This is a genomic window from Fulvimarina endophytica (assembly GCF_003403015.1).
In the GTDB taxonomy this organism is placed as follows: domain Bacteria; phylum Pseudomonadota; class Alphaproteobacteria; order Rhizobiales; family Rhizobiaceae; genus Fulvimarina; species Fulvimarina endophytica.
Map to the genome: position 1 here is coordinate 114,714 of NZ_QURL01000005.1, position 115,343 is coordinate 230,056.

Below are 115,343 nucleotides of genomic sequence, written 5' to 3' on the forward strand. Positions count from 1 at the left end.
TTGCCATCAGTTTGTCTCCCCTCCTTATTGCTCGCATGGATCATATCGCGCAGAGCTTCGCCGGACACGGCGACACAGCGAATTCCGGGACAGGCTCGATGCGATCTGCGATGACCATGAAGAACGGACCGATGCTGGGCATTGCGGTCATGTCGTTCGGCATCTTCCTGTTCATGGCGAACGATGCGCTGGGCAAGTTCCTGATCGGAAACTATTCCCTCGGCCAGGTTCTCCTGCTGCGTTCGCTAGCCGCTCTCTTCATCCTCCTGCCCATCGTCGCGCGGATCGGATTTCGGTCGCTCTTCGCCGTCGACAAGCCCGTGCAGCTTGCCTTTCGCAGCACGCTGGCCACAGCGGAAGTGGCCGCGTTCTATGCCGCGGTGTCCGTTCTGCCGCTCGCCGCGACGCTCTCCTTCTGGCTGGCCGCACCGATCTTCGTCGCGGCGCTGGCCCCGCTTCTCCTCGGTGAGCGGGTCGGCGCGCGGCGCTGGACCGCGATTCTCATCGGCTTCGTCGGCGTCGTCATCGTTCTGCAGCCGTCCTCCGCCTCGTTCTCGGGCGGTGCGACGATCGCGATCTTCGGCAGCTTCGCCTTCGCGCTGATGATGATCACGACCCGCAGCCTGCGCGGGACGGGCGATGCCGTCCTCGTCTTCTGGCAGATGATGGGCGCGCTGATCGCCGGCATCGTCCTTTCCTTCGTCAGCTGGTCGCCGATCGACGTGACGGGCTATGCCCTGCTTTCGGTCCTGGGGGTGACGGCGATGGTCGCGCATCTGTGCATCGCACGCGCCTTCAAGCTTGCCGATGCGGCGACGATCGCGCCGCTCCAATATACGATGCTGCCCTGGGCGACGCTCTTCGGTTTCGTCTTCTTCGACGAAGTGCCCGCCGCAACGACCCTCATCGGAGGCGTCGTCATCATCGGCTCGGGCCTTTTCATCTTCTTCCGCGAGCGCCAGTTGTCGAAACGATCCTCCACGATTTCGGAAGCGCCTCTGCCGCCCGGCGCATGAGACCGGAGCGCGCGACCTCACTCGCGCCCCTTGTGCGGGATACACCGCGCGCGTTTAGATCGCGCCTCGATCCGCGCCCACCTTTGAAGGATGCCGCTTGTCGCGCTTCAGTTTCATCCACGCCGCCGATCTCCATCTCGGCAGCCCCTTCCAGGCCCTCGCCGTCAAGGATGCCGCGATCGCGGACCGGTTCGCGCAGGCGATCCGCATCGCATTCACCCGGCTGGTGGACGAGGCGATCGCCCGCAAGGTCGCCTTCGTGGTGATCGCCGGCGACGTCTATGACGGCGAGTGGAAGGACAATGCGATCGGCCTGTTCTTCAATCGGGAAGTGGCCCGCCTCGCCCAGGCGGCCATTCCGGTGGTTTTCCTGCGCGGCAATCACGACGCCGACAGCGTCGTGACCAAGAGCGTGCCGCTACCCCGGAGCGTCCACCAGTTTCCGACCGGCAAGGCGGCGACGATCCGTCTGGACGAGGTCTCCGTCGCCCTTCACGGGCGCGGTTTCGCGGAGCGGGCGAGCGGCGAAAATCTCGCCGCTGCCTATCCGGCGCCCGTTCCCGGCGCCTTCAATATCGGCGTCCTTCATACCTCGCTCAACGGCCGGCCGCCGCACGATGTCTATGCCCCCTGCAGCATCGACGATCTTCGCAGCCGCGGCTACGACTACTGGGCCCTCGGTCATGTGCATGAATTCGAGATCGTCGGCGAAGACCCGCATATCGTCTTTCCGGGCAATCTCCAGGGCCGCAGCATCCGCGAGACCGGGGCGAAGGGCGCGGTCCTCGTTCATGTTGACGACGGACGCGTCACGGGCACCGAGCGTCTCATTCTCGACGAGGCGCGCTGGCTTCGGCTTACCGTCGACATATCCAGCGAGGCGGGGCCGGGAACGATCCCCGGCGCGGTGGCGAAGGCGTTCGAGAGCCATGCCGAGGCCGCGCGCGACAGGTTGATCGCCTTGCGGATCGAACTCGTCGGCACCTGCGGCTTTTCGCGGCGGCTCTCGGCGCTCAGGCAGTCGCTCGCCGACGATATCCAGGCCGAATGCCATCACCTTCATTCGGACGCATGGCTGGAAAAGCTGGTGATCGACGTCTTGCCGGCCCGCGAGGCGGCCAGTGTGCCCGCAGTCGACGCCTCGATCGATCTCGAAGCCCTGCTCGCGGCCGTGATGGCGGACGAGATGGTGCTGGGCGAGACCCATGAGGTGATCGCCTCCATCACCACGCGCCTGCCGGGCGGGATCGGCGCCGGCGAGAACCCCCTCGGCGATCCGCAGTCCCTCCTGCGCGATGCGCGCGATCTGCTGCTCGCCAAGACCGCAATCGGAGGCTGATCGGCGATGCGCATCGAACGGCTCGACCTCATTCGCTACGGCGCCTTCACGAACCGGACGATCCCGTTCCGGCCCGGCGCGCGGCTTCACATTCTCTACGGCCCGAACGAGGCCGGCAAATCGACCACGCTCCAGTCCCTGTCCGATCTCCTGTTCGGCTTCGAACATGCCGTAACCGCCGCTTTCCGGCACGACGCCCCGACGCTGCGCATCGGCGCGAGCCTCATCTCGAGCGACGGAACGACCCTCTCGTTCAGACGGCGTCGCGGCAGGGCGAAGACGCTGCTTCAGGACGACGACACCGAGACCGCCTTGCGCGACGACACGCTCGCGCCCTTCGTCGGCGGGTTGACGAAATATGTGTTCGAGAGCGCCTTCGGGCTCGATTCGCATCGCCTCAGGGCCGGCGCCGATGCGATGCTGGCCAATGACGGAGAACTCGGCGGCTCGCTTCTCGCCGCAGCGTCCGGGCTGACGGGCCTCAGCGACCTCAAGCGCGAGTTCGAGGAGGAGGCAGGCCAGCTCTATGCGCCGCGCGCCAGCACAAAAGCGTTCAACACTCTAAAATCCCAGTGGGACGAGGCTCGCCAGAAGGTGCGGGACCGCGAACTCAAAGCGACCGACTGGAGGGCATTGAACGCGGAGATCGACGCGCTCGCGGAGCGCCATGACGAGATCCGGCAGAAGCGGGCGGACACCCTCAAGCGGTACGCCGAACTGACATTGCTTCAGCAGCTCGTTCCCGTGATGCACGATCTCGACGCCGATCTTCGGAAGCTCGCCGACACGTCCGATCTGGCGCACCTGCCGGAGAATTTCGGTGCCCGCCTTGCCACCGCACTCGAACGGCGCGACAGCGCGAGCGAGGCGAGCGCCAAGGCCGATATACGGGTGGCCGAGGCCGAACGCGCCTTGTCGGACATCGCTCTCGACGAAAAGATCCTCGATCACGCGAAGAAGATCGGCTCGCTCCATGCGCGCACCGGCGACTATGTGAAGACCCGCAAGGATCTGCCCCGCATCGAAGCGGAACTGCGCGAGCGAGAAGGTGAGATCGAGGAGCGACTGGCCCGCCTTGGGATCGATGGCCGACTGGCAAAGGAACGTCAGCCGAGCGACGCGGAGATCGCGCTCGCCGAAGCGCTGTCGAAGGAAGGCGAGGAGCTTGCGCGCGAGGCTGGAGTCATCGCGCGCCAGCGCGAGAGCGAGGTCCGCGACAGGGCCGAACTCGAACGGAAGGCGCCTGCCGGCCATCTCGCCGACCCCAAACCCTCACGCGAGCGTTTCGCCAGCCTGAAACCGGAACTCGAAGCGCTCGCCGCGATCGATGGGATGGAGGCGGAGCATCGACGCGAGAAGCGCCGCATCGAGGACGAGGCCTCACGTCTCGACCCGCCGCTTTCCGATATCGGCGCGATCGCGGCGGCCGATCTTCCGAGCGCGGAGTGGCTGACGACCCATCGCGATCGCCTCGCCGCCATCGACCGGGACGTTCAAACGAGGTCCGGGCGCCTCGATGAGACCCACCGGGAGATCGAGACCAATCGCAAGTCCATGCGGGCCCTCGAACAGGCCGGAGACATTCCGAGCCGCGAGGCGATCGAGACGGCACGCGCAAGACGCGACGAAGCCTTCGAGCCGATCGCGAGCGCCCTGACTTCGTCGTCCCGGCCACCGGAGCCAACTGAGATGCGGCGAACGCTGCGTGCGTTCGAGACCTTGTCGATCGAGGCCGACAGTCTGGCCGACGCTGCCCTCAAGGATGCCGAGCGGGTGGAACGCCACGGCTCCCTGAGCCGGCGCACCGCAGAGCTTCAGGACATGGCGGACCATCTGCGAAAGGATCTGGAACGGCTCGGCGAGGATCGGGCCACCCTCTGGTCGGCCTATGCCGGAGCCTTCCGGCCGCTCGGCATCGCCCCCTATCCGCCGTCGAAAATGATCGAGTGGGTAGGCGAGGTTCGCCGCCTCGTTTCCGATCGCCGGGAGAACGAAGAGCGGTCCGCTACGCTCGATCGCCTTCGTTCGCGGGAAGCGGTTCTGCGCCCCCTGCTGATCGCGCTCGGTCGATCCCTCCACCTCGAGGATGCGGAGGCGCTACCATCGGAGGTTCTCGGGCGCGCGATCGAGCGCCGGATCGAGGATATCTCGGACCTTTGGACGTCGAGCCGCGGCCATGCCGAACTGGTGCGCAGCAGCGAGGCGAGGCTCGCCCTCCTCGATGGCCGGGCCGCTGAGAACGGGACTGCGAGACGCCTCTGGCGGGAAAAGGCGGACGGCGGTTTCGGCAAGCTCGGCCTTGCTGCCGGCGCGTCCCCGGCCGAGGCGAATGCGACGATCGCCCTCTGGCGGGAGCTTCCCCAGCTTGAGGGCGAGCGCCGGAACCGTGAGGGCCGCGTCAACGGAATGCGCCGGGATGCTGCACAATTCGAGAGAGAGGTCGGCGAATTCCTGGCCGAGAACGCCCCTTCGCTCTCGGAACTGCCGACCGAACAGGCTGTCGAGAGCCTCTACGCCATGAGCGAAGCGGCCTTCGGCGCCAAGGCGAAAAGGGACGAGCGGGCCCGCGCGCTCGCCGATGCGAAACAGGAAGCGGACAGTCGCTCGGGCGAACTCTCGCGGGCCGGAGCCGAGTGCGACGCCCTTCTCTCCCAGTGCCCCGAGGGATCGGATCCGGAAACGCTCGTTCGCAGGCTCGGCGAGCGCGATCTTCTGGCCGGCCACCTTCGCCAGACCCGCCAGCGACTGGCCGATCTGGCGCCGAACAGGACGGAAGACAATCTGCGGGAAGCCCTCGACGGTTTCGATCCTCAGGCCGCCACCCTCGAAGTGGAGGACCTCGGCACCGAGGAACAGGATCTCGAAAGCGAGGCGCGCGAAGTGTTCGCGGATCTGCGCGATCGCCAGAAGCAGAAGGAGACGCTCGCTCGCGGCGGCGGCGCGGAAACGGCGGCTTTCGAGCAGCGTGCGATCGAAGCCGAACTTCTCGATCTCGCCAGACAGTGGGCGGTTCTCAAGATCGCGGCCAATCTCGTCGGCGGGGCGATCGACACCCATCGCCGTCGCCAGGACGCGCCTTTGATGCGACGTGCCGGCGAGCGACTCGCCCGCCTCACCGGTGGTGCCTTCGGCGGGCTGTCGCAGCAGTTCACCGATGGAGACCGTGCCGAACTTCTTGCGGTTCGCGAAAACGGGGAGCGCTTGCGGATCTGCGATCTCAGCGACGGGACGCGCGATCAGCTCTTCCTGGCGCTCCGTCTCGCCTTCATCGAAGACTATGCGACGCGGAACGAGGCGATCCCCTTCGTCGGCGACGACCTGTTCCAGACATTCGACGACGAGCGTACGGGTGCGGGGCTGGAAACGCTCGCCGATGCGAGCGAGCACATGCAGCCGATTCTCTTCGCCCACCACCGGTCCGTCATCGAGATCGCGCGTCAGCGCCTCGGAAACGACGTGGACGTCATCGAACTGGAAAACTGCTGAACAGAGGACGGCCGGTCTTCGGCATTCGTGCCGACCCGGCCGCCATCTCGCAGACTTGTCTCATGCGACGGGTGCGGTTTCCTTCAAGCCGGCGAGCGCCGCCATCCAAGGCGATGATGCACCGTCAGCCCGTATTCTTTCCGGTCCCGGATCTCGATTTGGCTTGCGTCGCCGCCTGTGACCGATTATCTCTGCGCGCGGCGGAGCGTAGCGCAGTCTGGTAGCGCACCTGGATGGGGTCCAGGGGGTCGGAGGTTCGAATCCTCTCGCTCCGACCATCCCCCGAACACCCGATCGAAGAGTTACAGCGCGTCCGCGCCGATGGCTGCGAGAGCCGCGCGTCCGACTTCCAGATCCTGATCGCCCGTGCCGGAGCCGACACCGATTCCGCCGATCACATCGCCGTCGAAGGCGATCGGAAGACCGCCCGGAAGCCGAGTCACGTTGAGCTGAGTCGCGAACTCGATCGCCGGGATCATCTTCTCGGGAATATTGGCCGAAGGGCTGCGGTTCGAGGCCGCCGTGCGCGCTTTCGTATAGGCGCTCTTGCGGCTGAGGAACTTCGCCCCCGTCATCCTCACTTCCGCGATGACCTCCCCCGAAGCGTCCACCACGACGATGCATTGCGGCTGGTCGATCTCGTCGGCCTTCTCGATGCCCGCGGCGAGCATCGCCATGGCGCCCTGATGCGTCAGAACCTTCGTCTGTTTGGTGTGCATCGACAGCAATCTCCCCATTCTCGTTTCGAACCTATGACAGCCCGCCAAATGGAACGATCGGCGCCCGTGGCAAATCGGCCGGTCGCAGGTCTCAGCCTCCGGACGTCTCGTTCGCCTGCGACGGCGCGGCACCGTCCGGCGCGACGGAGGAGCCCATGGCGCGCTCGAGGCGGCCTTCGAGGTCGATCGCCTTGCCGATATAGGGCGTGATGCGGCCCTCGATCGTGCAGTCGGTTCCGATGAAACCGCCCGCTTCGTCGAGAGCTCCGGCGCAGAAGGCCTCGCCCGGAACCCGGAGACGATCGGCCGAGAGGCCGACGAAATCGAGAATGGCGCCGTTGGAATTGGGTTGGCAGCCGAAATTGATGGTCGCCTCGAACGATCCCTCGTTCTGGACGAAGTCCGTGACCCGATGGGCGTTCTGGTTCCAGCGCAGGTTCGGATCGATCGGAAGGAAGCTCGGGATCGCGATGCCGAACAGGCTCGTGATGTCGTTCACGTTGAGCGTCAACGGCGTGCAGATGTCGGATGCGTTGAGCCGGGCCGTCAGTTCTTCGGCCGTCAGGCTGGGCTTCAGGGGCGCTTCGGTGACGGCTCGCTCGTCGGCAGCGCTCGTGGCGGTGCCGGTCGGCACAACGGGCTGCGCCGTGTCTCCTGCGGCCGCACCGGACGCCGGGGGCGGCGTCTGCGCGGTGTCGTTCGCAGCCGGGTTCGCAGCAGGATTTGCCGCCGGCTCATTGGTCTGCGTCGTCTGCGCAACCACCGCCTGCCCGCTTGCGGCCAGCGCCAGGGCTACCGCGAGAACCGTCGTCTTCCGCATCGTCTGTCCTTCCTCGAAACCGAAATCATCGGCCCGTACGTCCGACGGCCTCGCCGAAGCGGACGCCTTTATGGCAGCCCGTTCCCGCATGGCCCACCGGATACCGAACCTTCAGGCGGCCTGCTTCTGCATGTCGTCCGCCATCTTGGCCAACTGACTTGCGATCGTGGCCGTTCCATTCAGGCGCTTCTTGGGTGTCGGCCAGTCCCGGATCAACACTATCGATTGATCGGGCCTGATCTTGGCCGATGATCCCTGCTCCGAAATGTAGCGGATCAATGCGGGCGGATTGGGGAAGTTCTTGTCGCGGAACTGCACGACGAGCCCCTTCGGGCCCGCGTCGAGCTTCTCGATATTCGCCTTCCGGCACATGGACTTGATGACCATGACCTTCAGGAGGTGCTCGACCTCGTCGGGCACCGGTCCGAACCGATCGATGAGTTCGGCGCCGAAGGCATCGATCTCGCGGATCTCGGTGAGCTCCGCCAGACGCCGATAGAGCGTCATGCGCAACTGAAGGTCGGGGACGTAGCCTTCCGGAATCATGACGGCGGTGCCGACGGAGATCTGCGGCGACCACTGGCCGGAGGTCTCGGGCTCGGCTCCCTTCATCTCCGCCACGGCCTCCTCCAGCATTTGCTGGTAGAGTTCGTAGCCGACCTCCTTCACATGGCCGGACTGCTCGTCGCCGAGGAGATTGCCCGCACCGCGCTGATCGAGATCGTGGGTCGCGAGCTGGAAGCCGGCACCCAGCGTATCGAGGCTCTGCAAGACCTTCAGACGCCGGTCGGCGCCCTTGGTGGGCGTCTTGTTCGCCGGAATCGTCATCAGCGCATAGGCGCGGTTCTTCGAGCGGCCGACGCGGCCCCGGATCTGGTAGAGCTGGGACAGGCCGAACATATCCGCCCGATGCACGATCATCGTGTTGGCGGTCGGAACGTCGAGACCCGATTCCACGATGGTCGTCGACAGGAGCACGTCGTACTGCCCCTCGTAGAAGGCGTTCATGATGTCGTCGAGTTCGCTTGCGGCCATCTGGCCGTGGGCGATGGCAACCTTCAGTTCCGGCACCTGTTCGTCGAGGAAGCTCTTCACGCCGGCGAGATCCGAAACGCGCGGGCAGACATAGAAGCTCTGCCCGCCACGATAACGCTCGCGAAGCAGAGTCTCGCGCACGACGAGCGGATCGAAGGGGGTGACGAAGGTCCGCACCGCCATCCGGTCCACCGGCGGCGTCGTGATCAGGGACAGCTCCCGCACGCCCGTCAGCGCAAGCTGCAGCGTGCGCGGGATGGGTGTCGCCGACAAGGTGAGGACGTGCACGTCGGATTTGAGCTCCTTCAGCCGCTCCTTGTGCTTGACGCCGAAATGCTGCTCCTCGTCGATGATCAGAAGACCGAGATTCTTGAACTCGACGCCCTTGCCGAGAAGCGCATGGGTTCCGACGACGATGTCCACCGTGCCGTCCGTCACGCCCTTCTTCGTCGCGGCGAGATCCTTGCCGGTCACGAGGCGCGAGGCCTGCGCGATATTGAGGGGCAAGCCGCGAAACCGCTCGGCGAAGGTCTTGAAGTGCTGGCGGGCGAGAAGGGTGGTCGGAACGACCACGGCCACCTGCAGCCCGTTCATGGCGGCGACGAAGGCCGCCCGGAGCGCGACTTCGGTCTTGCCGAAGCCGACATCGCCGCAGATGAGGCGGTCCATCGGACGTCCGGCCGCAAGATCGTCCACGACCGCGTCGATCGCGTTTGCCTGATCCTCGGTCTCCTCGTAGGGGAAGCGCGCGGCGAATTCGTCGAACAGGCCGTCCGGCGGCTGAAGCTTCGGCGCGCCGCGCATGGCACGTGCCGCCGCGACCGCGATGAGCCCGTCCGCCATGTCGAGAAGGCGCTTCTTCAGCTTGGCCTTGCGCGCCTGCCAGGCCCCGCCGCCGAGCTTGTCGAGGGTCGCCTCCGTCCCCTCTCCGCCATAGCGCGAGAGAAGTTCGATGTTCTCGACCGGCAGGAACAGGCGGTCGTCGTTGGCGTAGCGCAGTTCGAGACAGTCGTGCGGCGCGCCGGCCGCCTCGATCTGCTGGAGACCGACGAAGCGGCCGATGCCATGATCCACGTGGACGACGATATCGCCTTCGTCGAGACCCGAGACCTCCGAGATGAAATCCGAGCCGCGCCGCTTGCGCTTGGACCGGCGCACGAGCCGGTCGCCCAGAATGTCCTGTTCGCCGACGACGACCATGTCATCAGTCTGGAACCCGGCCTCGATGCCGATGACGGCCGTCAGCACGAAGTTCTTGGGCGCCTCGCGGGCCTGCTTGAGGTTCGCGACCGGCTTGATCTGGCCGAGACCGTGCTCTTCCAGAACCTGGGTCATGCGATCGCGCGATCCGTCGGTCCAGGCCGCGAGGATCACGCGCTTGCCGTTCGCCCGCTCGTTCGAGATGTGATCGACCGCCGCCTTGAAGACATTGGCATTCTCCGACTGGCGCTCGGATGCGAAGTTGCGGCCGCGGACCACGTCGAGATTGAAGACCTCCCGCGCGCTCGTCCCCGCCACCGCATAGGCCGACAAGCGGATCGGGTCCACGATTGCGAGCGCGCCCGACAACTCGTCCGGCGTCAGGTAGAGTTCGGATGGCTCGACGGGATTGTAGACGATCGTCTCGGCGCTCTTGCCGGCATTCTCGCCGCTCGTGCGCTTGCGAGCGGCGTAGTGGTCCTCGATCGTCTCACGCCGCTCGGCGACGCTTTCGAGCGCCAGGTGATCGAGGACGAAGGGAAACCCCTCGCAATAGTCGAAGAGCGTATCGAGCGTCTCGTAGAAGAACGGAAGCCAATGCTCCATGCCGGCGAAGCGCCGCCCGTCGGAGATGGAGGCATAGAGCGCGTCCGAGGGAAGGGCCGCGCCGAAGCGCTTCACGTAATTGGTCCGGAAACGGCTGATCGTCTCCTTGGTAAGCGACACCTCGGAGACCGGAGCGAGTTCGAAGCTCTTGCGCTGCTCGGTCGTGCGCTGTGTCGCCGGATCGAAGGCACGGATCGTCTCCAGCGTATCGCCGAAGAAATCGAGGCGGACCGGCTCCTCCTCGCCGGGTGCGAAGAGATCGAGAATGCCGCCGCGCACGGCGAATTCACCGCGTTCGCGCACCGTCGCCACCCGCTCGAAGCCGCCGCGCGACAGAGCCTCGACGATATCGTCCATCCTGATGCGCCCGCCGGCCTCGGCACGGATCGCTTCTTTGGCGAGGACGTCGGCGGGCGGCATCTTCTGGAGCAGCGCGTTCGCCGTCGTCAGGATCAGAGCGCGATGGGGGTTCCGGCGCAATGCGTTGAGAGAGGCCATGGCCGACAGACGCCGGGCCGCGGCTTCTCCGGAGGGGCCGACACGGTCATAGGGCAGGCAATCCCATGCCGGCAGCGTGAGAACGGGCAGATCGGGCTGCACGAACCGGAGCGCTTCCTCCACCTCCGAGATCCGCGAGCCGTCGCGCATGACGAAGATGACGGGCTTCTTCCTGTCGCCCTGACCGCCGCGCTCGCGGGCGATGTCGGCGAGCAGGAACGCCTCGTAGCCATCGAGCACATGACCGATTTCGATACCGCCGCCCTTCTTGAGGGCACGCTTCAGTTTGTCGTCAATGGCCATCGTGTCGTCTTGTCTAGGAAGCTGAATTCGTGATCGGTTGCTGATGCCGCGTCGGCGACGCCCGATCAACCCGATATAGGGCTCGGCGGAGCTTCCTGCGAAGGGCCTGCGCCCCGCGCGCCGTGAAAACGATCATCGATCCGAGCTCACTTGGCTCGACAGGACCGCCGGCTCAGGCGCCCTTCTCGGCACTCGTCAGCGCCTCGATGTCGAAGTCCGTGTAGAATGCCTTGATACGGCGGAAGACAGGCGTGTCGTAATTGCCGGGAACCTGTGCCGCTCCCGAAACCCATTTGAAGATTTCCGGGTCCGGCGCCAGCATCAGCTCCTCGTAGATCGCCATCTCGTCGTCATCGAGATCGGCGATCTCCGCATCGGCAAAGCGCCCGAAGACGAGATCCATCTCGCGCGTGCCCCGATGCCAGGATCTGAACAGGGCTTTCTTGCGCCGGGTGTCGAGATCGGCGGACGTGCGTCGGCTGCCGGTTTTCATCGCAAGGGACCTTCGTTCTGGGGACGGGCGGCAGAGTGCCGCTCGCTGCGGGACGGGTATGCCGGCGATTTAACATCCACCTCCGCGGCTTTCAATTTTTGGGCGATCCCTGCGGATCGAAGCCGGTTCCCGAAGCCCTTGCCTCTGACCCGTTTCGTCGCAGCACTTTGACTTTCCCGAAAGCCCCCGCAAGTGCCCCACCGAAGCCGTGCGACGGATAGCCTCGCACCAAGTCAATCGAAGGACGATCCATGCCGAACGACAATGCCGTCATGGCCCGGCGCCGCGAAATGGCGACCGAGCACCTCCTCTTCAAGACGATGGAATATGTCGAGCAGCGCCATCCCGGTCTCCTCGATATGCTCGAACAGAGTCTCGATCATCTGGGCGATCCGGCCGAGGACGAGACCAAGGACGACAAGGCGGTGCAGGAGATCGCCCGCCGCATGATCGAAGGCGCGCGGCGCGAGATCTGACGCTATTTCGACGATCGGCGGCCTGCCTTAGAGCCGGCCGCCGATCGTCACCGACACATCCGGTGCCCTGCGCCTGCCGCCAGGATTTCCCGGCCCTCACCACGGTCCTGGCCGACGCTCGGTTCGCCCGGATCAGGCGGACCTCTTGCGGGTTGGTCTTTTCGAACGGACCGACAGGTCCAGTTTCCGGCCGGACGAGACATCGATACGAGGAGCTTCACCATGCGTGCCATCGGCTACAGCACGTCCCTGCCCATCGAGGACGAACACGCGCTCGAGGACATCCAGCGTCCGGATCCGGATATTTCCGGCATCGGACCGCGCGACCTCATCGTCGAGGTGAAGGCCGTTTCGGTGAACCCCGTCGACACCAAGGTCCGCCGCCGCGCGGGACCGGAGGGTGGCGAGACCCACAAGGTGCTGGGATATGACGCATCGGGCATCGTCAGGCATGTCGGTTCGGAAGTCGCATTGTTCGAGCCCGGAGACGAGGTCTTTTATGCGGGCGCGATCGGACGGCCGGGCACTAACAGCGAGCTGCACGTGGTCGACGAGCGGATCGTCGGAACCAAGCCGCGCACCCTCTCCCACACCGAAGCCGCCGCTTTGCCGCTGACGACGATCACGGCATGGGAGCTCCTGTTCGACGGCATGAAGGTCCCGCCCCGCCCCGTCGACGCGGACGCATCGAAGGGTGAGACCCTTCTCGTCATCGGCGGCGCCGGCGGCGTCGGATCGATCCTGGTCCAGATCGCGAAGACCCTCACCCATCTGACCGTCGTCGCGACCGCATCGCGGGACGAGACGCGCGACTGGTGCAAGGCGATGGGCGCCGATCACGTCATCGACCATCACGGGGACATGAAGGCGCAACTCGACGCCCTCGGACTGAGCCCGCGTTATGTCGCGTCCCTGACCGCGACCGGCGACAATTTCGAAACCATCGCCGATCTCATCGCCCCGCGCGGCGTCATCGCCATGATCGACGATCCGGGACAGATCGACGTCTCGCAACTGAAGACCAAGGCCCTCACCCTGCACTGGGAGTTCATGTTCACCCGCCCGGCCTTCGAGACCGAGGACATGATCGAGCAGCACCGCCTTCTCAGCCGGATCGGCGATCTCGTGGACGACGGCATCATCCGGACGACCTACAATCACGACGGCGGGTCGATCGACGCCGCCAATCTGCGAAAGGCGCACGCCCTGCAGGAAAGCGGGAAGGCCATCGGCAAGACCGTCCTCACCGGGTTCAGCTGAATCAGGATGGGGAAAGGCGAACACCGGTTTTCCGCTCTCATTCCCCAGAACGGAGTATCCAACGCGATGGCATCCGATCGGATCGGATGCCATCGCGCTCCCGGATCGGCCCCGGCGAACTGGCCTTGAATCGCACCTCTGTGTAAGCGTTGGGCATGACCGAACCCAGCCATTCCCGACGCTATCTTCTCAACGGCATCAACCGCGATGCGCCGCGTCCCGAACCGGGTCTGTATCTCGTTGCAACGCCGATCGGGCACCTCTCCGATATGAGCCTGCGCGGCCTCGATCTCATCGCGGGCGCCGACGTTCTGGCCTGCGAAGACACGCGTGTGACCGGTAAGCTCCTGCAGCGCTTCGGCATCAAACGCCGGATGACGGCCTATCACGAGCATTCGGGCGAGGACGTCGCCCGAATGCTCGTCGAGGATATCGCGGCGGGCGGATCGCTGGCACTCGTTTCCGATGCCGGCACCCCCCTCGTCTCCGATCCCGGCTACGCGCTGGTGCGAACGGCAATCGAGGCTGGCGTGCCGGTCATCGCCGTTCCGGGCGCGTCCGCGATCCTCACCGCCCTCGCCGTCTCGGGCCTGCCGTCCGATGCCTTCTTCTTCGCCGGGTTCCTGCCTGCCAAGGAGAAAGCGCGGGCGGACCGGCTGCAGGCGCTCGTGCGGGTTCCGGGCACACTCATCTTCTACGAGGCGCCGCATCGCATCGCCGAAAGTCTCGTCGCCATGGGCGAGCCGTTCGGCGAGCGGCCGGCGGCCGTCTGCCGCGAACTGACGAAGATGCACGAGACCGTCTATCGCGGAACGGTCCACGAACTTTCGAAGCGCTTCGGCGAGATGGATCAGGTCAAGGGGGAGATCGTCGTCTGCATCGGTCCTCCGGGCGAGGACGCGCCGCCTGCCGAAGAAGACGTGGAGACGATCCTCATCGGCCTTCTCGCGGAGATGAAGCCGACAAAGGCCGCGCAGGAGGCGGCCCGGATGACCGGGCTCAATCGCCGCGATCTCTATAGCCGCGCCCTCGATCTGAAGGGCCGGTTGCCGTGAGCCGAGGACCGAATGGCGGGAAGCAAGGCGCCGAGCGCCGGGCACGCTGGCGACGCGGACATATTGCCGAATATCGGGCCGCCCTCGCGCTCGTGGCGAAGGGCTACCGGATTCTGGCGATGCGGTACAAGGTGAAGAGCGGCGAGGCCGACATCATCGCCCGCCGAGGGGATCTCGTCGCGATCGTCGAGGTCAAGGCGCGCCGGTCGATCGAGGAGGCCATGGACGCCGTCAATCCGGCGTCCCAGCGGCGGATCGAGAACGCGGCCGATCACTGGCTGCGGCGCCAGAAGGATCATGCGGCTCTCAGCCTGCGCTTCGATATCGTCGCGGTCCTTCCCTGGCGCTGGCCGAGGCATGTGGAAAACGCCTGGGCTGGCCGATAGGTCTCGGCCAGCCGGCGGTTCTCAGCGTCGATCAGTGGAGGCTCACCGTCTCGAGGCTGTTCTGGCTTGCGCTCTGCAGGATCGAGCCCGGATCGTCGGAGACGGCGAGCGGCGTTCCGTCGGCGCCGAACAGCGCCCAGATATCGAGGCCGGGCTGGATCTGATCGCCGACCGGAAAGCGCTGGATGATCTCGTCGGACGACATCCGCCGCATATAGGCGATGTGTCCCTCGCCGAGATTTGCAAGATCGGTCTCGGTCATGTGGTTCGTCGAAACTTCAGTCATAGTCGTCTCCTCGTAAGGCAAACGGAGTTCGCGTCGTTTCAATCTTCGAGCGCGATCTCGATCCGTCTGACGATCCGTTCGGGTTCGGGCTTCGCCAGATCGATGGAAAGGAGGCCGTTCTTCAGTTGAGCGCCGATGATCTCCATTCCATCGGCGAGCAGAAACCCCTTCTGAAACTGCCGCGCTGCAATACCACGGTGAAGATAGACCCTCTCGCCCTCCTCGGCCTGACGACCCCGGATGATGAGCTGGTTTTCTTCGGTCACCACCTCGAGATCTTCCGGCCTGAAACCGGCGACTGCGAGCGTAATACGGATCAACTGAACATAACCTGAAGCGGCAGAGGCTTCGATCCGTTCGATATTGTAGGGCGGGTAGCCATCTCCTCCCTTGGCGAACCGTTCGAGCGTGCGCTCGATTCCGTCGAAGCCGAGAAGCAGAGGGCTGGAAAACAGGGGGGTCCGGCTCATGGTTTGGGTAACTGGATCCTTCGTGAAGCGACCTGACGGCACCGGCCCTCAAAGGCACCGTTGCCGTCCTCCCCTATGTGGCGTCCTGAACCGGCGTTTTCAATCGAACCGCTCGTTCTCCACAATCGACTTCGCGCGTCCTCGAAACGGAACGCCGCACCCCTGATGGGAACGGCGTCACCGGGCACGCTGGCTCAAGCTCGTTCAGCCGACGGTGGATGCACCGGGCTTGAATTTGAGCGCGACGCCGTTGAGGCAGTGGCGCTTGCCGGTCGGCTTGGGGCCGTCGTCGAAGATATGGCCGAAGTGTCCGCCGCAGGTCGCGCAATGCACTTCCGTTCGCGGATAGATCAGGGCGTAATCGTTCGAGGTGCCGATCACGCTCGCGCTTAGCGGCGCGTAGAAGCTCGGCCAACCGGTTCCCGAATCGAACTTCGTCTCGGAGGAATAGACCGGGGTGTCACAGCCGGCACAGCTGTAGAGCCCGCTCTTCTTGTTGTCGTTGAGAGGGCTCGAGAACGGCGCCTCCGTTGCGTGATCCCGCAGAACCGAGAACTGGGCGGGCGTCAGACGCTCCCGCCACTGGTCCGGCGTGAAGGAAACCGGGAACGCACCATCGGAGGCGGCGTTCGCGTCGTTGCGAAGATAGAATGCGCCGGCCGCAGCGCCGATCAGGGCCGTCGCGGAAGCGAGAAAGGTTCGTCTTGCCATCGGCATGAAGGTTCTCCCAAAGGCTGTCACCGGTACGCGGATCGCGCCGCCGATCATATGTCTTCGAAAGGATATTCGGCGGACGCGGTCGAAAGGTTTCCAAGCTTACAGAGACTTCATGAAACCCGCGAGCCCGCCAGCCTCCCCTCATCCGTAGCGTCTCCGAGAGAAGACCGATTTGAGCGTCGACGAGCGGGCTGAGACAAGGGACCGTGCGAGGCCCTTATTCCGGCATCAGAACCGTATCGATGACATGGACCATGCCGTTCGACTGGGCCACGTCGGACTGGACGACGCTCGCCTTCTCGCCCCGGGCATCATCCAGAACGAGTGTTCCGTTCTCGCTCGTCAACGTCAGGGATTCGCCTTCGATCGTCATCACGGAGTGTGAGCCGCCATCCTCTGCCACGGCCTTCAGGGCATCTTCGAGCGTCATGTCGGCAGGAAGGACGTGGTAGGTCACGATCGCCGAAAGCTTCTGCTTGTGCTCCGGCCTCAGGAGATCATCGACGGCACCCTCGGGAAGCTTCTCGAACGCGGCGTTGTTCGGTGCGAAGACGGTGAAGGGTCCGGCGCCGGCGAGGGTCTTGTCGAGCTCGGCAGCCTTGATGGCCGCGACCAGCGTCGACATGTCCGAGGCCTTCGACAGGTTGACGACGATGTCCTCGCGCGGATCCATCTCGGCGCCGCCGACCATGGGCATTTCGCCCGGCATCGTGTTGCTGCCGGATTCGCCAGTGGAGCCCGCCTGCGAACTCTCCTCTCCCTGCTTCGCACTGCCGTCCTGCGAGGGCACTTCGGCCTGGGCGAAGGCTGCGCCCGCCGCAAACAGGGATGCAAGTGCAGTGGTCCGCAGGATGGTCTTCAGCATCGTTCGATCCTTTTCGCTCTGCCGGCCGCGAGGCGCGACCGTACGACATCGGCGCCGGAGAGGACCGGCATGACCTGATGGTGAGACGCTTGGATCGCCAATTGGTTTCGCGACTGCACGTCGCTCATGAAGTGTTGATCGAGCGAGAGGCATGGATGGCGCACCTTCCACGCGCTCCAAGAAAGACGAGTGCCGGCCCTTCGTCAGCCGTCTTCGACGCGGCCTCGCATCGCCTTGATCGCCCCGCGCCCCTTCTTGGCCTGCAATCGCCTTTCCACGGCACCGCGCGAGGGCCGGGTCTTCTTGCGCGGCGGTGGTGGCGGCTTCAGGGCCTCCAGCACGAGCTCGCGCAGGCGCGCGCGCGCGTCCTCGCGATTGCGCTCCTGATGTCTGAAGCGCGAGGCATCGATGAGGATCTCCCCCTCCTTCGTCGCCCGCCGTCCCGCAAGCTTGATCAGGCGGCGCTTGGCGTCCGCCGAAATCGCGCCGGACCGTTCGGCATAGAAGCGAAGCTGGACCGCCGTCGCGACCTTGTTGACGTTCTGCCCACCCGGCCCTCCAGCCGTGACGAACTGCTCGGACAACTCGTAGTCCGGGATCGTGATGCGGTGGGTGATGACGAGTGGATCGGGCATCCGTGCCTCAGGTCGCGAGTGGCTCGGTGCCCGTCATACAGGATGAAGCCGGCCCGCACGAACCCCAAACGAAATGAAGCCCGCATCGGATGATGCGGGCTTCGAACCAGCCATGGATCGGCAGGACGTGTTATTCGGCCGCCAGCTTGACCGAAGGCGCAGCTTCCAGCACCGAACCGTCGACGGCGTCCTCGAAGCGGCGGAAGTTCTCCTGGAACATGGAGACGAGCCGCTTGGCCTGAGCGTCGTAAGCTGCCGGATCGGACCAGGTGGAACGCGGATCGAGGATCCGGTCCTCGACACCATCCACGGACACCGGCACTTCGAAGCCGAAATAGGCGTCGGTGCGGAACTGGGCGTCGTTCAGCGATCCGTCGAGCGCGGCGCCGAGCAGGGCGCGGGTCGCCTTGATCGGCATGCGCTTGCCCTCGCCATAGGCGCCGCCGGTCCAGCCGGTGTTCACCAGCCAGCAATCGACCTCGTGCTTGGCGATCAGATCGCGCAGCAGATTTCCGTATTCCGACGGATGGCGCGGCATGAAGGGGGCGCCGAAGCAGGTGGAGAACGTCGCCTCGGGCTCGGTCACACCCTTCTCCGTACCGGCGACCTTCGCCGTGTAGCCGGAAAGGAAGTGGTACATGGCCTCGGACGGCGTCAGGCGGGCGATCGGCGGCAGGACGCCGAAGGCATCGGCCGTCAGCATCACGATGGCCGTCGGATGGCCGTCGCGCCCGGTCTCGGACGCATTGGCGATGTAGTGCAGCGGATAGGCCGCGCGGGTGTTCTCGGTCAGCGACCCGTCATCGAAATCGGGAACGCGGTGCCCGTCGAGGACGACATTCTCGAGAACCGTCGCGAATTTGCGCGTGGTGCCGAAAATCTCGGGCTCGCTCTCAGCCGAGAGCCGGATCGTCTTGGCGTAGCAGCCGCCTTCGAAGTTGAAGATGCCGTTCTCGCCCCAGCCATGCTCGTCGTCGCCGATCAGCGTACGGTTCGGATCGGCCGACAGGGTCGTCTTGCCGGTTCCCGAAAGCCCGAAGAAGACGGCGGACTGGCCCTTGTCGTCGACATTCGCCGAGCAGTGCATCGGCATCACGCCCGTCTTCGGCAGACGGTAGTTCAGCGCCGTGAAGACGCTCTTCTTCATCTCACCGGCATAGGAGGTGCCGCCGATGAGGACGACGAGATTTTCGAGATCGCAACCGATGACCGTCTCGGTCCGGCAGCCATGGCGCTCGGGATCGGCGGTGAAGGAGGGAAAATCGATGATCGTCATCTCGGGGACGAAGTCAGCGAGGTCCTCGCGGTTCGGGCGAATGAGAAGATTGCGGATGAAGAGCGCATGCCAGGCGAATTCCGTGACCACACGGACCTTGATCGCGTTTTCGGGATCTGCGCCGCCGATCAGGTCCTGAACGAAGAGGTCGCGCCCTTGGCCATGGGTCTTGAAGTCGTCATAGAGGGTGCCGAACGCCTCGGGCGACATCTGCTTGTTGTTGTCCCACCAGACGGCATTCTCGGTGGCCGCGTCGCGCACCACGAACTTGTCCTTCGCCGAACGGCCGGTGTGCTTGCCGGTGGTGACCGCGAGAGCGCCGTGCGCGGTCAGCTGACCTTCGCCGCGACGGACGGCGATCTCCACGAGCTCGGCCTCCGTCAGGTTCCAGCGGATCGACGACAGGCCGGCAAGCCCGGTGGTTTCGATCCCGGCATTCGGATTGCGTGTTCCGATCTCGGTCATAGCGCGACTGTTCCCTGAAAGACTTCACGGGCTGTGCAATCGCCAGCCCTCCTCGCGGCAAGACGTAGCGGATGGCCCGATATGTGACAACAGTATAACGCCCGTTTCCCAAGCAGAGCCTCAAGTTTAATCGATTTTAATTTCGTCACTTTTCTTTAAACCGGTTTGAACGAAGCTTTAATCGGTTCAATTCAAACAGCACTTCAGATGGGATCATGCAAAAGTTTGTCATGCGCCCGCTCGCGCCGCCCGCGAAGGGCAAGGAAGACGTCCTTCTGCCGGATCGAAACGCGGGCCTCGCAGGCTCCTTCCGGTCCGACATGCCGCTGGGGCAGGCATTGCGAGCCGGACGCTTCCGGCGGCGGCGGTCGAACTCGATCGCATTTTGGTAACGTTCGCTTAAGCATCCCGCGGTCATAATAACCGATCAGTAGGATTTCCTATTCGAGGTTCGGACTTTGAAGAACTTTGTCGCCACAGCCGCCTGCGCCGGCCTTGCAGCCGTCGTCCTCGTCGCCAATCTGCAGGGCGCGCCCGTGTCCGCCGAGACCACGCGGGCCGATGTCACGGTGATCGATCCGAAGACGACCGCCTCCCTGGCCGTACCGGGTGCCCAGGCTGCGCCCGCGAAGGCGTTGCGGATGATCGATCTGCGCAGCGGCGCGACCTGTCGCATCGCGGCGCCGGCCAAGACCAGCCAGGATCTGACGCGCGCCCCGGTCGGACCCGAATGCCAAGGCTCGCCCGCGCTTTCCCGCGTCGCCAAATGGCGTCACACGCCGGACGGGTCGCTCGAAATGCTCGACGAAGAGGATGAGACTGTCTTGCTCTTCATGCCCGGTGACGGCGTTCTGTATGAAAGCATCTATCCGAGCGAAGCCTTGGTGACGATCGTCTCCGCAAACGGCTAAAAAATCGGCACGGGAGCCGGACTCGGCTTCGGGTTCAAGGGATCCGGAAGCCAGAGCATTGCAGACGCGACTGTCAGAGCGAACCGGTCTCGGAATGCGTCAGCGTCCCGAGAGCTTTGCGCTGCGTGCCGTCTCTCTCGAAATTCTCCTCCGCCAGCCAGACGCCGAAGGCCGCATCGAGCCTGGGCCATTCATGATCGAGAACCGAGTACCATGCGGTATCGCGGTTCTCGCCCTTGGCGATCATATGCTGGCGGAAGAGCCCCTCATAGGAGAAGCCGAGGCGCTCGGCGGCCCGTTTGGAGGGTAGATTGAGATCGTTGCATTTCCATTCGAGCCGGCGGTAGCCAAGCGTCTCGAGAACCAGCTTCATCGTGAGATAGAAGGCTTCGGTCGAGGCGCGCGTTCGCTGCAGATCCGGACCGAAACAGACGTGACCGATCTCGATGACACCGTTTTTCAGGTCGGCCCGGAACAGCGCGAGCACGCCCACGGCCTTTCCGCTCGCCTTCGATATGACGGCGTAGAAGCGGTGACCTTCGCGCAGGTAGAGATCGCGCGCCGACGCCTCGAAGGCGTCCCGCGTCTCGAAGGGACCGTTGAAGAGCCAGCGCCAGATCGCGCCTTCCCGATCCTTGGAGAAGGCCTCCCACAGCTCCCCGAAACGCGTCTCGTCGGTGATCGGCTCGACGATCGTGAAACGGCCTTCGAGGGTGTCGGTGCCGGGGAACGCTCGCGGTTCATAGGTTGAAAGCGGCTTGCCGCCTCCCCTCGTTTGCTTCGTCATCGCGCGTGCCTCCGAATGAAGTTCAGGACCTCGGACCTGATCGAACGATCGCTGAGATCGAGAGCGGTCGCGAAGGCCGTGATCACCCCGATATGATCGACACCGTCGACGATCCGGCTTTCTACCGGAACGCCGGCGGATCTCGCCTTGGCGGCAAGAGAACGGGTGTTCTTCGGATCGACCGTCGTATCGGCACTGCCCGCGATCAGAAGCATCGGCGGCTCGTCCCCATCGACGAAGTTCACCGGCTGGCTGGCCGCTCTCGTGGCTTCCGGGAAGATCCGCTTGTAGCGCTCCTCGGTGAGCGGCAGGAAATCATAGGGCCCGGCAAGTCCGACGAAGCCGGAGAGGTCGCGGATCGATCCGCCCGCGCGCGACAGGTAGCGCCCGTCTGTCGCGAGAAGGCCCGCGATCTCGGCACCGGCGGAATGGCCCATCAGGAACAGCGGGTGACGCCCTGCCGCAATGCCGTATTCGCCTCGGTCGGCAAGGCGTGCGGCCGCAACCGTCGCCCTAGCCGCGTCTTCCACGAAGCCGGGAAAGCGCGTCTCGGGATAGAGCCGGTAGTTCGGCACGGCGACGATCATGCCCTCGCTGGCGAGCGACTGACCGACGAAAAGATAGATGTCCTTGCTGCCCGAGTCCCAGCTTCCCCCGTGCACATAGACGACGAGCGGTGCATTCGCGGCGACCCCGTCCGGTATGTAGAGGTCGAGGGTCCCGCGTTCGCCGGGCATGTAGCGGACATTCTCCACCACCCGGTAGCCGGCACCGCTGGTGACCGCGTTGAGCGCGCCGGCGCAGCCGGCAAGAAGGACGAGTGAGAGTGAGGAAAGGATCGTCGCCAGCCGGGCGAAGGGCCATGTGCGAACGAAGCGACGGGAAAAGCGGAAGCGGGCGGGTCTTGTCATGGATGGTCAAGATAACGCCCGTGCCACCCGGCGCAATGGAGGCTTGCGGCCAAGGGCGCCCATTAGAGGCAAGGTGCGACCGGCCGAGCACTTTCGTTCACGAAAGGCGCCGGGCGAAGCCTTCGATGATGTCCGCCGCCCCGTTGATCGCGTGGGTGAAGCGTGAGCGGATGTCGGCGAGCGTCGCCTCGAGCCGGCGGGCTTCCGATCGCAGGCGCTCGTTCTCCTTCTCCAGAACGTTGAGGCGAAGGCGGACATCGGACAGTTCGTCGGCGGTCATGATGGCGGCCATGATGGTCAACCGCTGATCCCCGATCTGGCCGACACCGTCCTTGAGGCTTGCGATCTTCTCCTCGATCCCGGCGGCCAGATCCTGCAGGTGATCCTCCTCGCCGGGCCCGCAGGCCATGCGATAGGTCTTCCCGTCGATTTCAACGACCACCTGCGGCATGAACGAACTGCACCTCCTTGGGTTCGGGGCGGCGCCCGCCCCCGTGCGTCACGTCTCGGAACTGGGCGGGGAGACGATGTTGCGAACCCTCTCCATCGCGTCGACCAGCCGGTGCGAGACCTCCCGATTGGCCTTTTCCAGCCGCTCGCTGCGGGCAAGGGCGAGGTCCAGCTCCTTGGCGAGGCGCCCGCGATCTGCAGTCATCCGCTGGAGAACGACCTCGGTATCGACGAGAATCGCCTCACGCGACAGACGCGCGTCGATCGCCGTCGAAAGCGTTTCTTTCGCAGCGGAGAGGCGAGCGAGACTGGCCTCGAATTCGTCCTGCGTCGCCATGTTCCTGCCCGGCCATCCTTCGGTCTTGCTACCGCCTCCGGTGTAACGCGCCAAAGGCGGAAGGAAAAGGCGGGCCGAACGCGCCACGGACGAACCCTCCCGCCGCTCGAATTGACAGCGCCCGGGGCCTATGGTGTCTCCCCGATAAAGGTGTCGAACGGCGCTCCGGGGGACCAGACATGAATTCGGGGGACCTGACGGAGACCCGATGCTCCCGGCGCGGCCCTTCGGAACTCGGAGCGAAACACGCGTTCTCCGGGGTCGCCTCGCCGAAGACCCGAACACTTATCGGATTCTGGAATGACCACATCTGAAACCGCTCGTGACATGGCAAACGCTGTCCGCTTTCTCAGCGCCGACGCGATCGAGAATGCCGGTTCGGGCCACCCCGGCCTTCCGCTCGGCGCGGCCGACGTCGCGACGGTCCTCTTCACGCGCTTCATGACGTTCGATCCCACCCAGCCGGACTGGCCGGACCGGGATCGCTTCGTCTTTTCGGCCGGTCACGGCTCGATGCTGCTCTACAGCCTGCTCTATCTCCTCGGCTATCCGGATATCGACCTCGACGAGATCCGGTCCTTCCGGCGCCTCGGCTCGAAAGCCGCCGGCCATCCGGAATGGGGTCACGCCGCCGGTATCGAGACGACGACCGGTCCGCTCGGACAGGGCCTTGCGAATGCCGTGGGAATGGCGATCGCCGAATGCCATCTGTCGGCGAAATACGGAACGGACATCGTCGATCACCGGACCTTCGCCTTCGTAGGCGATGGCTGCCTGATGGAGGGCATCTCCCAGGAAGCGATCTCGCTTGCGGGCCATTTGAAACTGTCGAAGCTCGTCGTTCTTTGGGACGACAACGCGATCACCATCGACGGCAAGGTGTCGCTCGCCGACTCCACCGATCAGATCGCCCGCTTCGAGGCGTGCGGTTGGGACACCTTCTCCTGCGACGGACACGACCAGGACGCGATCGCCGCGGCGCTGGAGGCGGCCATCGCCTCCGACCGGCCGGCACTCGTCGCCTGCAAGACCACCATCGGCTTCGGCGCGAGCGGCAAGGCCGGAACGGCGAAGGTTCACGGATCGCCGCTCGGCGAGGACGAGATCCGGACCATGCGGGAGACCCTCGGCTGGCCGCACGAACCGTTCGAAATTCCGGCCGGCATCGTCGATCAGTGGCGGATCGCGGGGCTGAGATCGGGCGCGGCACGGCGCAAATGGGAGGAGCGTTTCGCCGGCATCGATGCCGAGAAGCGCGGCGATTTCGAGCGCTCGATGCGCGGCGATCTGCCGAGCGGCCTGAAACAGGGCTTCGACCGGGCCAAGCGCGAGGCGAATGCGGAACGGCCGGACCTTTCGACGCGCAAGGCATCCGAACTCGCTCTCGAAATGATCAACGCGATCGTGCCCGAGACCATGGGCGGCTCTGCCGACCTCACGGGTTCGAACAACACGATGGCCGGGCCGATCGAGGTCTTCGACGCAGAAAACCACGCCGGTCGCTATCTCCATTACGGCATTCGCGAGCATGCGATGGCCGCGATCATGAACGGTCTCGCCCTTCATGGCGGCCTCATCCCCTATGGCGGGACCTTCCTCGCCTTTTCCGACTATGCGCGCGGATCCATTCGCCTCTCGGCCCTGATGGGAACGCGGGTCATCCATGTGATGACGCATGATTCGATCGGTCTCGGCGAGGATGGTCCCACCCATCAGCCGGTGGAGCATCTGGCGGCCTTGCGGGCGGTGCCCAATCTCTGCGTCATGCGCCCGGCCGATCTCGTCGAGACGCTCGAATGCTGGCAAATCGCGCTCGGCGCACAGCACCGGCCGAGCGTTCTTTCGCTCACGCGGCAGGCCGTCCCTGCGCTTCGCACCGACGAGCACGACGAGAACAAGTCCGCCCGGGGCGCCTACGAACTCGTACCCGCCAATGGCGATGCGAAGGTCACGCTCTTTGCAACAGGGTCCGAGGTCCATCTCGCAATGGCTGCCAAGAAGGTGCTCGACAGGGACGGACATGCGACGCGCGTCGTCTCGGTACCCTGCTTCGAACTCTTCGCCGAGCAGAGCGAGGAATATCGCGCGGCCTTCCTCGACGATCCGTCCCTGAAGGTCGCGGTGGAGGCGGGCGTGCGCCAGGGCTGGGACGCACTGATAGGCCGGCACGGCATCTTCGTGGGCATGGACGGATTCGGTGCCAGCGGGCGGGCCGAAGAGCTCTTCGCCCATTTCGACATCACGTCGGACTCGATCGTGCACCGCGTGCGGGAACGGCTCGCGGAGATGACACCGACGGAAGAGAGCGATCCAGACGTCTAGAGCGATTCTCCGCGTATGGGACTCGGTGTCATGGTCTCGCCTGAGGCCGAGGCTCGCCGTGCGGTTCGTCCTCGTTCGCCGAACCGCGCTCGCGGGCGAGCGCCCATGTGAACTCGGCGCCGAACAGAAAGATCTGGCAGCTGTAGAAGATCCACAGGAGGATGGTGACGAGCGAGGCGGCCGACCCATAGGTCGTGACGACGCCGCTCTGGGAAATATAGGCGCCGATCAGGAACTTGCCGATCTCGAAGAGGACGGCGGTGAGGAGAGCGCCAGCCAGGACCGTCGGCCATTCCAGGCGCTTCTCCGGCAGGAGTCGAAAGATCGCGGCGAACAGCATGGTCTCGACCGAGAGGCTCAGCATCATCTTCAGGAAGACGATGAGTGGCTGCATCGAATCGAACCGGTCGAGAAGATAGTTCGAAACGGCGGTCAATCCCGCGTCGAGCACCAGCGAAATGAGCAGCAGGAAGCCCAGCGTCAGCACCATGGCGGCGCTGATCAATCGGCTGCGTACGATGACCCAGAAGTCGCCGCCCTTGGGATGCGCCTTGAAGATGATGTTGAGATCGTCCTGCAATTCGACGATCGCACCCGTCGCGAGGATGAAGAACATCGTCATGCCGAAGGCGATCGAAAGCGGGCTCGACCCGAAATGCGTCGCGGCGCCCAGCATCGAATCGAGCGCGGCCGCAGCGCTCGTGCCGATGAGCCCATCCGCTTCGGCGACGACGGCGCCGCGCGCCGCCTCCTGCCCGAAGAAGAAGCCCGCGATCGTCACGCTCGCTAGGAGAACCGGTCCAATCGAGAACAGCGCGTAGAAGGAGATCGCGGCGCCAAGACTGAGGGCGCGGTCGTTCCACCATCCCAGCATCGCCGTTCTGAACACCCGCACAACCGCCTGCATGGATCGCTCGCTTCCCTTCGCCGGATGCCGGCCTCCGACGTCGACCGCACGGGCCCTGAAATTCGATCCCGAAGCCATCCCGTCGGGATGGACTGCCGGGGACAGCAACACTCGCGGTCGTCTTTCGATTCGCCGCGAACACGGTGGATCGCGTTTTGCGTTGATCGGAAGGTCGCTTCGGCTTACGTGAGGTCCGCACGCCCGGTCGCAAGTCCGGCAGTTCTCGAATCACATCTATAGCACCGGGAGACAACCAGTCATGGCAGTTCGCGTCGCAATCAACGGCTTCGGTCGGATCGGTCGCAACATTCTGCGTTCCATCATCGAGTCCGGGCGCACCGATATCGAAGTCGTCGGGATCAACGATCTCGGTCCGGTCGAGACGAACGCTCATCTCATTCGCTACGATTCCGTCCATGGCCGCTTTCCCAGCACCGTGAAGGTCGACGGCGACACCATCGATGTCGGCCGTGGACCGATCCGCGTGACGGCGGAGCGCGATCCGAAGAACCTTCCCTGGGGGGAGCTCGACGTCGACGTCGCGCTCGAATGCACGGGGCTCTTCACCGCGCGCGACAAGGCTTCCGCACACCTCGATGCCGGCGCCAAGAAGGTGCTGATCTCGGCGCCCGGAACCGATGCCGACCTTACGGTCGTTTACGGCGTCAATCATCAGAAGCTCACCGCCGAGCACAAGGTCGTCTCGAACGCCTCCTGCACGACGAACTGCCTCTCGCCGGTCGCCATGGTCCTCAACGAGGCCATCGGCATCGAGAAGGGCATGATGACGACGATCCATTCCTATACGGGCGACCAGCCGACGCTCGATACGATGCACAAGGATCTTTATCGCGGCCGTGCGGCGGCGCTGTCCATGATCCCGACATCGACGGGCGCGGCGAAGGCGGTCGGTCTCGTCCTGCCGGAACTCGACGGCAAGCTCGACGGCTTCGCGATGCGCGTCCCGACCCCGAACGTGTCGGTGGTCGACCTGAAGTTCGTCGCCAAGCGCGAGACGAGTGTCGACGAGATCAAGCAGCTGATCCGGACGGCCGCCGAAGGGCCGCTGAAGGGCGTTCTCGGCTATACCGACGACAAGAACGTCTCGATCGACTTCAACCACGACCCGCATTCGTCGATCTTCCATATGGATCAGACCAAGGTCATGGGCGGCACCTTCGTGTCGATCCTGTCCTGGTACGACAACGAATGGGGCTTCTCCAACCGCATGTCGGATACGGCCATCGCGCTTCACAACGCGGGCTGATACGGCGGCGAGAACATCGCTTGATCAGCGACGGCACCGTTCCTTCGGGAGCGGTGCCGTTTTCGTTTCCGGTGCGCTGGACGATCGTCCGGCCAGGGCCGGACAGGAGCCGCGTGGTGATTGCACAGTGCAGCGAAAGGCCAAGCCTGGCGCAGGCCGAGGCTCAACCCAAGTCCACAGCGACGAGGCGTCGCGGCTGGATTCGGCGGTCGATGACGGAACGCGCAGTCGGCGATCGGGCGTCAGTTGCTCTTGGCGATCGCGCCGGCGGAGGCGAGCTGCTGTTCCGCATAGGACTGGGCGGTGCGACGCGTGACCTCGCTCGAGACCGCGAAGGCCTGTTCCTGAAGATTGCGGATCCATTCCTTGTCGGCCGGCGTCGCCCGCTTCAGGGCCATGGTCAACATAGCGAGCCCCCGGACCGGCTCCGGCGTGATGGAGATCGTCTTTCCGTCGAACAGGAGGTAGCCGAACAGCGCCTGCGAGCCCACATGGCCCTTCGAGGCCGCGAGCTTCAGCCAGCGTGCCGCCTGCTTCGGATTGGTCCGCCCGCCCTCGCCTTCGAGCATCATGCGCCCGAGTTCGAACTGCGCCTTCGGATTGCCGAAATAGCTCGCCGCATGGAAATAGAACTGGCGTGCTCGAGGCAGATCGACGTTCACATGGCCCGGAATGCCGCGACGCAGATAATCGGCGAGTGCCGTGACGGCATTGGCCACATAGGCATTGTCGGCGCTGGAATTGTCGGGCTCGCGCACGATCTGCTCGAAAATCTGGAAGGCCTCGAAATCGTCCTCCGGCACGCCGTCGCCATCGGCATACATGCGGGCGAGCTTCCAGAGCGCACCGCGATGGCCTTTCTGGGCCGCGTATTTCAGGCTCTTGAACGCGACGTCCTTTTCGCCGCGCTTGTAGGCCTGAAAGCCGTGGCTGAAGAGTTCGAGGGAACTCGCATTCGGATCGACGATCGCGTCCGGATCGAGGGCGAACGCCGTGGCGGGGCACCCCGCCGAGAACAGCGCGCCCGCGAGAAGGACGAGAACGAACCGACTAGATGTCCGCATAGCAATGCTTCTCGGCTGCGCCGCCCGGATGGGTCACCGCTCCGAGACGAGCCGTGCCGACCTGCTGCGCATATTTCCAGAGGGCTCCCGACTGGTAGTCGGTCTCACGCGCGACCCAGGTCTTGCGACGCTCGGCGAGTTCGTCTTCCGAAAGCTCGACTTCGAGCGTTCCCTCGACGGCATCGATCGTGATGATGTCGCCATCCTTCAGAAGTCCGATCGGCCCGCCGACGGCGGCTTCGGGACCCACATGGCCGATGCAGAAGCCGCGTGTCGCGCCCGAGAAGCGGCCGTCGGTGATGAGCGCGACCTTGTCGCCCATGCCCTGGCCGTAGATCGCGGCGGTCGTCTGCAGCATCTCGCGCATGCCGGGGCCGCCCTTCGGTCCCTCGTAGCGGATGACGAGAACCTCGCCTTCCTTGTAGTCGCGGGCCGAAACGGCCTTGAAGCATTCTTCTTCCGAATCGAAGCAGCGCGCAGGACCCGAGAACTTCAGGTTCTTCATGCCCGCGACCTTCACGATAGCGCCGTCGGAGGCGAGATTGCCCCTCAGCCCGACGACACCGCCGGTCTTGGTGATCGGGTTGTCGGCGGAACGGACGACGTCCTGCTGCTCGTTCCAGGAGACCTTTTCCATGTTCTCGGCAAGCGTGCGCCCGGTGACCGTCATGCAGTCGCCGTGCAGATAGCCGTGCTCGAGCATGGTCTTCATCAGGAGCGGGATGCCGCCGGCCTCGAACATGTCCTTGGCGACGTATTTGCCGCCAGGCTTGAGATCGGCGATGTAGGGCGTCTTCTTGAAGATCTCGGCGACGTCGAAAAGATCGAACTCGATGCCGCACTCATGGGCGATCGCCGGCAGATGCAGCGCGCCATTGGTGGAGCCGCCGGTCGCGGCTACCACGGCCGCGGCATTCTCGAGGGCCTTGCGGGTCACGATGTCTCGCGGGCGGATATTGCGGCGGAGAAGCTCCATGACGATCTCGCCCGAGGCGTAGCAGAAACGGTCGCGGATCTCGTAGGGGGCCGGGGCACCGCAGGAATAGGGAAGCGCCAGACCGATCGCCTCGGCGACGGTCGCCATGGTGTTGGCCGTGAACTGCGCGCCGCAGGATCCGGCGGACGGACAGGCGACCTGCTCGATCTCGTCGAGGTCCTCGTCGGACATCTGGCCGGCGGAATGCTGGCCGACGGCCTCGAAGATGTCCTGAACCGTGACCTGCCGGCCCTTGAAGGTTCCTGGCAGGATGGAGCCGCCATAGATGAACACGGAGGGAACGTTGAGGCGAACCATCGCCATCATCATTCCCGGCAGGGACTTGTCGCAGCCGGCGAGCCCCACCAGCGCGTCGTAGGAGTGACCGCGCATGGTCAGTTCGACTGAGTCGGCGATCAGGTCGCGCGAGGCGAGCGACGACTTCATGCCCTGGTGACCCATGGCGATGCCGTCCGTGACGGTGATCGTGCAGAACTCGCGCGGGGTGCCGTTGGCCGCGGCCACGCCCTTCTTCACCACCTGCGCCTGGCGCATCAGGGAGATGTTGCACGGGGCCGCCTCATTCCAGCAGGAGGCGACGCCGACGAGCGGCTGGTGGATCTCCTCCTTGGAGAGCCCCATCGCATAGAGGTAGGACCGGTGCGGTGCGCGCGTCGGGCCCTCGGTCACATGACGGCTCGGCAGCTTCGATTTGTCGATTACGCGTGCGTCCATCATGTCCTCGCTGAATATCTCATCGTCCGAGCGGCGTTCACCACGTTCGGAACTCTTTCGAAGTGTCGACGTTTTGTGGCGGCAACACGGCATATTTCAAGCCGGGCTTTCGCGAATAATGCGACGGCGAGAGAGTGTTGCTGAACGGCACCTGAAGGCCGAGCCGCCCACGGCAAAACGGCCACGGCAGACACTGTCCACCGTGGCAGTTCGATGCTCGGAAGGTCGAGGCCGGAACTCGCCGCTTACCAGGTGAACTTCAGGCTCGCATTGCCGGCATAAACGACGTCGTCGCCGACAGTACCGTTGAAGTACGCGCCCTCGCCGATCGACTGGGAACCGTCGGTCCAGTAGCCGATCAGGCCGCCGAACCGGAGCTCGGCCCATTCGGAGCCCTTGAGGGACATGCCGGCCGAGAGCGTGTAGAGATCGGTATAGGTCGTCTCCGCACCCGAAGACACGCCGCTGTCGTAGCCGACGCTGACCGCACCCGAGACCCGGTCCGTGAACGCGCGGCCGAGGCCGAGCGAGGCGGTGTAGCCGTCGTCCCAGAAATAGGGCTGGTAGGACGAGGTCTGGCCGAGCGGGCTCGAGATCGTGTTGACGACCGCGTTGTTGGTGCTCCAGTCCGTCCAGCGGAAGGACGCCAGAAGCAGGGTGTCCTCGGCAATGCCGGTCTGCAGCTTGATGTCGAGATATTGCGGGCTCGTCACGTCGGACAGGGAGCTCTTGAACGCGCCTGCCGAGTTCAGCTGGCCAACGGCACTCGCCGCCGTCAGACCGGCACCGGCGACAACGTTGCTCAACTGGCCGAGCGCAACTTCCTGGCCGCCGCGAGCAGCGAACGCATTGCCGAGAACCGCGACATTCGCCGTACCGACGATGTCGTCATGGTCAACCTCGGAGCGATACATGACCTGCGCGCGCAGGGCGATATCAGGATATTCGTAGGCAAGGCCGATCCGGTAGCCGGTGCTGTAACCGGACGAGACATCGCTATCGACCTGGGTCGGAAGGAATGCCTGAAGGCCAGCCGCATTCAGGCTGCGCGCAAGTCCTGCGCCCGCAGGACCGGAGGCGGCGAACTGGTTGTTCAGGCCGGTGAAGCCGAAGCTCGTTCCCTGGAAGTTGAAGTCCTCGAGGAACAGGCCGCCGAGCACGCTGAAGCGACCCGCATCGCTCGTATAGCTCACGCGGCAGGTCGTGCCGAATTCGTTGGAATCGAACTCGATGCGCTGGGTACGCGACAGTGCCGTCGCCCCGGGATTGAGCGTCGGGACGCGGTCTGCGGCCCGGGTGCTCTGGGTCGAGGAAACCTGGAAGGGCAGCGAACCACCGGGAGCGCCGCTGTAGTCGGCCTCGGCAGCGAAGGATTCGGTATAGTGAGCCGCGCAGCTGAAGGGCTCGCCGCCGAAGGCGATGGCGAGCGAGGGGATCAGGTATTTCTGCGTGTAGTCGCCGAAATTCCCGCTCTGGCCGTTGATCGTCTCGAAGCCGCGCTCCGGGTTGACGTAGGTGTAACCGGTATGGATGGAGACCGTGCCCGGCGCGAACAGAACGTCCGTCTCCGGCGAGCCGCGCTGGAAGCCGGCAGCCAGAGCAGAGCTCGCCAGCAGCGTCGTGGCAAGCGCGCCACCGATGATGGTCTTCGTGGTTCGAGTCATGGTCCCCCCCAGATCAAAGCTGATGCTTCAAACAACGCTGTTCCGCGTTATTGACGTGAAGGTAACTCGTAAAATTCGGGCGAGGAATAGCGCCGGGACGGGTCGTGGCAATGCTGTGACATTGTTGTGACGGATTCCGTGGCCCGCCCGCCACATTTCGCGGAGCCCGGCCCCGACGCGCAAGCCTGGCGACGGTTTCGATGGGAGCGAACCGATCACGGTTCGCTCCCATCGTCGGTCGGCCCTATTGAAGCCGGGACAAAGCGGCCTTCAGGCTCGCCGTCTCCGCGGCATAGGCCTCCCGCTTCTCGCGCTCCTGCGCGACGATCTCCTCGGGCGCATTGGCCACGAACTTCTCGTTGCCGAGCTTCTTGTCGATGCGGGACACCTCGGCTTCGTTCTTGGAAACGGCCTTGGCGAGCCGGGCCTTTTCCGCCTCGATATCGATGACGCCTGCGAGCGGGATGGCGAAGGTCGTCCCCTCGACCACGATCTGCGCCGACTGGGCCGGCACGTCGCTCGATATCCGCGCCTCCTCCAGCCGTGCGAGACGGACGAGTTGCGGGCCATGCCGCGAGAGGCGGTCGGCCGACGTCCCATCGGGCGAGATGGCGACGAGCGCGACCTTCGCCGAGGCCGGCACGTTCATTTCCGAGCGCACGGAGCGGATCGCGCTCACCAGTTCGATGAGCCAGTTGATGTCGCTCGCCGACTCGGGTGCCGCGAACGGAACCCCTTCCCAGGCGGTATGACAGAGCAACGCCTCGCGACGACCCGGTGCGGTCTCCTCCCACAGCTCTTCCGTCACGAAGGGCATGAAGGGGTGGAGCAGCACGAATATGCGATCGAGCACGAAACCGGTCACGCGGCGAACCTCTTCGGCCGCAGCCGCGTCGTCGCCGCCGAGCGTCGGCTTGCTCAGTTCCACATACCAGTCGCAGAAGAGATTCCAGACGAAGCGATAGAGGATCGCCGCCGCATCGTTGAAGCGGAACGCCTCCAGCGCGGCGGTCGCCTCCCGCTCGGCCTTCGAAAGCTCGGTGACGATCCAGCGATTGATCGGCTGGGTCAGGGCTGAGGGGTCCACGTCCTCGCCATGGCGCGCCTCGTTCATCTGGGCGAAGCGGGTCGCGTTCCAGAGCTTGGTGCAGAAGTTGCGATACCCCGCGATGCGCGCCGGATCGAGCTTCACGTCGCGACCCTGAACCGCCAGCGCGGCGAGGGTGAAGCGCAAGGCGTCGGCTCCCACCTCGTCGATCAGTTCCAGCGGGTCGATGCCGTTGCCCTTGGACTTCGACATCTTCTGCCCGAGCTTATCGCGAACGAGCGGATGCATGTAGACGGTGTGGAACGGCTCCTTGCCGGTGAAGTGCAGGCCCATCATCATCATGCGGGCGACCCAGAAGAAGATGATGTCGAAGGCGGTGGAGAGGACCGAAGTCGGATAGTATTTTTCCATCTCCGGCGTCTCGTGGGGCCATCCCATGGTGGAGAACGGCCAGAGAGCCGAGGAGAACCAGGTATCGAGAACGTCCTCGTCGCGCGTCAGCTCCGCCGGCGATCCGTAATGAACCCTGGCCGCCTCGTTCGCCGCCTCCTCGCTGCGCGCCACGAAGACGTGACCGTCAGGTCCGTACCAGGCCGGAATGCGGTGTCCCCACCAGAGCTGGCGCGAAATGCACCAGGGCTGGATGTCCTCCATCCAACGGAAATAGGTGTTCTCCCACTGCTTCGGCACGAACTTGGTGCGCTCTTCGCGGACGGACGCGATGGCGGGCTTGGCAAGGGTCTGCGCATCGACGAACCACTGATCCGTCAGCATCGGCTCGATCACGACGCCCGAGCGATCGCCGAAGGGCTGCATGATCGTCTTGGCCTCGACGAGCGGCACGAGTTCGCGCACCTCCCCGCCCTCTTCGGGGGCGACCGGTGCCTTGACGGCCCCGAGCCGCGGATCGGTCTCGGGCACCATGATCGCGCTGCCTTCGGCGTTCAGCGCCTCAACGATCTTGCGGCGCGCCTCGAACCGGTCGAGGCCGCGATATTCGTCCGGAACGAGATTGATGGTGTCGACATAGGCGGTATCCGGCGTTCCACCGGCCTCGCGGACGGCGCGCGCCAGCTCGACCGCCTCGGCATAGGGCGCACCATCGGAGCGCATCGAGGCGGTCTCGTCCATCAGGCGATAGAGCGGGATCGAATTGCGCTTGGCGACGCCATAATCGTTGAAATCGTGCGCGCCGGTGATCTTAACCGCACCGGAGCCGAAATCCGGATCGGGATAGTCGTCCGTGATGATCGGAACGAGGCGCCTCTGCCCCTTGGGACCGACCGGGATCTCGCAAAGCTTGCCCACGATCGGCGCGTAGCGCTCGTCGGACGGATGGACCGCGACGGCACCGTCGCCCAGCATGGTTTCGGGACGGGTGGTCGCGATGGAAATGTAATCGCGCGTCTCGCGCAGGATCACCGCCCCGTCCGCGTCCTTCTCCACATATTCGTAGGTCTCGCCGCCGGCCAGCGGATATTTGAAATGCCACATATGGCCGTCGACTTCGCGGCTCTCCACCTCGAGGTCGGAGATCGAGGTCTGGAAATGAGGGTCCCAGTTGACCAGCCGCTTGTCGCGATAGATCAGGCCTTCCTCGAACAGGCGAACGAAGACCTCGAGAACCGCCTCCGACAGGCCCTCGTCCATCGTGAACCGTTCGCGGGACCAGTCGAGCGAGGCCCCGAGACGCTTCAACTGCTCGGAGATCCTGCCGCCGGACTCCGCCTTCCACTGCCAGATCCGCTCGACGAAGGCCTCACGCCCCATCTCGCGGCGCGTCTGGCTTTCACCCGCCGCCGCCATCTGACGCTCGACCACCATCTGGGTCGCGATACCCGCATGGTCCGTGCCGGGCTGCCAGAGCACGTCCTTGCCGCGCATCCGCTCGAAGCGGACGAGAATGTCCTGAAGGGTATTGTTGAGGGCGTGCCCCATATGGAGCGAGCCGGTCACGTTGGGCGGGGGAATGACGATCGAGAAGGCCGGAGCGCCGTCGCGCTTGCCTGCACCGGCACGGAAGGCATCGGCCTCTGTCCAGCGCTCGTAGATACGCGGCTCGATGGCCGCGGCGTCGTAGGTCTTTTCGATCATGCAATGTCCAGTCACGCGCTAATTTTCAGCGTTGGTGGCTGGGTTATGACCGAACAAGCTTATGTGTCAACGCAGTTGCGCGCGCCTCGGTGCGCGGGTCTGCGATCGGCGATCAGGCGCTGCGAGGTCCACGGGCGACGCGCTCGATTTCCTCGCGCACGAGACGCTCGACGATCAGCGGAAGATTGTCCTCCAGCCAGTCGCTCAGCATCGGCTGGAGCATCTCGCGAACGGTCTGGTCCATCCGCTGCGCCTGCTCGTCGCGAAGGGCCGTGGCGAGTTCGAGGAAGGAGGAGGAGATCTTGGATCCGGCATTGTCGGAGATCAGCGAGACCAGCGCCCCCTTCGACGCCGCGAAGACCGCTTCGTTGTCGCCGAGGACCGGCGATGCCGGGGCGGAGCCGGTGTCCGGAGCGCCGGCATCGCCAGCCGCGAAGGCCGTCCGGACGACGCTCTCGCCGACGGCATCCACCGTTACGGAATCCCTCCCTTCGGAGGACGACATATCGGACACCGCGCCGCGTGCGGCCACGTCCTGCGCCACCGGCTCGCCGGCCGGAGCGACGGTGTCGGACAGGTCGTCGCCGACGGCCGCGATCGCCGCGTCGACGGCGTCGGATAGGTCGGCATCGGGCTCGGCGCCACCATCGTCATCGGCGCTCGGGCTTTCGGGATAGGCAAGGCGCAGGTTCGCGGCCTCGGACAGCGTGACGGTCTGGGGATGGTCGTAGGGCTCGGACAGCAGTCCGGCATTCATCAGCAATTCGTTCGCGAAAGCCGCTTCATCGAACTCGTCGAAGAACGCCATGTTGTCGGCCGGCGCCGGTTCCTGCTCCGGCTCACTCTGGGATGCAGGACCGGCCGCCTTCCGGCGGCGCTGGTCGCGAACGGCATCCTCCAGGCTCGCGGCCCGCATGCGTGCGACCGAAAGCGTCGCGAGTTCCGCCATTTGCGTGGCGACCTCCCGCTCGACCGGTGAGGTCAGCGAGGACGCAGCCGCCGCCGTGCTGTCGTCGTTGACCGCCTTCAGGGGAACGGTGTGGGACACCTCGTCCCTGACGGAAACCGTTTCGGCTTCGCTTCGTGCATCTCCCGTCGTCGCCATGGCGACCGGCTGGGACACCGCACGGGGCTGCGCCGAGTTTTCAGTAACCGCCGCAGTAGCCGCAACCTTTGCGACGAGCGCATCGACGATCGCCACATCGTCGTCGGAAACCGTTTTGGGGGCCGTTGCAGGTCTGTCGAGGGGTCGCAGATCGGGCTTGGCTGCCCGGGACGGCGCGCGATCGGCATCCTCGCCGCCTTCGATGATACGGCGGATCGAAGCGAGGATCTCGTCCATCGTCGGTTCCTGGACTGGAAGCGCGTTACCCATCACCTGGCTCCTGCGTAAACCCCGGTTCGATCGTTAACGATCGAATCGTGTCCGAAACCTACGGGTGGAGAGAACCAAAGTGAATCCGGGGAACCGCGCTTTTCGGCGATTTGCCCGAATTTTTTAAAGGGATGCTCCCGCCCGCTCCTGTCACCCGGTCGTCAGCGACCGTCCGGGGTCCGCAGGCCGAACCACTTGTCCTCGACTTCGATATAGTGGTCGTTCGGATCGTAGCGCTTGCCGCCAAGCTTCAGAAATTCGGGCGAAAGGCGCCCGACCGCCGACAGGACGGCATAGCCGGCCACGACTTCGTCCCGCTGGGACCCGGCGAGCAGGATGCGCGCGGTGATGACGTCGGCCTGGGCGTTGAGCACGTCGAGCGTCGTCCGCTGGCCGACATTGCGCTCCTCGATCACGCCGTTGAGCGCCAGCTGGGCCGCCCTCACCTGCGCGTTGTAGCCGGTGATGTTGGCGCGCGCCGCCTGCAGCTCCGCCCAGGAGGTGGCGACTGCCGCCCGCACCTGATCGCGCGTGCCGTCGACCTCGATCCGGCGCTGGCCGAGGACTTCCTTCTGCTGGCGCACCACCGAGGAGGCCCGTCCGCCCTGATAGATCGGAACGGTGAGCTGCGCGCCGATCGTCGCGCTCAGTTCGTTCGAGCTCTGATCGGAAAGGGTCTGCTGGAACGACCGTGTCGTGTTGACGCCGGGAAGGCCGTTCGAGGAGGTCCCTGTGTTGATCGAGTTGCTGCTCTGGTTGCCGTCGACATCCTGATACTGGTTCTGGACGGAGGCCTGGAGCTCCACCGTGGGCAACAGCGCGCCTTCGGCCGACTTCACCTGGAAGGCCGCGGCATCGACGGCGGCGAGCGTCGCGCGGATCGCGGGATGCTCGCGCTGGGACAGATCATAGGCGGCGGTCACGCTAGCGGGCACCGCGGCGGGCACGCGCGCCGGCTCTAGGTCGCGCGGGGCATCGCCGATGATCTCGAAGTAATTGGCTTCGCTCTGCGCGATCTGGGCAAGAGCGCTGTTGAGAAGCGCGGTCGCCAGCGCTTCCTGCGACTCGGCCTGGCTGACATCCGTGCGCGTGCCTTCGCCGACCTCGAACCGTGCCCTGGAAGCCCGGACCTGCTCGCTGAGGAAAGAGAGGTTCTGCCGGCGAAGGGAGGCGATCTGCCGGTCGCGTAGAACGTTCATATAGGCGGAAGCGGCGTTGAAGAGCGTCGTCTGGACTTCGTTCGAGAGATTGTACTGGGACGCCCTCACTTGCGCCTGCGCGGCCGAGATATTGTTCGGCGTCTGGAATCCGTCGAAGAGCGTCTGCGTCACCTGAATGCCGACGGTCGCGCTCAACAACGTCGAATTGCTGTCGGTCGACTGGATCGAGTTCTGGATGATCGGGTTCGTGACGCCGCTGATCGTATTGCTTCCGCGGACCCGGCTCGTCGAGTCGCTGCTGGAATTCAGACGGGTCGCCGCGGCACTGCCGGTGCCGGAGATGAAGGGCCGCAGGCTGGCACGAGCCTGAGTGACGTTCTCGTCCGTCGCCCGCAGGGCGGCGCGGGCAGCGTTCAGTTGCTGACTGTTGGCATAGGCCTTGGCGAGGGCGCCCTGAAGGCTCTCGGCATGGACTGAGACGGGAACCGCCAGAAGAACACCGGCGGTCGCCAGCGCTCTGAACCACGATCTTACGAACACGTGCGCTACTCCAGTCTGAAATTTCGCCAGCGGGACAAACGGGACGGCTCGACGCCATGCATCCGAATTGACGGCCGGGCTGCGCTATTGATCAGACAGGCAGGCTATTATTCAACCCCCATGGCGGAACCTGAGATTGATTGATGCCCGAACGGCGCAATCGTGCAACGCGTCGACCGGCGCCGAGCCGTCAGAAAACGAATTCGGCCTTCTTGGAAAAACCCGGCAGAGGCTTGATGGCGCAGTTGAAACCGAACCGATCCGAGACGATTCCGTCCTCGTCCTTGATGAAGAGACGCGCTTCGGCCGAAAGACCGCGGCCGATGACCGCCACCAGTCGTCCGCCCTCGCGCAACTGGTCGAGGAAGGTCTGCGGCAGGGTGTCGATTGCCCCTTCGAACAGGATGACGTCGTAGGGCGCTTCGTCCGGATAGCCCTTTTCGAGTTCGCCCGTCACCACCGAGCAGGTCACGTAGTCGAGACGGTTGAGCACGTCCGTCGCGGTGCCCGCGAGTTCCTCGTCGCATTCGAGCGCGACGACGGAACTTGCCAGAAGCGACAGGATCGCGGCGCCGTATCCCGTACCGGTCCCAACGTCGAGAACCACGTCGTCCTCGCTGATCGAGGCAAGCTGCAGGATCTTGGCGAAGGGAGACGCCTCCATGAGGAAACGGCCGTTGCCGACGGAAATATCCTCGTCGATATAGGCGAGAGGCCGCTTTGCGGAGGGCACGAACTCCTCGCGCGGCACCGTCAGGAATGCGCGCAGAATGGCGTGCGATGTCACGTCGGTCGTCCTGATCTGGTTGTCGACCAGCTTGGTCCGGGCGTCCTTGAAGTCCATCGACCACGTTCCTTTCTGCAAGCTCCCGCCTTTTGCGGGCAGGCATCAGACCTCCATATTAGGAGGTCCTTCCATTCGCAAGACTGCATGACTTCGGCCCGCGAACGATCGCATCGCCGCGCCGCCCGTTCGAGGCCTTGATCCGAGGGCGATGAGGCGCGTCCGGCGACCATGGGTTGATTATGAAGGGCATCTGGGTCACAAGTTGCACCGCAACATGGACCCGTGCGCAACGGGTGGCTACGCCGGGCGCCTATCCCTCGGCCAATCTCCTCGTCGCGGCACGACGCATCGATCGTCACCGCCTGAATGGTTCCGACCGGATTGGATCCGGCCGGCCCTTTGCCGACGCGACGACCCGATATCGATCTGACACTCATGTTCTCGACCCGAAATCTCCAGGCCGAATGGCTCGGCAATATTCGCGGCGACCTGCTTTCCGGCCTCGTCGTCGCCCTCGCCCTCATTCCGGAGGCGATCGCCTTCTCCATCATCGCAGGCGTCGACCCGAAGGTCGGCCTCTACGCCTCGTTCTCGATCGCCTGTCTGACGGCGATCTTCGGCGGCCGTCCGGGCATGATCTCCGCAGCGACAGCCGCGACCGCGGTCCTCATGATCAGCCTCGTCGCCGATCACGGTCTCCAATATCTGTTCGCCGCGACGATCCTCGCCGGCATCCTGCAGATGATCGCGGGCGTCCTGAAGCTCGGCGACGGCATGCGCTTCGTCTCGCGCTCGGTGATGACGGGCTTCGTCAATGCCCTCGCGATCCTCATCTTCCTCGCCCAGATCCCCGAACTCGTCGGCGTTCCGAGCATGACCTACGTCATGGTCGCCCTCGGTCTCGGCATCATCTACCTCTTGCCACGGCTGACGACCGCCATTCCGTCTCCACTCGTCGCCATCGTTGTCGTCACCAGCGTGACGCTTCTCTTCGGCTTCGACCTTCGAACCGTCGGCGATATGGGCGAACTGCCCGATTCGCTGCCATTCTTCCTCATCCCCGACGTTCCGCTGACGCTCGAAACCCTTCAGATCATCCTGCCTTATTCGCTCGGCATCGCGGTGGTGGGGCTGCTGGAATCCCTGATGACGGCCCAGGTGGTCGACGATCTCACCGATACGGGCTCGGCCAAGAACCGCGAATGCGTCGGCCAAGGCATCGCCAACACCGTCACCGGCTTCTTCGGCGGCATGGCCGGCTGCGCGATGATCGGCCAGTCGGTGATCAACGTGAAGTCCGGCGGCCGCACCCGCCTGTCCTGCTTCTTCGCCGGGGTCGCGCTTCTGTTCCTCATCGTCGTTCTCGGCGATCTCGTCGCCATCATCCCCATGGCGGCACTCGTCGCGATCATGATCATGGTCTCGATCGGCACCTTTTCCTGGGAGTCCATCGCCAACCTCAAGACCCACCCCCGGCGCTCGTCCATGGTGATGCTCGTCACGGTCGTCACGGTCGTGTGGACGCACAATCTCGCCATCGGCGTCGTCGCCGGCGTTCTCCTTTCGGGCATCTTCTTCGCCTCGAAGGTTGCGCAGCTCTTCGCCGTCGAAAGCGAACTGGAGGATGACGGACGGCATCGGATCTACCGCGTCCACGGCCAGATCTTCTTCGCCTCGACCGGCGATTTCGGCTCGGCCTTCGACTTCCGCGAGGATGTCGACAGGGTCACGATCGACGTCTCCCGCTCCCATATCTGGGATTTGTCCGGTGTCGGTGCGCTCGATCGGGCCGTCCTCAAATTCCGGCGCGAAGGCACGGAAGTCGAACTCGTCGGGTTGAACGAAGCGAGCCGGACGCTCGTCGGTCGCCTCGGCATCGCCGACAAGCCGGACGCGCTTGCCCGCATGAACGCCCATTGACACAATCAAGCGGAAAGGCCGGAACCGCTCGCGCCCCCGAGGCGCTTCGGTTCCCCGCCCATCAGCAAGGAAGCGATGCATGACCAAGGTCCTCGGATTGATCGACGGTTCGCAGCATTACACCCCGAGCGTCGTCGACCATCTCGCATTCGCCGCGAAGGCGCTCGGCGCCCGGGCCGAACTCATCCACGTGATCGGCCGGCGCGACATCGGATCGGCGCCGGCGGATCTGTCGGGCAGCCTCGATCTCGGAGCGCGGGACGAGTTGCTGCGCGATCTTGCGGCCCATGACGAACAGCGCGCGAAACTCGCCCGCAAGCGCGGTCACGTCATCCTGTCCGACGCGGCGCAAAAGCTGCGCGAGAGCGGCCTCCAGGACGTCGGCGAAGAACTCGTTCTCGGCGATCTTCTCGAAGCCGTCGAGAAGCGGGAACAGGGCGCGGAGCTCCTCGTCATCGGGAAGCGCGGCGAGGCCGCCGATTTCGCGCGGATGCATCTCGGATCGAATGTCGACCGCATCATGCGTCACGCGCACGTTCCGGTGCTCGTCGCATCGCGTGCGTTCCGGCCGATCGAGAAGATCCTCGTTGCCTATGACGGCGGCCAGAGCATTCTGAAGGCCGTCGATTTCCTGCGGCGGTCCCCGCTTCTCAAGGGACGGCAGATCGAGATCGTCCAGGCTTCCACCAACTCGTCGAGTTCCGATCTCGAGCGCCTGCGCGCCGATTTCGAGGCGTCGGGCTTCGAGGCGAGTTGCAAGATGCTTCAGGGCGAACCGGAGGATGCGATCGCATCCGAATGCGAGCGCTCGGATATCGACCTCGTGGTCGTCGGTGCATCGGGCCATTCGCGCCTGCGTGCCTTCTTCGTCGGCTCCACCGCCAACGAGATCGTGCGTAAGTGCATGCGACCGGTGCTTCTGTTCCGGTAGTCGATGGGCCCGGACCCTCGGGCCTTACCCGTTCTTAACCAGGACTTGGGTCTCGAACGGCCATGGAAGGATCATTCACCCTTCCATGGCTATTCTCGTCCCACGCCAATCCTGCGAACGGTTGCCCCATGAAGCCGACGATCTCGATCCGCCATGTCTCGCCGGCGACGGCGCCCGTCGAGGCCGTGGTCATCCTGCCGACCTTCAAGCGGCCGGATCATGTGGTTCGCAGCCTCGATTCGCTCTACGCTCAGACCACCGGGCGGCGCTTCGCGATCATCGTCATGGAGAACGACGCGGTCGGGCTTGAGGGACTTGGCGCCGCGACAAGCTGGTTCGAAGCCCATCCATCGGTCTGCGGCATCGCTCTCGTCGCCCATGAGCAAGGCAACTGCTCGGCCTACAATGCGGGCATCGCGACGGCTCTCGAAACCTATCGCGAATTCTCGCATCTGCTGATCATCGACGACGACGAACTGGCGAGCGAGACCTGGCTCGAACGCATGCTCGAAACCAGCGAGCGTCTGGATCTCGATCTCGTCGGCGGTCCCCAGATCCCGGTGTTCGAGGATGGAACCGGCGAGCGCTGGGCGCGCCACCCGGTGTTCACGCCGCACTACCGGACGACAGGGCCGGTTCCGATCCTGTTTTCTTCCGGCAATGTCGCGATCCGCAGGCACGTCCTTACCGCGACGGGACCGGACTGGCTGGACCCTGCCTTCAATTTCATCGGTGGTGGAGACGCCGATTTCTATACGCGGTGCCGGGCGCGCGGATATCGCTTCGGCTGGTGTCAGGACGCGCCGGTGATGGAGACGATGCCGAGGCGCCGTACCGAGGCCTCGTGGATCAACGCCCGCTCGGTGCGCAATGGCGCAATCTCCTCGATCGTCGAGCGGCGCAATGGCGACGGGCGCAACGTGAAGCGTCATCTGCGCACGATCGCCCTCCTGGGCGCCTCTCCTCTGCGCTCGGCTGCCCTCGCGCTGAAGACCCGGTCTCTCTCCATCGGCATCTACCATATGCAGGTCGCGGCGGGCCGGTTCCTCGGCGAGTTCGGAAAGGTGGCCGAACAGTATCGGCAGCCCGAGAAGAATTGAGATTCCGACGCGCCCGCTCTTCGATCGCACGTCGCGCTCGAAAGGTTCGGCCTGGTGCCGATCGGCCTGTTTGAAGGCGCCTTGAGTGACCTATATCGAGGGTGCCGCGCGATCTGCACGGCAGGACGTCCATTCTCTTCCGAAAGATCGATCCGCCGCGATGACTCATGACCGCCTCCGCCTTCTCGCCGTCGACCGGGACGATCTCGACATCGTCTCCGCCCATTGCCAGGATGCGATCGTACGGCTCGGCGACTGCCTCTACCGCAAGCGGGAGCAGCAGTTCGCAATGGAGATGAACCGGTTTGCCTGGGAGAATGCCCAGAAGCGCACGTTCAAGGTCTTCTCGGCACCGAAATACGAACGGCGCCGCTCCGCTCTCCACTTCGACCGGGTCGTCAATGTCCGCAGGCAGGGTCTGGAAAATGCAGGAGACGACCAGGTGCTCGTCCTCCTCGCGATCCGTTTCACCGAGACGGAAGCGCCCTCCGGCAGCATCGATCTCGTCTTCGCCGGCGGCGCCACCATCCGGCTGGAGGTCGAAGTCGTGGAAGCGCAGCTCGCCGATGCGGGCGGGGCGTGGTCGACGGTGTCGAGGCCCGATCACGATCGCCCCGCCCGCAATGCCTGACGCCGCGAACGGGGCGCTCAGCGGGCGGGCAGCAGGATGTCCGCCCACCGACCGCGCCCTCCCGGTTCAATAGTCTTCGAGCTTCTCCTCCGCATCCCACGCATCTAGCTCGGCCTTGCGCCATGAGCCGTATGCGGCATTCGGGAAGACGATCCATTTGTCACCGAATTCGGCAGCCTTCTCCTCGACCAGCTGTCGGCGCTCCGCGACCGAGCCCTCGGCGAAACCGCCGTCGAAATCGGGCAGGGAGTCGCCGAGGAGAAGCACGATCTCGTGGTCCTTGGAGACGTTCGCGCGGCGCTCCGTCTTGTCCGGCCCGAGGAGTTGCACCGTATCGGCGCTGACCTGAGGCAATTCCAACGCCTGAAGGGTCTTCAGCGTGAATTCCTTCTGGTCGTCGGTCCTGTCGGAGATATAGGCGATGGTCACGCCCAGCTCGTCGGCGTGATCGAGAAAGGCCTTTGCGCCGGGAATCAGCGTCGGCTCTCCGTCGCGCTCCCAATGCCGCCAGGTGTCCCAATTGTCGTAGCGATGGCAGTTTTTCAGGTCCCGGGCGAGGAGCGCCGTGTTGTCGATCACCGTTTCGTCGAGGTCGGTCACGACGGCAAGCTTTTTGGGGTCCTCGGCGCCCTTCACGGCCGCATCGAGACGAAGGGTCGCGAGATTGAAGGCCTGCAGCTGGAGGGCGGCGATCTCGGCGGATTTCTGCTGGAACTTCAGCCCTGCGGTGAATTCGGCGACGGAGCAGTCGGCATCCTGCGCCGCGGCGTTCGTGGCACCGATGAAAAAGGCGGCGAGAGCGGCAAAACGGATCATCGATTACTCCAGACAATTGCAAATATCGCCGAGCCTAGGTTTCGGTTGATTGGCTTGTCAATCAACTGAGAGCCGGGGGCATGCTCCAACACGAGGAAGGCCGCCGCACCATTTCGGTACGGCGGCCTTCGACGGAAGCGGCATGCTCATCCACTGATGCGGACGTCCGACTGATCAGATGTGGATCGGCTTGCCATAGGCGGCCGCCATGGCCGCCTCCCGCATCGCCTCGGATAGGGAGGGATGGGCGTGGCTGGTGAGTGCCATGTCCTCGGACGCGCCGCCATATTCCATGACGAGCGCGGCTTCGACGATGAGATCGCCGGCGGAGGCACCCAGAATGTGACAGCCGAGCAGCTTGTCCGTCTTGGCGTCGACCAGCATCTTCACGAACCCGTCGGTCGCCAGCATGGCGCGCGCACGGCCGTTCGCCATGAACGGGAACTTGCCGACCTTGTATTCGATGCCAGCCTTCTTCAGCTCCTCTTCGGTCTTGCCGACGGAGGCGACTTCCGGCGCCGTATAGACCACCGATGGGATCGCGTCGTAGTTCACGTGTCCCGACTGGCCGGCAAGCATCTCGGCGAGCGCAACGCCTTCGTCCTCGGCCTTGTGGGCGAGCATCGCACCGCGAACCACGTCGCCGATCGCATAGATGCCGTCCACATTGGTCTTGAAGTGGTCGTCGATGGCGACGCGGCCACGATCGTCCACCTCGACCCCCACCTTGTCGAGGCCGAGCGCCGCCGTATACGCCTTGCGTCCGGTCGCAACGAGAACGACCTCGGCATCCAGCGTCTCGGCCTCGCCGCCCTTGGCCGGCTCGAAGGTGACCGATGCGCGGCCCTTCTCATGCTTCTGGACGCCCGTCACCTTGGCGCCGAGCTTGAACTCGATGCCCTGCTTGACCAGCAGCTTCTGGAAAGCCGTCGAGAGTTCTGCATCCATCGGACCGAGAACCTTGTCGAGATATTCGACCACGGTCACCTTCGAGCCGAGACGCGACCAGACCGAACCGAGCTCCAGGCCGATCACGCCGCCGCCGACGATCACCATCGTCTCCGGAACGCTCTCCAGCGCGATCGCCCAGTCCGAGGACACGATGGTATCGCGATCGAAGCTGAGATCGACGCCCGGAATGCCGGAGACTTCCGAACCGGTCGCGATGACGATGTTCTTCGCCTTCAACCTCTCGCTCGACCCGTCCTCCTTCTTGACGGAGACGGAGCCCGGACCTTCGATCGAACCGGTGCCGATATAGCCGTCCACCTTGTTCTTCTTGAACAGATAGGCGATGCCGTCGACATTCGCCTTCACGGTCTTGTCCTTGTGGGACATCATCGCCGGCAGGTCGAGTTCGGGCGAGACCTTGATGCCGAGGCTCGCATAATGATGTCCCGCCTCGTGAAAGCGTTCCGATGCGTGGAGCAGCGCCTTCGACGGGATGCAGCCGACATTGAGGCAGGTTCCGCCATAGGTCTCGCGCTTCTCGATGCAGGCCACCTTCAGCCCGAGCTGCGCAGCCTTGATCGCACACACATAGCCGCCGGGCCCCGAGCCGATGACGACGAGATCGTATTCCATGGGTTCAGTCACACTTCTTGGTTTCGAATTTTCAGGAGCGCGGGCGCCTCAGCGACCGCCGGAGACATCGAGGAGGGCATTGCTGACATAGGATGCGTCCTCCGAGAGGAGGAAGAGGATCGTCTTTGCCACCTCGTCCGCCGTTCCGGCACGCTTCATCGGCAGCTGGTTCGCGATCTTACGGGCCCTGTCCGGCATTCCGAGATCGGCGTGAATCTCCGTGTCGATGATACCGGGCCGGACGGCATTCACGCGGATGCCCTCGCCGGCGAGTTCCGTGCCGAGCCCGAAGGTCAGGCTGTCGACGGCGGCCTTGGATGCGGAATATTCGACACTCGCGCCCGCTCCGCCGAGCCGGCTCGCGATCGAGGAGGTCGTGACGATCGATCCGCCCTTGCCGCCCCGGCTCCTCGCCATGCGTTTGGCGGCCTCTTGCAGCACGAGGGTGGCGCCCACGGTGTTGACCGCATAGAGGCGCGCGATCTCGTCGGCGGACTTCTCGATGAACGGCTTGGCGGGATTGATCACCCCGGCATTGTTCGCAAGGCCCCTCAAGGGCGTTCCGAGACCGTCGATCTCATCGAAGAGCGCCTGGATGGAGGCCTGATCGGCCGTATCGCAATGATGCACGCTCGCCGTGCCGCCGGAATTTTCGATCGCCGCCGCAACGGTCTCGGCTTCGTCCCTGGCCGAGCGATAGGTCAGGGCGACCGTCCAGCCTTCCTCTGCCGCGAGTTTCGCCAGCGCCGCGCCGATGCCGCGCGAGCCACCGGTGATCAGAAGCAGTCTCGGTTCATGATCGCTCATGCGATATCCCCTTCACGGTCGTCTCGTTCGGCCGTCTTTCGCCCGGAACCGATCATTTCGAACCCGCGCGGCGATTACCCGGGATCGGCGCAGGTGCCCGCCGCCGTCTCGAAGCTCTCCTTCGCAGGCGACAACTCGCCCTTGACGATCTGCAGCGGCACATAGGGCGGGGCCGCCTGATTTCCGGGCTCCACGAAACGGGTCACGTAGCAGCCGGTGAAGACCTCGGTCGTCTCCGAGCGCGTCTCGGCTCTGATCGCGACCGGAACGTTCGAATAGACGGAGCCGGCTGCTCCCTCGCTGGTCACCGCTCCGGTCTTCACGGTCACGGTCCGGGTCTGCGCGAAGCCGGCCGGATAGTCGTCCCAGGCCGGGCGCCCCTCGCCCTCGGCATAATAGCTCCAGGCCCGGAGGTATTCCTGCCGGTCGATCGCATTGTAGAGCGAGGCGATCAGCGCCTCCGGCGTGGACCGATCGTCGAGGAACGGGGCGGGCCCGGCCTGCCCCGCCCTCGTCGTACCGAGAACGGAAACGACGAGAAGGGCTGCAAGGCCCAGTGGACGAAAGACTTCCCTCCACCCACTTCGCCCGCCGTTCCTCATGACCGATACGCCTTACAGGTCGAGGATCAGACGCTCGGGATCCTCCAGGCTGTCCTTGACCCGCACGAGGAAGGTCACGGCTTCCTTGCCGTCCACGATCCGGTGATCGTAGGACAGAGCGAGATACATCATCGGCCGGATCTTCACCTCGCCGCCGATCGCCATCGGCCGCTCCTGGATCTTGTGCATGCCGAGAATGCCGGACTGCGGCGCATTGAGGATCGGGGTCGACATCAGCGAGCCGTAGACGCCGCCATTGGTGATGGTGAAGGTACCGCCCTGCATGTCGGAGACGCCGAGCTTGCCGTCGCGCGCCGAGCGAGCGAGGCGTCCGAGTTCCTTCTCCACCTCGGCGATCGTCATCTGGTCCGCGTCGCGGATGACCGGGACGACGAGACCCTTATCCGTGCCGACGGCCATGCCGATATTGCAGAAGTTCTTGTAGACGATCTCGTTGCCGTCGATCTCCGCATTCACGGCGGGGATCTCCTTCAGCGCGTGGCAGACCGCCTTGGTGAAGAAGCCCATGAAACCGAGCTTCACGCCATGCTTCTTCTCGAAGAGATCCTTGTACTTCTTGCGCATCTCCATGGTCGCGGTCATGTCCACCTCGTTGAAGGTGGTCAGCATCGCGGCCGTGTCCTGGGCGCTCTTCAGGCGCTTGGCGATGGTCTGACGCAGGCGCGTCATCTTCACCCGCTCTTCGCGTCCTGCATCGTCCGGCTGGGCTCCGGCGCGCTTGGGCGCCTCGTTCGAGGCTGCCGGCTTCTCCTGGGCACTCGAGGGCGCACCACGCGAAACCGCGTCGAGGACGTCGCCCTTCAGGATCTGGCCGTCGCGGCCCGATCCGCTCACCTGATCGGCGGTGAGATTGCGCTCCTCCATCAGCTTGCGGGCGGACGGTGCGGGCGGGCGGCCGGCTTCGGTCGCCTTCTGTTCGGAGCGAGCCGTGACCGGCGCCTCCTGATCCTTCGACGTCTCGGGCGCGCGGTTCGCGACGGCCGCGCCGGACCCGTCGGAGGAAGCCCCCTCCTCGATCTTCAGGAGCAGCGCGCCGACCTTCACTTCGTCGCCCTCGCTCACGGCGATCTCGCGAATGACGCCGGCCACCGGCGACGGCACTTCCTGGGCGGCCTTGTCGGTCTCCAGTTCGAGAAGCGCCTCGTCCGTTTCGACCCGGTCGCCGACCTTCTTGAAGATCGAACCGACCGTGGCTTCGGTCACGGATTCACCTGCCGACGGCACGTTGACCTCGGTCATCTTGCCACCCGAAGAGCCACCGTCCTTCGCGCCGCCGGACGCCTGGCGGTCGCTCTCGCTCTCGTCACCATAGCCGCCCGAACCCGAAGAGGCGGCTTCGCTCTTAGCGGCCTGCGACGGCTTCTCTGTCGCGTTCGACGAGCCGTCGCCTGACCCCTCGCCCTCGCCGAGCGTTCCGATCAGCGCACCGACCTCGACCGTCTCGCCTTCCTTGGCGACGATCTCCTGCAGAATACCGGCCGCCGGTGCGGGGACTTCCACCGTCACCTTGTCCGTTTCAAGCTCGGCGATCGTCTCGTCGAGTTCCACACGGTCTCCGACCTTCTTGAACCACTGTCCGATCGTCGCTTCGGAAACGGATTCGCCGAGGGTCGGAACTTTGATTTCGGTGCTCATGAAATATGTCTTTCGGCGTCTTGATAGTGTCGGATCGGATCGAAGGAGGCGCCGGCGTCAGCCGAGCGCTTCCTCCAGGAAGGCTTCGAGCTGCTTCATGTGGATGGAGGTCGTACCGGCCGCCGGCGAGGCTGCGGCCGCGCGGCCCGCATAGCGCACCCGCGACTTCTGGGCGCCGATATGTTCGAGCACCCATTCGAGATACGGATCGACGAAGGACCAGGCACCCATGTTCTTGGGCTCTTCCTGGCACCAGACCATCTCCGCGTTCTTGAAGCGCGAAAGCTCCTTGATCAGCGCCTTGGCCGGGAACGGGTAGAGCTGTTCGAGGCGCAGAAGATAGACATCGTCGATGCCGCGCTTCTCGCGCTCCTCGTAGAGGTCGTAATAGACCTTGCCCGTGCACATCACCACCCGGCGGATCTTCTCGTCAGAGACGAGGCTCGTCTCCGATCCCTCGACCCGTTCCGCATCGTCCCACAACAGGCGATGGAAGCTCGTATCCGCACCCATTTCATCGAGACGCGAGACCGCGCGCTTATGACGAAGGAGCGATTTCGGCGTCATCAGGATCAGCGGCTTGCGGAAGTCGCGCTTCAGCTGGCGGCGCAGGATGTGGAAGTAGTTCGACGGCGTGGTGACGTTGGCCACCTGCATGTTGTCTTCCGCACAAAGCTGCAGGAAGCGCTCGAGGCGAGCCGAGGAATGCTCCGGCCCCTGCCCCTCGTAGCCGTGCGGCAGAAGCAGGACGAGACCCGACATGCGCAGCCACTTGCGCTCGCCCGAGGAGATGAACTGGTCGATTACCACCTGCGCGCCGTTGGCGAAGTCGCCGAACTGGGCTTCCCAAAGCGTCAGGGCGTTCGGCTCCGACAGGGAGTAGCCGTATTCGAAGCCGAGCACGGCCTCTTCCGAGAGCATCGAGTTGATGACCTCGTAGATCGCCTGTCCCTTCGAGACATGGCCGAGCGGGATGTAGCGCTCCTCACTCTCCTGATCGTAGAGAACCGAATGGCGCTGGGAGAAGGTGCCGCGCTCGGAATCCTGACCGGAAAGCCGGACGGGATGACCTTCCGAAACGAGCGAGCCGAATGCCAGGGCCTCGCCCGTCGCCCAGTCGATGTTCTCGCCGCTCTCGATCATCTTCGAGCGGTTGTCGAGGAAGCGCTGGATCGTGCGATGCACGTTGAAGCCGTCCGGAACGGCGCAGAGCTTCGTGCCGATATCGCGCAGCGTGCTGACCGGAACGCCCGTCGCACCGCGGCGCGGCTCGTCTTCCTCTTCCGCCCGGCGAAGACCCGACCAGGCCCCGTCGAGCCAATCGGCCTTGTTCGGCTTGAACGACTGGCTCGCCTCGAGCGCCTCGTCCAGCATGGCGCGGAACTCGGCGATCCGGTCGTCGACCTCCTTCTGGGAGATCAGGCCTTCATCGACCAGCTTCTTCGAATAGATTTCGAGCGTCGTCGGATGCTCGCGGATCACCCGGTACATCTTCGGCTGGGTGAACGAGGGCTCGTCGCCTTCGTTGTGCCCGTAGCGCCGATAGCAGAACATGTCGATCACGACCGGCTTGTGGAACTTCATCCGGAATTCGGTCGCGATCTTGGCCGCGTAGACGACCGCTTCGGGATCGTCGCCGTTCACGTGGAAGATCGGTGCCTCGACCATCTTCGCGACGTCCGAGGGATAGGGCGACGAGCGCGAGAAGCGCGGATTCGTCGTAAATCCGATCTGGTTGTTGATGATGAAGTGCACCGAACCGGCAACGCGGTGCCCGCGCAGCGCCGAGAGGTTGAAGCATTCGGGCACGACGCCCTGCCCCGCGAAGGCCGCGTCGCCGTGAAGGAGCAGCGGCAGCACCTTGGCGCGGTCTTCGAGCGCGACCGTCTCGGTGCGCGTCGAGCCGGCGATCTGGTCCTGCTTGGCGCGCGCCTTGCCCATCACCACCGGATCCACGATCTCGAGATGGGAGGGGTTGGCGGCAAGCGACAGGTGAACGCGGTTGTCGTCGAACTGGCGATCGGAGGAGGTACCCAGGTGGTACTTCACGTCGCCCGAGCCCTCGACGTCCTCGGGCTTGAACGATCCACCCTTGAACTCGTGGAAGATCGCCCGGTGCGGCTTGCCCATCACCTGGCTGAGAACGTTGAGACGGCCGCGATGGGCCATGCCGAGAACGATCTCGCGCAGGCCGAGCTGGCCGCCGCGCTTGATGATCTGTTCGAGGGCCGGGATCAGGGCTTCGCCGCCGTCCAAACCGAAGCGCTTGGTGCCCTTGTACTTGACGTCGAGGAACTTCTCGAAGCCGTCGGCCTCGATCAGCTTGTTGAGGATCGCCCGCTTGCCCTCGGCCGTGAAGGCGACGCCCTTGTCCGGCCCCTCGATGCGCTCCTGCAGCCAGCTCTTCTCCTTGGGATTGGAGATGTGCATGAACTCGACGCCGAGAGTGGAGCAATAGGTGCGGCGCAGAACGTCGATCATTTCGCGAATGGTCGCGAACTTCATCCCGAGGACGTTGTCGATATAGATCTTGCGGTCGAAGTCGGCTTCGGAGAAACCGTAGGTCTGCGGCGACAGCTCGTTGTAGTCGTCGTCCGGCTGGTTCGCGATGCCGAGCGGATCGAGCTTGGCGTGAAGATGGCCGCGCACACGGTAGGCGCGGATCAGCATGAGAGCCGAAATCGAGTCCTGACGAGCGCGGTTCGCGGCGGCCTCGCTGATCTCGACGCCCTGCTTCTTGGCGGTTTCACGAACCTTCGTATCGATCCGCTTCTCGACTTCGGCCCAGTTGCCGTCGAGCGCCGAGACGAGTTCGCCATTGGCCGCGATCGGCCAGTTGGTACGCTCCCAGGAGGGGCCGGCGGCGTTCTTGCGGACCGTCTCCGGTTCGTCCTTCAGACCCTTGAAGAAATCGGCCCATTCGCTGTCGACCGATGACGGGTCCTTCTCGTAGGCGGCATACAGCTCTTCGATATAGTCTGCGTTGCCGCCATACAGGAACGAAGTTTCGGCGAAAACTTCGTTGGCGTCATCGTTGCGTGCCATCGTCTTTTATCGCGGGGGTTTTAGGGCACCCCGCCTCCTAGCTGTGAAAAAGAAAGGGCGACGACCCGCCCCCTCGCCTCGTCCAATCCGCATCGTTCGGGTACGATTTTGTACCCGAATGTGCCGTTACGCTACCACGTCGGCGATGTCCACGCAGTCAGATGGGGACAAACCGGGTCGGGAGCAATGCCAATCTGTCCCGGTTTGCGCCATCCGTCACCGTTTGTGAAGACGCGTGATACGCCGTCGAAGGTTCAGCCCTTCAAAAGTTCGACAAGCGTCTTGCCGAGCTGGGCGGGCGACGGGGAAACGCGAATGCCCGCCTTCTCCATCGCCTCGATCTTGTCCTCGGCACCGCCCTTGCCGCCAGAGACCACGGCGCCCGCATGGCCCATGGTGCGGCCCTTGGGAGCGGTGCGTCCGGCGATGAACCCGACCATCGGCTTGGCGCGGCCCTTCTTCGCCTCGTCGGCGAGGAACTGCGCGGCCTCTTCTTCGGCCGATCCGCCGATCTCGCCGATCATGATGATCGACTTGGTCGCATCGTCGGCGAGGAACATTTCGAGGACGTCGATGAACTCCGTGCCCTTGACCGGATCGCCGCCGATGCCGACCGCCGTCGTCTGGCCGAGACCGGCATTCGTCGTCTGGAACACCGCCTCGTAGGTCAGGGTGCCGGACCGCGAGACGACGCCGACCGAGCCCTTGGAGAAGATGTTGCCCGGCATGATGCCGATCTTGCACTCCTCCGGCGTCAGGACGCCCGGGCAGTTCGGGCCAATAAGGCGCGACTTGGAGCCTTCGAGCTTGGCCTTGACCTTCACCATGTCGGACACCGGGATGCCCTCGGTGATGCAGGTGATGAGATCGATCCCGGCATCGATCGCCTCTTCGATGGCGGCGGCGGCCCCTGCCGGCGGCACATAGATCACCGAGGCGGTCGCACCCGTGCGATCCTTGGCTTCGGCGACGGAGGTGAAGATCGGAAGCTCGGTGCCGGACGCATCCTTCGCGCCTTCGCTGGCCTTCCACGTCTCGCCACCCTTCTTGGGATGGATGCCGGCGACCATCTGCGTGCCGTGATAGGCGAGCGCCTGCTCCGTATGGAACGTGCCGGTCTTGCCCGTCAGTCCCTGGACGATGATCTTGGTGTGCTTGTCGACGAGAATGGACATAAAGTCTCCTGGCGCCTTCTGCGCCTCTAGGTTCGAAGGAAGGGGTTGATGGCGGTGACCGATCCGTAGGTCCGGTCGTGACCGAGATCTTCGGAATAGAGCGTGCGGGCCCCGAGACGTTCGGCTGCGGCGAGGATCGCGCCGTGCCAATAACTGATTTCGTAATTCTCGGAATGCTCCGCCCCGAGACGGACGATGTCGGCATCGATCGCGACGAACGGCTTCTGCGAAAGAAGGGCGATCCAGCGTGCCGCATCGCCGCGTGAGAGCGGATGCGTGCCTTTGGCGACCGCACTCGAATAGAACTCCGACAGCACCTGGGCACTCGTTCCGAAGCGCGTCGTCAGGAGACCCTGGGCGATCTCCCACTTGTCATAGGCAGCCTTCCGGCCGCTCGCGGCATAAAGGAGAACGCCCGTATCGAGGAACACGTCCGCACCCTCGATCACGACTGCCGCCTCATCACGGGATCCTCGCGGCTCGGACGCCACTCCCCCATATCCGCGACACTCTCCCGCGAGAGCCGGAGCAGTTCCTGCGTGATCTCGTCGCGACGGGTCTCGGCGGCCACCGTGCGCTCCAGAAACTCGCGCACCATCGCATTGACGCTCGTGCGGCGGACGGCCGCCAGAACCCGAACCTTGTCGAGAAGGTCTTCGTCGATTGCGAGGGTGATGTTCTTGGGCAAGGCTCGGCCGTTCGCACGTGATCCGTGTTCCACATATCCTGTGTCGAGGCGCCGGGCAACCGTGCAGGTCCCGGCCCGAACGAAAAAGGGCCACCCAATGGGCGGCCCTCTTAATATCTTCCGGGATGCGACGCCTTCGCGGCTTACTCGGCCGCGTCGTCGATGGCGGTGAGCAGATTGTCCGTCTCCACCGTGTTCGCGGCCTTGCGGCGATCTTCCAGAATGAGATCGTCGCGGGAGGACGCGATGCGGCGGATCTGGGTCATCATGCCGCCCGTACCGGCCGGGATGAGACGGCCGACGATGACGTTCTCCTTGAGCCCCTGCAGCGTATCCATCTTGCCGGCGACCGCTGCCTCGGTGAGGACGCGGGTGGTCTCCTGGAAGGAGGCCGCCGAGATGAATGACGGCGTCTGCAGCGAAGCCTTGGTGATGCCGAGCAGCACCGGCACGCCGGAAGCCGGCTTGCGGCCGTCTTCCTCGAGCTTCTCGTTGAGTTCGGCAAGCTCGATCCGGTCGACATGATCGCCCGGAATATAGGTGGAGTCGCCGGACTCGGTGATCTCGACCTTCTGCAGCATCTGCCGGACGATGACCTCGATGTGCTTGTCGTTGATCAGAACGCCCTGGAGCCGGTAGACCTCCTGGATCTCGTTGACGAGGTAGCTCGCCAGAGCCTCCACGCCCTTGATGGCCAGGATGTCGTGCGGCGCCGGATTGCCGTCGAGGATGTAGTCGCCCTTCTCCACGAAGTCGCCTTCCTGGAGATGGAACGGCTTGCCCTTCGGGATCAGGTATTCCGCAGGCTCGACACCGTCTTCCGCCGGCTCGACGATGATCCGACGCTTGTTCTTGTAGTCGCGTCCGAACTTCACCGTGCCGTCGATCTCCGCGATGATCGCGTTGTCCTTCGGCTTGCGCGCCTCGAAGAGCTCGGCCACGCGCGGCAGACCGCCCGTGATGTCCTTCGTCTTGGCGCTTTCCATCGGAATACGCGACAGGACGTCACCGGCCGAGACCTTCTGGCCCGGCTCGACCGACAGGATCGCGTCCACCGACTGGTAGTAGCGGGCGTCGTTGCCGCGGGCGAGCTTCTGCACCTCGCCATTCGTGCCACGAATGGTGATGGCGGGTTTCAGATCGGTTCCGCGCGGCGAGGCACGCCAGTCGATGACGGCACGCTTGGTGATACCCGTCGACTCGTCGGTCTGCTCGGTGACGGACACGCCATCGACCAGATCCTCGAAGTCGACCACGCCGTCGAGCTCGGTGAGAACCGGGCGGGTGTAGGGATCCCACTCGGCGATACGCTGGCCGCGGCGAACGGCGTCACCGTCGTCCACATAGACGCGGCTGCCGTAGGTGACGCGGTGCGCGGCGCGCTCCATGCCCTTCTCGTCGAGAATGAGGATCGCCATGTTGCGGCCCATCGCGACGAGTTGGCCGTCGGAATTGCGCACCACGTTCCGGTTCCGGATCGCGACCTTGCCCTCGTAGGAGGCCTCGAGGAAGGACGAGTCGACCACCTGCGCCGTTCCGCCCATGTGGAAGGTGCGCATGGTGAGCTGCGTGCCCGGCTCGCCGATCGACTGAGCGGCGATGACACCGACAGCTTCACCCATGTTGACGGGCGTTCCGCGCGCAAGGTCACGGCCGTAGCACACGCCGCAGATACCGGTGCGGATCTCGCAGGTGAGCGCCGAACGGATCTGGACCGACTGGATGCCGGCCTTCTCGATGAGCTCCACATCGGGCTCCTCGATCATGCGGCCGCCTTCGACGATCACCTCGCCCGAAACCGGGTGCAGGATGTCGATGAGGGCCGTGCGGCCGAGGATGCGCTGGCCGATCGAGGCGACGACCTGCCCGGCGTCGACAATGGGCTGCATCGTCAGGCCGTTGGTGGTGCCGCAATCGGTCTGCGTGATGATGCAGTCCTGGGCGACGTCGACGAGACGGCGCGTCAGGTAACCCGAGTTCGCGGTCTTCAGCGCCGTATCCGCGAGACCCTTGCGGGCGCCGTGGGTCGAGTTGAAGTATTCGAGAACCGTGAGGCCTTCCTTGAAGTTCGAGATGATCGGCGTCTCGATAATCTCGCCCGAAGGCTTGGTCATCAGGCCGCGCATCGCCGCAAGCTGACGCATCTGGGTCGGGGACCCGCGGGCGCCGGAGTGGGACATCATGTAGATCGAGTTCATCTGCTTCTGGCGGCCGTTCTCGTCGAACTCGACTGCCTTGATGCGCCCCATCATCTCGTCGGCGATCTTGTCCGTGCACTTGGCCCAGGCGTCGACGACCTTGTTGTACTTCTCGCCCTGGGTGATCAGGCCGTCATTGTACTGCTGCTCGTATTCCTTCGCGAGCGCCTGCGTCTCGCCGATCATGTCCTTCTTGGTCTCGGGGATCAGCATGTCGTCCTTGCCGAAGGAGATACCGGCGAGGCAGGCATGCTTGAAGCCGAGCTGCATGATCTGGTCGCAGAAGATCACCGTCTCCTTCTGACCGCAGTGGCGATAGACCGTGTCGATCATCTTGGAGATCATCTTCTTGGTCATCAGCTGGTTGCAGGTGTCGAACGGCACCGATGCGTTCTTGGGAAGAAGCGCGCCGATGAGCATCCGGCCCGGCGTGGTCTCGTGGATGGCCGAGACCGGATTGCCGTCGGAGTCGATCGTCTTGAACCGGCCCTTGATCTTCGAATGGAGCGTGATCGAACCGCTGTTCAGCGCATGCTCGAGTTCGCCGATATCGGAGAAGGCCATGCCCTCGCCCGGCTCGTTCTCGTTCATGATCGACAGGTAGTAGAGACCGAGCACCATGTCCTGCGAAGGCACGATGATCGGCGCGCCGTTCGCCGGATGCAGGATGTTGTTCGTCGACATCATCAGGACGCGGGCTTCGAGCTGCGCCTCGATGGAGAGCGGCACGTGCACCGCCATCTGGTCGCCGTCGAAGTCGGCGTTGAAGGCCGTGCAGACCAGCGGATGAAGCTGGATCGCCTTGCCCTCGATCAGCACAGGCTCGAAGGCCTGGATGCCCAGACGGTGCAGCGTCGGCGCGCGGTTGAGGAGAACCGGATGCTCGCGGATGACCTCGTCGAGGATATCCCAGACTTCCGGACGCTCCTTCTCGACGAGCTTCTTGGCCTGCTTGACGGTGGACGAATAGCCCTTGGCGTCGAGGCGGGCATAGATGAACGGCTTGAACAGCTCGAGCGCCATCTTCTTCGGCAGGCCGCACTGGTGCAGCTTCATGGTCGGACCGGTCACGATGACCGAGCGGCCCGAATAGTCGACGCGCTTGCCGAGAAGGTTCTGGCGGAAGCGGCCCTGCTTGCCCTTCAGCATGTCGGAGAGCGACTTCAGCGGACGCTTGTTCGCACCCGTGATGACGCGGCCCCGGCGACCGTTGTCGAACAGGGCGTCGACGGCCTCCTGAAGCATGCGCTTCTCGTTGCGCACGATGATGCCCGGCGCCCGAAGCTCGATCAGGCGCTTCAGACGGTTGTTACGGTTGATGACGCGGCGATAGAGATCGTTGAGATCCGAGGTCGCGAAGCGGCCACCATCCAGCGGCACCAGCGGACGCAGGTCCGGCGGGATCACGGGCACGATCGTCATGATCATCCATTCGGGCCGGTTGCCCGACTCGATGAAGTTCTCCACGATCTTCAGACGCTTCATCAGCTTCTTGGTCTTCAGCTCCGACGTCGTCGAAGCGAGTTCCTCGCGAAGCTCGGAGGCGATCTCGTCCAGATCCATGGACCGCAGGAGTTCCTGGATCGCCTCGGCGCCAATGAGGGCCGTGAACTGATCCTCGCCGAACTCATCGACCGCGATCATGTACTCCTCTTCCGAGAGGAGCTGATTCTCCTGCAGGGTCGTGAGGCCCGGCTCGGTGACGATGTAGTTCTCGAAGTAAAGGACGCGCTCGATATCCTTGAGCGTCATGTCGAGCAGCGTGGCGATGCGGCTCGGCAGCGACTTCAGGAACCAGATATGGGCGACGGGAGCTGCGAGCTCGATATGGCCCATGCGCTCGCGGCGCACGCGCGAGAGGGTGACCTCGACGCCGCACTTCTCGCAGATGATGCCCTTGTACTTCATGCGCTTGTACTTGCCGCACAGGCACTCGTAGTCCTTGATCGGACCGAAGATGCGCGCGCAGAACAGGCCGTCGCGCTCGGGCTTGAACGTACGGTAGTTGATCGTCTCGGGCTTCTTGATCTCGCCGAACGACCAGGACAGGATCTTTTCAGGCGACGCCAGCGAGATACGGATCGTATCGAAGGTCTGCGCGGCGACCTGCGGGTTGAAGATGTTCATGACCTCTTGGTTCATGCTCTGTCTCCTTCAAGGCTTTCGCCTTTTGATAACGGCCTCGCTGAGACCGTTGAAAATTCACCGATACTCGAACGCAGGCGTCCCCTTTCGAAGGACGCCTGCGGCTTGGCCGGCCCGGGGCCGGCCCTTCGTATCGCGCGACCTATTCGGCCGCGTCCGGCAGTTCCTGCACACCGCCGCCGGCATTCTCCGGATTGGTCGCCAGATCGACGTCGAGGCCGAGCGAGCGCATTTCCTTGACGAGAACGTTGAAGCTCTCCGGAATGCCCGACTCGAACGCGTCGTCGCCGCGCACGATCGCCTCGTACACCTTGGTTCGACCCGCCACGTCGTCCGACTTGACCGTCAGCATCTCCTGCAGCGTGTAGGCCGCGCCATAGGCTTCGAGGGCCCAGACCTCCATCTCGCCGAAGCGCTGTCCGCCGAACTGGGCCTTGCCGCCCAGCGGCTGCTGAGTGACCAGCGAGTAGGGTCCGATCGAACGGGCGTGGATCTTGTCGTCCACCAGATGGTGCAGTTTCAGCATGTAGATGTAGCCGACGGTCACCTGACGGTCGAACGGCTCGCCGGTACGCCCGTCATAGAGCGTGACCTGGCCGGAACCGTTGAGACCGGCCGTCTCCAGCCACTCGACGATATCCTTCTCGTTCGCGCCGTCGAAGACCGGGGTCGCGATCGAGACGCCCTTCGACATCTGCTTGGCAAGGGTGATGACGCTGTCGTCGTCGTAGTCCTTCACCTTCTCATTGCGCTCGTTGTCGCCCAGAAGGCTGGAGATCTCGGTGCGCAGCGGCTGCGCATCGTGGTTCTCCTGATAGGCCTCGAGCATCGCGCCGATCTTCTTGCCCATGCCGGCACAGGCCCAGCCGAGATGGGTCTCGAGGATCTGTCCGACATTCATGCGGGACGGAACGCCCAGCGGATTGAGGACGATATCGGCATGCGTGCCGTCCTCGGTGAAGGGCATGTCCTCCACCGGAACGATGCGCGAGACGACGCCCTTGTTGCCGTGACGGCCGGCCATCTTGTCGCCCGGCTGGATCTTGCGCTTGACCGCGACGAAGACCTTGACCTGCTTCATGACGCCGGGCGGCAGCTCGTCGCCGCGCTGCACCTTCTCGACCTTGTCCATAAAGCGCGCTTCGAGCGTCTTCTTGGCTTCGTCATAGACCTTGCGCAGGTCCTCGAGCTCACCCTGGACCTTCTCGTCCTCGACGGCGAACATCCACCACTGCGAGCGGGGATACTCCTCCATCATCTCCTGGGAGATCTCGGTGCCGCGCTTGAAGCCCTTCGGCCCCGCGACGCCCTGCTTGCCCGAGAGCATCTCGATCAGACGGCCGTAGACGTTGCGGTCCAGAATCGCCTGCTCGTCGTCGCGGTCCTTGGCAAGGCGTTCGATTTCCTCGCGCTCAATCGCCATCGCACGCTCGTCCTTTTCGACGCCGTGACGATTGAAGACGCGCACCTCGACCACCGTACCGTAGGTGCCCGGGGGCATACGGCTGGAGGTGTCGCGGACATCCGAGGCCTTCTCGCCGAAGATGGCGCGCAGGAGCTTCTCCTCCGGCGTCATCGGGCTCTCGCCCTTCGGCGTGATCTTGCCGACGAGGATGTCGCCCGGCTGAACCTCGGCGCCGATATAGACGATGCCCGCTTCGTCGAGATTGCGGAGCGCCTCTTCCGAAACGTTCGGAATGTCGCGCGTGATCTCTTCCGGCCCGAGCTTGGTGTCGCGGGCCATGACCTCGAACTCCTCGATATGGATCGAGGTGAAGACGTCGTCGGAAACGATCCGCTCGGACAGGAGGATCGAGTCCTCGTAGTTGTAGCCGTTCCAGGGCATGAACGCGACGAGCACGTTCCGGCCGAGGGCGAGATCGCCGAGATCGGTCGACGGACCGTCGGCCAGGATGTCGCCCTTCTCCACCCGGTCACCCACCGCGACCAGCGGACGCTGGTTGATGCAGGTGTTCTGGTTGGAGCGCTGGAACTTCATCAGCCGGTAGATGTCGACGCCGGAACGACCGGCCTCAAGATCTTCCGTCGCGCGGATGACGATACGGGTCGCGTCCACCTGATCGACGACGCCCGTCCGGCGCGCGGCGATCGCGGCGCCGGAGTCGCGAGCGACGATCGGCTCCATGCCGGTGCCGACGAACGGCGCTTCGGCTCGCACCAGCGGCACGGCCTGACGCTGCATGTTCGAGCCCATGAGGGCGCGGTTCGCGTCGTCGTTCTCAAGGAACGGGATGAGCGCGGCTGCGACCGAAACGAGCTGCTTGGGCGAGACGTCCATGAGGTCGACGTTCTCACGCGGCGTCATGAAGACGTCGCCGGCATGACGGCAGACGACGAACTCGTTCTGGAACGTGTTCTCGTCCGTCAGGACAGCGTTCGCCTGAGCGACGTGGTGCTTGGACTCCTCCATCGCCGAGAGATAGACGACTTCGGTCGTCACCTTGCCGTCCACGACCTTGCGATACGGGCTTTCGATGAAGCCGTACTTGTTGACGCGGGCGAAGGTCGCGAGCGAGTTGATCAGACCGATGTTCGGGCCTTCCGGCGTCTCGATCGGGCAGATACGGCCGTAATGGGTCGGATGGACGTCGCGCACCTCGAAGCCGGCGCGCTCGCGGGTCAGACCGCCGGGTCCAAGCGCCGAGAGACGACGCTTGTGCGTGATCTCCGAGAGCGGGTTCGTCTGGTCCATGAACTGCGAGAGCTGGGACGAGCCGAAGAACTCGCGCACGGCGGCCGCAGCGGGCTTGGCGTTGATCAGATCCTGCGGCATGACCGTGTCGATCTCGACCGAGGACATGCGCTCCTTGATCGCGCGCTCCATGCGGAGCAGACCGACGCGGTACTGGTTCTCCATGAGCTCGCCGACCGAACGCACGCGGCGGTTGCCGAGATTGTCGATGTCGTCGATCTCGCCGCGACCGTCGCGCAGGTCGACGAGCGTCTTCACCACGGCAAGGATATCCTCCTTGCGCAGGGTGCGGACGGTGTCCTCGGCCTGCACGTCCAGGCGCATGTTCATCTTCACGCGGCCGACGGCCGACAGGTCGTAGCGCTCGGCGTCGAAGAACAGCGAGTTGAACATGTTCTCCGCGGTTTCCATCGTCGGCGGCTCGCCGGGACGCATCACGCGGTAGATGTCGAACAGTGCATCCTGCCGGTTCTCGTTCTTGTCGACGGCCAGCGTGTTGCGGATGTAGGAACCGATGTTGACGTGGTCGATATCGAGAACCTGGAAGCTCTCGTAACCGGCGTCGGTGAGAACCTTGAGGGTCTTCTCGTCCAGCTCGTCACCGGCCTCGAGATAGACCTCGCCCGTCGCGAAGTTGACGATGTCCTCGGCGAGATAGTTGCCGTAGAGATCGTCCTCGGTCACGCGGAAGGCCTTCACGCCCTGCTCGGCGAGCTTGCGGGCCTGGCGTGCGGTGACCTTCTTGCCGGCCTCGACCAGGACCTCGCCGGAATCGGCGTCGATCAGGTCTGTGACCATGCCCTGGCCGCGAACGCGCTCGACGGAGAACGGGGCGCGCCAGCCCTTGTCGTCCTTCCGGAACTCGACGAAGTTGTAGAACGTCGACAGGATCTCTTCGCCGTCCATGCCGAGCGCCATCAGGAGGCTCGTGACGGGGATCTTGCGGCGGCGATCAATGCGCGCATGGACCACGTCCTTGGCATCGAACTCGATGTCGAGCCAGGAACCGCGATACGGGATCACGCGTCCGGCGAACAGCAGCTTGCCCGACGAATGGGTCTTGCCCTTGTCGTGATCGAAGAAGACGCCCGGCGAGCGGTGCATCTGCGAGACGATCACGCGCTCGGTGCCGTTCACGATGAACGTGCCATTGCCGGTCATGACCGGCATGTCGCCCATGTAGACGTCCTGCTCCTTGATGTCCTTGATGGACTTGGAACCGGTATCCTCGTCGATATCGAACACGATCAGGCGCAGCGTGACCTTGAGCGGCACCGCATAGGTGAGGTCGCGCTGACGGCACTCGTCCACATCGAATTTCGGCGGCTCGAACTCGTACTTAACGAATTCGAGCATAGCCTGGCCCGAGAAGTCGGAGATCGGGAAGACCGACTTGAAGACGGCCTGAAGGCCATCATCGGTGCGTCCGCCTTCCGGCTCCTCGATCATCAGAAACTGATCGTAGGAGGCCTTCTGGACCTCGATCAGATTCGGCATCTCCGCGACCTCGGGGATGTGACCGAACACCTTGCGAACGCGCCTGCGACCGCTGAACGTCGTCGTCTGTGACATCGTCGCTCCTCTCGTAATCTGTCGCCCTTGACCAGAGGGCTTGCAACTCAATCTCCCCGTGGGGAGCACTCCGGCGTCGGCAATCCGCACGGAGTCAAACGTCGAAGCAGGCCTCAATGCACCCGAGGCCCGTGCGTTTCCTGAAGGCTCGACATCGCGAACGAGACTTCAGGAAACGCAGAATGGTCGCCGCCTTGACGCGAAGAGATTTCGCTGCGGGACCCGATGGCCGTCACCGGCCGAGTTTCGTCACTTCCAGCACGGAAGGCGGAACGGCATACGCCGCCCCGCCCACGTTGAAACGATCTGTTTCAGCGCGGCACATGCCGCACTTACTTGAGTTCGACCTTCGCACCAGCCTTCTCGAGCTGGTCCTTGATCTTGTCGGCCTCGGCCTTGTCGACGCCTTCCTTGACCGGCTTCGGCGCGTTGTCGACGAGGTCCTTGGCTTCCTTGAGGCCGAGGCCCGTGAGAGCGCGGACTTCCTTGATGACGTTGATCTTGGAAGAACCGGCATCGGCGAGAACGACCGTGAACTCGGTCTGCTCTTCGACGGCTTCGGCGGCAGCGCCACCACCAGCGGCGGCAACAGCCACCGGAGCGGCGGCGGAGACGCCCCACTTCTCTTCGAGCATCTTGGAAAGCTCAGCCGCCTCGAGGACGGTCAGGGCCGAAAGGTCTTCAACGATCTTGGCGAGATCAGCCATGTTTCTATTCCTTTACGATTCGAACTTGAGTTTGAGCAGCGAGGAACCCGAGCCTCACGCCGCTTCGTCCTTCGTGGCATACGCATTGAAAACCCGGGCGAGCTGGCCCGCCGGGGCCTGGACGACGGCTGCGATGCGGGTTGCCGGGGTCTGGATCATACCCACAAGCTTGCCGCGCAGTTCGTCCAGCGACGGCAGGTCGGCCAGAGCCTTCACACCGTTCGCATCGAGCGTTGTCGTCCCCATGGAACCGCCGAGAATGACGAGCTTGTCGTTCTTCTTGGCGAATTCGTTGGAGACTTTGGCCGCCGCAATCGGATCGCTCGAATAAGCGATCAGAGTCTGGCCCTCGAACAGGTTCGAGATGCCTTCGGCGTCCGTGCCTTGAAGAGCGATCTTGGCAAGGCGGTTCTTCGCGACTTTGACGGTGCCCCCGGCCGCGCGCATCTGTGAACGAAGATCGTTCATGTTTGCGACCGTGAGTCCGGCATAGTGGGCCACCACGACGACACCAGCCTCTTGGAAGGTCTGGTTGAGCGCCGTGACGAATTCGCGCTTTTCCGCTCTTTCCACTGCCTCTCTCCTATTTGGCTTCGAGCGCTCGGAACGAGACGCCTGAAACCGGTTGCCTTTACGCCGCATGCGAAGGGGACCTTCGAAGCGACGCTCGGAGATCCTGTCCCCCTGCATCGGTCGTCCGCGTTCCTGTGGAACTCGAAACCGGCACAAGGCATTCAGAGGTTCGAACCGCAATGTCGGGACCGAAGATCCCGGAATTGTCGGACATCACCCCGTCTCATGAAGGCTTTCTGACGATTATGGATCGCGCCCGTTCAGGCACTCGATCCGCCTTGCAATCTCGGACAGGCATTCGGGAAGGCGACCAGAGCCCCCTTCCCGTGTCATCCGGGTCTCCCCGGAATTTCATTGAGAAGCATCGTATCTGGGAACGATGCCCGCTCTTTTGAAGGCCCCGCCATGCGCGGCCTTCGAATGTCAGCCGTTCGCGGACTGCGCGACGCTCGACGGATCGATCTTGAGGCCGGGCCCCATGGTCGAGGTGATCGCGACCCGCTTGACATAAGTGCCCTTGGCACCCGTCGGCTTGGCCTTGGTCACCGCATCGGCGAAAGCGCGGATGTTCTCGGCGATCTTGCTCGCCTCGAAGCTCGCCTTGCCGACGCCGGCATGGACGATACCGGCCTTCTCGACGCGGAATTCGACGGCGCCGCCCTTGGAGGCCTTGACGGCTGCGGTCACGTCCGGCGTGACGGTGCCGACGCGCGGGTTCGGCATCAGGCCGCGCGGGCCGAGGACCTTACCCAGACGACCGACGAGGGCCATCATGTCGGGCGTCGCGATGGCGCGATCGAAATCGATCTGACCACCCTGGACCTGCTCGACGAGGTCTTCCGCACCGACGATGTCCGCACCGGCTGCGCGAGCCTCGTCGGCCTTGTCGCCGCGAGCGAAGACGGCGACGCGAACGTCGCGGCCCGTGCCGTTCGGCAAATTGACGACGCCGCGGACCATCTGGTCGGCATGGCGGGGATCAACGCCGAGATTCATCGCGATTTCGACGGTCTCGTCGAACTTCACGCTGGAGCGCGATTTGATCATCTCGACAGCCTCGTCGAGGCCGTAGAGCTTCGTGCGATCGATGCCCTCGCGAGCGGCGCGGATGCGCTTACCTTCTTTAGCCATCGTATTAACCCGTCACCTCGAGGCCCATGGACTTTGCCGAACCTTCGACCATGGCCATGGCGGCGTCGACGTCGTTGGCATTCAGATCCTGCATCTTCTTCTCGGCGATTTCGCGCACGGCGTCGCGCGAGATCGTTCCGGCGCTTTCCTTGCCCGGAAGCTTGGAACCCGACTTCAGGTTCGCCGCCTTCTTGAGGAAGTAGCTGACCGGCGGGGTCTTCATGGCGAAGGTGAAGGACTTGTCCTGGTAGTACGTGATGACCACCGGGATCGGGGAGCCCTTCTCCTGCTCCTGGGTCTGCGCGTTGAACGCCTTGCAGAACTCCATGATGTTGATGCCGCGCTGACCGAGCGCGGGGCCGATCGGGGGCGACGGGGTCGCCGAACCGGCCGGGACCTGCAGCTTCAGCTGGCCCGCAATTTTCTTAGCCATTCTTTCTGCCTTCTGTTTTCATGCCCGGCGCCGGAGCGCTCGGGCTTCGCAGTTCGCGGTGCGGCGTCACGAAAACCCGGCTTCAGGTCTCCGCCGCCTCCCGCAAGAGTTCGAGACCGAAGTCCCGAACCTCGATCAGACCTTCTCGACCTGACCGAATTCCAGATCGACGGGCGTCGCACGCCCGAAGATCGACACCTCGACCTTGAGGCGCGACCGCTCGTCGTCGACCTCCTGGACGATCCCGTTGAAGGAGGCGAACGGACCATCGGAGACGCGCACCTGCTCGCCGATGTCGAACATGACGGTCGGCTTGGGACGCTCGACACCCTCCTGAATGTGATTCAGGATCTGATCGGCTTCCTTCTCGGTGATCGGAACCGGCCGGTTGTCCGGCCCGAGGAAGCCGGTGACCTTCGGCGTATTCTTGATGAGCGAGAAGACCTTGTCCGTCAGATCCGCCTTCACGAGCACGTAGCCCGGGAAGAACTTGCGCTCGGCATTGACCTTGCGGCCGCGACGAACCTCAACGACGTTCTCGGTCGGCACGAGGATCTTCTCGAACTTGTCGGACAGACCCTTCTGGCGCGCCTGTTCCTCGATCGACTCGGCGACCTTCTTCTCGAAATTCGAATATGCGTGAACGATGTACCAGCGAGCGGCCATTAAATTCTAAAGACTCCCGAAGTCGCTATGTTGAAGCGCCAACATGTTTTCCGTCCGGCGATCAGGCGCCGACATTCATGATCAGACCGACCAGATAGCCGAGAGCCTGATCCGCCACGAAGAAGAACAGCGCCGCGAAGGCCACCATGATGAACACCATGATGGTCGAGATCGTCGTCTCCCGCCGGGAGGGCCACGTCACCTTCGCGGTTTCGCTGCGCACCTGCTGGAGGAAGGTAAAAGGATTGGTCTTGGCCATGCTCACTCGACTTGCCGTTCGATCGATATTGTCTCACGAACAAAGCGCGTGCAGGCCCGGACCGGCCCCACGCGCAAAAGATTTAACCGATGTTTATACGCGTGCGGATTGATTCACAAGGGGGTCGCACGGAACAAACTGCCCCTCTCGGGCAGGATGGCAGGGGCAACAGGGCTCGAACCTGTGACCTGCGGTTTTGGAGACCGCCGCTCTACCAACTGAGCTATACCCCTAACGAGGTCGACCTCATAAAGCGATGATGGATGAACTGCAAGACGAAAACGTGAGGCATCGACCGTCCCGGCCAACCGCGCCGCTCGAACGGCGCGCTTGGCGGCCCACTCGTCAGACAGGGCCCGACTTTCCGCTCGCCGCCTTGTCACGCTGCTTGCGTGTCGCCGGCTTCAGGCGACGCAGCAACCGGTCCACACGGCCCTGAAACTTCGTCAGGGATACCAGATTGTCGATTGCAAGGCTCGCGCTCTCCAGCCTGTTCCCGAGGACTTCGACCGCCGCGGCGGCGACCGCGCCATCGCCGATCTCCGGGAAGCGCCGCGCGAGTTCGACATAGGCGTTGGACGGTTCGACATTGTTCATGTGGAGACGGCCCGCCCGCGCAAGAAGTCTGAGGCTCGTCTGCTCGAAGGTCCAGTCGTGATCGGCAAAGAGCTTCCAGCGCAAGGAACGCTTGGCCGAAAATCCTTCGAGATGGACCTCCGTCCTGCACGTTTCCGCAAGCCAGAGCGCCAGCGCGAACCCGCTCGTTGGAAGATGCGTCGTCGGATAGAATTCCCGAAAATAGCCCGCGAGGCTCAATCGTCCGGCCCGCCGTCCCTCGAATGCCGCAATGGGGCTGAACCGCTCCGTATCCGCGCATGCCAGGTTGAGGATGCCGAGCAGGGCGTCCTTCCGGAAATAGCTAAGGACCTCCTCGACTTCGCGCCGATAGACGATGTTGGCGCCGGAGGGGCTGGACCGGGCGACGAGCAGGCAGGGTGCCTCGAAGGGTGCGTCCAGCACCTTGTAGACCTTGTTGAAGAAGACGAAGAGAGCGCCCTCGCCGTGCTTCTTCACGACCTCGGCGATTGCGACCTCATCACTGTTGGCAATGAGGACGACGCGTTCGTAGGCATCGAAGAATGCCTGCCAGTCCTCCGGCGATACGAGCCATTGCGACTCCTCAGGGTCCGAAACGGTCGTTCTCGTCATCTGCGTCGATCCTGCGTTTGAAGTTGGGCCGCGCGAGGCCGTAGTTCTGGGGGTCTTCGGCCGTCGGACGCCAGTACCCCCGCGTTATCACCCGACGGACAAGGGACCATTATTTTGTCCGACGGCGCCTGCCTGCCGAGCCGTCCCGAGCAGTTGCATGAAAAACCGATTGCATGCCAGTACGCCGGGCCGAGGCGAAAACGGGGCGGAGCATGGACTACCCAATTCGAGACCCGAAGACGTGGCGACGCTTCGGGCAGTTGTCCGTGTTCGATCGGCTCGTCCTTGCGCTTCGCAATCGCCGCTATCGCAGGCGTGCTGCGAAGCGCGGACGCGGCACCGAGATCTATCCGGTCCGGTTGGTCGAAGGCGAGCTTCGATCGAAGGATCTCGTCCTGATCAGCGTTCTGAAGAACGCCGAGCGCTACCTGCCGTCCTTCCTTTCGCATTATCGCACGCTCGGCATCACGCGCTTCGCCTTCGTCGACGACCGATCGGACGATCGAACGCGCGAACTGCTGCTCGCCGCGCCCGATGTGGATATCTACGAATCCAACGTGAATTTCGACGTGGCAGGCGGTGGCCTCGTCTGGCGCGACCTTCTCGTCGAGCGGTATGGTCGCGATCGGTGGTATATGTCGCTCGATTGCGACGAGTATCTCGTCTTCCCGGGCAGCGAAGACCGCAAGCTCACCGATTTCATCGCCGATCTGGAACGAGAGGGCCGCAAGCGCGCCCTCGCCGTCATGATCGACATCTATCCGGATGCGGCCCTTGATGGGGCGCCGCCGCACCAGCCTCTCGAGGCCTCGCCCGTGACCGTCTGCCCACTCTACGACGAGACGGGATACGCGATCGAGAACGAAAAATTCTGCACGGCGATCAGAGGAGGAGCGCGCCAGCGCATGTTCGGGACGGATATGCGCATGACGAAGTTCCCGCTGATCTATGTGGACCGCCGGACTCGCTTCAACAGCGGAAGCGCCCACGGCCCCCTTCCGATCGACCGGAATTTCTCCCCGGTCCATGCGGCGCTGCTTCACTACAAGTTCTCGGCCGACTCGCTGGCGGAATTTCGCACGATGTACGAGTGGGGCACCCATTTCGATGGCGGCCGGTTCTACAAGCAGATTCTCGATCATGCGGAATTCAACGCCGAGATCGATTTTCGCTACGCCGGATCGACGGTTTTCACGGGCTCGGAAAAGCTCGTGACGACCGGCTTCATCGAGGACATCCGCGCCGATTGTCCGAGAGAGGGCGCAGCGATACGGGCCTGATCGCAGTCTCTCGAACGGCCCGGTTCCGGTCGATTACAGCTGGACATCGCCAGGACGGCGCATGCATTCGCCTGTCCCGCTCCGACCGTGCGGCCCTGCCACTTAGTGGGCGTCCGATGCGATCGGTGCAGGGCCATAAACGCAAAGCGCACAGCGAACCGGGGTTCACTGCGCGCGAATGCATCAGGTGTCACCGCTCCCCTTGCGGGATGCGGAAACCAGTCGTTACTCGACGATCGCGGCGACGATGCCGGCGCCGACGGTGCGGCCGCCTTCGCGGATCGCGAAGCGCAGCTTCTCTTCCATCGCGATCGGAACGATCAGCGTCACGTCCATCGCGACGTTGTCGCCCGGCATCACCATCTCGGTGCCCTCGGGAAGCGTGCACACGCCCGTCACGTCCGTCGTGCGGAAGTAGAACTGCGGACGGTAGTTCGTGAAGAACGGCGTGTGACGGCCACCCTCATCCTTGGTCAGGATGTAGGCTTCGGCCTTGAACTTCGTGTGCGGCTTCACCGTACCCGGCTTGCACAGCACCTGGCCGCGCTCCACGCCCTCACGATCGACACCGCGGATCAGCGCGCCGATATTGTCGCCGGCCTGACCCTGGTCGAGCAGCTTGCGGAACATCTCGACGCCCGTGACCGTGGTCTTGCGGGTGTCCTTGATGCCGACGATCTCGACTTCCTCACCGACCTTCACGACACCGCGCTCGACGCGGCCCGTCACCACCGTGCCGCGACCCGAGATCGAGAACACGTCCTCGATCGGCATCAGGAACGGCTGGTCGATCGGACGCGCGGGCGTCGGGATGTAGGCGTCGACTTCCTTCATCAGCTCGCGAACCGCGTTCTCGCCGATCTCCTTGTTGGAGTCCTCGAGAGCGGCCAGAGCCGAGCCCTTGACGATCGGAATGTCGTCGCCCGGGAACTCGTAGGACGACAGAAGCTCGCGAACTTCGAGCTCGACCAGCTCGAGGAGCTCCTCGTCGTCGACCTGGTCGACCTTGTTGAGGAACACGACGATCGCCGGAACGCCGACCTGGCGGGCCAGGAGAATGTGCTCGCGGGTCTGCGGCATCGGGCCGTCGGCCGCCGAGCAGACCAGGATCGCGCCGTCCATCTGCGCCGCACCCGTGATCATGTTCTTCACGTAGTCGGCATGGCCCGGGCAATCGACGTGGGCGTAGTGGCGCGCTTCCGTCTCATACTCGACGTGAGCCGTCGAGATCGTGATGCCGCGTGCCTTCTCTTCCGGCGCCGCATCGATCTGGTCGTAGGCGCGGAATTCGCCGAAGAACTTCGTGATCGCCGCCGTCAGGGACGTCTTGCCGTGGTCGACGTGACCGATCGTGCCGATGTTCACATGCGGCTTGTTGCGCTCGAATTTACTCTTGGCCATAACCTCTCCGCTGCCTCTTTCGCTGCTTGCGCGGTTGAAAAGTTCCGGCGCGATGTAAAGCCAAGGCGGCAAAAGGGCAAGTGTCTGCGCGAAGCCGAAGCCCCGAATGCTCTGGCTTTCGGATTTCAGCTGGCCCTGCGGTGTCGTGCCGCGCTCGCAGCGGCTCGCCTGTTCTGGCGGGGATCCGGCAGCGGGACCTATCGCAGGATGACGATCTCGTCCTCGGCCGCCATGTTCAAGGCCCAGCGTGCCCGCTCGTCGAGCATGTCCCGCTCCAGCGAGCCGGGGCTGAGGAGTTCCACGCGCTTCTGGAGAGCCTTCTTCTCGGCCTTCAGGCTGGCGAGATCGGCCTTGACCACGTTCAGCTCACGCTCGAGTTCCACCTTGGATGTGAGCCCGTATTCGCCGGTTCGCACGTGCACGGCGAAATAGGCGAGCACCATCGCCGAGACACCCGGGATGATCAATCGAATGAGGCGGCTTCGGCGAGTCTGAATGGTGCGCATGGGAGTCTCTCCTTACGCCGCAAGTTTCTCATGACGGCCGTTAACAGCCGGTCAACTCTGCTCGTAGGAAATTGCGCTAACCATGATCGTCGTGACGTCATCACGTTTTCGGCAGCGGCGGGATGCCGGGTGCTGCGGCGCTATCTTGAACGAAATGTGAATGTCTGGCCGACGGGCTGCAAGGGGACGGTTTCATGAACGACACGACGAAGCGGAACGGCAGAGAAGACGAGGAGGCGATGCTCCGAAAGGACCCGGACGAATCGCTGCTCAACGCGCCCAGCGAGGGACGCAATCTTGCGGACTACTTCTCCTTTGAGGAGGTGTTCGCCCGCGTCCTGTCTTCGGCCGATCACGAACTCGACGTCAGCAATCGCTATCTGTTCTGGAGCGCGCTGGGCGCAGGCGGAGCGATCGGTCTCACCTTTCTCGCTCGCGTCATCCTGACGGAGACGGCGGGCGAAGCGACCCCCGGTTTCCTCGGAAACCTGATGTATCCCGTCGGCTTCCTCATTATCGTTCTCGGGCGCTACCAGCTCTTCACCGAGAACACCCTCACGCCCGTGGTTCTGGTCCTCACCAAACTGACGAGCATCGCCGAACTTCTGCGGTTGTGGTCCGTCGTGCTCGTCGGCAACTTCCTCGGCGCGATCGCGGTCGCCGCACTCATCGCCTATGTGGACGTCCTGACGGTCGAACGCGTGGTCGTCGCGATCGAAATCGGCCGGCATGCCTACGAGACCGAGTGGATGACGATCGCGGCCCGCGCCCTCATCGCCGGCTGGATCGTCGCCGCGATGGTCTGGCTCGTCCATGCCTCGCGCGAGACGACCTCGAAGATCTATATCGTCTTCATCCTGATGTACTTCCTCGGAATCTGCGGCTTCTACCACGTCATCACCTCGTCGGTCGAAGTGTTCTTCCTCGCCTTCCGGACCGAGGTGTCCTTCTTCGCCCTCTTCCCGAACTTCATTCTGCCGGTGCTTCTCGGAAACACCGTCGGCGGCGTGATCTTCGTGGCGGTCCTGAACTACGCACAGTTTGCCGAACACAAGGAATCGAAGCTCTTCGAGCCGTATGGCGAACCGCTCACCTACAAGAAGTGGATCTTCGGCCGCGGGCGGGGCTGAACAGAACCGCCGGATCCGAAGTCCCTGCGAACGAACGAAAGGCCGCGGCATCCCTCGATGCCGCGGCCTTTTTCATGGCGCCGTCGTCCCTTGGCCGTGTCGAGGCCGGCTCGACCATCCGACCGGGGACCCTGTGCAAGTCCAGCATCCGTGGGAAAGCGGCGACGGAGTTCTTTATCGTTTCGGCAGAAGCCACGAGCGATGCCCGGAACGAGTGCGACCGTCGTGCAGGATGCCTGGCTTCGGGCAGACCGGTCCGTGTCGCGTCCCCTCGCCGGTCCTTATCGAAACGGGAGCGAGCGGCCGTGGACCGGGACGGGACAGCATTGCGCCGGGAATCGGGATCGCGCACGAGGCCTGAGCCGGGCGGATCGGCACACGCAGCGCTGATACAGGCATGAAGACCGGGCGCCGACGGCGCAGGATCGGAGCCTCGCTTTACAGGCCCGATCCCTCGACCGACCGGATGATCACTCCGCAGCCTGCGGTGCATCGCCACCGGAACCGGCCGTCCGGTCGCCGGCACCGCCCGCCCAGGGGAAGCGCGAACGCGTCCCGGACTCGCCCTCGCCGGCCGTTGGCTTGCCGGCTGCTCCCTGCTCGTCCTCCCGTCCCCAGAACTTGCCCTTCCGCCCGCCGGCGATCCGCTGGACGAAGGCATAGAGCGCCGGGACGATGAAGATGCCGATGAAGGTCGCAGCCAGCATGCCGCCGATGGAGGTCACACCGATCGCGTTGCGTCCCGCAGCGCCCGCACCCGTTGCCAGCGCCAGCGGAACGATGCCGATGACGAAAGCGAGCGCCGTCATCAGAACGGCTCGCAGGCGAAGCCGGGCGCCCTTGATCGCGGCCTCCGTGATCGGCAGGCCATCGTCCTGCTGGAAGCGCGCGAATTCCACGATCAGGATCGCGTTCTTAGAGGCCAGACCGATGAGCATGACGATACCGATCTGGGAGTAGATGTTCGAACTGTAGCCGAGCATCAAAAGCGTCGCCGTCGCGCCCGCTGCCGCGATGAACAGGGAGAGCATGACGGCCATCGGCAGAAGCCAGCTCTCGTATTGTCCGACGAGGAAGAGGAAGGCGAAGACGAAGGCCAGCGCGAAGGCCAGATAGGTCACGTTGCCCGCCTGCTGCTCCTGATAGGAGGTGCCGGCGAACTGGTAGGCGTAACCCTCGGGAAGCGTCTCGTTCGCGATCGTCTGAAGCGCCTGCAGTGCGGCGCCCGAGGACGAACCGGGCGCGGGATTGCCGGAGACTTCGGCGGCGAGGAACAGATTGAACCGCGGAACCGCATAGGGCCCGAAAGTCGTCTCGACATCGACCACCGTTCGGATCGGCACCATCTCGCCGTTGCGGTTCTTGGCATAGATGTCGAGGATGTCGCTCTCGTCGGCGCGGGCGTTCTCATCGGCCTGAAGCCGGACCTGATAAACCCGTCCGTTGTAGTTGAACTGATTGACGAAAACCTCACCCAGCGTTCCGCCGATCGCATCGTAGATATCGGCGACGGTCAGGCCGAGGGTTTCGGCGCGGTCCGCGTCGATGTTCAGGAACAGGCTCGGCACGTCGGCCGAGAAGGTCGTGCGCGCACCGGAAATCGCCGGGTTCTGGTTCGCCGCCGATACGAAGGCACGGGCGACCTGGGCGAGTTCGGCCGGGTCCTGACCCTGCTGCGCGAGCAGCTGAAAGGTGAAGCCACCCACCGAACCGATACCGGGAATGGGCGGCGGCGGGAAGGCGGCGACCGTCGCACCCGGTATCTGCGAGAACTTCCCGGAGAGTTCACCGAGAATCCTGAATAGGTCACGCCGTTCGCCCCACAGCTTCAGACTGATGATGCCGATGCCGGCCGAGGGCCGCTGCGCCGACTGGAGGAGGCTGTAGCCGGCGGCCGTGGTGAAGGTCTCGACGCCCTCGGTGGAGCGGATGATCTCCGAGATCTGGTCGAGAACCTGATCCGTGCGCTGGAGCGAGGCGGAGTCCGGCAGCTGGACGTCGAAGAGAATGGCGCCCTGATCCTCCTCGGGAACGAGGCTGGACGGCAGGCTGAGGAAGGAGAAGGCGGCGACGGCAAAGCCGAGGCCGACGACGGCGAGCGCGATGAGCACGCGTCGCACGAGGAAGCTCACGACGCGCGCATACCCGTTCGTCGTCGCCTCGAGGCCCTTCGAGAAAAGGCGCAGCGGAAGCCAGCTCGCCGTCGGCGGGCGCAGGAAGATCGAGGCCAGCGCCGGGGTCAGCGTCAAAGCGACCATGGAGGAGAGAAGGAGCGAGATCGAAAGCGTGACGCCGAACTGCTTGTAGAGCTGCCCCGACAATCCGGGCAGAAAGGTCGTCGGCAGGAACACCGCGAGAAGGACGAGCGTCGTCGAGATGATCGGTCCCGTCACCTCCCGCATGGCGATCCGCGCCGCCTCCTTCGCATTCACCTTGCGCTCGGTCATCACGCGCTGGCAGTTCTCGACGACGAGGATCGCGTCGTCGACCACGAGGCCGATCGCGAGGATCAAAGCGAGCAGCGTGATGACGTTGACCGTGAAACCGAAGGCGAGAAGGAAGGCGAAGCTGCCAACGAGTGAGACCGGGATGGCGAGCGCCGGAACCAAGGTCGCACGCCAGTCCTGAAGGAAGACGTAGACGACGACCACGACGATCAGCGCGACGAGGAAGAGGGAGAAGATGATTTCCTCGATCGTCGCGCTCACATATTCCGTGGAGTCGTAGACGATCTGATATTCGAGTCCCGGCGGAAAGGATTGCGAGAGACGGTCGAGTTCGGCCCGGACCGCCGTCACGGTCTCGAGCGCGTTCGCGTCAGGCGACTGGTTGACCTGGACGAGCTGCGAGGGCGCCCCGTTCGCGGCATAGGAATTCACCGAATAGTTCTCGGCGCCGAGCTCCACGCGCGCCACGTCGCGAACCCGGACGATCGCACCGTTGGGCTGGGCGCGCACGACGATGTTCTCGAACTGTTCGGGATCGGTCAGCCGGCCTTGGGAGGTGACGGTATAGACCGTCGCCTGCCCGTCGGGCGCGGGAGAGGCGCCGATGGAGCCGACCGAAGCGACGGTGTTCGCCGCCTGGATCGCCGTCGAGATATCGGACGGTGATACGTCGAGGCTCGCCATCTTGTCCGGATCGGTCCAGATGCGCATGGCATAATCGGCCGGCCCGAGCGGCTCTGCGCTTCCGACGCCCGTCACGCGCGACAGTGCGGTGGTGACATTGGTCGCCACATAGGCGCCGACCTCGATCGGCCCGAGCGACTGGGTGTCGGTCGAGTAGAAGGTGAGCGCGAGGAGGAAGTTCGGCGATCGGCTCTCGACCGTGACGCCCTGCTGAGAAACCTCCGTGGGAAGCTGGGAGGTGGCGAGCTGGACCCGGTTCGAGACGTTGACCTGCGCGATATCCGGGTCCGTCCCGATCTCGAACGTGATGGACAGGGAGTACTGCCCCGCATTCGTCGAGGTCGAGCTCATGTAGATCATGTCCTCGACGCCGTTGATTGCCTCCTCAAGAGGCGCCGCGACGGCATCGGCGACGCTCTGCGCCGAGGCGCCCGGATAGGTTGCCGAGACCGAGACCGTCGGCGGTGCGACGTTCGGAAACTGCGAGACCGGCATGACGAAGATCGAAAGCGCGCCGGCGATCATCACAACGAAGGAGATGACGGTCGCAAGTCTCGGTCGGTCGATGAAGAGATCGGAAATCATTGGGCGTTGCCGCCATTCGAGGAGGCCTGGCTGCCGCTGTCCGCATTCGCCGCCTGATCGCCCTCGGTGCCCTCGCCGGCATCGGCCGCGCCCTGCGCTCCGCTCTCGCCCGATTGTCCGGCCTCAGGGGTCTGGCCCGCCGGCTCGCCGCCATCCTCTCCGTCGCGGATCGGACCGCCGGGCCCTTCCGAGCCCTCTTCGAAGTTCGGGTTCACCTTCGCGCCGTCCTGCAGGTTCTGAACACCCTGGACGACGACGAGTTCTCCCGCCTCGATACCGCTCTGGATGGCGACATTGCCGCGCATCTGCTTGCCGGTCTCCACCACCCTGCGCGAAACCGTGTCGTCGGTCTCGTTCAGAACGAAGAGCGTGCGGCCCTCGCGGTTGAGCTGGATCGCCGCCATCGGGACGACCGGCAGCATCGGCGGCTCCTTCTCGCTCGCGCGCAGGCGCACGTTCTCGTTGGGCAGAAGCCGGCCGTCCTCGTTGCCGAACCGCACGCGCACCTCGATGGTCCCGGTCGAGGGATCGACCGTGTTTCCGACGAAGGCGAAAGAGCCGTCCTGCTGGTAGGTTTCGTCATTCGGCAGGATGAGACCGAGCCGGAAATCGTCCGCGCTCTGCCTCTCGGCCGCGTCCCGGTCGCCCTGCCCGATCCGCCGCCACTCGGCGAGACGATTCTCGCCGATCGGGAAGTTGCCCCAGATGGGATCGAGCTGGACGATCTCGGCGAGCGTGCCGCTGGCCGCCGACACGTAGTTCCCTCGCGTGATCATCGGTGCGGATATGACGCCGTCGATCGGGGCGGTGATCGAGGTATAGTCGAGATTGAGTTGGGCTTGGCGAACCTGCGCCTCGGCCTGAAGCTTCGTCGCCTGCGCCGATTCGTAGGTCGCGCGCGCATTGTCGAGCTGGGCTTGTGGGATCGTTCCCGAATCGATGAGTTCCTGTGCGCGGGCGAGGCTGCGCTCGGCCTCGGCGAACTGCGCCTGCGCACCCGCGAGCTGAGCCTGTGCGGCATTGAGGGAGGCCTGATACTGATCGTCCTCGATCTTGAACAACCGCTCTCCGACGGAGACCGTGTCGCCGCCCTGGAAGAACACCTCCTCGATGAAGCCGTTCACACGCGCCTGAAGCGTGACGTTCTCGATGGCCTCGATCGTACCGATGAATTCGAGTTCCTCGCCGACAGACTGGAGCTCGGCTCGCGTCACGACCACCGCAGGCGGCTGGGACGATCCCTCGCCGCCGCCTGCTCCCTGGCCCTGCCCTTCTCCCTGTGCCTGTCCGCCACCACCGCTACCGCCGGACGAAGCGTCCGCATTGCCACCCTCGTTCGAGGAAGCGTCCGACGTGCCGAGGAAGGACAGCCAGCTTGGAAGCTGGATGTCGCCGATGAGGGGCAGTTCCAGAACGGCGCCCTGATCCTCGCTCTCGGTGCTTGCCTGGCTGGGTCCTTCCTGCGCGGAAGCGGTCGCATGGCAGGCGAGAAAGAGGGAGGTCGCGAAGATGAGGGTCCTGCCGAGGTTCGATACCCCGATTGCGCAGCCTTGCTCCCCCGCATCCGTCCCGATCATGCCTGTCGTCCCTTCCAAATGCGTAGCCGGCTTCTCGCCGCTCTCGCAAAAGTAGCCGATTCCGTCGTCTGGAGAAGCGACAGGCCTGTGCAAAACAGTGTGTCGCTCTCCTGCCAGTCGAATGATCGGCGCCTAGACGCCCCACAACGCAACGAAAGACCCGCGCGAGGGGCTCGCGCGGGTCGATCAGTGGCAGTATGTCGCAAGTGTCAGGCGGCGTCCCGGTTCTCCGGCGCCACCACCATGGATCGATAGCTTTCGATGATCGCCATGAACTCGTCGCGCTCCGGTTTCGGCACGCCGACCTGGAAGAGAGACTGTTCGATCGTCGTGTAGACGTTGTCGAATTCGTCCTCGGTCACCTTGAGATGGGTGTGGCTTTCGCGCATGTCGCGGCCAGGATAAACCCGAGGTCCGCCGGTTTCCTGCACGGACCATGCCGTCACCAGAAACTTGAAACCGGCGTGTCCGCCCTTTTCGTGAAACTGGCGAACCGCCGGATTCCGGTTCGCGCTCTCGTTGTCGTAGAGACGGTCGACCAGATCGTCGACGGCACCCGCTATTCCGTAGATGCCTCCCAGCCGTTCGTAGAGAGATCTGCCTTCATTCGCACCGGACATTCGTTCCTCCCTGTCCCTCGAATTCGAAGCGCTCCCGGCTGTTACTTCACCGGCCCCGCTTTCAGCAGTTCGCCGTCCTCCATTCCCGCGACGATGCGCTTGAGATCGAGCAGGAGCGGCCGGTGGCGGTTGGCCTCGACGGCGATGTTGCAACTGATCGCCTGCTGGATGATGGATGCTTCCTTCTCCAGCTCCGCGCCCCGATCGGTCAGGTGGATCATCGCGGTCCGGCGATCGGTCTCGGACGCGACCCGGGTCACGAGTTCGATCTTCTCCAGCCGGTCCACCAGAGGCGTGATGGCGTTGGGAGCCAGATCGAGCCGGCGGGCGATGTCGACGATCCGCAGCGCGCCCTCGTCCCACAACGTCATCATGACGAGATATTGCGGATAGGTCAGACCGATCCGCTGCAGCAGCGGCCGGTAGGCGCGGATGATCGCGTTGGTCGCGTTGTAGAGCGCGAAACACAAGGCGTCGTCCAGCCGCACGCGCTGGGCAAAATCGGCGTCCCCCTGGGGGTGATTCTCGTTCGGTACTGCGGTGTCGCTCATGATGGCGAAGGAATATCACGCATGACCGATTTTTGAAACATGTGATGGAAACCTTCCGTAGCGTTCTCATCGGCCCGCGAGCAAGCGCACAAGATGGGAGAGCTGCAGACTCCGCGCTCTCGCACCCCTTTATTCCGGCGGCGGCGGCGCGTATGGCAGGCGGGACTTTCGACCTCTCAATTCCAAGTCTGAGCGAGGATTCTTATGGACAAACGGACCGAGACCGACTCCATCGGCGCGATCGAGGTGGCTTCCGACCGCTATTGGGGCGCCCAGACGGAACGCTCCCGCAACAACTTCAAGATCGGCGGCGACCGCCAGCCGATGCCGCTGATCGTGGCTCTCGCGACGGTCAAGAAGGCGGCCGCCCGGGTGAACAACGCCAAGGGCAAGCTCGACAAGACGCTGTGCGAGGCGATCGAGAAGGCGGCGGACGAGATCATCGCCGGAAAGCTCGACGATCATTTCCCGCTCGTCGTCTGGCAGACGGGATCGGGCACCCAGACCAATATGAACGTCAACGAGGTGATCTCGAACCGGGCGATCGAGATGGCCGGAGGCGAGATGGGCTCCAAGAAGCCCGTCCACCCGAACGATCACGTGAACATGAGCCAGTCCTCGAACGACGTGTTCCCGACGGCGATGCATGTCGCGACCGTGGTCGAGACCCATGAGCGGCTGATCCCGGCCCTCGACCGCCTGCATGCCTCGCTTCAGAAGAAGGTCGAGGAATATGCCGACATCATCAAGATCGGCAGAACCCACACCCAGGACGCGACGCCGGTGACGCTCGGCCAGGAGTTCTCCGGCTACGCGATGGCCCTGGAACTCGGCCGCAAGCGGATCACCGATGCGCTGGACGGCGTTCTCGCCCTCGCACAGGGCGGAACCGCGGTCGGGACCGGCCTCAATGCCCCGATCGGCTTCGACACCGCGATCGCCGCGGAGATCGCGTCGATGACCGGCTATCCGTTCCGCACCGCGGAGAACAAGTTCGAGGCCCTCGCCTCGCACGGTGCCCTCGCCTTCTACCACGGTTCGCTGAACACGCTCGCCGCCGACCTGATGAAGATCGCCAACGATATCCGCTTCCTCGGTTCGGGCCCGCGTTCGGGTCTCGGCGAGTTGAACCTGCCGGCGAACGAGCCGGGCTCCTCCATCATGCCCGGCAAGGTCAATCCGACCCAGGCCGAGGCGCTGACCATGGTCGCGACCGAGATCTTCGGTCACGAGACCACCGTGACGGTCGCCGCCTCCCAGGGCCATTTCGAACTCAACGTCTTCAAGCCGGTGATCGCGAACGCGGTCCTGTCCTCGATCCGCCTCCTTGCGGACGGGATGGAAAGCTTCGCGGAACATTGCGTCGACGGGATCGAGGCGAACGAGGAGCGCATCCGCAGCCTCATGGAGCAGTCGCTGATGCTGGTGACGGCGCTGGCGCCCTCGATCGGCTACGACAATGCCGCCAATATCGCCAAGACGGCCCACAAGAACGGGACGACGCTGAGAGAGGAGGCCATCGCCTCGGGTCTCGTCTCCGAAGAGGACTACGATCGGATCGTCGACCCGACGACGATGATCTCGCCGCACTGAACCTGGACGCACAGGGGGCGGCGCGCGCCGTCCCCTCGCCTGTCCGGATATTCATGTCGGCGGTGGAGCGATCCGCCGGCCGTGACACCTCGCTCAGACAGCCCCTCCATCGGGTGTCCGAGACCGGCAACGGCCAGGCGCGCTGCGCTATGGATGAGAGGCTCGCACGCAGCCCCTTGCTCGGAGCGCCTTGGTTCCCGACCGGACCGAATCGCGCGCCGAGCTTGGTTCTCGTCAGGCCTCGGGCTTCGGACCGTTGCGCGCCGCCAGCAGATCGCGAATCTCTTCGAGCAGGCGCTCGTTTCTCGGCACTTCGGCGACGGCCGCCGGCTTCTCTTCTTCCTTGCGTTTCAGCGTGTTCATCATCCTCACGATCATGAACAGGATGAAGGAAACGATCAGGAAATTGATCGCGAGCGTCAGGAAGTTGCCATAGGCGAGAACCGGACCCTGTGTGCGCGCCTGGGCGAGGTTCGTCGCGGTGACCGCGTTGTCGAGACCGACGAACTTGTTCGTGAAATCCACGCCGCCGGTGATGGTCGCGACGATCGGCATGAACAGGTCTTGGACGATCGAGTTCACCAGACCGGAAAACGCCGCGCCGATGATGATGCCGACCGCCAGATCGACCATATTGCCACGCAGCGCGAAGGCCTTGAATTCCTTCAACATAGTCGCTTCACTTTCTCGATTTCGTATCTCAGGTTTTAAGATGATCGGGACCCGGTTCGCGGCTTCGCGAAGGGAACGACGGCAGAAAGGCAAGCTTCGGCACGACCGGCTTCTGCCGCGACCGGCCACCCCGGACCGTCCTTCGGCAAGTCCGTGATCTCCGTCCGGCCCCGGTGATCCGTCAGACGACCCCCTCGAGGCCGAGCATGCGTACGATATCGGCGCGCTGCAATCCAGCTTCGCGAAGGGACCGGATCGAGGTGTCCCGCGCACTCTTCGAGAGCTTGCGCCCGTCCTCTGCGAGGATCAGGTCGTGATGGTGATAGCGCGGCGCTGGCAGTCCCAGAAGGTCCTGAAGCAGGCGGTGGGCGCTGGTCGCGTAAAACAGGTCGCGACCCCGCACCACGTCCGTCACCCCCTGGATCGCATCGTCGACGACCACCGCCAGATGATAGCTCGTCGGAACGTCCCGGCGCGCCAGAATGAAGTCGCCCCATTCGGCGGGCTTGGCCACGACCCGGCCGCTCTCGCCGTCCGGCCCGCGCCCCCATTCCTCCCATTCCAGTGGCCCCGTCCTCTCGACGGCAGCCGCAACGTCGATCCGCCAGGCGAAACTCTCCCCATCGCGCGCCCGCCGATCCTGCTCCTCGGCCGGTTGCCTGCGATCGAGACCCGGATAGAGCGGTGATCCGTCGGGATCTCTCGGCCAGAGATCGCCCGTCTCCTCGACCCTCAATTCGGCGAAGCGACGAATCTCGCCCCTTGTCATGAAACCGCGATAGCAGAGCCCGGTCTCGCGCAGCACGTCGAGACCCTTTGCATAGACGTCGAAATGATCGGACTGCCGCCGTCTCGTCTCGTCCCAGTCGACTTTGAGAAAGTGCAGATCCTCGACGATCTGCTCCTCGTAGGCGTGCGAGCACCGGGCCAAATCGATGTCTTCCAGGCGGAGCAGGAAGCGGGCGTGATTTTCACGGGCGAGGCGATGGTTGAGAAGAGCGGAATAGGCGTGGCCGAGATGCAGTTCGCCGTTCGGGCTCGGCGCGAAGCGGAAGACCCGCGTGGAATGGTCGATTTCCCGTGCGCCGGCTGCGATATCCATCCGCTCCCCTGCCCCCATGGTTCGGTTGCGTGATCTCTCCTCCTGAACCAATTATGCGTCACGAGGAAGAGCCGGCGAGTGGACCGATGAGCAAGGCGATCGCAACGCAGGCCGATATCGATCGCGGGGTCGCGGCGCTTCTCGACCTCGATCCCTCGCTCGCCGACGTCGCCGCGCGGGCCGGACCGGTCCCGCTTCGTATGCGCTCGGGCGGATTGCGGGGGCTCTGCGCCATCATCGTGGCCCAACAGGTCTCGAAGGCGAGCGCGGATGCGATCTTCGCCCGTCTGGAAGCCGAGACCGATCTCGACGATGCGAATGAAGTCGCAGGGTTGAGCGAGGAGGCGTGCCGCCGCGCCGGACTTTCGCGGTCCAAGCAGACGACCGTCATCGCACTGGCTGAGGCCGTGGCCGACCGGCGCCTCGATCTTCCGAGGCTCGCCCATCTGCCGCCCGGGACTGCGATCGCCGAACTCGTCGCCCACAAGGGCATCGGGGTTTGGACCGCGGAATGCTATCTTCTGTTCTGCATCGGCCACCCCGACATCTTCCCCGCCGGCGATCTCGCCCTGCAGGTCGCCGTCGCCACGGCCCTCGAACTCGACGAACGCCCGAGTCCGAAACAACTGGGCGAGATCGCCGTCAGATGGTCGCCCCATCGCTCGATCGCCGCGCGGATGTTCTGGGCCTATTATGGCGATCTGACACGCCGGGACGCGATGCCGGTCGCCGGCTGAGCACCCGGGAGAGAGGCTTTTCCACCCTCATCCACAGCTTTCGCACGAGACCCGACCGGCTTTTCCACACCTTGTGAACAGGCCGGTCGCGACAACCCGTCCGCAGGTGGTGCCTACGGGTTCGGCCATCTCGCCGCATGCCGCGTGGGAAAGGCTTCACAAAGCTGTCGCGTTGGCGCACGATAAAGCCCGGGAGCCTGTCAACGGGCTTTCGATGAGAAAAGGAGTTTGTCTGTGACGATCGGCGTTGCACATGATTTATCTCCGGCGCTCGTCCTTAACGCAGACTACCGACCACTGAGCTACTACCCGCTATCGCTCTGGTCTTGGCAGGACGCGGTCAAGGCGGTGTTTCTGGACCGGGTGACGATAGTTGCCGAATACGACCGGGCGGTTCGCAGCCCGACGGCGTCGATGCGCCTCCCTTCGGTCGTCTGCCTCAAGACCTACATCAAACCGGCACGAAACCCCGCCTTCACCCGCTTCAACGTCTTTCTCCGCGATCGCTTCCAATGCCAGTATTGCGGCTCGCACAACGACCTGACCTTCGATCACGTCATCCCGCGTTCGCGCGGCGGCCTCACCACCTGGGAAAACGTCGTGGCGGCCTGTTCGCCGTGCAATCTGAAGAAGGGCGGCCTCATGCCGAAGGCGGCGGGCATGTTCCCCTCGCAGAAGCCCTACGAGCCGACGATCCACGACCTGCACAACAATGGCCGGATGTTCCCGCCGAACTTCCTGCACGAAAGCTGGCTCGATTACCTCTACTGGGATTCTGAACTCGATCCCGAGTGAGGCCGGACCGCCGTCACCGCGAGAAAGGACCGGTCGAGGCAGCGAAGCGGATCTTCGCCGCGCCGGTGCCACCGAGATATTGCCTGTCCGCCATGCAGGAGGGCGCCGTTCCCGTCATCTCACAGAACCGGAACGCCGGTACTGCGGGCCTCGTCCTCGGGCTCCACGTGAATGTGGATGCGAGCGGTCGCGAACTCCGCGAGAAGCGCGTCTTCGATGCGGTCGCAGATCACGTGGCTGTCTGCGACCGTCATGCGCCCGGGTACGACGAGATGGAACTCGATGAAGATCATCCGCCCCGACAGGCGCGTTCTGAGGTCGTGGACCTCGATCGCACCGTCCGCATGGGATGAGACGATCTCTCGGACGCGAGCCTCCTCGTCCGGCTCCATGGCCTGATCCATCAGGCCCGACAGCGAGCTCGAAATCACCTTGAAGCCTTCGCGAAGGATGTTCAGCGCCACCAGCGCCGCGATGACCGGATCGAGGACCGGCGTCTCGGTCCATGTGGCGACGATAAGGCCGGCGAGAACGCCGACCGAGGTGAAGACGTCCGCGAGAAGATGCCGTCCGTCCGCCGCGAAGGCCGGCGAGCGGTGACGGGCGCTGAGGCGCATCAGATAGGACGCCCAGAGAAGGTTCAGCACCGTCGCGACTGCGTTGAGCGCGAGGCCGGTCGCGGGCATGTCCAGGGCTCTGGGATCGAGGAAAGCGTTCCAGGCCTCGTAGAGGATGAGCACGGCCGCGAGCGTGATGAGGACGCCCTCGACCACCGCGGAAAAGTATTCGGCCTTCGAATGGCCGAAGGGATGATCGTCATCCGCCGGCTTGTAGGCGACCGTGATCGCCCACAGGGCGATGAGCCCCGCGACGACGTTGACGATCGATTCCAGCGCGTCGGAGAGGAGCGCCACCGAACCGGTCAGCAGATAGGCCGCGTATTTGATTCCGAGGACCACGATCGCAACCGCGACCGAGGCCATGGCCACCCTCTTGACGAGGGGGGCGCTCTCTTCGGGCATTTCGTTGACTGACATCGATCAGGCGGCTCGCTTGGCCGCTCGGCGCGCGAGCTTCGCCACGACGTTCTCGATCATCTTCAAACCGGCTTCTCCTGCGAGACTCATGATACTCTCGGGATGGAACTGGACGGCGGCGACCGGTTCGGACCGATGCTCGAACGCCATGACGATGCCGTCGTCGCTCTCGGCGGTCACCTCGAACTCCCTCGGCAGACGCACCGGATCGGCGAAGATCGAATGATACCGGCCGATCGTCACGTCCTTCGGCAGGCCCGAGAAGATGATGCCCGGATTGGAGACGCGGATCTTCGACGGCTTGCCGTGATAGGGCACGTGCAGGGTCCGCAGTTCGCCGCCATAGGCTTCGGCGAGGGCCTGGAGCCCGAGGCAGACGCCGAAGATCGCAGCCCCATGGGCGCGCGCCTTCTCGATGGTCGCCCGGCAGTCGAAGTCCGTCGGCGTTCCCGGCCCCGGCGAAAGCACGACGAGATCGGGATCGATGCGATCGAAGATCTCCTGCGGCACGGGCGTGCGGACGGTCGAGACCGTGGCGCCCGTCTGGCGCAGATAGTTGGCGAGCGTGTGAACGAAGGAATCCTCGTGGTCCACGAGCAGAACCTTCACGCCCTCGCCGACCCGGTCCTCCGAGATCTTCGAGGCAGTGTCCGAGCTCTTGCCCGCGTCGCGGATGGCATTGAGAAGCGCGGAAGCCTTGAGTTCGGTCTCCGCCTCTTCCGCTTCCGGGTCGGAATCGAACAGAAGCGTCGCCCCCGCCCTGACTTCCGCGATCCCGTCCTTCAACCGGATGGTCCGCAGCGTCAGGCCGGTGTTGAGATCGCCGTTGAAGCGCACCATGCCGACGGCGCCGCCATACCAGGCGCGCGGGCTCTTCTCGTGCTTCTCGATGAAGCGCATCGCCCAGAGCTTCGGGGCCCCGGTCACCGTGACGGCCCAGGCATGGGACAGGAAGGCGTCGAAGGCGTCCATGTCCTCGCGCAGAACGCCCGTGATGTGGTCGACGGTATGGATCAGCCGCGAATACATCTCGATCTGCCGGCGGCCGACCACCTTCACGGAACCGGGCTCGCAGACCCGGCTCTTGTCGTTGCGGTCGACGTCGGAGCACATAGTCAGCTCCGACTCGTCCTTCTTCGAATTCAGAAGCTTGAGGATCTGCTCGGCGTCCCCGATCGCATCGCGTCCACGCGGCACCGTTCCCGAGATCGGGCAGGTCTCGACCCGCTTGCCGTCGACCCGGACGAACATTTCCGGAGAAGCGCCGACGAGAAACTCGTTCGATCCAAGATTGATGAAGAAGGAATAAGGCGACGGGTTCACCGCCTTCAAGCGGCGCGAGATCTCCGAGGGCTTGTGTTCGACGCGCTCGTAGAAGACCTGTCCGGGCACGACCTCGAAGAGATCGCCGCGCCGGAAGCTTTCCTTGGCCGAGCGCACGAGTTCGGCATATTCGCCCTTCTCATGGTCGCCGCGCCCGGGAATGCGCTCGCTGCGGGCAAAGCCGTCGTCGGTGCCGCCGCCCTCGATCCCCTCGGTGGTCTGCCCGTCCTTCTCGAATTCGTAGGAGGAAAGCACCGCGGAAGCGGAATAGTGATCGACCTCCAGAACCTCGTCCGGCATGTAGAGAACGAGATCGCGCTGGTCCGCCGGGCGCTCCAGTCGCGGGTCGATGGGGTCGAACTGGAAGGCGAGATCGTAACCGAAGGCGCCGTAGAGGCCGCAGCGCGCGTCTTCGCCCGATCTGAACAGCTTGACGATCGCGCGCAGCACCGAAAAGACGGTGGGGATGCGCGAGCGCTCCTCCTCGGTGACGGCCCCCTGCGGCTCGCGAACGACGATATCGAGACGGCGCGCATCGGCGCTCTCGCCGAGTTCGGCGATATCCGGGTTATCACGGAGCGCATCGCGGATCATGGCCTGAAGGACCACGCCCCGATCGTTCAGCGCCTCGATCGTCATGGTCCGGCCGGTCGAGGTCAGCACCAGCGGGGGATCGACGAAGGCGATATCCTGCTTGGTGTAGCGGCCGGGATATTCGTAGTTCGAGAACAGGATCGCGCCCCGGCGCGTGTCCAGCTTGTCGAAATAGGGCTCGATCGCCTGCGCGTAGGGAATGTCCCGCGAACGCCGCACGACCGTCACGCCGCCTTCGGTGCGGAACGTCTCGCGATGATCGGCCTGACTTTTGATTGCCATGGTATCTGTCCTTCAAGAACGAGCTGCGGACCGGACGGCACCATAAGAAAAAGGCCGCCGGCGTTTCCGCAGCAGCCTTCGACATCCTGTTCCAATACACGTCGAATGGCCGCTAGAGCGAGCGCCACCAACCCTTCGTCGTGATCGTCTTCGTGTTCATGGGAGCATCGATAGCCGAGGACGGACGGGACGGCAAGCGTCCCGTTTCGCCCGGGGCGATCGCGGCTAGAACAAGCCCTCGACCTGCCCCTTTTCGTTGAGGCGGATCGTCTCGGCCGCCGGCTTGCGCGGCAGGCCGGGCATGGTCATCACCTCGCCGCAGATGACGACGATGAAGCCCGCGCCAGCCGAGATTCGCACTTCGCGAACGGGGATGGTGAAGCCGGTCGGCGCCCCACGCCGGTTCGGATCGGTCGAAAAGGAATACTGGGTCTTGGCCATGCAGACCGGCAGATTGCCGTGGCCGGCCGCTTCCCATTCCTCCAGCTGCCTGCGGATCCCGTCATCCGCCGTTACGCCGTCGGCCCGGTAGATCTCCTTGGCGATGGTCTCGATCTTCTCGAACAGGCTCATCTCGTCGGGATAAAGCGGCTTGTAGTCGGCCTTCCCGCTCTCGCAGACGCGGACCACAGCCTCAGCGACATTTGTGATGCCCTTCGAACCATCGGCCCAGTGCCGCGCGATCAGCGCATCCTCCGCGCCGGTCTCCTTGGCATAGTCGAGCACGGCCTGAAGCTCCGCCTCGGTGTCCTTGATGAAGTGGTTGATCGACACGACGACCGGGATGCCGAATTTCTTCAGGTTCTCGATATGGCGACCGAGATTGGCGCATCCGGCCTTCACCGCCTCGACGTTCTCCGTCCCCAGATCGTCCTTGGCGACGCCGCCGTTCATCTTCAGGGCCCGCACGGTGGCGACCAGCACGACGGCCTTCGGCTTCAGACCACCCTTGCGGCACTTGATGTCGAGAAACTTCTCGGCGCCGAGATCGGCACCGAAGCCGGCTTCGGTCACCACGTAGTCGGCCAGTTTCAGCGCGGCCCTCGTCGCGATCAGCGAATTGCATCCATGGGCGATGTTGGCGAAGGGACCGCCATGCACGAAGGCCGGATTGTTCTCGAGCGTCTGGACGAGATTGGGCTGCAGCGCATCCTTGAGGAGGACCGCCATGGCCCCATCGGCCGCGATGTCCCGGCAGGTGACCGGCGTCTTGTCGCGGCGATAGGCGACGATCATGTCTCCGAGGCGCTTCTGCAGATCGGCCGCGTCATTGGCGAGGCAGAGAATGGCCATGACCTCGGACGCCACGGTGATGTCGAAACCGGCCTCGGCGGGGAAGCCGTTGGAGACGCCGCCGAGGGATGTCGTGATCTGGCGCAGCGCCCGGTCATTCATGTCGACGACACGGCGCCAGGTGATGCGCCGCTGGTCGATCTCCAGCTCGTTGCCCCAGTAGATATGGTTGTCGATCATCGCCGACAGGAGATTGTGCGCCGCTCCGATGGCGTGGAAATCGCCGGTGAAGTGGAGGTTCATGTCCTCCATCGGCACGATCTGGGCGTAGCCGCCGCCGGCCGCGCCACCCTTCATGCCGAAATTCGGCCCGAGCGAAGCCTCGCGGATGCAGATCATCGCCTTCTTGCCGATGGCGTTCAGCCCGTCGCCGAGACCGACGGTCGTCGTCGTCTTGCCCTCGCCCGCCGGGGTCGGGTTGACGGCGGTGACGAGAATCAAGTTCCCGTCCTCTCTGTCTGCGAGGCTCTTGATGAACTCGGCCGCGATCTTCGCCTTGTCGTGGCCATAGGGCAGCAGATGGTCCTGCGGAATATCGAGCTTGCGGCCGATATCCTGGATCGGCTGCTTGTTCGCAGCCCGCGCGATTTCGATATCGGATTTCACGTCGCTCATTGCCTCTCCTCCCGGACGTTCGGAACGTCGAACTCTCGTCATTATGAGGAAAAGAACGGCGAAGGGAACGCCGCGACCGGCGGTCTACCGGACGGATGAACGGATTTTCGCCATTCGGGTCATGCCATTTCGGTCGCCGGGGTGCGAAACGACGACCGACCGGCAAGGGGCGACCGGGAAACAGTCCGCGAGACGGCGGATCGAGCCTCTGGAGAGAGCCCGGCCGAATCTCCTTGCGCCCGGTCCCAAGCGCGGAGCGGGCGGCGTGCTTGCGCCCGTGGCCGTCAGGCCATGGCCCGCTCGCGCGGCACGATGCGAAGATGGCTCGCGGTCTTGCCGCCCGGCAGCGCCGCGATCCGATCGGCGGCGGCAAGCAGCTTGCCCCGGTCGATGCCGGTCGCGATGCCGCCCTCCTCGAAGGCGAACTGAAGGTCCTCGGTCGCCGTATTGCCCGTCGCGCCCGGCGCGAACGGACAGCCGCCGAGCCCTGCTGCCGCGCTCTCGATGATCGTGACACCCGCATCGAAGGCATAGAGCGCGTTGGCGACGCCCATGCCGAACGTGTCGTGGCCGTGAAAGGCCCACACGGTTTGTGGCGACGCGAGTTCCATCATGCGTTGGAAGCGGTGCCTGACGGTCAGGGGATCGGCCCGGCCGGTCGTATCGCAGAGCGCGAATTCGGCCTTCGGCGCGATGTCCAGCGCCTCGGAGAACACCCGGCCCACGGAATCGAGAGCCACCGCACCCTCGAAGGGGCAGTCGAAGGCCGTCGCGAGATCGACGCGCAGCCCTTCGCCGGAATGGCCGGCTTCACTCACGATCGCGCGCAGCTGGTCGAGGGACTGGGCGACCGTCTGGCGCACATTGTTGAGATTGTGCGCCTCGGAAACCGAGACCACGAAAACGAGATCACGATAGCCGGCCTGGAGCGCCATGCTCGCCCCCTTGGCATTGGGCACCAGCACGGACATCCGGCATCCCTCGCGGCCTTTGAAGTGCGCCGCGATCGCTGCCATATCGGCCATCTGCGGGATCGCCTTGGGGCTGACGAAGGAGCCGAGTTCCATCCGGGTCACGCCGGACGCCACCAGATCCTCGATGATCGAGACCTTCAGCTCCGTCGGCAGCGGGACGGCGATCGACTGGAACCCGTCGCGCGGCGCGACCTCGAGCAATGTCACGGAAGGGGATGAAGAAAGGCTCATGCGGCACCTGTCGCGCTTCGATTGTCGCGTCGGTGCGCGATCCAGTTGATCACCCCGCCCCTTGTCAGGATATCGATCTGGCGAGGACTGAGATCGTGACGGAGAACGAGGTCCGAGCGGCGCCCGTCGGCGTACCGGATGGCGGCCTCGACACGACTGCCCCTTGCGATCTGGTCGCGCACGCCCTCGATCGTCAGCATATCGCCTATCTCGATCGAGACGGCCTCGTCCTCGAAGACCAGCGGAAGCACGCCGAAGCTCGAAAGATTCTGCCAGTGGATGCGCGCGAAGCTGCGGGCGATCACCACGCGCAGTCCCATGATGCGCGGCACGAGAGCGGCATTCTCCCGGCTCGAGCCCTGGCCATAATTGACACCTGCCACGATCACATGCCCGGTATCGGCCGCTTCTTTCGCCCTCGCGGTATAGGTTTCGTCCACCTGCTCGAACGCATGTTCCGCCGTGGCGAAGACGTTGGACCAGAGAGGCAGAACCTGGCCGGCCGGGATGATGTCGTCGGTGGAGACGTCGTCTCTCAAGGAAAGCAGGACCGGCGCCTCGACCCTGTCCGGATAGGCGTCGAAATCCGGCAATGACGGCGTATGCCGGGTGCGGTAGAGGCCCGGACGCTGGTTGGCCGCCGGCATTACGAAGCCCGCCAGCGACATCGGCATTTTCTCGGGCTCCCCGATCTTCGGATACGGCATGGCGAGCGAGCGCGGATCGGTGATCTTCCCGGTCAGGGCGCAGGCAGCCGCCGTTTCGGGGCTTGCCAGGAAGACCGCGTCCTCCCGCGTTCCCGAGCGTCCCGGGAAGTTGCGCGGAACCGTGCGGATCGAGTTGCGTCCCGTTGCCGGCGCCTGCCCCATCCCGATGCAGCCATTGCAGCCGGCCTGATGCAGCCGGGCGCCTGCCGCGATCAGCGCGCCGAGCTTTCCCTCCGAGACGAGTGCCTGGAGCACCTGCCGCGAGGACGGATTGATATCGAGCGAAACCCCTTCGGCGGCCCTCTTGCCGGCCATGATCTCGGACACCATCGCGAAGTCGCGATAGCCCGGATTGGCCGACGAGCCGACATAGGCCTGATAGACGCTCTCGCCTGCGGCCTCCGACACCGGCACCACATTGCCGGGGCTCCGCGGCCTAGCGATCAGCGGTACCAGTTCGCCGAGATCGATCCGGTCGTGGCGGTCGTAGTCGCAGCCCTCGTCGCGTTCGAGCAGTATGAAGTCGCCGCCGCGACCACGGGCTTCGAGGAACCGTTCCACGGCCGCATCGCTCGGGAAGACGGACGTCGTCGCGCCCATCTCGGCACCCATGTTGGCGATCACATGCCGATCCATCGCCGACAGGCCGGCGAGACCTGGCCCGTAATACTCGATGATGCAATTGGTCGCGCCGGAGGTTCCGTGTCGGCGCAGCATCTCCAGAACCACGTCCTTGGCCGAAACCCAGTCGGGCAGCGTGCCGGTGAGTTCGACCCCGAACACCTTCGGACAGGTGATGTAGAAGGGCTCGCCCGCCATCGCGAGTGCCACCTCCACGCCACCGGCGCCGATCGCCAGCATTCCGAGGGAACCGGCCGCGACCGTATGGCTGTCCGAGCCGATCAGCGAGGCGCCGGGAACGCCGAACCGCTCCATGTGCACGGGATGGGATATGCCGTTGCCGGGACCCGAATAGATCACCCCGAACCGTTCGCAGGCGCTCTTCAGGAAGAGATGGGCATCCGCGTTCACCTCGTCGGACTGGACGAGGCCGTGATCGATGTACTGGACGCTCGGCCGGGTCACGACCCGTTCGACCCCCATGGCCTCCAGTTCCAGCATCACGAGCGTTCCGAGCACGTCCTGCAACAGGGCCTGCTGCATCGTCAGTGCGATCTCCGCACCGGGCTTGAGGTCACCGGAGTGAAGATGCCTGCGCAGAAGCTTCGTCGCGAGATTGTCAGACATGGGAGGCAACCTCGCTCGGCTTCTCCTTTGTGGGTCTCACCAGGTTGAGCAAGAATTGCAGTGCCAGCATCCCGAACCCGATCGGGAACATGGAATACGGAATCCAGTTGGGTGTGCCGAAGGCGGACGAAACCCGCTCCCCGTAGATCCATGCGTCATAAGCCATATGCCAGCCGCGCCAGGCCAGGATCGAGGAGAAGACGATTCCGACGAGGCTGACGACGACGAGGAGCAGCTTCCGCCCGATCGGCCCCATCGAATCGGGCAGGAGCGTGATGCCGATATGCTCGCCGCGCCGTTCGACGTCCGCCGCCGTCATCAGGGCGAGATAGACGACCAGGAACGAGTTGACCTCGAGGCTCCACGAGGTCGGAGCCGCGAAGGCGTATCGCATCAGCGCGTCGTAGCTGACCGTCAGCGCCATGAATGCGAGAGCGACGATGCCGCCGACCTGGAGGAACCAGGAGATGCCGTCGATGGATCTGAAGAGAGCTGCTTTCATGTTGTCTCCTCCGCGATGGCGGACAATTGCGCGGTCGGGCCGCCGACAGCCGTTCGATCACCGCCCGTGGCAGCTTCGTCCGGCCGGTTCGCTCGGGAACCGGCTCCGACGGCACCACGTCGGACCCTGGTCCGGCAGAGACGAAGGGGGGCGCGGTTCGCCCCCTTCCGGTTCAGCCGGTCGTTTCGAACCGAGATCTCAGGACGCTTCGCCCATGGCGAGAGCGATGGCGCGGCGGCCGACCTCCTCGCCCACTTCGGAGACCCAGGCCTCGCGGACATTCGCGCTGACTTCGGCGAACCGGTCGAGGGCCGCCTGATCGGGCTCGACGACTTCCAGACCGCCTTCGCGGAATTTCGGCCAGAACTGCTTCTCGTAATAGTCGACATTGGCCGCGAGCGAGCTGTGCTCGTCGAACCATTCGGCGCCGGCCGTCATCGCCTGGCGCACCTCCTCCGACATCCCTTCCCAGCGGCTCGTCTGCACGAAGATGCCGATGGAGAACGCCGTGACCGGGATCTCGTAGACCTGGCGAACCTGTTCTTGGATCGAACGTCCGTTGATGGTCGAGATGTTGGCGACCGCCGCATCCACCGTGCCGCGCTGCAGGGCGAGATAGAGCTCGGAGGACGGGATGCGGACGGCCGCGCCGCCGAAGTCCTCGATCGCCTTGGTCGCCTCAAAGGAAACGACGCGGACGCGCTTGCCCTCGATGGAATCCAGCGAGCGGATGCCCGGATCGCCGGCCGACCAGATGTATTCGGGCTCGAGCAGGCCACCGCCGAGCGAGAGCGCCGTCAATCCCTGCTTCTGGAGTTCGGTGTTGACGAGATCGAACAGCGGCGAGCCGCGCTTCATCCGGTCCGGATTCTCGTAGAGCGGACCGACGACGCCCGGCAGACCGGTGATGCCGAGGATCGGCAGCGAGCGCGTGATGTAGCTCGTGGTGTGGAACATGAAGTCGATCGTTCCGGCGCGCAGCGCGGGCAGCTGCTCGTCCGCCGAAAGAAGGCGACCGGAATCGTAGAAATCGATATTGACCACGCCCGCGCTGTTCTCGTTGACGTAGTCGACGAAGCCCTGGCTTCCGTAGGCAAGGTCCTCATAGGCCGGCGGCAGATAGGTGACGCCGGTCAGCGTCGTCGCCTCGGCCCTCGCAGCCTTCATGGAGAGGCCGAAGGCGGCGCTCGCGGACAAGGCGGCGGTTCCGGTCAGAATGGAACGTCTGTCGATCTTCATTTTGGTTTCCTCCCGATTGAAAATCTAGCGCATGAGATTGGGCAGCCAGAGCGCGAGCTCGGGCACCGCGACGAAAAGGGCGAGCATCGCGAACTGGATGAGGACGAAAGGCACCACGGAGCGCACGATCTCCTCGATCCGCAGCATCGGTGCCACGGCCTTCAGGGTGTAGAGATTGAGCCCCACCGGCGGCGTGATCACGGCGATCTCGAGATTCATGACGAGGATGATGCCGAACCAGAGCGGATCGTATCCAAGCGCCGTGATGAGCGGCAGAAGGATCGGCGTCGTCACGACGATGAGAGAGACGGCGTCCACCAGCATGCCGAGACCAACGAGAATCAGCATGATGAGAAGCAGGATGGCGACCGGGGGCAGATCCGTCCCGATCAGCAGGCTCGTGATCGTATCGGGCACCCGCACGAGATTGAGATAGTCGCCGAAGATTCGCGCGCAGCCCATGATGATGAGAATGGCGCCGGATATCCGCGCGCTCTGTCCGAGGACTTTCAGCACGCCTTTGAAATCGAGGCAGCGGAAGATCCCAACCGCGACGAGAAAGGCGCCGACCGCACCGAAAGCTGCGGCTTCGGAGGGCGTTGCGATACCGGAATAGATCGCACCCAGAACGATGACGATGAGCAGCATGGCATGCCAGATGCCGCCGAGCGCGCGCATTCGCTCGCCCCAGCTGTAATGGACGTACTCTCCCCGCGGCGCTTCCTCCGGATGAAGGCGTGCCCGGATATAGACGTAGACGCACAATGCGAGCGCGAGGGAGATTCCGGGAACGATGCCGCCGATGAAGAGATCGGCGACCGAGACCGAGGAGACCGCACCATAGATGATCAGCGGCACGGAGGGCGGGATGAGCATCGCCAGAGCGCCGGAGGCGACCACCGAGCCGGCCGCGAGCCGCCGCGAATAGCCGCGTTCGAGCATCTGCGGGACGGCGATCGAGCCGACGGCTGCGACACCAGCGATGGAGACGCCCGAGACCGCACCGAAAACGGCGGAGGCACCGACCGTGGAGATGGCGAGACCACCCCGCAACCATTGCAGCCAGATGACGGCCGCCCGGAAGAGGTTCGCACCCACCGGCGTCGCCGCCAGGAACGCGCCCATCAGCACGAAGAGCGGCAGCGCCAGAAGCTCGAAGGAGTTCAGCTGGCCGAAGAGGGATGTGGGGCCGAAGAAGAAGGCCATCGATCCACGCGCCATGTAGAGGCCGGTCAGACCGGCCGCTCCAAGCGCCAGGAAGATGGGGGCTCCGAAGGCAATGAGGCCGAGCAGGATGACGACGACGATAACTGGCTCGATCATCTCTCGTGATCCCTCCCCCGGATGGCGAACATTGTGAGATCAGACCACATCGGCGGACCTCAGATCTGCGATGGCGGCGTCGTCCAGACCAAGCCACTCCCGCAGCACCGCGTCGGTGTGCTCGCCGAGCTTCGGGCCAGTATGGGAGATGGCTCCGGGGGAGCGCGAGAGCTTCGGGAAGACGTTCTGCATCGCGGTCGGCCCGAGTTCGGGATCCTCGACACGCGTGATCGCCTCGCGCGCCTTGAAATGGGCGTCAGCGATCATGTCCGGGGCGCGGTAGGTGAGGCCCGCGGGGACCCCTGCATCGGACAGGAGATCGACGATGGCGGTCGCCTCGTGCCGCTTGCTCCATTCGCTGACGATCGCATCGATCTCGGCCTGGTTCTCGCCGCGTGCCCTGTGGGTCGCATAGCGGGGGTCCGTCGCCAGTTCCGGCTGGCCCATCGCCTCGCTCAGGCGCTTGAAGAGACTGTCCTGGTTGGCCCCGATGATGACGGTCTGTCCGTCCGCAGTCGGATAGGCGTTGGATGGTGCGATTCCAGGAAGGAAGCTTCCGGAGCGCTCGCGGATATGGCCGCCCTTGTCGTATTCGGTGACGACCGCCTCCATGACCGTAAGGACCGCCTCGAAGATCGAGGCGTCGACCATCTGGCCTTCCCCGGTGCGGTTGCGGTGCTGGAGTGCGAGAAGCGCGCCCTGGAACCCGCTCTGGCCGGCGAGCGTGTCGCCGATCGAGATGCCGGCGCGCACCGGGGGGCGGTCCGCATAACCGGCGATGTAGCGCATTCCGCCCATCGCCTCGCAGACCGAGGCGAAGCCCGCGCGCTCCCTGTAGGGGCCGGTCTGGCCGAAGCCGGTCACACGGACCATGATCAGCCGAGGATTGATTGCCTTCAGGGCGTCGTAGCCCAGGCCCCACTCCTCCATGCGACCGACCCGGAAGTTCTCGACCAGGATATCGGTGTGCTCGACGAGCTTTCGCACGATCTCCTGCGCCTCTTCCTTCCGCAGATCGAGGGTGATCGATTTCTTTCCGCGAGCGATCACGGGCCACCAGAGCGGGCGCCCTTCCCCGTCGGTGCGGCCCCATTGGCGCATGGCATCCCCGGCACGGGGAGGCTCGATCTTGACCACTTCGGCTCCGAAATCGGCCAGCATCTGGCCGCAGAAAGGCCCGGCGATCAGCTGGCCCATTTCGAGCACACGAATTCCATCGAGCGGTTTGACGCCGTCGGCGACCATCTGCTTCCTCCCTTGCCGGGATGCCTCCACATCCCTTCGAACGCCAAATTTGCATCTGGCATCTTGCCACAGGAAACGCGATTGTATCCAATGTGTCGATAGATGCAGCATTTATTCGCCGTACTACGGACCAATTGGATACAAGGATCGCCGGACATGGCCCGAACCAGATCGAACGCGAAGCCGGGCCTGCGGACGGCGGATCGGGTCTATGAGGAGATCCGGCGCGAAATCCTGTCAGGTCGGCTGCAGCCAGGTGAACGGATCACGGAAGAACTGATGGCGGAGCGGTTCGGCGCGAGCCGCACGCCGATCCGGTCCGCCATGGTCCGGCTCGAGAGCGACGGGTTCGTCGAGACGACGCCTCGATCGGGCACGACCGTGAAGCAGCGTTCGCCCCGCGACATCGCGGATATCTACGATGTGAGGGCGCTTCTGGAGAGCGCTGCCGCCGGGCTCGCGGCACAGACGCGTAGCGCGGCCGATCTGCGCGAGCTCGTTCGCGTCCAGACCGAGATGGAGGAATGCTTTGCCCGACATCCGTCGTCCGGCGGCGGCGAGATCGAGGATCTGTCACGCCTCAACAAGGCGTTTCATCACCGCATTCTCGAAGCCTCCGGCAACACGACGCTCGCCGACTCCGCCGTTCGGCTGATGGATATCGGCTTCCTCATCAACACCTATGCGAGCTTCAGCCAGGAAGAGATCGCACGCAGCCTCGACGAACATCGCAAGCTGATCGTCGCGATCGAGACCCGCGACGTCCACTGGGCCGAGGCGATGATGCGTGCCCATATTCTCGGCGCCCGCAACAGCCTGCGCCCCTAGCGCCTCGGACCCGGTTTCCTGCCGACGTATCAGTTGGTCCGAGAACCGGGGCCAGGTTTCGACTTTGTGCTTCAGCGGCCGGGGCCTGCTCGGCATCCGGTGGATCGGCCGCATGGCGCATGGCGAGGCAAGCGTGGATGCACCGCGGGCAGATGCGCCCTATGTCCGTCCGGCATGGTGCGGGTCGTTCGGGGACGACCGGCCGCGACCTGACGCGGCAGCGGCCGATGGGACGAGAGGCATGAGGACAGCGAGCATGGCTTATCGAGACGGGGCGTCCGGGCGCGAACCGACCCTCATTACCGGCAAGGACGTCCTCCTGGTGGTCGACGTCCAGAACGACTTCCTTCCCGGCGGATCGCTCGCCGTCGAAGGCGGCGATGCGGTCGTGCCGATCATCAACGATCTGGCGTCCCGCTTCGCCCATATCGTCCTCACGCAGGATTGGCACACGCCCGGTCACGGCTCCTTTGCGTCCTCGCATCCCGGTAAGACGCCCTTCGAAACCATCGACATGGCCTATGGCAGGCAGGTCCTGTGGCCGGATCACTGCATCCAGGGCACGACCGGCGCTCAGTTCGCCGAAGGCCTGGACCTTCCCCGGGCGGAGCTCGTCGTGCGCAAGGGATTCAATCCTTCGATCGACAGCTATTCGGGGTTCGTCGAGGCCGATCGCAGAACGAGAACGGGCCTTGCGGGCTATCTGAAGGAGCGAGGCTTCGAGCGGGTCTTCTGCGCCGGTCTCGCCACCGATTTCTGCGTGGCCTGGACGGCGATCGACGCGGCAGAGGAAGGTTTCGAGACCTATGTCCTCCTCGACGCCACCCGGGCCATCGACACGAACGGTTCGCTGGACGAGGCCCTCGCGGCCATGCGCCGCGCCGGGGTCGCGATCATCGAGACGGCGTCGATCGCATCCTGAAACCTGCGCCTGCGGAACCCGTTCTCGCCGATTGCGAGCGCAACCATTGCGGCCTCGCGGTGTTCGGCCCTTTGACCGAACGAAATTCAGGGACAGACGAAATCGCCATGCATATCGATCTCAGTGGAAAGACAGCCATCGTCACCGGCTCGACCGTCGGAATTGGTTTCGCCAGCGCCGTCGGTTTGGCGCGGGCGGGCGCCCGGGTCGTCATCAACGGGCGCGGCTCCGAACGGGTGGAGGACGCGGTGCGCCGGGCCTTGAGCGCAGCGCCGGGCGCCGACATCTCGGGTAGCGCGGCCGATCTTTCCAACGCGGCGGGCGTGGAGAAGCTGGTCTCGGCCGTCGGTGAGACGGATATCCTCGTCAACAATGTGGGGATCTTCGGCCCCAAGCCCTTCTACGAGATCGACGACGAGACCTGGGAGACCTTCTTCCAGCTCAACGTCATGTCGGGCGTGCGCCTGTCCCGGGCGCTTCTGCCGAAGATGACGGAAAAGGGCTGGGGCCGCATCGTGTTCCTGTCTTCCGAATCCGCGCTGAACATTCCGGCCGACATGATCCATTACGGCTTCACCAAGACCGCCCTCCTCTCCATCTCGCGCGGCCTCGCCAAGTTCGCGGCGGGAACGGGCGTCACCGTCAACTCCGTCCTGCCCGGCCCCACGCGCTCCGAGGGCGTCGAAGACATGCTCGAGGACATGGCCAAGGAGGAAGGGCTTTCGATGGAGGAGGCCGGCATTCGGTTCGTGAAATCCGAACGGCCCTCCTCGATCATCCAGCGCCCGGCCGAGGTCGAGGAGGTCGCCAATATGGTGGTCTATGCCTGTTCCAAGCAGGCATCAGCCACCTCGGGCGCAGCCCTCAGAGTGGATGGCGGCGTCGTGGATTCGATCGTCCCCTGACGCGCGCGCCCCATTTGCCGTTGGCACGAGAGAACGCCCGCCGGAGACATCCGGCGGGCGTTCATGTGACGGGGACAGCTTTCGAAGCGGAGGGTCCCGCGATCAGGATCGGGCGAATTCGGCGATGTCGTCGACCAGCCTCTGCTGGCTCGTATAGTGAAGGCCGTGCGGTTCGCCCTCGTAGACCTTGAGTTCGGCGTTCGCGATCATGCTCGCCGCTTTTTTGGCCGAGGTCTCGAAGGGCACGATGTCGTCACCGGTGCCGTGGACGATCAGCGTCGGTACCTCGAACGCCTTCATGTCTTCACGGAAATCCGTCGTCCCGAACGCATTCACGCAGGCGATCGTCGCGCGCAGCGATCCCATCATCGCCATCTGCAGCGTCCAGTCGAGATAGGCTTGCGAGACGGCGTCCGATCCGTCCTTCACCCCGTAGAACATCTTGCCGAAGCCCGACAGGAAGCCCGGCCTGTCCCGGTTCAACTCCTTGACGAAGCCCTCGAAGGTCGCCGGATCGAGGCCTTCGGGATTGCTGTCGTCCTTCGCCATGTAGGGGGTGACGGCGGAGATCAGAGCGGCCTTGGCGACCCGCTTCCCGTTCGGCTGATGGCGGCTCATATAGCGGGCGACTTCCCCGCCACCCATCGAGAAGCCGGCGAGAACCGCGTTCTCCAGCTGCAGGAAGTCCATGATGTTGGCGAGATCGTCGGAAAAGGTATCGTAGTCGTAGCCTTGACCTGGCTGTTCGGACCGCCCGAAACCCCGACGATCATAGGCGACGACCCGATGCCCGCGCTCCACGAGCTGGTTGGCCGTGAAGGCCCACATATCGGCGTTCAGCGGCCAGCCGTGGACGAGGACGATCGGTCGTCCCGATCCCCAGTCGTTGTAGAAGAGGTCGACATCGTCGTTGGTGGTCAGAAATGGCATGATCGTTCCCTTTCGGTGGGTCTTGCGACTCCCTGACCGAAATGCAGAAAGCCCCCGCATCGTTGCGGAGGCTTTCAAACGATCTGCCTGTCGGCCGAGGCGGTTCGAACCGCCCCGGGGCCTGCCTGCCTCAGAAGAGGTCGAGCGAGAAGCGCTTGGAGACGCCGAGGCCGATGTAATACTGGTCGTCGTCACCCGCGACCTTGACGATCGGGGAGTCGCCGGCATCGCCCACGAGACGGTTCCAGGACGCGTCGAGATTGACGAAGTAGTCGGTGAAGATCTCGTAGCGCGCCTCGCCGTGAATGCCGACGCTGTTGAAGCCGCCGCCGGCATCGTAGGCCGCGAACCGTCCGCCGGAATTCACGAACTCCCGCGGGCTCACCGAGAAATAGGCATCGTTGTAATCGGCGTCCGCGAAGGTCGCGACGGGACCGGCCTTCAGGCGAAGCCGATCGGTGGGCCGGGCGATGAGGTTAGCGCCGATATCGCCGGTCAGGCCCTCGGCTCCGCCCAGACCGTAGCGAAGCGCACCGTAGACTTCCGCATTGTCCCACTCATAGCCGGCGCGAAGACCGAGCTCGTAGGTGGCGTCCACACCGTCGATGCCGGCGAGATCGTTGCTGTCGCGCTCGCCCACATAGTTGAAGGACGGGCCGATGGAGAAGCCGCGACCGTCGCGGCCACCGAAGGCACCGAGGCCCGGAATGTTCAGGTATTCCACCGAGCCGAAGCCGTAGATGGAGGCCATGTAGTTGTCGGAACCGAGATAGTCCGGCTGCGCGGCGACGCCGATGCCGAGTTCGAAGACGAAGTCGGTATCGCCGTAATCATAGGCCGCGGCGACCGGAGGCGCGGGATTGGGCTCGTAGGGAGCGTAGACGTCCTGGGCGGCTGCGGGCATCGCGCCAGCAAGGACGATCGCGGCGAGCGAGGCGGTGAGATTGAGACGCATGATGACCTGATACTCCATGGTGCGGCGCTTCTTCGCGGTCTGGCGGAGGGGACGCTCCCTGCCCGACCCGGGCGCTGCTTCGACATCGTTCTGGGGCGGATGACGGCCGGGCGCAATTCACACCGCCGGAGGAAAAGCGACATCGGCAGAGTTCTCGCCCGGGCGTTGCCGAGGGGGCACAAATTTCTACCCGACGGGTAGGAAAGCTCGACCATCGCCGCGTAGGAAATTGTCCGATATTCGCGTAACTGGCCGGATGTCGACCGGTCCACGGCCAGACTCGTGGTTGCATCGGACGCTGCGCCGCAGCAAACTCGGATTTCGGGACCATCGACGCGAAGGCTCCGTCCCCTCGCTCATACCCTACTCTTTCGAGGAGCAAACCGAGTGCCGATCCGCAAGATTCTCGTCGCCAACCGTTCCGAAATCGCCATTCGCGTCTTCCGCGCCGCCAACGAGCTCGGCATCAAGACGGTCGCCATCTGGGCCGAGGAAGACAAGCTGGCCCTCCACCGCTTCAAGGCGGACGAGAGCTATCAGATCGGTCGTGGTCCGCATTTGGAAAAGGATCTCGGGCCGGTCGAGAGCTATCTGTCGATCGACGAGGTGATTCGCGTTGCGCGCCTTGCCGAGGTGGACGCCATTCATCCGGGCTACGGACTTCTGTCCGAGAGCCCGGAATTCGCCGATGCCTGCGCCGAGAACGGCTTCGTCTTCATCGGCCCCTCGGGCGATACGATGAGGAAGCTCGGCAACAAGGTCGCCGCGCGAAATCTGGCGATCGAGGTGGGCGTGCCGGTGGTGCCCGCCACCGATCCCCTGCCCGCAGACATGGACGCGGTGCGCGAGATGGCCGAGGCGGTCGGTTATCCGCTGATGCTGAAGGCTTCCTGGGGCGGCGGCGGACGCGGCATGCGCGTGATCCGGTCGGCCGAGGAACTCGAGCGCGGCGTCACCGAAGGCAAGCGCGAGGCGAAAGCGGCGTTCGGCAAGGACGAGGTCTATCTGGAGAAGCTCGTCGAGAAGGCGCGTCACGTGGAGGTGCAGATCCTCGGCGACAAGCACGGCACCGTCGTCGACCTGTTCGAGCGCGACTGCTCCATCCAGCGCCGCAACCAGAAGGTCGTGGAGCGCGCGCCCGCGCCCTATCTCGACCACGAAAAGCGCCGCGAACTCGCCGGATATGCCCGCAAGCTCGCCGATGCGACGAATTACGTGGGTGCGGGCACCATCGAGTTCCTGATGGATGCCGATACCCAGGAATTCTACTTCATCGAGGTGAACCCGCGCATCCAGGTCGAGCACACCGTCACCGAAGAGGTGACCGGCATCGACATCGTGAAGGCGCAGATCCACATTCTCGACGGCGAGCGGATCGGCGACCCGGCCTCGGGCGTCCCCCGCCAGGAGGATATCAAGCTCAACGGCCACGCCCTCCAGTGCCGCATCACCACCGAGGATCCCGAGCAGGAGTTCATTCCCGATTACGGCCGCATCACGGCCTATCGCGGCGCGACCGGCTTCGGTATCCGCCTCGACGGCGGCACGGCCTATTCGGGCGCCGTCATCACCCGCTTCTACGACCCGCTTCTGGAAAAGGTCACGGCCTGGGCGCCGACGGCCGAGGAAGCGATCAAGCGCATGCACCGCGCCCTGCGGGAGTTCCGCATCCGCGGCGTCGCGACGAACCTGACCTTCCTCGAAGCGATCATCGCGCATCCGAAATTCCAGGACAATTCCTACACCACGAAGTTCATCGACCAGACCAAGGAGCTGTTCGAGCAGACCAAGCGGCGCGACCGCGCGACGAAGCTCCTGACCTATCTCGCCGACGTCACGGTCAACGGCCATCCCGAGACCAAGGGACGGCCGGAGCCTTCGAACGACCATGCAGCTCCCGTCGTCCCGCTCTTCGACGCGCCGGTCGTCGACGGCACGCGCCAGATCTTCGAGGAGCTGGGCGCCCAGGGCTTCGCCGACTGGCTGCGCGCCCAGAAGCAGGTCTTCGTCACCGATACGACCATGCGGGACGCCCACCAGTCGCTGCTGGCGACGCGGATGCGCACCCATGACATCGTCGCGGTCGCCGAGGCCTATGCGCGCGGCCTGCCGAACCTCTTCTCGCTGGAATGCTGGGGCGGCGCGACCTTCGACGTCTCCATGCGCTTTCTCACCGAGGACCCGTGGGAGAGGCTGGCGAAGGTTCGCGAGAAGGCGCCGAACATCCTTCTCCAGATGCTGCTGCGCGGCTCGAACGGCGTCGGCTACACCAACTATCCCGACAACGTCGTCCGTCGTTTCGTTCAGGAGGCCGCCAAGGGCGGTGTCGACGTCTTCCGCGTGTTCGACTGCCTGAACTGGGTCGAGAACATGCGCGTCTCGATGGATGCGGTCATCGAATCGGGCAAGATCTGCGAGGGCGTCGTCTGCTATACCGGCGACATCTTCGATCCCAACCGCGCCAAATACGATCTCAAATACTACGTCCAGAACGCCAAGGAGGTCCGCGACGCGGGCGCTCACATCCTCGGCGTGAAGGACATGGCCGGCCTCCTGAAGCCGGGCGCCGCGCGGGTGCTGTTCAAGGCGCTGAAGGAAGAGGTCGGCCTGCCGATCCACTACCACACCCACGACACCTCGGGCATCGCCTCGGCCACCGTTCTCGCCGCGATCGAGAGCGGCGTCGACGTGGTGGATGCGGCGATGGATGCGCTGTCCGGCAACACCTCGCAGCCCTGCCTCGGCTCCATCGTGGAGGCCCTCAAGCATTCCGACCGCGACCCCGGCCTCGACGCCGAGGCGATCCGCCGCATCTCGTTCTATTGGGAGGCGGTGCGAAACCAGTACGCCGCTTTCGAAAGCGACCTGAAGGGCCCGGCCTCGGAAGTCTACCTGCACGAGATGCCGGGCGGCCAGTTCACCAACCTCAAGGAACAGGCCCGGTCGCTCGGCCTCGAGACGCGCTGGCACGAGGTCGCCCAGACCTATGCCGACGTGAACCAGATGTTCGGCGACATCGTGAAGGTGACCCCCTCCTCCAAGGTGGTCGGCGACATGGCGCTGATGATGGTCAGCCAGGAACTCGGCGTTGCCGACGTCATGTCCGGCAAGGACATCTCCTTCCCGGACTCGGTGGTCGCCATGATGCGCGGCGATCTCGGCCAGCCGCCGCAGGGCTGGCCGAAGGACCTGCAGAAGAAGGTTCTGAAGGGCGAGGAGCCCTCGACCGCCCGGCCCGGCTCGCTGCTGCCCGACGCCGATCTCGACGCGGAGCGCAAGGCGATCGAGGAGAAGCTCGCGCGATCCGTCACCGATCAGGAATTCGCGTCCTATCTGATGTATCCGAAGGTCTTCTTCGAATTTGCCAGGACCATCGAGAACTACGGTCCGGTCTCGATGCTGCCGACGCCCTCCTACTTCTACGGCATCGGTCAGGACGAGGAGATTCTGGTCGACATCGAGAAGGGCAAGACGCTCGTCATCCGCTGCCTCGGCTTCGGCGAGACCGACGAGAAGGGCGATCGCACGGTCTTCTTCGAACTGAACGGCCAGCCTCGCCGCGTGAAGGTGCCCGACAGGGCCCATGGCGCGACCGGCGGCGCCTCGCGCCCGAAGGCCGATCCCGCCAACGAGAACCATGTGAGCGCGCCGATGCCGGGCGTCATCTCGACCCTCGCGGTCGCCAAGGGACAGACGGTGAAGAAGGGCGACGTGCTCGTCTCGATCGAGGCCATGAAGATGGAAACCGCGATCCATGCCGAACGCGACGGCCGGATCGAGGAAGTCCACGTCTCCGCCGGCTCGCAGATCGACGCGAAGGATCTGCTCGTCGTCTACGCAGCCTGATCGGGGCCGCGTGCCCGGCTGGTTCGATCGACCGGCCGGGCACGCGGCTTTGCCCTTCAAAGCCCTAGGTTCGGCCTTATGTTTGCGCTCATCAGGCGGGCGTGAAGCCGGCCGGCGAACCGCCGAGGGTGCGGCAAGATCAGACACCAGCGATGTAACGATGCTCGACCGCTCGGCGAATTCAGACAGATGAAGTCCGGCGAAAAGCCGGGTCGCGGCGATCTCGCTCAACTCTTCCGTTCGGCCCTTGCCGGAAACGAGGACGACTATCGCCGCTTCCTGGAACGGGCTGCGGCGTCCCTGCGCGGTTTTTGCAGGTCCAGGCTCCCGCCGGGACTGCCGGGCTTCGACGCCGAGGATCTGGTGCAGGAGATACTCATGGCGGTCCACGCCAAGCGCCATACGTGGAAGACGGACGAGCCGGTGGAGCCGTGGCTCTTCGCCATCGCCCGCTACAAGGCGATCGATGCATTCCGAAAGCATGGGCGGCGCATCGAAGTCGATATCTCCGATCATGCGAACACGATGGCCGTGCTTCCTGACGAGTCCGGCCTGCGCGAATCCGACATGCGCCGGTCCGTCGACGCGCTCGACGGCCGCTCGCGCGAGGTGGTGACCGCGATCTCGATCGATGGTCACTCGATCGACGAGACCGCCGCGAAACTGAAGATCACGCCGGGCGCGGTTCGCATCGCGTTCCATCGCGGTCTGAAGGCGCTGGCGGAGCTTCGGGAGCGCAAGCCATGAGAACGGAGGATCTCATCGCACGGCTCAGCGCGGACGGAGCGAGGAACCCGGCGATATCGGTCACAAGCTGGCGCTGGATGGCGGCGGGCGCGGCGATGGCGGCGGGCCTCGCACTCTTCGCAACCCTCGGCATCCGTCCCGATTTCATGTCGGCCCTCGGTTCCGTCTGGTTCGTCTTCAAATTCGTTCTCTCGGCCCTTGTCGCCGTCTTCGCCCTCAGTGCGGTCCGGGACCTCGCATCACCCACCGGTAGCGGGCGCGGAATGCTTCGGCTTGCCGCTCCGGCCGTCCTTCTCGTCTTGGCGGTGGCGTTCGAACTCTCCGCGACGCCGTCGGATCGCTGGGTCTCGCTCCTGTCGTTCTCGAATGGCGCGACATGCATGGTCGTCGTGCCGCTTCTCGGGCTCGTTCCGCTCGGGCTCTTCCTTTACGCGTCCTACGAGCGCGCGCCGGTGAGACCGGCGCTCCAGGGCGCGTTGTGCGGCCTTGCCGCAGCCGGGTTCGCCTCCTTCTTCTATGCCGCGCGCTGCACCAACGACTCGCCGCTCTTCGTTGCGACCTGGTACTCGCTCGCAGCCCTCGTTCTCGTCGCGCTCGGTGCCGTCGCGGGCTCAAAGCTTCTGCGCTGGTAACGTCTTCCTTCGCTTGCACGGGTCCGCAAAGCTTGCGACGAGAAGCGATGACCGCGCCTTTCAGCCCCCTCCTGCGCTCCATCTCGTTCCTGACGCGGCTGCCCGTGCCGGCTTCCGCATTCGGCGACGGCTCGCACCCTCTCGGCGACGATGCCTGGACATTCCCACTTGCGGGGCTCGTCGCGATCCTCCCCTCCGTGATCGTTCTCCTCGCTCTCTCGTCGAGCGGTCTCTCGGTCGAGGCAGTCGCTCTTGCGGCGATCGCGGTCTCCATCGTCGTGACGGGAGCGCTGCACGAGGATGGGCTTGCCGATGTCGCCGACGGGCTGTTCGGCCATCTTCCGCGCGAGCGCGCCCTCGAGGTGATGAAGGACAGCCGGGTCGGAACCTATGGCGCCCTCGCCCTCGTTCTGTCCTGCCTCGGCCGGACGCTCTTCCTCGCGCAGCTCGTCGCCGTCTCCCCGCTCGCTGCGAGCCTCGCCCTTCTCGGTCTTGCCGCCCTCGGCCGGGGCCTGATGGCGGGGCTCTGGGCAAGTCTGCCTCCGGCCGCGCCCGGCGGCATCGCCGATCGGGCAGGCCGTCCATCGAGACGGACGGGGCGTCTCGCCTCCGGCCTCGGAATGCTGATCTTCGCGGTTCTCGCCTGGCCGGCGTCCGGCTTCCTTGCGATGCTGACCGCCCTCGTCGTTGCCGCCGCGACCTTTGTCGCGTTTCGGCGATGTCTCGAGCGGCGACTGGGGGGTCAGACAGGCGATACGCTCGGCGCGCTTCAGCAGATCGTCGAAGCGGGAGGTCTCCTCACGCTCTGCTGTTTCGCGTGAAACCCGTATTCGGCACCGCGATTTCCCCATATATGTCGGCTATGAGCGATGACGGCAGGACAGTGAAACGGAAGGACGGCGCGACGGGTTTGCGGCGCGGCTGGACGACCGGGGCCTGCGCGACGGCCGCGACAAAGGCCGCGCTCAACGGCCTTCTCACCGGCGAATTTCCCGACCCCGTCTCCATCCGCCTGCCCAAGGGGGAAGAGCCCGCCTTCGCGCTATCCCGGCATCGCCTGACGAACGAGACGGCCGAGGCGAGCATCGTGAAGGATGCCGGCGACGACCCGGACGTGACCCATCTCGCGGAGATCGTCGTCACGATCGGCCGCGCCCAGGCAGGCAGAGGTCTCGTCTTCAGGGCCGGCGAAGGGGTCGGCACCGTCACCCGCGAAGGTCTGCCGATCCCGCCCGGCGAGCCGGCCATCAATCCCGTTCCGAGACAGATGATCCGTTCGGTCGTCGAAGAGATCTGCGAGGCCCATGCCCTCGCCCCGGATTTCGAGGTGACGATCTCCATTCCCGGCGGCGAGGCGCTGGCGGAAAAGACCTGGAACCCGCGTCTCGGCATTCTCGGCGGCCTCTCGATCCTCGGGACGACCGGCATCGTCCACCCTTTCTCCTGCGCCTCCTGGATCAACGCCATCCACCGCGGCGTCGATGTCGCCCGGGCCGCGGGGTTGAGCCATCTCGTCGGGCCGACCGGTTCCACCAGCGAGGCGGCAGCGAGGACGGTCTATCCCGACCTTCCCGAACTCGCCTTTCTCGACATGGGCGATTTCGCGGGCGGTCTTCTCAAATATCTGCGCACCCACCCGGTCGAGCGCCTGACGATCGCGGGCGGTTTCGCCAAGCTCTCCAAGCTCGCCCAGGGCGCGATGGATCTTCACTCGGGCCGCAGCCAAGTGGATTTCGCGTTCCTCGCCGGCCTTGCTGCCGAGGCCGGTCGGGATGATGTCGCCGCGCGGATCAGGGGGGCCAACACGGCGAAGGAGGCGCTCGATATCGGCACGGATGCGGGTTTCGATCTCGCCGGGCCGGTCGCCCGAAACGCACAAATCTGCGCGAGGGAGCTTCTGCGCGGCGCGCCCATCGCCATCGATATTCTCGTGACCGATCGCTCGGGCCATGTCGTCGCCCATGCCCGATGAGCCTTCCCCGCCTCCGGTGCTGATACTCGGCGGAACGTCCGAGGCCAATGCGCTCGGCCGCGCACTCCACGAGGCCGCGCCTCATTGTCCCGTCGTTCTCTCCCTCGCCGGCCGGACCCGCCATCCGGTTCTTCCGCCGCAGACCGTATCCAGAACGGGCGGGTTCGGGGGCGCCGATGGTCTTGCCGCCTATCTTCATGCGAACGCGATCGCGGCCGTCGTCGATGCGACGCACCCCTTCGCCGACCGCATCTCCGAGAACGCGCGCCAGGCGGCACGACTGACCTCCATACCGCTTCTGCGCCTCACCCGCCCGCAATGGTCGCCCCGCGAGGGGGACCACTGGATCCGGCGGCGATCGGAAGCCGAGGCTGTCATGGCACTGCCGAGAGGGGCACGGCCCTTCGTCGCGCTCGGATCGCAGCATCTCGCCGCGCTGTCGCTGCGACCCGACATCCGTCCCGTCGCGCGGATGATCGAGCCCCCGTCCGGCCCTCTTCCACCCACGATCGAGATCGTGTTCGCGAAGCCGGCGGCGGATGCCGGGGCCGAACGGGACCTCTTCGCCTCGCTCGGCGTCACCCATCTCGTCTGCCGGAACTCGGGCGGGTCGGCCTCCTACGCCAAGATCGAAGCCGCCCGGGGCCTGGCCCTCCCCGTCATCATGATCGAGCGCCGATCGTGCGACGCCGAAACGAGGACGACGACGGAGATCGGCGAGGCCGTCGACTGGGTGCTCGGACACCTTCGCTGGGCGCACCCGGTCTCCAGCCGCCGGTCTCCGACTTCGGTATCCGACTTCGCACTGGCACTCCCCTGTGCCGCCATGCGAGACAGGGCTCCGCGCCGTTTCCCATCTGACGAAGGATCACCCATGCCGACCACCATTCTGGATCGAGAGACACTGAGCGTCCGTGCCATTCTCGAAGGGATCGACGCAGGCGCCGTCACGGCCGAGGATGCGATCGCCGAGTCGGCGAGGCGCATCTCTGCGGGCGACGCGGACCTGAAGGCCTTCGTCCATCTGGCCCAGTCCCCGCGCCCGGCGCAGCAGGGCGGGCTCGCCGGTGTATCGGTCGGCGTGAAGGATATCTTCGACACGGCCGATATGCCGACCGAAATGGGCTCGGCCCTCTACAAGGGTCATCAGCCCCGTTTCGATGCACCGCTCGTGGCCATGGCCCGGTCTCAGGGTGCCACCATCATGGGCAAGACGGCGACGACCGAGCTCGCCTCCCTCGATCCGACCGACACGCAGAACCCGGCCGCACCGGGCCATACGCCCGGCGGCTCGTCCTCCGGCTCGGCCGCCTCCGTCGCCGCCGGCTTCTGCGCGGCCGCCTACGGCTCGCAGACCGGCGGCTCGGTGATCCGGCCGGCCTCGTTCTGCGGCATCGCCGGCTTCAAGCCGAGCTTCCGGCTGCTGCCGACCGTCGGCATGAAGACCTTTTCGTGGTCCCTCGACACGGCGGGCCTGTTCGCCCGGTCCGTGGACGATCTCGCGCTGTTCGCGGCACTTTTGACCGGCCGCGAACTCGCAATGCCCGCGCTGACCGATCTCTCAGGGCTCACCCTCGGCTTCTACCGCACGAGCCTCGACACCCGGATCGAGCCCGAAATGGCGGCGGCCCTCGAAAGTCTCGTCGCTTTGCTGGAGGGACAGGGCGCCCGAATCGTGGACGTAAGCGAGCCGGCAGCTCTGGAGGAAGGCCGGCAGAGCCATACCGCTCTTCAGGGTTACGAGGCGGCGCGCGCGCTGCACCACGAGTTCCATGGCGCGGCCGACCGCATGGGCGCCAAGGTGCGCGGCATTCTCGCGGACGGCCAGACGATCGATGCCGTCAGCTACGATGCGGCGCGCCGTTCGGCCCGGGTCGCCCGCAAGGCTGCCAATGCCCTTTTCGAGAGCGTCGACGGCCTGATCTCGGCTTCCGCCTTCGGTCCGCCTCCGAAGGGTCTCGGCTCCACCGGAGACCCGACGATCGCGAAGCTCTGGACGCTCACCGGCAATCCGGTCGTCAACATTCCGGGCCTTTCGACCACGGATGGCCTGCCGCTCGGCATATCCCTGATCACCCGTTTCGGCCGCGATGCCCGTGCCCTTGCGATCGCCTCGGCCATCGAGCGGACGATCGCCGGCCGGACCGGGTCCGTGGCTGGCAAAGTATGATTCGCACTGCGCGAGCGAAACGGTCGCGAGCCCTGACTTACGAAAGGTTGGATGGTGCGAGCCTTAAAAAATGTCGTGACGCTTCGCGGCGCACCATCGAAAGGCACTTGTTAACGGTCACCCGATCAACCAAGTTGAAGTCTTGTCCGATCGGGAGTGCGTGACGTCCAACGTTGCGCAAAGGTCGGTCTGAGAGCGCTTCGCAAGGCGACCGCCGTTCCGGCAGGTCGCGAAAGCAAGCGGAAAGAGGAGACAGACACATGGACAGCATTCGTTCATTCAATGTGCTGATGGTATGTGCCGCGTTCGCCTTTGTTGGGGCAATGGTCGTCGGCGTCCTGTAGGGCTCCCGCCCGAAACGACCTCTGAATCAAGAAAAACCGGGCTTCGGCCCGGTTTTTCGCTGTCTGGCCCTTCGATCGGACGATCGGGCGTTCAGTCCGACGAGCCGTCGGCCTCGATCTCTTCGCCCGAGAGGAATGCGCCGAACGCGGCGAGGCTTTCGATATAGGTCGCGAAGACCTTGATCGCGACCATCAGCGGCACGGCAAGGAACATGCCCGCGACGCCCCAGATCCACCCCCAGAAGGCGACCGAGAGAAACACGGCAGCGGCATTCATCTGAAGCCTGCGTCCGACGACCGTCGGTGTCACGAACTGGCCCTCGATCGTCGTGCAGGCGAGATAGATGAGAACGGGCACGGAGGCTTCAGCGAGACTCCCGAAATCGGCAAGCGCGATGACGCCGACCAGCGCCATGCCGAACAGGGATCCGAGATAGGGAATGAAGTTGAGAAGGGTCGCAAGGGCGCCGAAGACGACGGGCGACGGCATGCCGGCATACCAGAGGCCGGTACCGACGGCGATTCCGAGACCGGTGTTGATCACGGTGATGGTCAGAAAGTAGCGCGACAGCTCCCGCTCGATATCATGGGCGATATGAAGCGCTTTCTTCTTGTCGGAGAGGGTCGGCATCAGGCGGACGAGTTTGGCGTAGAACATGTCCCCCGATGCGAGAAGGAAGAACAGAAAGACGAGCGAGAAGAGAACGGATGCGAGAACGGTCGGCAATGCGCTGGCGGCGTTGTCGATCAGCCCGGGGTTCTGGACCACGACCTCCTGGGGCCCTTCGCTGGACGGCCGGGCGAATGGTGACGGCGGGAGCTCGTTGGGTCCCATCCGGCTTTCGCCCCCTTCGCCGCTCATCTCCCGAGTAGCCGCCTGCAGGGTCTGGAAGCGCCCCTGGACCTCGCGGATTTCCCGATCAACCGCCTGGGCGTAGCGTGGCGCGTTACTGATGATCTGGCCGATCGGAGCGCTCAGCATGTAGAAACCGAAGGTCAGGAAGGCCAGCGATCCGATCACGAGGACGAAGGCGGAGATCGGCTCCCAGATCTTCAGCCGGCGGCGCAGGAAGCGCACGATCGGGCTCATGATGAGGGCGAAGAGAAGCGCGAGGATGACCGGCAGGACGAAGCTCGCCGTCAGGTAGAGCCCACCGAAGAAAAGGATGAAGAAGATCCCGATGACCGCCCATCGCGGTCCCGCTTCGATGGTCTGGCGAGCGATAAGGCCGATAGAGGTGACCGACCCCTGGCTATCGGCGGACACCTTCTCGTCGTTCTTCGCCAAGTCATGGCCTCCGATATGCGCCGGAGCCTACTCTCCAACCCCACGCCTCGGTAACGTAAAACGTGATCGCTCGTTCCGGGATCGTCAGGCATCAATATCGATCTTCATCCGTACCTGGCTGACGGCTGAGATCCGGTGGAGCTTCTTCGAATTGGCGGCGACGCCGCATCCGCAATCGCCGTGGGTCCACGGACGCGGTCCGGCTCGGGACCGAAGATCATCGCACATGGGATGGGCCGCACGGACGAGCGCCCCGCGCACGACGGCCCCGCGGGCCGCATCCCGCGCCGGCCCGCCCTCTCCCTGATGTCGGCGCGTTTCTTCGCGCGTCAGTGAAGGATCTGCGACAGGAACAGCTTCGTGCGTTCGTGCTGGGGATTGTCGAAGAACGCCTTCGGTTCGTTCTGCTCGACGACCTGGCCGCGATCCATGAAGATCACGCGGTTGGCCACCTGCCGGGCAAAACCCATCTCGTGGGTCACGCAGAGCATGGTCATGCCCTCTTCGGCGAGACCCACCATGACGTCGAGGACTTCCTTGATCATCTCCGGATCGAGCGCCGAGGTCGGCTCGTCGAACAGCATGATGCGCGGGTTCATGCAGAGCGAGCGCGCGATGGCGACGCGCTGCTGCTGACCGCCGGAGAGCTGGCCGGGATACTTGTTCGCCTGTTCCGGAATCTTGACCCGCTCGAGATAGTGCATCGCGATCTCCTCGGCCTTCTTCTTGGGCATCTTGCGGACCCAGATCGGCGCGAGCGTGCAGTTTTCGAGAATGGTCAGGTGCGGGAACAGGTTGAAGTGCTGGAACACCATGCCGACCTCGCGGCGCACCTCGTCGATCTTCTTCAGATCACCCGTGAGTTCGATCCCGTCGACGACGATCCGGCCCTTCTGATGCTCTTCCAGCCGGTTGATGCACCGGATCATGGTCGACTTGCCGGACCCCGAGGGCCCGCAGATGACGATCCGCTCGCCCTTCTGGACCGTCAGATTGATGTCGCGCAGCACGTGGAACTCGCCATACCACTTGTTGACGTGATCCATCTCGACCGCGACCTCTTCGGAGATACGGGGCGCAGCGGGCGTTACCGGTGCCTGTTCCTGGGTATGGGACATGGAGAGACGTCCTTATCGTTTGTGTCCGGTGTCGAGGCGGCGCTCGACGAAGATCGAATAGCGGGACATGCCGAAGCAGAAGACCCAATAGATGCAGGCGGCGAAGAGCAGGCCCGTGGCGGGCGTCGTCGGCGTGATCCAGTTGGGGTCCGCAAAGCCCCGCTTCACGGTGCCGAGGAGATCGGCGAGACCGATGATGTAGACCAGCGACGTGTCCTTGAAGACGCCGATGAAGGTGTTGACGATGCCCGGGATCACGATCTTCAGCGCCTGCGGCAGGATGATGAGACGCATCTTCTGCCAGTAGGACAGCGCCATGGCATCGGCGCCCTCGTACTGCCCTCGCGGAATCGCCTGCAGACCGCCGCGGATCACCTCGGCCATGTAGGCACCCGCGAACATCGAGAACCCGACGACGACGCGCAGCAGCGAGTTGAAGTTCACGCCGTCCGGCATGAACAGCGGCAGCATGAAGGTCGCCATGAAGAGCACGGTGATCAGCGGAACGCCGCGCCAGAACTCGATGAAGATGATGCAGAACAGTCGGATGGCCGGCATGTGCGAGCGGCGGCCGAGCGCGAGCAGGATGCCGAGCGGAAGCGAGGCCGCGATGACCGAGAAGGCGACCACGAGGGTCAGCATCAGCCCGCCCCACCGATTGGTCGGGACATGGGAGAGGCCGAAATCGCCACTCAGCGCGACGACAAAGAGGAGAGCGAAGACGAGCGGCGTGAACAGCGCGACAACGCCGCCGGACCCCGCTCTGAGCCCTGCCGCGATGGCGAGCGCGATCGATGCGAGGGCGGCGAGCGCGGAGAGGAGCGTCAGGATGCTGAAATCGAAGACCAGCACCCTGACCGAGCCGAGATCGACGACGATCGCGAGAAGCGCGAGGGCGAAGGCCGCAAGGGCGAGCCAGATCGCGGCCCGCATGTCGAGCCGCGAAAACCCGACGCGCGGCGACGACCCGACGCCGCTCAGGGTGACGGCCGCAGCGAGGATGAGGGCGAGCGCGATCGTGCCGCCCGGCAGGTCGAATTCGCCGCCGGTGAGAAGAACGAGCGAGACGATCGGGAAGACCGCGAAGAGAAGAACGGCGTTGATCCGCTTGTAGGGCATGTTCGGAACCACGAGGGCTGCGATGAGCGCCGCGAGGGCAAGGAAGATCGCATCCACCCGCCAGCGCTGCTCGAGCGGGTAGGTGCCGTAGACGAACTGCCCGAACTTGGCCTCGACGAACGCCCAGCAGGCGCCGCCATGGCCCCCGCCCTCCACGAGGCAGGCTTCGCGATTGTCGCCGACGAAGACGGCGCTCACCCAGACGAAATCGACGAGCTTGACCGCGACCCAGATAAGGAACGCCGCGCAGGCGAGCGTCAGCACCGTGTCGAGGGGCGTCGAGAATAGGTTGGTCCGCACGACGGCAAGTGGGCCGTCGTTCTTGCGGGGCGGTGCGAGCTGCGGGAGTTCCCGCGTCGCGACGAAGGCGCTGCTGTGCTCTTGCATCTGTCCGCTCCTACCGCTCCGCCAGGGCCATTTTCGTATTGAACCAGTTCATGAAGAGCGACACGACGATGCTGATGGTGAGATAGACCCCCATGCTGATCACGATGATCTCGATCGACTGGCCCGACTGGTTGAGAACCGTCGTGCCGATCGCGAAGAGTTCGGGATAGCCGATCGCAAGGCCGAGGGACGAGTTCTTGATGAGGTTCAGATACTGGCTCGTGAGCGGCGGGATGATGACGCGGAAGGCCTGCGGGACGACGACGAGCCGCAGGATCTTGCCCCGGCGCAGACCGAGCGCCGAGGCGGCCTCCGTCTGCCCGCGTGAGACCGACAGGATGCCCGCCCGCACGATCTCGGCGATGAAGGCCGCCGTGTAGAGCGAGAGCGCCAGGAAGAGGGCGACGAATTCGGGCCGGATCTGGAACCCGCCCTGAAGATTGAACCGAGAGGGCGTCGGAACCTCGACGGTCGCCGGAAGGCCCGTCAGGACGAAGACGGCGAGCGGCAGGCCGAGAACGAGGGCCAGAACGCTCCACAGGATCGGCTTGCGAACGCCGGTCTTCGACTGGTGGGCCTTGTTGCGCTTTGCGAGCCAGACCGCTGCGACGATACCGACCGCGAAGGCGGCGAGGCTCGCCCAGGCCAGCGCGCCGAAGATCAGGGTCGGCGTCTGGAGACCGCGATTGGTGAGGTAGAAGCCGAAGGGATTCTCCTCGACGCCGCGCGGGCCGTCGAGAACCGAGATGACGCCGAAATACCAGAAGAGGATGACCAGGAGCGGCGGAATGTTGCGGAAGATCTCCACGTAGACGGTGGAGAGAAGCCGGACGAGAAAGTTCTGCGACAGGCGTCCGATGCCGATGATGAACCCGACGATGGTCGCGAAGACGATGCCGGCACCCGCGACGAGGAGCGTGTTGACGAGGCCGACGAGAAGCGCCCGGCCATAGGTCGAGGCGTTCGAATAGGCGATCGGCGTCTGTCCGATGTCGAAGCCGGCCCGGTTGGTCAGGAATCCGAACCCGGATGCGATATTGGCCTGGGCGAGGTTGCGAGCCGTGTTGTCGATCAGCCACCAGGCGAACAGCACGAGACCGACGATCATCGTCGTCTGGATCGCGATGGATCGGATTTTCGGATCGGTCAGCAGTCCGGAGGACGAGGACGCGGAACGTCCCTGTCAGGCGCCAGAAGTGTCGACGGCCATTCAAACCTCTTGGGGTAAGGGCTTCTTGTCGCTTTTTTGGTGTCAGGAACGGACCGGCGCGGTGCGCCGATCCGTCGTCTTCGAAGTCAGGGGCCGCGGCCGACGAAGGTGCCCGTCCGTCGCCGCGGCCGCGCCGCACTAATCTCAGCGGATCGGCATGCCGTACTGCAGACCGCCCTCGGTCCACAGCGCATTCTGGCCGCGCTGGATCTTCAGCGGCGTGTTCACGCCGATATTGCGCTCGAAGATCTCGCCGTAATTGCCGACCGCGGTGATGACCTGGGCGGCCCAGTCCTTCGGAAGGCCGAGCGCCTCGCCGAAATTGGCATCCTCGCCCAGGAGACGGCGGATATCCGGGTTCTCAGAGTTCTTCAT

General features: G+C 64.5%; 93 protein-coding genes, 2 tRNA genes and 1 other annotated feature (2 of these 96 cut by a window edge). Of the genes, 29 read left to right on the forward strand and 66 right to left on the reverse strand.

All coding sequences use genetic code 11. The features are described 5' to 3' along the window. Positions 1-7: the 5' portion of an aldose epimerase family protein gene (locus DYI37_RS12615; protein WP_116683623.1), read on the reverse strand. 1,064 nt of this gene lie to the left of the window's left edge; only the first 7 of its 1,071 coding nucleotides appear in the window; the start codon lies at positions 5-7; its stop codon lies beyond the left edge, outside the window. A gap of 103 nt (positions 8-110) precedes the next feature. Between DYI37_RS12615 and DYI37_RS12620 the strand changes: the two genes are divergently transcribed. The 4 genes from DYI37_RS12620 (at position 111) to DYI37_RS12635 (ending at position 6,119) form a co-directional block, all read left to right on the forward strand. Then, positions 111-1,016 (forward strand): DMT family transporter, encoded by a 906-nt coding sequence (locus tag DYI37_RS12620; protein ID WP_116683624.1) that lies wholly within the window; start codon positions 111-113, stop codon positions 1,014-1,016. A 97-nt stretch (positions 1,017-1,113) separates the two neighbouring features. Then, on the forward strand, positions 1,114-2,355 hold the full coding sequence (locus DYI37_RS12625) for a metallophosphoesterase family protein (protein ID WP_116683625.1): 1,242 nt from the start codon (positions 1,114-1,116) through the stop codon (positions 2,353-2,355). A 6-nt stretch (positions 2,356-2,361) separates the two neighbouring features. Further along, the gene (locus DYI37_RS12630) at positions 2,362-5,841 is read left to right on the forward strand and encodes a YhaN family protein (protein WP_116683626.1); all 3,480 of its coding nucleotides are present in this window, start codon (positions 2,362-2,364) and stop codon (positions 5,839-5,841) included. A gap of 201 nt (positions 5,842-6,042) precedes the next feature. Beyond that, a tRNA-Pro gene (locus DYI37_RS12635) sits at positions 6,043-6,119 on the forward strand. A 24-nt stretch (positions 6,120-6,143) separates the two neighbouring features. On the opposite strand, the gene DYI37_RS12640 is transcribed toward DYI37_RS12635, so the two are convergent. The 4 genes from DYI37_RS12640 to DYI37_RS12655 all read right to left on the reverse strand — a co-directional run bounded on the left by DYI37_RS12640 (position 6,144) and on the right by DYI37_RS12655 (position 11,515). After that, positions 6,144-6,560, reverse strand: a complete 417-nt coding sequence (locus DYI37_RS12640) for a GlcG/HbpS family heme-binding protein (RefSeq protein WP_116683627.1) — start codon at positions 6,558-6,560, stop codon at positions 6,144-6,146. A gap of 91 nt (positions 6,561-6,651) precedes the next feature. Beyond that, entirely contained in the window at positions 6,652-7,380 is a 729-nt protein-coding gene (locus tag DYI37_RS20015; RefSeq protein WP_158555169.1) for a hypothetical protein, read from the reverse strand. A 111-nt stretch (positions 7,381-7,491) separates the two neighbouring features. Further along, complete coding sequence (gene mfd / locus DYI37_RS12650) at positions 7,492-11,022, reverse strand: transcription-repair coupling factor (protein ID WP_116683629.1); 3,531 nt, start codon at positions 11,020-11,022, stop codon at positions 7,492-7,494. Between the two features lie 172 nt (positions 11,023-11,194). Further along, positions 11,195-11,515 carry an FAD assembly factor SdhE gene (locus DYI37_RS12655; RefSeq protein WP_116683630.1) on the reverse strand — a complete coding sequence of 107 codons (321 nt, stop codon included), beginning with the start codon at positions 11,513-11,515 and terminating at the stop codon, positions 11,195-11,197. A gap of 251 nt (positions 11,516-11,766) precedes the next feature. Here DYI37_RS12655 and DYI37_RS12660 point away from each other — a divergent pair, with 251 nt between their 5' ends. The 4 genes from DYI37_RS12660 to DYI37_RS12675 all read left to right on the forward strand — a co-directional run bounded on the left by DYI37_RS12660 (position 11,767) and on the right by DYI37_RS12675 (position 14,692). Then, a complete protein-coding gene (locus DYI37_RS12660; RefSeq protein ID WP_116683631.1) occupies positions 11,767-11,991 on the forward strand; it encodes a hypothetical protein in 225 nt (74 codons plus the stop codon). 222 nt (positions 11,992-12,213) lie between these two features. After that, the gene (locus DYI37_RS12665) at positions 12,214-13,251 is read left to right on the forward strand and encodes a zinc-binding alcohol dehydrogenase family protein (RefSeq protein ID WP_116683632.1); all 1,038 of its coding nucleotides are present in this window, start codon (positions 12,214-12,216) and stop codon (positions 13,249-13,251) included. Positions 13,252-13,406: 155 nt separating this feature from the next. Further along, the gene (gene rsmI, locus DYI37_RS12670; RefSeq protein WP_116683967.1) at positions 13,407-14,306 is read left to right on the forward strand and encodes a 16S rRNA (cytidine(1402)-2'-O)-methyltransferase; all 900 of its coding nucleotides are present in this window, start codon (positions 13,407-13,409) and stop codon (positions 14,304-14,306) included. Then, positions 14,303-14,692 carry a YraN family protein gene (locus tag DYI37_RS12675; protein ID WP_116683633.1) on the forward strand — a complete coding sequence of 130 codons (390 nt, stop codon included), beginning with the start codon at positions 14,303-14,305 and terminating at the stop codon, positions 14,690-14,692. The genes rsmI and DYI37_RS12675 overlap by 4 nt, the downstream gene beginning before the upstream one ends. A gap of 31 nt (positions 14,693-14,723) precedes the next feature. Here the strand turns inward: DYI37_RS12675 and DYI37_RS12680 are convergent, their stop codons facing one another. From DYI37_RS12680 to DYI37_RS12705, 6 genes are all read right to left on the reverse strand, one after another. Then, the gene (locus tag DYI37_RS12680) at positions 14,724-14,978 is read right to left on the reverse strand and encodes a BQ00720 family protein (RefSeq protein WP_116683634.1); all 255 of its coding nucleotides are present in this window, start codon (positions 14,976-14,978) and stop codon (positions 14,724-14,726) included. Between the two features lie 38 nt (positions 14,979-15,016). Next, positions 15,017-15,448 carry an Hsp20 family protein gene (locus DYI37_RS12685; RefSeq protein WP_116683635.1) on the reverse strand — a complete coding sequence of 144 codons (432 nt, stop codon included), beginning with the start codon at positions 15,446-15,448 and terminating at the stop codon, positions 15,017-15,019. 204 nt (positions 15,449-15,652) lie between these two features. Next, entirely contained in the window at positions 15,653-16,159 is a 507-nt protein-coding gene (gene msrB / locus DYI37_RS12690; protein ID WP_116683968.1) for a peptide-methionine (R)-S-oxide reductase MsrB, read from the reverse strand. 223 nt (positions 16,160-16,382) lie between these two features. Continuing rightward, complete coding sequence (locus DYI37_RS12695) at positions 16,383-17,030, reverse strand: fasciclin domain-containing protein (RefSeq protein ID WP_199520154.1); 648 nt, start codon at positions 17,028-17,030, stop codon at positions 16,383-16,385. Between the two features lie 203 nt (positions 17,031-17,233). Further along, the gene (arfB, locus tag DYI37_RS12700; RefSeq protein ID WP_116683636.1) at positions 17,234-17,665 is read right to left on the reverse strand and encodes an alternative ribosome rescue aminoacyl-tRNA hydrolase ArfB; all 432 of its coding nucleotides are present in this window, start codon (positions 17,663-17,665) and stop codon (positions 17,234-17,236) included. A gap of 130 nt (positions 17,666-17,795) precedes the next feature. Next, positions 17,796-19,406: a phosphoenolpyruvate carboxykinase gene (locus tag DYI37_RS12705; RefSeq protein ID WP_116683637.1), complete on the reverse strand. Its 1,611-nt coding sequence runs from the start codon at positions 19,404-19,406 to the stop codon at positions 17,796-17,798. A gap of 458 nt (positions 19,407-19,864) precedes the next feature. Between DYI37_RS12705 and DYI37_RS12710 the strand changes: the two genes are divergently transcribed. After that, complete coding sequence (locus tag DYI37_RS12710; protein WP_116683638.1) at positions 19,865-20,317, forward strand: hypothetical protein; 453 nt, start codon at positions 19,865-19,867, stop codon at positions 20,315-20,317. 73 nt (positions 20,318-20,390) lie between these two features. Here the strand turns inward: DYI37_RS12710 and DYI37_RS12715 are convergent, their stop codons facing one another. The 4 genes from DYI37_RS12715 to DYI37_RS12730 all read right to left on the reverse strand — a co-directional run bounded on the left by DYI37_RS12715 (position 20,391) and on the right by DYI37_RS12730 (position 22,802). Further along, entirely contained in the window at positions 20,391-21,104 is a 714-nt protein-coding gene (locus tag DYI37_RS12715) for a GNAT family N-acetyltransferase (RefSeq protein ID WP_116683639.1), read from the reverse strand. Next, positions 21,101-22,015 (reverse strand): alpha/beta hydrolase, encoded by a 915-nt coding sequence (locus tag DYI37_RS12720; protein WP_116683640.1) that lies wholly within the window; start codon positions 22,013-22,015, stop codon positions 21,101-21,103. Before DYI37_RS12720 ends, DYI37_RS12715 begins: the two co-directional genes overlap by 4 nt. Before the next feature lie 97 nt (positions 22,016-22,112). Beyond that, entirely contained in the window at positions 22,113-22,466 is a 354-nt protein-coding gene (locus DYI37_RS12725; RefSeq protein WP_116683641.1) for a cell division protein ZapA, read from the reverse strand. Positions 22,467-22,514: 48 nt separating this feature from the next. After that, a complete protein-coding gene (locus DYI37_RS12730) occupies positions 22,515-22,802 on the reverse strand; it encodes a DUF4164 family protein (RefSeq protein WP_116683642.1) in 288 nt (95 codons plus the stop codon). Positions 22,803-23,102: 300 nt separating this feature from the next. Here DYI37_RS12730 and tkt point away from each other — a divergent pair, with 300 nt between their 5' ends. Further along, positions 23,103-25,124 (forward strand): transketolase, encoded by a 2,022-nt coding sequence (tkt, locus tag DYI37_RS12735; RefSeq protein ID WP_116683643.1) that lies wholly within the window; start codon positions 23,103-23,105, stop codon positions 25,122-25,124. Positions 25,125-25,152: 28 nt separating this feature from the next. On the opposite strand, the gene DYI37_RS12740 is transcribed toward tkt, so the two are convergent. Then, positions 25,153-26,031 (reverse strand): YihY/virulence factor BrkB family protein, encoded by an 879-nt coding sequence (locus DYI37_RS12740; RefSeq protein ID WP_116683970.1) that lies wholly within the window; start codon positions 26,029-26,031, stop codon positions 25,153-25,155. Between the two features lie 259 nt (positions 26,032-26,290). Here DYI37_RS12740 and gap point away from each other — a divergent pair, with 259 nt between their 5' ends. Beyond that, positions 26,291-27,298 (forward strand): type I glyceraldehyde-3-phosphate dehydrogenase, encoded by a 1,008-nt coding sequence (gene gap, locus DYI37_RS12745; protein WP_116683644.1) that lies wholly within the window; start codon positions 26,291-26,293, stop codon positions 27,296-27,298. 242 nt (positions 27,299-27,540) lie between these two features. Here gap and DYI37_RS12750 read toward each other — a convergent pair whose 3' ends face one another. The 7 genes from DYI37_RS12750 to DYI37_RS12780 form a co-directional block, all read right to left on the reverse strand. Beyond that, on the reverse strand, positions 27,541-28,362 hold the full coding sequence (locus tag DYI37_RS12750; RefSeq protein WP_116683645.1) for a tetratricopeptide repeat protein: 822 nt from the start codon (positions 28,360-28,362) through the stop codon (positions 27,541-27,543). After that, positions 28,349-30,073, reverse strand: a complete 1,725-nt coding sequence (gene ilvD / locus DYI37_RS12755) for a dihydroxy-acid dehydratase (RefSeq protein ID WP_116683971.1) — start codon at positions 30,071-30,073, stop codon at positions 28,349-28,351. The genes DYI37_RS12750 and ilvD overlap by 14 nt, the downstream gene beginning before the upstream one ends. A gap of 245 nt (positions 30,074-30,318) precedes the next feature. Continuing rightward, positions 30,319-31,737 (reverse strand): outer membrane protein transport protein, encoded by a 1,419-nt coding sequence (locus tag DYI37_RS12760; protein WP_116683646.1) that lies wholly within the window; start codon positions 31,735-31,737, stop codon positions 30,319-30,321. Positions 31,738-31,981: 244 nt separating this feature from the next. Further along, a complete protein-coding gene (locus tag DYI37_RS12765; protein ID WP_116683647.1) occupies positions 31,982-34,879 on the reverse strand; it encodes a valine--tRNA ligase in 2,898 nt (965 codons plus the stop codon). A gap of 112 nt (positions 34,880-34,991) precedes the next feature. Beyond that, the gene (locus DYI37_RS12770; RefSeq protein ID WP_116683648.1) at positions 34,992-36,254 is read right to left on the reverse strand and encodes a PopZ family protein; all 1,263 of its coding nucleotides are present in this window, start codon (positions 36,252-36,254) and stop codon (positions 34,992-34,994) included. A gap of 161 nt (positions 36,255-36,415) precedes the next feature. Further along, positions 36,416-37,954, reverse strand: coding sequence for a TolC family outer membrane protein (locus DYI37_RS12775; RefSeq protein WP_245413901.1), 1,539 nt, complete (start codon positions 37,952-37,954; stop codon positions 36,416-36,418). A 190-nt stretch (positions 37,955-38,144) separates the two neighbouring features. Then, positions 38,145-38,798: a protein-L-isoaspartate O-methyltransferase family protein gene (locus DYI37_RS12780; RefSeq protein WP_116683649.1), complete on the reverse strand. Its 654-nt coding sequence runs from the start codon at positions 38,796-38,798 to the stop codon at positions 38,145-38,147. Between the two features lie 216 nt (positions 38,799-39,014). Next, positions 39,015-39,068 (forward strand) — a sequence feature (sul1 is cis-regulatory element that is thought to sense ions involved in sulfur or methionine metabolism; They are found in Alphaproteobacteria). A 108-nt stretch (positions 39,069-39,176) separates the two neighbouring features. Here DYI37_RS12780 and DYI37_RS12785 point away from each other — a divergent pair. The 4 genes from DYI37_RS12785 to DYI37_RS12800 all read left to right on the forward strand — a co-directional run bounded on the left by DYI37_RS12785 (position 39,177) and on the right by DYI37_RS12800 (position 43,323). Then, a complete protein-coding gene (locus tag DYI37_RS12785) occupies positions 39,177-40,661 on the forward strand; it encodes a SulP family inorganic anion transporter (protein WP_116683973.1) in 1,485 nt (494 codons plus the stop codon). Positions 40,662-40,740: 79 nt separating this feature from the next. Next, a complete protein-coding gene (locus DYI37_RS12790) occupies positions 40,741-41,592 on the forward strand; it encodes a universal stress protein (protein ID WP_116683650.1) in 852 nt (283 codons plus the stop codon). A 128-nt stretch (positions 41,593-41,720) separates the two neighbouring features. After that, positions 41,721-42,692 carry a glycosyltransferase family 2 protein gene (locus DYI37_RS12795; protein ID WP_116683651.1) on the forward strand — a complete coding sequence of 324 codons (972 nt, stop codon included), beginning with the start codon at positions 41,721-41,723 and terminating at the stop codon, positions 42,690-42,692. A gap of 160 nt (positions 42,693-42,852) precedes the next feature. Next, complete coding sequence (locus tag DYI37_RS12800; protein WP_116683974.1) at positions 42,853-43,323, forward strand: DUF2948 family protein; 471 nt, start codon at positions 42,853-42,855, stop codon at positions 43,321-43,323. A 66-nt stretch (positions 43,324-43,389) separates the two neighbouring features. Here the strand turns inward: DYI37_RS12800 and DYI37_RS12805 are convergent, their stop codons facing one another. The 19 genes from DYI37_RS12805 to DYI37_RS12895 form a co-directional block, all read right to left on the reverse strand. Beyond that, positions 43,390-44,139: a 5'-nucleotidase, lipoprotein e(P4) family gene (locus tag DYI37_RS12805; RefSeq protein WP_116683652.1), complete on the reverse strand. Its 750-nt coding sequence runs from the start codon at positions 44,137-44,139 to the stop codon at positions 43,390-43,392. Positions 44,140-44,313: 174 nt separating this feature from the next. Beyond that, positions 44,314-45,723, reverse strand: a complete 1,410-nt coding sequence (gene lpdA, locus DYI37_RS12810; protein ID WP_116683653.1) for a dihydrolipoyl dehydrogenase — start codon at positions 45,721-45,723, stop codon at positions 44,314-44,316. A gap of 48 nt (positions 45,724-45,771) precedes the next feature. Further along, a complete protein-coding gene (locus DYI37_RS12815) occupies positions 45,772-46,530 on the reverse strand; it encodes an SDR family oxidoreductase (protein ID WP_116683654.1) in 759 nt (252 codons plus the stop codon). Positions 46,531-46,604: 74 nt separating this feature from the next. Further along, positions 46,605-47,132 carry a hypothetical protein gene (locus tag DYI37_RS12820; protein ID WP_116683655.1) on the reverse strand — a complete coding sequence of 176 codons (528 nt, stop codon included), beginning with the start codon at positions 47,130-47,132 and terminating at the stop codon, positions 46,605-46,607. Between the two features lie 12 nt (positions 47,133-47,144). Continuing rightward, the gene (gene odhB, locus DYI37_RS12825; protein WP_116683656.1) at positions 47,145-48,788 is read right to left on the reverse strand and encodes a 2-oxoglutarate dehydrogenase complex dihydrolipoyllysine-residue succinyltransferase; all 1,644 of its coding nucleotides are present in this window, start codon (positions 48,786-48,788) and stop codon (positions 47,145-47,147) included. Positions 48,789-48,845: 57 nt separating this feature from the next. Then, positions 48,846-51,833 (reverse strand): 2-oxoglutarate dehydrogenase E1 component, encoded by a 2,988-nt coding sequence (locus tag DYI37_RS12830; RefSeq protein WP_116683657.1) that lies wholly within the window; start codon positions 51,831-51,833, stop codon positions 48,846-48,848. Between the two features lie 254 nt (positions 51,834-52,087). Then, the gene (sucD, locus tag DYI37_RS12835) at positions 52,088-53,008 is read right to left on the reverse strand and encodes a succinate--CoA ligase subunit alpha (RefSeq protein ID WP_116683658.1); all 921 of its coding nucleotides are present in this window, start codon (positions 53,006-53,008) and stop codon (positions 52,088-52,090) included. A 26-nt stretch (positions 53,009-53,034) separates the two neighbouring features. Further along, entirely contained in the window at positions 53,035-53,457 is a 423-nt protein-coding gene (locus DYI37_RS12840) for a PIN domain-containing protein (protein WP_116683659.1), read from the reverse strand. Then, positions 53,454-53,696 carry a ribbon-helix-helix protein, CopG family gene (locus DYI37_RS12845; protein ID WP_116683660.1) on the reverse strand — a complete coding sequence of 81 codons (243 nt, stop codon included), beginning with the start codon at positions 53,694-53,696 and terminating at the stop codon, positions 53,454-53,456. The genes DYI37_RS12840 and DYI37_RS12845 overlap by 4 nt, the downstream gene beginning before the upstream one ends. Positions 53,697-53,839: 143 nt before the next feature. After that, positions 53,840-58,036, reverse strand: coding sequence for a DNA-directed RNA polymerase subunit beta' (rpoC, locus tag DYI37_RS12850; protein WP_116683661.1), 4,197 nt, complete (start codon positions 58,034-58,036; stop codon positions 53,840-53,842). Between the two features lie 145 nt (positions 58,037-58,181). Beyond that, entirely contained in the window at positions 58,182-62,324 is a 4,143-nt protein-coding gene (gene rpoB, locus DYI37_RS12855) for a DNA-directed RNA polymerase subunit beta (RefSeq protein ID WP_116683662.1), read from the reverse strand. A gap of 332 nt (positions 62,325-62,656) precedes the next feature. Then, on the reverse strand, positions 62,657-63,031 hold the full coding sequence (gene rplL, locus DYI37_RS12860; RefSeq protein WP_116683663.1) for a 50S ribosomal protein L7/L12: 375 nt from the start codon (positions 63,029-63,031) through the stop codon (positions 62,657-62,659). Between the two features lie 54 nt (positions 63,032-63,085). Continuing rightward, positions 63,086-63,604, reverse strand: coding sequence for a 50S ribosomal protein L10 (rplJ, locus tag DYI37_RS12865; RefSeq protein WP_116683664.1), 519 nt, complete (start codon positions 63,602-63,604; stop codon positions 63,086-63,088). 423 nt (positions 63,605-64,027) lie between these two features. After that, positions 64,028-64,735: a 50S ribosomal protein L1 gene (gene rplA, locus DYI37_RS12870; protein ID WP_116683665.1), complete on the reverse strand. Its 708-nt coding sequence runs from the start codon at positions 64,733-64,735 to the stop codon at positions 64,028-64,030. 4 nt (positions 64,736-64,739) lie between these two features. After that, positions 64,740-65,168, reverse strand: a complete 429-nt coding sequence (rplK, locus tag DYI37_RS12875) for a 50S ribosomal protein L11 (protein WP_116683666.1) — start codon at positions 65,166-65,168, stop codon at positions 64,740-64,742. Between the two features lie 135 nt (positions 65,169-65,303). Continuing rightward, complete coding sequence (nusG, locus tag DYI37_RS12880) at positions 65,304-65,834, reverse strand: transcription termination/antitermination protein NusG (protein WP_116683667.1); 531 nt, start codon at positions 65,832-65,834, stop codon at positions 65,304-65,306. 61 nt (positions 65,835-65,895) lie between these two features. Further along, positions 65,896-66,093 (reverse strand): preprotein translocase subunit SecE, encoded by a 198-nt coding sequence (gene secE / locus DYI37_RS12885; RefSeq protein WP_116683668.1) that lies wholly within the window; start codon positions 66,091-66,093, stop codon positions 65,896-65,898. Positions 66,094-66,250: 157 nt separating this feature from the next. Beyond that, positions 66,251-66,326 (reverse strand) — tRNA-Trp (locus tag DYI37_RS12890). Positions 66,327-66,438: 112 nt separating this feature from the next. Beyond that, positions 66,439-67,302, reverse strand: a complete 864-nt coding sequence (locus tag DYI37_RS12895; protein WP_116683669.1) for a 3-deoxy-manno-octulosonate cytidylyltransferase — start codon at positions 67,300-67,302, stop codon at positions 66,439-66,441. A 266-nt stretch (positions 67,303-67,568) separates the two neighbouring features. Between DYI37_RS12895 and DYI37_RS12900 the strand changes: the two genes are divergently transcribed. Further along, a complete protein-coding gene (locus DYI37_RS12900; protein WP_245413931.1) occupies positions 67,569-68,582 on the forward strand; it encodes a glycosyltransferase family 2 protein in 1,014 nt (337 codons plus the stop codon). 225 nt (positions 68,583-68,807) lie between these two features. Here the strand turns inward: DYI37_RS12900 and tuf are convergent, their stop codons facing one another. Both tuf and DYI37_RS12910 read right to left on the reverse strand, forming a co-directional pair. Next, complete coding sequence (gene tuf, locus DYI37_RS12905) at positions 68,808-69,983, reverse strand: elongation factor Tu (protein WP_116681352.1); 1,176 nt, start codon at positions 69,981-69,983, stop codon at positions 68,808-68,810. 197 nt (positions 69,984-70,180) lie between these two features. Beyond that, entirely contained in the window at positions 70,181-70,489 is a 309-nt protein-coding gene (locus tag DYI37_RS12910) for an FtsB family cell division protein (RefSeq protein WP_116683671.1), read from the reverse strand. Between the two features lie 194 nt (positions 70,490-70,683). Between DYI37_RS12910 and DYI37_RS12915 the strand changes: the two genes are divergently transcribed. After that, entirely contained in the window at positions 70,684-71,619 is a 936-nt protein-coding gene (locus DYI37_RS12915; protein WP_116683672.1) for a formate/nitrite transporter family protein, read from the forward strand. A gap of 470 nt (positions 71,620-72,089) precedes the next feature. On the opposite strand, the gene DYI37_RS12920 is transcribed toward DYI37_RS12915, so the two are convergent. From DYI37_RS12920 to DYI37_RS12935, 4 genes are all read right to left on the reverse strand, one after another. Continuing rightward, the gene (locus DYI37_RS12920; RefSeq protein WP_116683673.1) at positions 72,090-75,335 is read right to left on the reverse strand and encodes an efflux RND transporter permease subunit; all 3,246 of its coding nucleotides are present in this window, start codon (positions 75,333-75,335) and stop codon (positions 72,090-72,092) included. After that, on the reverse strand, positions 75,332-76,912 hold the full coding sequence (locus DYI37_RS12925; RefSeq protein WP_116683674.1) for an efflux RND transporter periplasmic adaptor subunit: 1,581 nt from the start codon (positions 76,910-76,912) through the stop codon (positions 75,332-75,334). The genes DYI37_RS12920 and DYI37_RS12925 overlap by 4 nt, the downstream gene beginning before the upstream one ends. A 209-nt stretch (positions 76,913-77,121) precedes the next feature. Beyond that, a complete protein-coding gene (locus DYI37_RS12930; protein WP_116683675.1) occupies positions 77,122-77,532 on the reverse strand; it encodes a group I truncated hemoglobin in 411 nt (136 codons plus the stop codon). Between the two features lie 41 nt (positions 77,533-77,573). Beyond that, positions 77,574-78,083 (reverse strand): MarR family winged helix-turn-helix transcriptional regulator, encoded by a 510-nt coding sequence (locus tag DYI37_RS12935; protein WP_116683676.1) that lies wholly within the window; start codon positions 78,081-78,083, stop codon positions 77,574-77,576. A gap of 204 nt (positions 78,084-78,287) precedes the next feature. Between DYI37_RS12935 and fumC the strand changes: the two genes are divergently transcribed. Then, on the forward strand, positions 78,288-79,676 hold the full coding sequence (gene fumC / locus DYI37_RS12940) for a class II fumarate hydratase (RefSeq protein WP_116683677.1): 1,389 nt from the start codon (positions 78,288-78,290) through the stop codon (positions 79,674-79,676). A gap of 234 nt (positions 79,677-79,910) precedes the next feature. Here fumC and mscL read toward each other — a convergent pair whose 3' ends face one another. Both mscL and gluQRS read right to left on the reverse strand, forming a co-directional pair. Then, positions 79,911-80,348, reverse strand: a complete 438-nt coding sequence (mscL, locus tag DYI37_RS12945) for a large conductance mechanosensitive channel protein MscL (protein ID WP_116683678.1) — start codon at positions 80,346-80,348, stop codon at positions 79,911-79,913. A gap of 181 nt (positions 80,349-80,529) precedes the next feature. Further along, positions 80,530-81,450 (reverse strand): tRNA glutamyl-Q(34) synthetase GluQRS, encoded by a 921-nt coding sequence (gene gluQRS, locus DYI37_RS12950; RefSeq protein ID WP_116683679.1) that lies wholly within the window; start codon positions 81,448-81,450, stop codon positions 80,530-80,532. A gap of 86 nt (positions 81,451-81,536) precedes the next feature. On the opposite strand from gluQRS, the gene DYI37_RS12955 reads away from it, so the two are divergent. After that, on the forward strand, positions 81,537-82,187 hold the full coding sequence (locus tag DYI37_RS12955; RefSeq protein ID WP_245413902.1) for a DNA-3-methyladenine glycosylase family protein: 651 nt from the start codon (positions 81,537-81,539) through the stop codon (positions 82,185-82,187). Positions 82,188-82,421: 234 nt separating this feature from the next. Next, the gene (locus DYI37_RS12960) at positions 82,422-82,982 is read left to right on the forward strand and encodes an HNH endonuclease (protein ID WP_116683681.1); all 561 of its coding nucleotides are present in this window, start codon (positions 82,422-82,424) and stop codon (positions 82,980-82,982) included. A gap of 119 nt (positions 82,983-83,101) precedes the next feature. Here the strand turns inward: DYI37_RS12960 and DYI37_RS12965 are convergent, their stop codons facing one another. The 9 genes from DYI37_RS12965 to DYI37_RS13005 form a co-directional block, all read right to left on the reverse strand. Next, a complete protein-coding gene (locus tag DYI37_RS12965) occupies positions 83,102-84,019 on the reverse strand; it encodes a cation diffusion facilitator family transporter (protein ID WP_280987216.1) in 918 nt (305 codons plus the stop codon). 3 nt (positions 84,020-84,022) lie between these two features. Further along, positions 84,023-86,218, reverse strand: coding sequence for an anthranilate synthase (locus DYI37_RS12970; protein WP_116683683.1), 2,196 nt, complete (start codon positions 86,216-86,218; stop codon positions 84,023-84,025). Positions 86,219-86,443: 225 nt separating this feature from the next. Further along, positions 86,444-88,126 (reverse strand): formate--tetrahydrofolate ligase, encoded by a 1,683-nt coding sequence (locus DYI37_RS12975; protein WP_116683684.1) that lies wholly within the window; start codon positions 88,124-88,126, stop codon positions 86,444-86,446. A gap of 284 nt (positions 88,127-88,410) precedes the next feature. Then, a complete protein-coding gene (locus DYI37_RS12980) occupies positions 88,411-89,331 on the reverse strand; it encodes a hydroxymethylglutaryl-CoA lyase (protein WP_116683685.1) in 921 nt (306 codons plus the stop codon). Further along, the gene (locus DYI37_RS12985; RefSeq protein ID WP_116683686.1) at positions 89,328-91,286 is read right to left on the reverse strand and encodes an aconitate hydratase; all 1,959 of its coding nucleotides are present in this window, start codon (positions 91,284-91,286) and stop codon (positions 89,328-89,330) included. The genes DYI37_RS12980 and DYI37_RS12985 overlap by 4 nt, the downstream gene beginning before the upstream one ends. After that, positions 91,279-91,788, reverse strand: coding sequence for a TRAP transporter small permease (locus tag DYI37_RS12990; RefSeq protein ID WP_116683687.1), 510 nt, complete (start codon positions 91,786-91,788; stop codon positions 91,279-91,281). The genes DYI37_RS12985 and DYI37_RS12990 overlap by 8 nt, the downstream gene beginning before the upstream one ends. A gap of 198 nt (positions 91,789-91,986) precedes the next feature. Further along, the gene (locus DYI37_RS12995; protein ID WP_116683688.1) at positions 91,987-93,027 is read right to left on the reverse strand and encodes a TRAP transporter substrate-binding protein; all 1,041 of its coding nucleotides are present in this window, start codon (positions 93,025-93,027) and stop codon (positions 91,987-91,989) included. A 24-nt stretch (positions 93,028-93,051) separates the two neighbouring features. After that, entirely contained in the window at positions 93,052-94,350 is a 1,299-nt protein-coding gene (locus DYI37_RS13000) for a TRAP transporter large permease (RefSeq protein ID WP_116683689.1), read from the reverse strand. Between the two features lie 39 nt (positions 94,351-94,389). Then, positions 94,390-95,595 carry a CaiB/BaiF CoA transferase family protein gene (locus DYI37_RS13005; RefSeq protein ID WP_116683690.1) on the reverse strand — a complete coding sequence of 402 codons (1,206 nt, stop codon included), beginning with the start codon at positions 95,593-95,595 and terminating at the stop codon, positions 94,390-94,392. Positions 95,596-95,751: 156 nt separating this feature from the next. Here DYI37_RS13005 and DYI37_RS13010 point away from each other — a divergent pair, with 156 nt between their 5' ends. From DYI37_RS13010 to DYI37_RS13020, 3 genes are all read left to right on the forward strand, one after another. After that, the gene (locus DYI37_RS13010) at positions 95,752-96,423 is read left to right on the forward strand and encodes a GntR family transcriptional regulator (RefSeq protein ID WP_245413903.1); all 672 of its coding nucleotides are present in this window, start codon (positions 95,752-95,754) and stop codon (positions 96,421-96,423) included. 256 nt (positions 96,424-96,679) lie between these two features. Beyond that, positions 96,680-97,345 carry a bifunctional nicotinamidase/pyrazinamidase gene (gene pncA / locus DYI37_RS13015; protein ID WP_116683691.1) on the forward strand — a complete coding sequence of 222 codons (666 nt, stop codon included), beginning with the start codon at positions 96,680-96,682 and terminating at the stop codon, positions 97,343-97,345. 107 nt (positions 97,346-97,452) lie between these two features. After that, on the forward strand, positions 97,453-98,250 hold the full coding sequence (locus DYI37_RS13020) for an SDR family NAD(P)-dependent oxidoreductase (RefSeq protein WP_116683692.1): 798 nt from the start codon (positions 97,453-97,455) through the stop codon (positions 98,248-98,250). 102 nt (positions 98,251-98,352) lie between these two features. On the opposite strand, the gene DYI37_RS13025 is transcribed toward DYI37_RS13020, so the two are convergent. Next, a complete protein-coding gene (locus DYI37_RS13025; protein WP_116683693.1) occupies positions 98,353-99,180 on the reverse strand; it encodes an alpha/beta fold hydrolase in 828 nt (275 codons plus the stop codon). A 130-nt stretch (positions 99,181-99,310) separates the two neighbouring features. Further along, complete coding sequence (locus tag DYI37_RS13030) at positions 99,311-100,153, reverse strand: MipA/OmpV family protein (RefSeq protein WP_245413904.1); 843 nt, start codon at positions 100,151-100,153, stop codon at positions 99,311-99,313. A 369-nt stretch (positions 100,154-100,522) separates the two neighbouring features. Here DYI37_RS13030 and pyc point away from each other — a divergent pair, with 369 nt between their 5' ends. The 6 genes from pyc (at position 100,523) to DYI37_RS20305 (ending at position 109,502) form a co-directional block, all read left to right on the forward strand. After that, positions 100,523-103,981, forward strand: coding sequence for a pyruvate carboxylase (pyc, locus tag DYI37_RS13035; RefSeq protein ID WP_116683694.1), 3,459 nt, complete (start codon positions 100,523-100,525; stop codon positions 103,979-103,981). A 189-nt stretch (positions 103,982-104,170) separates the two neighbouring features. Next, entirely contained in the window at positions 104,171-104,728 is a 558-nt protein-coding gene (locus DYI37_RS13040) for a sigma-70 family RNA polymerase sigma factor (RefSeq protein WP_116683695.1), read from the forward strand. Continuing rightward, entirely contained in the window at positions 104,725-105,360 is a 636-nt protein-coding gene (locus DYI37_RS13045) for an NrsF family protein (RefSeq protein WP_116683696.1), read from the forward strand. The genes DYI37_RS13040 and DYI37_RS13045 overlap by 4 nt, the downstream gene beginning before the upstream one ends. Positions 105,361-105,407: 47 nt before the next feature. Further along, positions 105,408-106,181 (forward strand): adenosylcobinamide-GDP ribazoletransferase, encoded by a 774-nt coding sequence (gene cobS, locus DYI37_RS13050; protein WP_116683697.1) that lies wholly within the window; start codon positions 105,408-105,410, stop codon positions 106,179-106,181. Between the two features lie 41 nt (positions 106,182-106,222). Then, on the forward strand, positions 106,223-107,332 hold the full coding sequence (locus DYI37_RS13055; protein WP_116683698.1) for a cobalt-precorrin-5B (C(1))-methyltransferase: 1,110 nt from the start codon (positions 106,223-106,225) through the stop codon (positions 107,330-107,332). Next, positions 107,322-109,502 carry a cobalt-precorrin-6A reductase gene (locus DYI37_RS20305; protein ID WP_158555172.1) on the forward strand — a complete coding sequence of 727 codons (2,181 nt, stop codon included), beginning with the start codon at positions 107,322-107,324 and terminating at the stop codon, positions 109,500-109,502. The genes DYI37_RS13055 and DYI37_RS20305 overlap by 11 nt, the downstream gene beginning before the upstream one ends. A 435-nt stretch (positions 109,503-109,937) precedes the next feature. Here the strand turns inward: DYI37_RS20305 and DYI37_RS13065 are convergent, their stop codons facing one another. The 5 genes from DYI37_RS13065 to DYI37_RS13085 form a co-directional block, all read right to left on the reverse strand. Continuing rightward, entirely contained in the window at positions 109,938-111,134 is a 1,197-nt protein-coding gene (locus tag DYI37_RS13065) for an AI-2E family transporter (protein ID WP_116683700.1), read from the reverse strand. 329 nt (positions 111,135-111,463) lie between these two features. Beyond that, positions 111,464-112,180 (reverse strand): amino acid ABC transporter ATP-binding protein, encoded by a 717-nt coding sequence (locus tag DYI37_RS13070; protein WP_210209335.1) that lies wholly within the window; start codon positions 112,178-112,180, stop codon positions 111,464-111,466. Positions 112,181-112,264: 84 nt separating this feature from the next. After that, positions 112,265-113,758 carry an amino acid ABC transporter permease gene (locus DYI37_RS13075; protein ID WP_116683702.1) on the reverse strand — a complete coding sequence of 498 codons (1,494 nt, stop codon included), beginning with the start codon at positions 113,756-113,758 and terminating at the stop codon, positions 112,265-112,267. 10 nt (positions 113,759-113,768) lie between these two features. Further along, positions 113,769-114,866 (reverse strand): amino acid ABC transporter permease, encoded by a 1,098-nt coding sequence (locus DYI37_RS13080; protein WP_199520155.1) that lies wholly within the window; start codon positions 114,864-114,866, stop codon positions 113,769-113,771. Between the two features lie 246 nt (positions 114,867-115,112). Next, positions 115,113-115,343, reverse strand: the 3' portion of a protein-coding gene (locus DYI37_RS13085; RefSeq protein ID WP_116683703.1) for an amino acid ABC transporter substrate-binding protein. 789 nt of this gene lie beyond the right edge of the window; only the last 231 of its 1,020 coding nucleotides appear in the window; its start codon lies off the right edge, out of view — the gene reads right to left on this strand; its stop codon occupies positions 115,113-115,115.

What these genes read in the sequence shown, in the direction of transcription:
- ilvD (WP_116683971.1), bottom strand. Translation starts at nt 30,073, where the DNA reads ATGGACGCACGCGTAATCGACAAATCGAAGCTGCCGAGCCGTCATGTG.
- DYI37_RS13040 (WP_116683695.1), top strand. Translation starts at nt 104,171, where the DNA reads ATGAAGTCCGGCGAAAAGCCGGGTCGCGGCGATCTCGCTCAACTCTTC.
- secE (WP_116683668.1), bottom strand. Translation starts at nt 66,093, where the DNA reads ATGGCCAAGACCAATCCTTTTACCTTCCTCCAGCAGGTGCGCAGCGAA.
- DYI37_RS12685 (WP_116683635.1), bottom strand. Translation starts at nt 15,448, where the DNA reads ATGAGCCGGACCCCCCTGTTTTCCAGCCCTCTGCTTCTCGGCTTCGAC.
- DYI37_RS20015 (WP_158555169.1), bottom strand. Translation starts at nt 7,380, where the DNA reads ATGCGGAAGACGACGGTTCTCGCGGTAGCCCTGGCGCTGGCCGCAAGC.
- DYI37_RS12795 (WP_116683651.1), top strand. Translation starts at nt 41,721, where the DNA reads ATGAAGCCGACGATCTCGATCCGCCATGTCTCGCCGGCGACGGCGCCC.
- DYI37_RS12895 (WP_116683669.1), bottom strand. Translation starts at nt 67,302, where the DNA reads ATGACGAGAACGACCGTTTCGGACCCTGAGGAGTCGCAATGGCTCGTA.
- DYI37_RS12995 (WP_116683688.1), bottom strand. Translation starts at nt 93,027, where the DNA reads ATGAAGATCGACAGACGTTCCATTCTGACCGGAACCGCCGCCTTGTCC.
- DYI37_RS12780 (WP_116683649.1), bottom strand. Translation starts at nt 38,798, where the DNA reads ATGGACTTCAAGGACGCCCGGACCAAGCTGGTCGACAACCAGATCAGG.
- lpdA (WP_116683653.1), bottom strand. Translation starts at nt 45,723, where the DNA reads ATGGAATACGATCTCGTCGTCATCGGCTCGGGGCCCGGCGGCTATGTG.
- DYI37_RS12985 (WP_116683686.1), bottom strand. Translation starts at nt 91,286, where the DNA reads ATGTCTGACAATCTCGCGACGAAGCTTCTGCGCAGGCATCTTCACTCC.
- DYI37_RS12725 (WP_116683641.1), bottom strand. Translation starts at nt 22,466, where the DNA reads ATGCCGCAGGTGGTCGTTGAAATCGACGGGAAGACCTATCGCATGGCC.
- DYI37_RS12970 (WP_116683683.1), bottom strand. Translation starts at nt 86,218, where the DNA reads ATGGCAATCAAAAGTCAGGCCGATCATCGCGAGACGTTCCGCACCGAA.
- DYI37_RS13020 (WP_116683692.1), top strand. Translation starts at nt 97,453, where the DNA reads ATGCATATCGATCTCAGTGGAAAGACAGCCATCGTCACCGGCTCGACC.
- DYI37_RS12655 (WP_116683630.1), bottom strand. Translation starts at nt 11,515, where the DNA reads ATGAAAACCGGCAGCCGACGCACGTCCGCCGATCTCGACACCCGGCGC.
- DYI37_RS13030 (WP_245413904.1), bottom strand. Translation starts at nt 100,153, where the DNA reads ATGGAGTATCAGGTCATCATGCGTCTCAATCTCACCGCCTCGCTCGCC.
- DYI37_RS12800 (WP_116683974.1), top strand. Translation starts at nt 42,853, where the DNA reads ATGACTCATGACCGCCTCCGCCTTCTCGCCGTCGACCGGGACGATCTC.
- DYI37_RS12715 (WP_116683639.1), bottom strand. Translation starts at nt 21,104, where the DNA reads ATGACGAAGCAAACGAGGGGAGGCGGCAAGCCGCTTTCAACCTATGAA.
- DYI37_RS12720 (WP_116683640.1), bottom strand. Translation starts at nt 22,015, where the DNA reads ATGACAAGACCCGCCCGCTTCCGCTTTTCCCGTCGCTTCGTTCGCACA.
- DYI37_RS12770 (WP_116683648.1), bottom strand. Translation starts at nt 36,254, where the DNA reads ATGGGTAACGCGCTTCCAGTCCAGGAACCGACGATGGACGAGATCCTC.
- DYI37_RS12630 (WP_116683626.1), top strand. Translation starts at nt 2,362, where the DNA reads ATGCGCATCGAACGGCTCGACCTCATTCGCTACGGCGCCTTCACGAAC.
- pncA (WP_116683691.1), top strand. Translation starts at nt 96,680, where the DNA reads ATGGCTTATCGAGACGGGGCGTCCGGGCGCGAACCGACCCTCATTACC.
- mscL (WP_116683678.1), bottom strand. Translation starts at nt 80,348, where the DNA reads ATGTTGAAGGAATTCAAGGCCTTCGCGCTGCGTGGCAATATGGTCGAT.
- DYI37_RS12975 (WP_116683684.1), bottom strand. Translation starts at nt 88,126, where the DNA reads ATGAGCGACGTGAAATCCGATATCGAAATCGCGCGGGCTGCGAACAAG.
- mfd (WP_116683629.1), bottom strand. Translation starts at nt 11,022, where the DNA reads ATGGCCATTGACGACAAACTGAAGCGTGCCCTCAAGAAGGGCGGCGGT.
- DYI37_RS12695 (WP_199520154.1), bottom strand. Translation starts at nt 17,030, where the DNA reads ATGCTGAAGACCATCCTGCGGACCACTGCACTTGCATCCCTGTTTGCG.
- DYI37_RS12925 (WP_116683674.1), bottom strand. Translation starts at nt 76,912, where the DNA reads ATGATCGGGACGGATGCGGGGGAGCAAGGCTGCGCAATCGGGGTATCG.
- DYI37_RS12965 (WP_280987216.1), bottom strand. Translation starts at nt 84,019, where the DNA reads ATGTCAGTCAACGAAATGCCCGAAGAGAGCGCCCCCCTCGTCAAGAGG.
- DYI37_RS12750 (WP_116683645.1), bottom strand. Translation starts at nt 28,362, where the DNA reads ATGCGGACATCTAGTCGGTTCGTTCTCGTCCTTCTCGCGGGCGCGCTG.
- DYI37_RS13055 (WP_116683698.1), top strand. Translation starts at nt 106,223, where the DNA reads ATGAGCGATGACGGCAGGACAGTGAAACGGAAGGACGGCGCGACGGGT.
- DYI37_RS13000 (WP_116683689.1), bottom strand. Translation starts at nt 94,350, where the DNA reads ATGATCGAGCCAGTTATCGTCGTCGTCATCCTGCTCGGCCTCATTGCC.
- DYI37_RS12930 (WP_116683675.1), bottom strand. Translation starts at nt 77,532, where the DNA reads ATGTCCGGTGCGAATGAAGGCAGATCTCTCTACGAACGGCTGGGAGGC.
- DYI37_RS12740 (WP_116683970.1), bottom strand. Translation starts at nt 26,031, where the DNA reads ATGCAGGCGGTTGTGCGGGTGTTCAGAACGGCGATGCTGGGATGGTGG.
- DYI37_RS12785 (WP_116683973.1), top strand. Translation starts at nt 39,177, where the DNA reads ATGTTCTCGACCCGAAATCTCCAGGCCGAATGGCTCGGCAATATTCGC.
- rpoC (WP_116683661.1), bottom strand. Translation starts at nt 58,036, where the DNA reads ATGAACCAAGAGGTCATGAACATCTTCAACCCGCAGGTCGCCGCGCAG.
- DYI37_RS12935 (WP_116683676.1), bottom strand. Translation starts at nt 78,083, where the DNA reads ATGAGCGACACCGCAGTACCGAACGAGAATCACCCCCAGGGGGACGCC.
- DYI37_RS12665 (WP_116683632.1), top strand. Translation starts at nt 12,214, where the DNA reads ATGCGTGCCATCGGCTACAGCACGTCCCTGCCCATCGAGGACGAACAC.
- odhB (WP_116683656.1), bottom strand. Translation starts at nt 48,788, where the DNA reads ATGAGCACCGAAATCAAAGTTCCGACCCTCGGCGAATCCGTTTCCGAA.
- gap (WP_116683644.1), top strand. Translation starts at nt 26,291, where the DNA reads ATGGCAGTTCGCGTCGCAATCAACGGCTTCGGTCGGATCGGTCGCAAC.
- DYI37_RS12620 (WP_116683624.1), top strand. Translation starts at nt 111, where the DNA reads ATGACCATGAAGAACGGACCGATGCTGGGCATTGCGGTCATGTCGTTC.
- DYI37_RS12765 (WP_116683647.1), bottom strand. Translation starts at nt 34,879, where the DNA reads ATGATCGAAAAGACCTACGACGCCGCGGCCATCGAGCCGCGTATCTAC.
- msrB (WP_116683968.1), bottom strand. Translation starts at nt 16,159, where the DNA reads ATGGCAAGACGAACCTTTCTCGCTTCCGCGACGGCCCTGATCGGCGCT.
- cobS (WP_116683697.1), top strand. Translation starts at nt 105,408, where the DNA reads ATGACCGCGCCTTTCAGCCCCCTCCTGCGCTCCATCTCGTTCCTGACG.
- DYI37_RS13005 (WP_116683690.1), bottom strand. Translation starts at nt 95,595, where the DNA reads ATGGTCGCCGACGGCGTCAAACCGCTCGATGGAATTCGTGTGCTCGAA.
- DYI37_RS13075 (WP_116683702.1), bottom strand. Translation starts at nt 113,758, where the DNA reads ATGCAAGAGCACAGCAGCGCCTTCGTCGCGACGCGGGAACTCCCGCAG.
- DYI37_RS12805 (WP_116683652.1), bottom strand. Translation starts at nt 44,139, where the DNA reads ATGATCCGTTTTGCCGCTCTCGCCGCCTTTTTCATCGGTGCCACGAAC.
- DYI37_RS12915 (WP_116683672.1), top strand. Translation starts at nt 70,684, where the DNA reads ATGAACGACACGACGAAGCGGAACGGCAGAGAAGACGAGGAGGCGATG.
- DYI37_RS12820 (WP_116683655.1), bottom strand. Translation starts at nt 47,132, where the DNA reads ATGAGGAACGGCGGGCGAAGTGGGTGGAGGGAAGTCTTTCGTCCACTG.
- tuf (WP_116681352.1), bottom strand. Translation starts at nt 69,983, where the DNA reads ATGGCCAAGAGTAAATTCGAGCGCAACAAGCCGCATGTGAACATCGGC.
- arfB (WP_116683636.1), bottom strand. Translation starts at nt 17,665, where the DNA reads ATGCCCGATCCACTCGTCATCACCCACCGCATCACGATCCCGGACTAC.
- nusG (WP_116683667.1), bottom strand. Translation starts at nt 65,834, where the DNA reads ATGGCCGCTCGCTGGTACATCGTTCACGCATATTCGAATTTCGAGAAG.
- sucD (WP_116683658.1), bottom strand. Translation starts at nt 53,008, where the DNA reads ATGTCCATTCTCGTCGACAAGCACACCAAGATCATCGTCCAGGGACTG.
- DYI37_RS12990 (WP_116683687.1), bottom strand. Translation starts at nt 91,788, where the DNA reads ATGAAAGCAGCTCTCTTCAGATCCATCGACGGCATCTCCTGGTTCCTC.
- DYI37_RS13010 (WP_245413903.1), top strand. Translation starts at nt 95,752, where the DNA reads ATGGCCCGAACCAGATCGAACGCGAAGCCGGGCCTGCGGACGGCGGAT.
- rplA (WP_116683665.1), bottom strand. Translation starts at nt 64,735, where the DNA reads ATGGCTAAAGAAGGTAAGCGCATCCGCGCCGCTCGCGAGGGCATCGAT.
- rsmI (WP_116683967.1), top strand. Translation starts at nt 13,407, where the DNA reads ATGACCGAACCCAGCCATTCCCGACGCTATCTTCTCAACGGCATCAAC.
- DYI37_RS12980 (WP_116683685.1), bottom strand. Translation starts at nt 89,331, where the DNA reads ATGAGCCTTTCTTCATCCCCTTCCGTGACATTGCTCGAGGTCGCGCCG.
- DYI37_RS12910 (WP_116683671.1), bottom strand. Translation starts at nt 70,489, where the DNA reads ATGCGCACCATTCAGACTCGCCGAAGCCGCCTCATTCGATTGATCATC.
- DYI37_RS12660 (WP_116683631.1), top strand. Translation starts at nt 11,767, where the DNA reads ATGCCGAACGACAATGCCGTCATGGCCCGGCGCCGCGAAATGGCGACC.
- DYI37_RS13070 (WP_210209335.1), bottom strand. Translation starts at nt 112,180, where the DNA reads ATGGATCACGTCAACAAGTGGTATGGCGAGTTCCACGTGCTGCGCGAC.
- DYI37_RS13080 (WP_199520155.1), bottom strand. Translation starts at nt 114,866, where the DNA reads ATGATCGTCGGTCTCGTGCTGTTCGCCTGGTGGCTGATCGACAACACG.
- DYI37_RS12730 (WP_116683642.1), bottom strand. Translation starts at nt 22,802, where the DNA reads ATGGCGACGCAGGACGAATTCGAGGCCAGTCTCGCTCGCCTCTCCGCT.
- DYI37_RS12760 (WP_116683646.1), bottom strand. Translation starts at nt 31,737, where the DNA reads ATGACTCGAACCACGAAGACCATCATCGGTGGCGCGCTTGCCACGACG.
- DYI37_RS12640 (WP_116683627.1), bottom strand. Translation starts at nt 6,560, where the DNA reads ATGCACACCAAACAGACGAAGGTTCTGACGCATCAGGGCGCCATGGCG.
- fumC (WP_116683677.1), top strand. Translation starts at nt 78,288, where the DNA reads ATGGACAAACGGACCGAGACCGACTCCATCGGCGCGATCGAGGTGGCT.
- rplK (WP_116683666.1), bottom strand. Translation starts at nt 65,168, where the DNA reads ATGGCTAAGAAAATTGCGGGCCAGCTGAAGCTGCAGGTCCCGGCCGGT.
- DYI37_RS12920 (WP_116683673.1), bottom strand. Translation starts at nt 75,335, where the DNA reads ATGATTTCCGATCTCTTCATCGACCGACCGAGACTTGCGACCGTCATC.
- tkt (WP_116683643.1), top strand. Translation starts at nt 23,103, where the DNA reads ATGACCACATCTGAAACCGCTCGTGACATGGCAAACGCTGTCCGCTTT.
- DYI37_RS13025 (WP_116683693.1), bottom strand. Translation starts at nt 99,180, where the DNA reads ATGCCATTTCTGACCACCAACGACGATGTCGACCTCTTCTACAACGAC.
- DYI37_RS12790 (WP_116683650.1), top strand. Translation starts at nt 40,741, where the DNA reads ATGACCAAGGTCCTCGGATTGATCGACGGTTCGCAGCATTACACCCCG.
- DYI37_RS12830 (WP_116683657.1), bottom strand. Translation starts at nt 51,833, where the DNA reads ATGGCACGCAACGATGACGCCAACGAAGTTTTCGCCGAAACTTCGTTC.
- DYI37_RS12815 (WP_116683654.1), bottom strand. Translation starts at nt 46,530, where the DNA reads ATGAGCGATCATGAACCGAGACTGCTTCTGATCACCGGTGGCTCGCGC.
- rplL (WP_116683663.1), bottom strand. Translation starts at nt 63,031, where the DNA reads ATGGCTGATCTCGCCAAGATCGTTGAAGACCTTTCGGCCCTGACCGTC.
- DYI37_RS12680 (WP_116683634.1), bottom strand. Translation starts at nt 14,978, where the DNA reads ATGACTGAAGTTTCGACGAACCACATGACCGAGACCGATCTTGCAAAT.
- DYI37_RS12705 (WP_116683637.1), bottom strand. Translation starts at nt 19,406, where the DNA reads ATGACCGAGATCGGAACACGCAATCCGAATGCCGGGATCGAAACCACC.
- rpoB (WP_116683662.1), bottom strand. Translation starts at nt 62,324, where the DNA reads ATGTCACAGACGACGACGTTCAGCGGTCGCAGGCGCGTTCGCAAGGTG.
- DYI37_RS12955 (WP_245413902.1), top strand. Translation starts at nt 81,537, where the DNA reads ATGAGCAAGGCGATCGCAACGCAGGCCGATATCGATCGCGGGGTCGCG.
- DYI37_RS13045 (WP_116683696.1), top strand. Translation starts at nt 104,725, where the DNA reads ATGAGAACGGAGGATCTCATCGCACGGCTCAGCGCGGACGGAGCGAGG.
- DYI37_RS20305 (WP_158555172.1), top strand. Translation starts at nt 107,322, where the DNA reads ATGCCCGATGAGCCTTCCCCGCCTCCGGTGCTGATACTCGGCGGAACG.
- gluQRS (WP_116683679.1), bottom strand. Translation starts at nt 81,450, where the DNA reads ATGGATATCGCAGCCGGCGCACGGGAAATCGACCATTCCACGCGGGTC.